The sequence below is a fragment of the Pseudomonas sp. TMW22089 genome (genome assembly GCF_022496645.1).
Lineage (GTDB): Bacteria > Pseudomonadota > Gammaproteobacteria > Pseudomonadales > Pseudomonadaceae > Aquipseudomonas > Aquipseudomonas paraversuta.
Genome location: NZ_SCFG01000013.1, coordinates 1 through 115,343, shown reverse-complemented (window position 1 = coordinate 115,343; position 115,343 = coordinate 1). Strand labels below are relative to the sequence as shown.

Annotated in this window: 85 protein-coding genes and 1 tRNA gene; 42 read left to right on the top strand and 44 right to left on the bottom strand. The window is 60.3% G+C overall.

What is annotated here, in order from left to right:
* Nucleotides 1–702 precede the first annotated feature (702 nt).
* Both EQV90_RS14200 and EQV90_RS14195 read right to left on the bottom strand, forming a co-directional pair.
* Complete coding sequence (locus EQV90_RS14200; protein WP_160627200.1) at nt 703–1,737, bottom strand: ABC transporter substrate-binding protein; 1,035 nt, start codon at nt 1,735–1,737, stop codon at nt 703–705.
* A 68-nt stretch (nt 1,738–1,805) separates the two neighbouring features.
* Nucleotides 1,806–2,579, bottom strand: coding sequence for a class II aldolase/adducin family protein (locus tag EQV90_RS14195; RefSeq protein WP_240878278.1), 774 nt, complete (start codon nt 2,577–2,579; stop codon nt 1,806–1,808).
* 173 nt (nt 2,580–2,752) lie between these two features.
* On the opposite strand from EQV90_RS14195, the gene EQV90_RS14190 reads away from it, so the two are divergent.
* The gene (locus tag EQV90_RS14190; RefSeq protein WP_240878277.1) at nt 2,753–4,168 is read left to right on the top strand and encodes a PLP-dependent aminotransferase family protein; all 1,416 of its coding nucleotides are present in this window, start codon (nt 2,753–2,755) and stop codon (nt 4,166–4,168) included.
* A 154-nt stretch (nt 4,169–4,322) separates the two neighbouring features.
* Nucleotides 4,323–4,568: a hypothetical protein gene (locus EQV90_RS14185; RefSeq protein WP_240878279.1), complete on the top strand. Its 246-nt coding sequence runs from the start codon at nt 4,323–4,325 to the stop codon at nt 4,566–4,568.
* Between the two features lie 148 nt (nt 4,569–4,716).
* Here EQV90_RS14185 and EQV90_RS14180 read toward each other — a convergent pair.
* Nucleotides 4,717–4,791 (bottom strand) — tRNA-Gln (locus EQV90_RS14180).
* 336 nt (nt 4,792–5,127) lie between these two features.
* Nucleotides 5,128–6,618, bottom strand: coding sequence for an MFS transporter (locus EQV90_RS14175; protein WP_240878276.1), 1,491 nt, complete (start codon nt 6,616–6,618; stop codon nt 5,128–5,130).
* 103 nt (nt 6,619–6,721) lie between these two features.
* Between EQV90_RS14175 and EQV90_RS14170 the strand changes: the two genes are divergently transcribed.
* From EQV90_RS14170 to EQV90_RS14145, 6 genes are all read left to right on the top strand, one after another.
* Entirely contained in the window at nt 6,722–7,297 is a 576-nt protein-coding gene (locus EQV90_RS14170) for a TetR/AcrR family transcriptional regulator (protein WP_010656122.1), read from the top strand.
* A 131-nt stretch (nt 7,298–7,428) separates the two neighbouring features.
* Entirely contained in the window at nt 7,429–8,433 is a 1,005-nt protein-coding gene (locus EQV90_RS14165) for a helix-turn-helix transcriptional regulator (RefSeq protein WP_240878275.1), read from the top strand.
* A gap of 118 nt (nt 8,434–8,551) precedes the next feature.
* Nucleotides 8,552–10,393, top strand: a complete 1,842-nt coding sequence (locus EQV90_RS14160; protein WP_240878273.1) for an amidohydrolase — start codon at nt 8,552–8,554, stop codon at nt 10,391–10,393.
* A 66-nt stretch (nt 10,394–10,459) separates the two neighbouring features.
* Complete coding sequence (locus tag EQV90_RS14155; protein ID WP_240878272.1) at nt 10,460–11,866, top strand: cytosine permease; 1,407 nt, start codon at nt 10,460–10,462, stop codon at nt 11,864–11,866.
* A gap of 177 nt (nt 11,867–12,043) precedes the next feature.
* On the top strand, nt 12,044–12,799 hold the full coding sequence (locus EQV90_RS14150) for a hypothetical protein (protein ID WP_238839919.1): 756 nt from the start codon (nt 12,044–12,046) through the stop codon (nt 12,797–12,799).
* Between the two features lie 23 nt (nt 12,800–12,822).
* A complete protein-coding gene (locus EQV90_RS14145; RefSeq protein WP_240878270.1) occupies nt 12,823–13,881 on the top strand; it encodes a linear amide C-N hydrolase in 1,059 nt (352 codons plus the stop codon).
* A gap of 927 nt (nt 13,882–14,808) precedes the next feature.
* On the opposite strand, the gene EQV90_RS14140 is transcribed toward EQV90_RS14145, so the two are convergent.
* From EQV90_RS14140 to araD1, 4 genes are all read right to left on the bottom strand, one after another.
* Nucleotides 14,809–16,395 carry an aldehyde dehydrogenase (NADP(+)) gene (locus EQV90_RS14140; protein ID WP_161718499.1) on the bottom strand — a complete coding sequence of 529 codons (1,587 nt, stop codon included), beginning with the start codon at nt 16,393–16,395 and terminating at the stop codon, nt 14,809–14,811.
* A 46-nt stretch (nt 16,396–16,441) separates the two neighbouring features.
* A complete protein-coding gene (locus EQV90_RS14135; protein ID WP_127196740.1) occupies nt 16,442–17,998 on the bottom strand; it encodes an altronate dehydratase family protein in 1,557 nt (518 codons plus the stop codon).
* Nucleotides 17,999–18,026: 28 nt separating this feature from the next.
* Nucleotides 18,027–19,346 (bottom strand): MFS transporter, encoded by a 1,320-nt coding sequence (locus EQV90_RS14130; protein WP_010656116.1) that lies wholly within the window; start codon nt 19,344–19,346, stop codon nt 18,027–18,029.
* Between the two features lie 65 nt (nt 19,347–19,411).
* Nucleotides 19,412–20,410, bottom strand: coding sequence for an AraD1 family protein (araD1, locus tag EQV90_RS14125; protein WP_010656115.1), 999 nt, complete (start codon nt 20,408–20,410; stop codon nt 19,412–19,414).
* Between the two features lie 128 nt (nt 20,411–20,538).
* Here araD1 and EQV90_RS14120 point away from each other — a divergent pair, with 128 nt between their 5' ends.
* Nucleotides 20,539–21,456: a LysR family transcriptional regulator gene (locus EQV90_RS14120; protein ID WP_003447511.1), complete on the top strand. Its 918-nt coding sequence runs from the start codon at nt 20,539–20,541 to the stop codon at nt 21,454–21,456.
* A gap of 257 nt (nt 21,457–21,713) precedes the next feature.
* Here EQV90_RS14120 and EQV90_RS14115 read toward each other — a convergent pair whose 3' ends face one another.
* Nucleotides 21,714–22,337, bottom strand: coding sequence for a TetR/AcrR family transcriptional regulator (locus tag EQV90_RS14115; RefSeq protein ID WP_240878269.1), 624 nt, complete (start codon nt 22,335–22,337; stop codon nt 21,714–21,716).
* A 119-nt stretch (nt 22,338–22,456) separates the two neighbouring features.
* Here EQV90_RS14115 and EQV90_RS14110 point away from each other — a divergent pair, with 119 nt between their 5' ends.
* Nucleotides 22,457–23,653, top strand: coding sequence for an MFS transporter (locus EQV90_RS14110; protein ID WP_010656113.1), 1,197 nt, complete (start codon nt 22,457–22,459; stop codon nt 23,651–23,653).
* A 180-nt stretch (nt 23,654–23,833) separates the two neighbouring features.
* Here EQV90_RS14110 and EQV90_RS14105 read toward each other — a convergent pair whose 3' ends face one another.
* Nucleotides 23,834–24,694, bottom strand: coding sequence for an IclR family transcriptional regulator (locus EQV90_RS14105; RefSeq protein ID WP_240878267.1), 861 nt, complete (start codon nt 24,692–24,694; stop codon nt 23,834–23,836).
* A gap of 613 nt (nt 24,695–25,307) precedes the next feature.
* On the opposite strand from EQV90_RS14105, the gene EQV90_RS14100 reads away from it, so the two are divergent.
* The 6 genes from EQV90_RS14100 (at nt 25,308) to EQV90_RS14075 (ending at nt 33,123) form a co-directional block, all read left to right on the top strand.
* A complete protein-coding gene (locus EQV90_RS14100) occupies nt 25,308–26,360 on the top strand; it encodes an NADP(H)-dependent aldo-keto reductase (RefSeq protein ID WP_010656112.1) in 1,053 nt (350 codons plus the stop codon).
* 281 nt (nt 26,361–26,641) lie between these two features.
* Nucleotides 26,642–28,327: an ABC transporter substrate-binding protein gene (locus EQV90_RS14095; protein ID WP_240878265.1), complete on the top strand. Its 1,686-nt coding sequence runs from the start codon at nt 26,642–26,644 to the stop codon at nt 28,325–28,327.
* 13 nt (nt 28,328–28,340) lie between these two features.
* Nucleotides 28,341–29,321, top strand: a complete 981-nt coding sequence (locus tag EQV90_RS14090; protein ID WP_003447522.1) for an ABC transporter permease — start codon at nt 28,341–28,343, stop codon at nt 29,319–29,321.
* Nucleotides 29,318–30,181 (top strand): ABC transporter permease, encoded by an 864-nt coding sequence (locus EQV90_RS14085; RefSeq protein ID WP_003447523.1) that lies wholly within the window; start codon nt 29,318–29,320, stop codon nt 30,179–30,181. Before EQV90_RS14090 ends, EQV90_RS14085 begins: the two co-directional genes overlap by 4 nt.
* Nucleotides 30,178–31,890, top strand: coding sequence for an ABC transporter ATP-binding protein (locus tag EQV90_RS14080; RefSeq protein ID WP_240878264.1), 1,713 nt, complete (start codon nt 30,178–30,180; stop codon nt 31,888–31,890). Before EQV90_RS14085 ends, EQV90_RS14080 begins: the two co-directional genes overlap by 4 nt.
* 24 nt (nt 31,891–31,914) lie before the next feature.
* On the top strand, nt 31,915–33,123 hold the full coding sequence (locus tag EQV90_RS14075; protein WP_127196730.1) for an acyl-CoA dehydrogenase family protein: 1,209 nt from the start codon (nt 31,915–31,917) through the stop codon (nt 33,121–33,123).
* A 58-nt stretch (nt 33,124–33,181) separates the two neighbouring features.
* Here the strand turns inward: EQV90_RS14075 and EQV90_RS14070 are convergent, their stop codons facing one another.
* The 3 genes from EQV90_RS14070 to EQV90_RS14060 are packed head-to-tail and all read right to left on the bottom strand — an operon-like array spanning nt 33,182 to nt 38,946.
* Nucleotides 33,182–34,585, bottom strand: a complete 1,404-nt coding sequence (locus EQV90_RS14070; protein ID WP_240878263.1) for an efflux transporter outer membrane subunit — start codon at nt 34,583–34,585, stop codon at nt 33,182–33,184.
* Nucleotides 34,569–35,735 (bottom strand): efflux RND transporter periplasmic adaptor subunit, encoded by a 1,167-nt coding sequence (locus EQV90_RS14065; protein WP_240878262.1) that lies wholly within the window; start codon nt 35,733–35,735, stop codon nt 34,569–34,571. The genes EQV90_RS14070 and EQV90_RS14065 overlap by 17 nt, the downstream gene beginning before the upstream one ends.
* Nucleotides 35,725–38,946 (bottom strand): efflux RND transporter permease subunit, encoded by a 3,222-nt coding sequence (locus tag EQV90_RS14060; RefSeq protein ID WP_240878261.1) that lies wholly within the window; start codon nt 38,944–38,946, stop codon nt 35,725–35,727. The genes EQV90_RS14065 and EQV90_RS14060 overlap by 11 nt, the downstream gene beginning before the upstream one ends.
* 217 nt (nt 38,947–39,163) lie before the next feature.
* Here EQV90_RS14060 and EQV90_RS14055 point away from each other — a divergent pair, with 217 nt between their 5' ends.
* Complete coding sequence (locus tag EQV90_RS14055) at nt 39,164–39,568, top strand: hypothetical protein (protein WP_240878260.1); 405 nt, start codon at nt 39,164–39,166, stop codon at nt 39,566–39,568.
* 403 nt (nt 39,569–39,971) lie between these two features.
* On the opposite strand, the gene mapR is transcribed toward EQV90_RS14055, so the two are convergent.
* From mapR to EQV90_RS14035, 4 genes are all read right to left on the bottom strand, one after another.
* A complete protein-coding gene (gene mapR / locus EQV90_RS14050; protein ID WP_003447539.1) occupies nt 39,972–41,381 on the bottom strand; it encodes a GntR family transcriptional regulator MpaR in 1,410 nt (469 codons plus the stop codon).
* 118 nt (nt 41,382–41,499) lie between these two features.
* Nucleotides 41,500–42,921 carry a cytochrome c oxidase accessory protein CcoG gene (gene ccoG / locus EQV90_RS14045; protein ID WP_240878259.1) on the bottom strand — a complete coding sequence of 474 codons (1,422 nt, stop codon included), beginning with the start codon at nt 42,919–42,921 and terminating at the stop codon, nt 41,500–41,502.
* Between the two features lie 265 nt (nt 42,922–43,186).
* Nucleotides 43,187–43,423 carry a DUF3203 family protein gene (locus tag EQV90_RS14040; protein WP_003447543.1) on the bottom strand — a complete coding sequence of 79 codons (237 nt, stop codon included), beginning with the start codon at nt 43,421–43,423 and terminating at the stop codon, nt 43,187–43,189.
* 157 nt (nt 43,424–43,580) lie between these two features.
* Nucleotides 43,581–43,739: a hypothetical protein gene (locus tag EQV90_RS14035; protein ID WP_203008870.1), complete on the bottom strand. Its 159-nt coding sequence runs from the start codon at nt 43,737–43,739 to the stop codon at nt 43,581–43,583.
* A gap of 214 nt (nt 43,740–43,953) precedes the next feature.
* Between EQV90_RS14035 and EQV90_RS14030 the strand changes: the two genes are divergently transcribed.
* Genes EQV90_RS14030 through glgB form a run of 3 tightly spaced genes read left to right on the top strand, consistent with a single transcriptional unit; the run spans nt 43,954 to nt 51,584 of the window.
* On the top strand, nt 43,954–45,951 hold the full coding sequence (locus EQV90_RS14030) for an alpha-1,4-glucan--maltose-1-phosphate maltosyltransferase (protein WP_003447547.1): 1,998 nt from the start codon (nt 43,954–43,956) through the stop codon (nt 45,949–45,951).
* 60 nt (nt 45,952–46,011) lie between these two features.
* Nucleotides 46,012–49,359, top strand: coding sequence for a maltose alpha-D-glucosyltransferase (gene treS, locus EQV90_RS14025; RefSeq protein ID WP_240878258.1), 3,348 nt, complete (start codon nt 46,012–46,014; stop codon nt 49,357–49,359).
* Nucleotides 49,359–51,584: a 1,4-alpha-glucan branching protein GlgB gene (glgB, locus tag EQV90_RS14020; RefSeq protein ID WP_127196723.1), complete on the top strand. Its 2,226-nt coding sequence runs from the start codon at nt 49,359–49,361 to the stop codon at nt 51,582–51,584. Before treS ends, glgB begins: the two co-directional genes overlap by 1 nt.
* 234 nt (nt 51,585–51,818) lie before the next feature.
* On the opposite strand, the gene EQV90_RS14015 is transcribed toward glgB, so the two are convergent.
* From EQV90_RS14015 to EQV90_RS13960, 12 genes are all read right to left on the bottom strand, one after another.
* On the bottom strand, nt 51,819–52,619 hold the full coding sequence (locus EQV90_RS14015; RefSeq protein WP_010656101.1) for an endonuclease/exonuclease/phosphatase family protein: 801 nt from the start codon (nt 52,617–52,619) through the stop codon (nt 51,819–51,821).
* Nucleotides 52,620–52,680: 61 nt separating this feature from the next.
* Complete coding sequence (locus EQV90_RS14010) at nt 52,681–53,382, bottom strand: glycosyltransferase (RefSeq protein WP_010656100.1); 702 nt, start codon at nt 53,380–53,382, stop codon at nt 52,681–52,683.
* Nucleotides 53,379–53,978 carry an SAM-dependent methyltransferase gene (locus tag EQV90_RS14005; RefSeq protein WP_240878256.1) on the bottom strand — a complete coding sequence of 200 codons (600 nt, stop codon included), beginning with the start codon at nt 53,976–53,978 and terminating at the stop codon, nt 53,379–53,381. The genes EQV90_RS14010 and EQV90_RS14005 overlap by 4 nt, the downstream gene beginning before the upstream one ends.
* Before the next feature lie 3 nt (nt 53,979–53,981).
* Nucleotides 53,982–54,746, bottom strand: coding sequence for a PIG-L family deacetylase (locus tag EQV90_RS14000; RefSeq protein WP_003447564.1), 765 nt, complete (start codon nt 54,744–54,746; stop codon nt 53,982–53,984).
* Nucleotides 54,743–55,744, bottom strand: coding sequence for an acyl-CoA dehydrogenase family protein (locus EQV90_RS13995; RefSeq protein WP_003447566.1), 1,002 nt, complete (start codon nt 55,742–55,744; stop codon nt 54,743–54,745). The genes EQV90_RS14000 and EQV90_RS13995 overlap by 4 nt, the downstream gene beginning before the upstream one ends.
* Before the next feature lie 2 nt (nt 55,745–55,746).
* Nucleotides 55,747–57,909: a glycogen debranching protein GlgX gene (glgX, locus tag EQV90_RS13990; protein ID WP_010656097.1), complete on the bottom strand. Its 2,163-nt coding sequence runs from the start codon at nt 57,907–57,909 to the stop codon at nt 55,747–55,749.
* Between the two features lie 165 nt (nt 57,910–58,074).
* Complete coding sequence (locus tag EQV90_RS13985; RefSeq protein WP_010656096.1) at nt 58,075–58,326, bottom strand: DUF2934 domain-containing protein; 252 nt, start codon at nt 58,324–58,326, stop codon at nt 58,075–58,077.
* Nucleotides 58,327–58,342: 16 nt separating this feature from the next.
* Nucleotides 58,343–61,111, bottom strand: a complete 2,769-nt coding sequence (locus EQV90_RS13980; protein ID WP_240878255.1) for a malto-oligosyltrehalose synthase — start codon at nt 61,109–61,111, stop codon at nt 58,343–58,345.
* A complete protein-coding gene (gene malQ / locus EQV90_RS13975; protein WP_160627233.1) occupies nt 61,108–63,189 on the bottom strand; it encodes a 4-alpha-glucanotransferase in 2,082 nt (693 codons plus the stop codon). The genes EQV90_RS13980 and malQ overlap by 4 nt, the downstream gene beginning before the upstream one ends.
* Complete coding sequence (gene treZ / locus EQV90_RS13970; RefSeq protein WP_240878254.1) at nt 63,182–64,993, bottom strand: malto-oligosyltrehalose trehalohydrolase; 1,812 nt, start codon at nt 64,991–64,993, stop codon at nt 63,182–63,184. Before treZ ends, malQ begins: the two co-directional genes overlap by 8 nt.
* 14 nt (nt 64,994–65,007) lie before the next feature.
* Nucleotides 65,008–66,576, bottom strand: a complete 1,569-nt coding sequence (gene glgA, locus EQV90_RS13965; protein ID WP_003447579.1) for a glycogen synthase GlgA — start codon at nt 66,574–66,576, stop codon at nt 65,008–65,010.
* A 397-nt stretch (nt 66,577–66,973) separates the two neighbouring features.
* On the bottom strand, nt 66,974–67,420 hold the full coding sequence (locus EQV90_RS13960; protein WP_003447581.1) for a DUF411 domain-containing protein: 447 nt from the start codon (nt 67,418–67,420) through the stop codon (nt 66,974–66,976).
* Between the two features lie 176 nt (nt 67,421–67,596).
* Here EQV90_RS13960 and EQV90_RS13955 point away from each other — a divergent pair, with 176 nt between their 5' ends.
* Entirely contained in the window at nt 67,597–68,382 is a 786-nt protein-coding gene (locus EQV90_RS13955; protein ID WP_010656092.1) for a helix-turn-helix transcriptional regulator, read from the top strand.
* Nucleotides 68,383–68,466: 84 nt separating this feature from the next.
* Complete coding sequence (locus tag EQV90_RS13950) at nt 68,467–69,426, top strand: zinc-binding alcohol dehydrogenase family protein (RefSeq protein WP_010656091.1); 960 nt, start codon at nt 68,467–68,469, stop codon at nt 69,424–69,426.
* Nucleotides 69,427–69,815: 389 nt separating this feature from the next.
* On the opposite strand, the gene EQV90_RS13945 is transcribed toward EQV90_RS13950, so the two are convergent.
* Both EQV90_RS13945 and EQV90_RS13940 read right to left on the bottom strand, forming a co-directional pair.
* Nucleotides 69,816–70,469 (bottom strand): HD domain-containing protein, encoded by a 654-nt coding sequence (locus EQV90_RS13945; protein ID WP_240878253.1) that lies wholly within the window; start codon nt 70,467–70,469, stop codon nt 69,816–69,818.
* Nucleotides 70,470–70,501: 32 nt separating this feature from the next.
* Nucleotides 70,502–71,032 (bottom strand): DUF4946 domain-containing protein, encoded by a 531-nt coding sequence (locus EQV90_RS13940; protein WP_010656090.1) that lies wholly within the window; start codon nt 71,030–71,032, stop codon nt 70,502–70,504.
* A 227-nt stretch (nt 71,033–71,259) separates the two neighbouring features.
* Between EQV90_RS13940 and EQV90_RS13935 the strand changes: the two genes are divergently transcribed.
* Both EQV90_RS13935 and rfaD read left to right on the top strand, forming a co-directional pair.
* Nucleotides 71,260–72,537: a serine/threonine transporter gene (locus tag EQV90_RS13935; protein WP_003447591.1), complete on the top strand. Its 1,278-nt coding sequence runs from the start codon at nt 71,260–71,262 to the stop codon at nt 72,535–72,537.
* A 557-nt stretch (nt 72,538–73,094) separates the two neighbouring features.
* A complete protein-coding gene (gene rfaD / locus EQV90_RS13930; RefSeq protein WP_240878252.1) occupies nt 73,095–74,084 on the top strand; it encodes an ADP-glyceromanno-heptose 6-epimerase in 990 nt (329 codons plus the stop codon).
* Between the two features lie 129 nt (nt 74,085–74,213).
* Here the strand turns inward: rfaD and tal are convergent, their stop codons facing one another.
* The 3 genes from tal to ccoN all read right to left on the bottom strand — a co-directional run bounded on the left by tal (nt 74,214) and on the right by ccoN (nt 77,010).
* A complete protein-coding gene (gene tal, locus EQV90_RS13925) occupies nt 74,214–75,137 on the bottom strand; it encodes a transaldolase (protein ID WP_010656088.1) in 924 nt (307 codons plus the stop codon).
* A 156-nt stretch (nt 75,138–75,293) separates the two neighbouring features.
* Nucleotides 75,294–75,521 (bottom strand): hypothetical protein, encoded by a 228-nt coding sequence (locus EQV90_RS13920; RefSeq protein WP_003447596.1) that lies wholly within the window; start codon nt 75,519–75,521, stop codon nt 75,294–75,296.
* Nucleotides 75,522–75,582: 61 nt separating this feature from the next.
* Nucleotides 75,583–77,010 (bottom strand): cytochrome-c oxidase, cbb3-type subunit I, encoded by a 1,428-nt coding sequence (gene ccoN, locus EQV90_RS13915; protein WP_003447597.1) that lies wholly within the window; start codon nt 77,008–77,010, stop codon nt 75,583–75,585.
* Nucleotides 77,011–77,325: 315 nt separating this feature from the next.
* Here ccoN and EQV90_RS13910 point away from each other — a divergent pair, with 315 nt between their 5' ends.
* Nucleotides 77,326–77,997 (top strand): DUF3313 domain-containing protein, encoded by a 672-nt coding sequence (locus EQV90_RS13910; RefSeq protein ID WP_240878251.1) that lies wholly within the window; start codon nt 77,326–77,328, stop codon nt 77,995–77,997.
* A gap of 75 nt (nt 77,998–78,072) precedes the next feature.
* On the opposite strand, the gene EQV90_RS13905 is transcribed toward EQV90_RS13910, so the two are convergent.
* Genes EQV90_RS13905 through EQV90_RS13895 form a run of 3 tightly spaced genes read right to left on the bottom strand, consistent with a single transcriptional unit; the run spans nt 78,073 to nt 80,471 of the window.
* Entirely contained in the window at nt 78,073–79,512 is a 1,440-nt protein-coding gene (locus EQV90_RS13905; RefSeq protein ID WP_161719651.1) for a DUF1254 domain-containing protein, read from the bottom strand.
* Nucleotides 79,509–79,670: a hypothetical protein gene (locus EQV90_RS13900; protein WP_158525120.1), complete on the bottom strand. Its 162-nt coding sequence runs from the start codon at nt 79,668–79,670 to the stop codon at nt 79,509–79,511. Before EQV90_RS13900 ends, EQV90_RS13905 begins: the two co-directional genes overlap by 4 nt.
* Before the next feature lie 9 nt (nt 79,671–79,679).
* Nucleotides 79,680–80,471, bottom strand: a complete 792-nt coding sequence (locus EQV90_RS13895; protein WP_127196713.1) for a hypothetical protein — start codon at nt 80,469–80,471, stop codon at nt 79,680–79,682.
* A gap of 251 nt (nt 80,472–80,722) precedes the next feature.
* On the opposite strand from EQV90_RS13895, the gene tpx reads away from it, so the two are divergent.
* From tpx to EQV90_RS13870, 5 genes are all read left to right on the top strand, one after another.
* A complete protein-coding gene (gene tpx, locus EQV90_RS13890) occupies nt 80,723–81,223 on the top strand; it encodes a thiol peroxidase (protein WP_003447601.1) in 501 nt (166 codons plus the stop codon).
* Between the two features lie 281 nt (nt 81,224–81,504).
* Nucleotides 81,505–82,806 carry an MdtA/MuxA family multidrug efflux RND transporter periplasmic adaptor subunit gene (locus EQV90_RS13885; RefSeq protein WP_029612455.1) on the top strand — a complete coding sequence of 434 codons (1,302 nt, stop codon included), beginning with the start codon at nt 81,505–81,507 and terminating at the stop codon, nt 82,804–82,806.
* Complete coding sequence (locus EQV90_RS13880) at nt 82,803–85,904, top strand: MdtB/MuxB family multidrug efflux RND transporter permease subunit (RefSeq protein WP_003447603.1); 3,102 nt, start codon at nt 82,803–82,805, stop codon at nt 85,902–85,904. Before EQV90_RS13885 ends, EQV90_RS13880 begins: the two co-directional genes overlap by 4 nt.
* Nucleotides 85,901–89,008 (top strand): efflux RND transporter permease subunit, encoded by a 3,108-nt coding sequence (locus EQV90_RS13875; protein WP_003447604.1) that lies wholly within the window; start codon nt 85,901–85,903, stop codon nt 89,006–89,008. The genes EQV90_RS13880 and EQV90_RS13875 overlap by 4 nt, the downstream gene beginning before the upstream one ends.
* Nucleotides 89,005–90,447, top strand: coding sequence for an efflux transporter outer membrane subunit (locus EQV90_RS13870; RefSeq protein WP_240878250.1), 1,443 nt, complete (start codon nt 89,005–89,007; stop codon nt 90,445–90,447). Before EQV90_RS13875 ends, EQV90_RS13870 begins: the two co-directional genes overlap by 4 nt.
* A gap of 34 nt (nt 90,448–90,481) precedes the next feature.
* On the opposite strand, the gene EQV90_RS13865 is transcribed toward EQV90_RS13870, so the two are convergent.
* The 3 genes from EQV90_RS13865 to EQV90_RS13855 all read right to left on the bottom strand — a co-directional run bounded on the left by EQV90_RS13865 (nt 90,482) and on the right by EQV90_RS13855 (nt 93,554).
* Nucleotides 90,482–91,555, bottom strand: a complete 1,074-nt coding sequence (locus EQV90_RS13865; protein ID WP_029612454.1) for a GGDEF domain-containing protein — start codon at nt 91,553–91,555, stop codon at nt 90,482–90,484.
* Nucleotides 91,556–91,732: 177 nt separating this feature from the next.
* The gene (locus EQV90_RS13860) at nt 91,733–92,443 is read right to left on the bottom strand and encodes an HPP family protein (RefSeq protein ID WP_240878248.1); all 711 of its coding nucleotides are present in this window, start codon (nt 92,441–92,443) and stop codon (nt 91,733–91,735) included.
* Nucleotides 92,444–92,633: 190 nt separating this feature from the next.
* Nucleotides 92,634–93,554, bottom strand: coding sequence for a MurR/RpiR family transcriptional regulator (locus EQV90_RS13855; RefSeq protein ID WP_240878247.1), 921 nt, complete (start codon nt 93,552–93,554; stop codon nt 92,634–92,636).
* A gap of 286 nt (nt 93,555–93,840) precedes the next feature.
* On the opposite strand from EQV90_RS13855, the gene iolC reads away from it, so the two are divergent.
* From iolC to EQV90_RS13805, 10 genes are all read left to right on the top strand, one after another.
* Nucleotides 93,841–95,778 carry a 5-dehydro-2-deoxygluconokinase gene (gene iolC / locus EQV90_RS13850; protein WP_003447611.1) on the top strand — a complete coding sequence of 646 codons (1,938 nt, stop codon included), beginning with the start codon at nt 93,841–93,843 and terminating at the stop codon, nt 95,776–95,778.
* Nucleotides 95,779–96,147: 369 nt separating this feature from the next.
* On the top strand, nt 96,148–97,041 hold the full coding sequence (gene iolE / locus EQV90_RS13845) for a myo-inosose-2 dehydratase (RefSeq protein ID WP_240878246.1): 894 nt from the start codon (nt 96,148–96,150) through the stop codon (nt 97,039–97,041).
* The gene (gene iolB, locus EQV90_RS13840; RefSeq protein ID WP_240878245.1) at nt 97,038–97,847 is read left to right on the top strand and encodes a 5-deoxy-glucuronate isomerase; all 810 of its coding nucleotides are present in this window, start codon (nt 97,038–97,040) and stop codon (nt 97,845–97,847) included. The genes iolE and iolB overlap by 4 nt, the downstream gene beginning before the upstream one ends.
* Before the next feature lie 18 nt (nt 97,848–97,865).
* Nucleotides 97,866–99,368: a CoA-acylating methylmalonate-semialdehyde dehydrogenase gene (locus EQV90_RS13835; protein ID WP_003447620.1), complete on the top strand. Its 1,503-nt coding sequence runs from the start codon at nt 97,866–97,868 to the stop codon at nt 99,366–99,368.
* Between the two features lie 94 nt (nt 99,369–99,462).
* Nucleotides 99,463–101,400 carry a 3D-(3,5/4)-trihydroxycyclohexane-1,2-dione acylhydrolase (decyclizing) gene (gene iolD, locus EQV90_RS13830; protein ID WP_003447622.1) on the top strand — a complete coding sequence of 646 codons (1,938 nt, stop codon included), beginning with the start codon at nt 99,463–99,465 and terminating at the stop codon, nt 101,398–101,400.
* Nucleotides 101,401–101,439: 39 nt separating this feature from the next.
* Nucleotides 101,440–102,477: a Gfo/Idh/MocA family oxidoreductase gene (locus EQV90_RS13825; RefSeq protein ID WP_003447624.1), complete on the top strand. Its 1,038-nt coding sequence runs from the start codon at nt 101,440–101,442 to the stop codon at nt 102,475–102,477.
* 119 nt (nt 102,478–102,596) lie between these two features.
* The gene (locus tag EQV90_RS13820) at nt 102,597–103,628 is read left to right on the top strand and encodes a Gfo/Idh/MocA family oxidoreductase (protein WP_003447626.1); all 1,032 of its coding nucleotides are present in this window, start codon (nt 102,597–102,599) and stop codon (nt 103,626–103,628) included.
* Nucleotides 103,629–103,780: 152 nt separating this feature from the next.
* Nucleotides 103,781–104,707, top strand: a complete 927-nt coding sequence (locus EQV90_RS13815; RefSeq protein WP_003447628.1) for a sugar ABC transporter substrate-binding protein — start codon at nt 103,781–103,783, stop codon at nt 104,705–104,707.
* A 94-nt stretch (nt 104,708–104,801) separates the two neighbouring features.
* Complete coding sequence (locus EQV90_RS13810; RefSeq protein WP_240878244.1) at nt 104,802–106,367, top strand: sugar ABC transporter ATP-binding protein; 1,566 nt, start codon at nt 104,802–104,804, stop codon at nt 106,365–106,367.
* A 61-nt stretch (nt 106,368–106,428) separates the two neighbouring features.
* The gene (locus tag EQV90_RS13805) at nt 106,429–107,457 is read left to right on the top strand and encodes an ABC transporter permease (protein WP_003447631.1); all 1,029 of its coding nucleotides are present in this window, start codon (nt 106,429–106,431) and stop codon (nt 107,455–107,457) included.
* A 711-nt stretch (nt 107,458–108,168) separates the two neighbouring features.
* Here EQV90_RS13805 and EQV90_RS13800 read toward each other — a convergent pair.
* A complete protein-coding gene (locus EQV90_RS13800) occupies nt 108,169–108,699 on the bottom strand; it encodes a glyoxalase superfamily protein (protein WP_240878243.1) in 531 nt (176 codons plus the stop codon).
* Between the two features lie 377 nt (nt 108,700–109,076).
* On the opposite strand from EQV90_RS13800, the gene EQV90_RS13795 reads away from it, so the two are divergent.
* Together EQV90_RS13795 and EQV90_RS13790 are read left to right on the top strand one after the other, a co-directional pair.
* A complete protein-coding gene (locus tag EQV90_RS13795; RefSeq protein ID WP_003447634.1) occupies nt 109,077–109,772 on the top strand; it encodes a tRNA (adenine(22)-N(1))-methyltransferase TrmK in 696 nt (231 codons plus the stop codon).
* A 401-nt stretch (nt 109,773–110,173) separates the two neighbouring features.
* A complete protein-coding gene (locus tag EQV90_RS13790) occupies nt 110,174–111,472 on the top strand; it encodes a hypothetical protein (RefSeq protein WP_240878242.1) in 1,299 nt (432 codons plus the stop codon).
* A 325-nt stretch (nt 111,473–111,797) separates the two neighbouring features.
* Here EQV90_RS13790 and EQV90_RS13785 read toward each other — a convergent pair whose 3' ends face one another.
* The 3 genes from EQV90_RS13785 to EQV90_RS13775 all read right to left on the bottom strand — a co-directional run bounded on the left by EQV90_RS13785 (nt 111,798) and on the right by EQV90_RS13775 (nt 115,181).
* Entirely contained in the window at nt 111,798–112,229 is a 432-nt protein-coding gene (locus tag EQV90_RS13785) for a GFA family protein (RefSeq protein ID WP_240878240.1), read from the bottom strand.
* A gap of 195 nt (nt 112,230–112,424) precedes the next feature.
* The gene (locus EQV90_RS13780) at nt 112,425–113,804 is read right to left on the bottom strand and encodes a DUF1329 domain-containing protein (RefSeq protein ID WP_003447641.1); all 1,380 of its coding nucleotides are present in this window, start codon (nt 113,802–113,804) and stop codon (nt 112,425–112,427) included.
* A gap of 39 nt (nt 113,805–113,843) precedes the next feature.
* Nucleotides 113,844–115,181, bottom strand: a complete 1,338-nt coding sequence (locus EQV90_RS13775) for an MBL fold metallo-hydrolase (protein ID WP_240878239.1) — start codon at nt 115,179–115,181, stop codon at nt 113,844–113,846.
* Nucleotides 115,182–115,343: the final 162 nt, after the last annotated feature.

Below are 115,343 nucleotides of genomic sequence, written 5' to 3'. Positions count from 1 at the left end.
TTGTTTGACCGCCTGGATTTTGAATTCTTCGGGATATCGCTGGTTGCTCATGGCACCTCCTAATGGGCCTCATTTTAAGGCTTGGAGGTGTCTACGAAACTAGGGGCGATTCATACAGGTGAATTAGCGGTATTAAAAATACCTCTACTCTATAGCGACGCTTGTATAACGCTATACCCTGCAGGTTGTACACCACTCCAGGATTTTTGAATCTGTCAGGCCTGCGCGCGCCTACTGCCCGACCATTTTTCTTGCTTCGTAATGCCTTGTCTTTCGTAAGGGCCTGGCCTGCAGTTGGCGATACATTTTTACTTCGCAAGTGCTTGGGTATCATGCCATGCCGCAATGATGGGGCTCGCAACAGATACCCTTGTATGTTTATTATCTAATGTTTTTTAATTGACTCTTTTTATATTGAAAGACGTTTAAGGTTATCCCGCGGGTGCGCAGGCAGTAACTGCCCTGTTTTGTCTGCTCCTCAACGTGGAGATAACACTTGGCATGCCTCAACATAGCGTAGGGCTACTGACCACACCTGCTTGGGCAAGCTGTGCTGTTTATGGGGGGATCGGTTCATCCCCGCGCTGCAGTGGATATTGCCAGTCTGACCGGCCCTTTCCCGGGTCGATCAGATGCCTGGCTTTGGAACTCCGCTCTGCCGTTTGACCGGCATGCCGGAGCTGGCGGGGCAGCGGCGCGGGATCAGTGGGTTTTAGCCACCCAGGCGTTGAAGCGCTGTTCCAGCTCTTCGCCATGATCGACCCAGAATCCATTGTTCATGGGCATTGCCTGCGCCAGGTTTGACGGGGAGGTGTTCAGGCGTGCTGCCAGGGCGGGATCAAGCAGGGCTGCGGTATGCAGACTGGTCGAACCATAACCCAGGGTCGCGGTATGGATCTTCTGGTTTTCCGGGCGCAAGGAGAAACTGATGAACTGCTCCGCGACGGCCTTGTTCTTGCTGCCTTTTGGGATAGCCCAGGAGTCGATGGCATAGATGCTGCCGTTCCAGACGATCTTGACCGGGGCTCCGGATTCCTGGGCCGAGAACACGCGACCATTGAAGGCGGTGCTCATGACCACATCACCGCTGGCCAGGAACTGCATTGGCTGCGCGCCTGCTTCCCACCATTGAAGCTGGGACTTGATCTGATCCAGTTTGCGGAATGCGCGATCCACACCTTCTTTGCTGCCAAGTACTTTATAGATATCGGCATAGTCCACGCCATCGGCCATCAAGGCGATTTCCAGGGTGTACTTGGCTCCTTTGCGCAGGCTGCGCTTGCCGGGAAACTTCTGCACATCCCAGAAATCCTTCCAGCCAGTGGGCGCAGCACTCAGTTTGTCGCTGTTGTAAGCCATAGCCATGGACCAGACCAGCAAGCCGGCACCGCATTCCGAGAATGTGCCGGGCACGAAGTCTTCGGCCTTGCCAAGTTGCGCGGCATCCAGTGGCTCGAACATGCCTTCATCGCAACCGCGAATCAGTTCCGGTGCTTCGACCTGAACCACGTCCCAGTTGACGCTGTCGGTATCGACCATGACCTTGATCCGGCCCATTTCGCCGTTGTATTCCCCGGCTATCAGTTGGTTGCCGGTGGCTTTTTCAAAGGGTTTGTAGAAGGCTTGCGACTGCACATCCTTGCTGACGCCGCCGAACGAAATCACGGTTATTTCGCTGGCCATGGCACTCGACGCCACGACGGCGAGCAACAGGGTTCCAATGGCTTTGCTTTTCATGTCTACCTCTAGGATTGTTGGTTTTGGCAGATGTAGAAGAATCAATGGCGGTGTCTGGCGCTCGCCGCTCAGGTGCGATAATCCACCGGGTCACCGGCGATGAGACGCAGGGCTGAGGTCCAGGCAAGTTGGTGCAGCTGCTGGTCGATTTCGTCATCGGACTGTTGCGCGGTCAATTCGCATACGGCCTCTAAGGGCAAGCGCAATGCCTGTCCACCGGCCAGTGCCTGCACCTGGGCCTGGCAAGCGCGTTCCAGGAAGTAGATCTGGTTGAAGGCTTCAGCGATGCTGCGTCCGGCCGCCAGCAGCCCGTGGTTGCGCAGGATCATCGCCATGTGCGGTCCCAGATCGGCCACCAGCCTGGCGCGTTCATCGGGGTTCAAAGAGATGCCTTCATAATCATGGTAAGCCAGGCGCCGGTAGAACTTCAGGGCATGCTGGCTGATTGGCAACAAGCCGTTTTCCTGGGCGGATACGGCGATACCTGCCGAGGTATGGGTGTGCACCACGCAATCGATATCCGGGCGCGCCCCATGGATCGCCGAATGAATATTGAAGCCGGCACGGTTGACACTGTCGGCCCCGCGCCAGGGATCGAGGACATTGCCTTGATGATCGATTTTGATCAGATCCGAGGCGCGCATTTCGTGGAACAGCACCCCATAGCAATTGATCAGGAAGTGGCCGTGTTCACCTGGAACCCTGGCGGAGATGTGGGTGTCGATCAGATCGGTCATGCGCAAATGCGCGAGCAGGCGGTAGAGCGCTGCCAGGTCACAACGGGTTTGCCACTCTTGTGCGCTGATCTGGCTGCGGTCGATTTGCAGGGGGGTATCGTGCATGGCGGTTCCAGGTTCGTGGTATGTTCTGCCGATAAATCGATCGGCCATGCCCCGATCCTGACGTAGTGCCCTGCTGGCGACCAGACACACAACAGGCCTTATGACGGCATCACTGTTATGGTCTTTTTACCAGTACACCAGCCTGCCCAAACCTTGCTTGTACGGACGTTCTCATGATGTTCCTGGATTCCGCTTCGCAGGCGCCGCTGGTTAGCCAGATCGTTGCTGGCATCAGTCTGGCGATCAAACAGCAACAGTTACGCCCGGGCAGCAAGTTGCCCTCGATCCGCAAGCTCTCGCAATCCCATAAGGTCAGCCACTTCACCGTTGTCGAGGCCTATGACCGGCTGGTGGCAGCGGGCTTGTTGAAAGCGGTGCCCAATGCCGGTTTCTTCGTGCGCGAACTGGCGGACAGCGTTATTTGCGCGGCGCCGGCAGAGGCTGCGGATGTGGATGCGCACGGTGAGTTCGATTTCGACGCTTACCTGTTATTGCAGCGGGCCTTCCAGCCGATGGGTACCGAGGTGCGTCCCGGGGTCGGTCTGCTGCCTGAACAGTGGGCGGACGACGATGGCCTGCAACGTAGCCTGCGGTTGCTGGCCCGAAGCGCGCCCGGGGATTTTTCCGGTTACGGCATTGCCAAAGGCAGCGCGAAACTGCGCGCCAGGCTGGTGGAGAAACTGGCCGACAGCCGGATTGCGGCCCACCCCGAACAAATCATCCTGACCGGCGGCGCCAGTCATGCACTGGATCTGGTGGTGCGTTACCTGGTGCAGCGGGGCGACCCGGTGCTGGTTGACGAGCCGGGCTATCACAACCTGTTTTTCAATCTGCATTTGCAAGGCGCCAGGCTGCTGGGTGTGCCGCGCACCCGTGACGGCATCGACCTGGAACAGCTTGAACAACTGATCGTGCAGCACCGGCCCAAGGTGTTTTTCACCAACACCCGCCTGCAATGTCCCACCGGTACCAGCCTGTCGTTGGCCATCGCCCATCGCTTGCTGCTACTGGCGCACAAGCATGATTTCCTGATTGTCGAAAACGACATCTATGCCGACCTGGACCCGAGCGGCCAGCAGGCATTGGCAGGTATGGATCAGCTGTCGCGGGTGATTTATATCGCCAGCTTTTCCAAGACCATAGCGCCGGCATTGCGGGTGGGCTTCATCGCTGCTCGCCAGGAGCTGATCGACGAGTTGCTGCCGCTGAAACTGGTCAGTGGCCTGACCACCTCGCAAATCACCGAAGAGCTGGCCCTCGAAGTGCTGCTGCAGGGACGCCATCGCAAACACGTCAAACAGCTGCAAAGCCGTCTGGCCGAGGCCCACGAGGTGGTTGGCCGGCGTTTGCGCAGTGTTGGCATGGAGCCCTATGTCGAGCCCTATGCAGGCTTGTTCCTGTGGGCGCGGCACCCGCAGATCAAAGACTCCACGGCTCTGGCGATGCAGGCCAGGGATGAAAAAATCCTCTTTGCCCCGGGGCAGTTGTTCATGCCCGATGCCCGTGTCGTGCCCTGGATCCGCTTCAACGTGGCCCATTCCATGGATGACCGGATCTACCGTTTTCTGGGGGAAATCCGCGCCGACTGACCGGACAGGCGCGCTGCTGGCGGGCGCCATCGGCACCGAGTATCACCCGCGAGAGTCGACGTTTGCCCGCTCGTCGATTCGCCAGCACGATCGGGCAGGGCAGGGCTCCAATTCCTTGAGTCATGAAGATCAAGCCAAAGATGTGGAGGTGGATATGGGTACTAACGTGCCAGAAGTACCGCGATCAACTGCTCAGGGTGCCGCAAGGAAGGGTGCAGAACCCGACTCCGCTGCCCCGGACCCGTCCGGGCCGGCCCTCGATCCGGCAGGTCCGCAAAAGGTGCCAAACAAACCCAGGTCGAACGCTGAAGCTGAAGAAAATCCGTACAGCCCGAATTTCAAATCCGAACCCGAGCCCAAACCCCGGCATGACGCCGATATAGACACCCCGGGGGGTTAGCGGCCCGCGCCATATGCAACGGCAAGCACCGGTTTATGCTTCGCGCAGGGATGACTGGCGGCTTGAAACGGAAAATCAAAAGGGGGGGGGGAGGTTTTTAAACGTGTAGCGCCTGACGGCTGAATTACACGTGGATGAATCAAGTAAATGGCAGGGGCGGCTGGATTTGAACCAACGCATGGCAGGATCAAAACCTGCTGCCTTACCGCTTGGCGACGCCCCTGTATCAACTGCATTTACTGCCCATCGATCTCTTGTGAGGTCACTCATTGCGAGTGGCATCGAGAGGATGGTTACCGTCGTTGCGAACCTTGTTTTTGGCCCGCTTCAACAATGCGCGGAAATTTACCAACATTTGTTTCATATGGGAAGCACTAATTGAAAAAAATCTCGTAAAAACAGCTGGTTACTATCAAATTGGGCCAATTCGCTGTCCAGCATCCATATTCCAGGCACGGCGCCAGATGATTAAAGGTCGCGGACAGATTTGTGTCATCGGCAAATCTGTCCGCGATTCAAAGCCCGGCAAGGTGGCCCCAGCAACAGGAGTGAAGGCTGGCTAAGCCTTCACTGGCACCTGATCCGTGGTTTTCAGGCGCACCACGATGGCGGCCACCAACAGCAACAGCGCGGATACCGCCAGTACCGCAACAAACCCCTGGTCAAACGCAGCCCGGGCCATTGCCGAAAGGGTGGCAGCCGATTCTGTGGTCATGGCCTCGGCCGTGATCAGGGCTTCGTCCAGACTGTCGCTGACCATGGCCGGCACCTGCATCCCGGCCGGAATCACCATGCTGGCCGCGTAGACCGCCGACAGGATGCTGCCCATCAGGGTCACACCAATTGCGCCGCCCAGTTCGAATGACACTTCCTCGATAGAGGCCGCCATCCCCGCCTGATCCTGAGAGGCACTGTTCATGATGGTGCTTGAGGCGGCGGTCATGGTTGCCCCCAGCCCCAGTCCCAGCACGATCAGGCTGGCGATTTGTGCCCCGATATTGGCGTTGTACAGCAGCAGGTAAGCGGCCATGCCGATGCTCGATACCAGCAGCGCCCAGAACAGCATCCGCTGGCTACCGACGCGCTGCAGCCAGTGCCCGGTCAATGGCCCGGAGACAAATGAGGCCAGCGGCAGAGGCAAAATAAACAACCCGGCCTGCAGTGGCGACAGGCCCATCACCAGCTGTAAACGCTGGGTGAACACCAGCTCCATACCAATCAGCGCGGTGGTGGCAACCATCGCCGAGGCCACTGCTGCGGTGAACCCGGGGTTGTTGAAGATCTTGAAGTCGATCATCGGTTGGGCTTTATGGCGCTGACGACGAACGAACCAAACCATGAACGCCAGGCCAATCGCGAACACAACCGCCGCCGTAGTAAACGACGGAGCGCGTTTACCCAGCTCTTTAATGGCATAGGCGATACCGATCAGGCCGATCATGACCTGGACCGAGCCCCACAAATCCCAGCGTTTTTTACTGTTGCCCGGGTGCCCGGGAATCAACATCACGCCCAGTACCAGCGCGACCAGCACGATGGGCACATTGATCAGAAACACCGAGCCCCACCAGAAGTATTCCAGCAACGCGCCACCGAGCACCGGGCCGAATGCGGCACCGCCTGACGCCACGGCGGCCCAGATACCGATCGCCATCGAACGCTCGCGCTCATCGGTGAAGGTCACGCGGATGATGGAGAGGGTCGCAGGCATCATGACCGCAGCCCCCACCGCCAGTAACGAGCGGGCAGCGATCAACCACCCGGGCGTGGGCGAGAATGCCGCGCACAGCGAAGCCACCCCGAAGATCGCCAGGCCAGCGATAAACAGCCGTTTATGGCCAAGGCGGTCACTCAGGGTGCCCATACCCAGCAGCAGGCCGGACACCACCAGCGCGTAGGAATTGACGATCCAGAGCTTTTCCGAAGCCGATGCCTGCAGCTCCCGGGTCAAAGTCGGCAGTGCGGTATAGAGCACGGTCATGTCGATAACGATCAAAAACAGGGCGCTGGAAATGATCGCCAGGATCAGCCAGCGTTGTGAATGCATCATGGTTTCACCGTTAAATCCTGTTCAAATATTGGTCATGATGGGCCTATCAAGAGTGACGCCCACTGATTACAATACGATCGTATTCTAATTCGGGAGTTTTCAAATGGCCAGACCTTCCGTTATTGATCGCAACCAGCTGCTTGACGCTGCAGAGGCGCTGGTGCGCGAGGGGGGCATCGCCAGCCTGACCATAGGCGAAGTGGCCAAGGCTGCCGGAGTCAGCAAAGGCGGGGTGCAGTCGTGTTTTGGCACCAAGGACAACCTCATACAGGCGATGTATGAGCGCTGGAGCCTGGAGTTCGATGATCAGGTGCACAGCCTGGCGGGAGACGAGCCCGGGGGCATACAGCTGATTGCTGCCCACACCGCAGCCACCCGTGCCACCGATGGCATGCAGGCAGACCGGGCGGCAGGCATGATGACGGCGTTGCTCGGGGTCGACTCGCTGCGCCAGCCAACCCGTGACTGGTACCGGGCGCGGATGAATCTGGCAGACCCGCAGACAGCAGATGGACGTCGGGCCCGCCTGGCATTCCTGGCCTCTGAAGGTGCTTTCCTGCTGCGCAGCTTCGGCTTTCTGGCGATGACAGAAGACGAGTGGCAAAGCATTTTTTCCGACATCCAGACATTGCTGGCAGCGGACAGCACAGCGCCCGCGGAACAGACCGATCCTTGCTGATCGCTACTGACAGGGCATGGGCTGCCTGTAGGAGCGAGCTTGCTCGCGAGCTTTTTTCAATGCTGCAACCATGAGCTCGCTCCTGCAGGGGGCCGGTCGAGAAAGGCTACCTAACCCTTGGGATTTCAGCGATGGATACGCGCAGCAAGCAGGAAATGACCAGGCTCCTGGCGTTCAACAGTTGCCTGCTTGAGCTGGGGCGACTTGCCCGGACCCGCGGCGGTTCTCACTTCATGCAAGAAGGCCTGCAGGCATTTCGCCAGGTGGTGCCTTTTGCCAGTGCATGGTGGGGCGAGATGTCGACCTCAGCCCTTGATGTACCTCCGCAAACCTGGATGCACGGGCGTATCGACCTGCCCGAGTCGTTTGCCGGCGAATGGCACAAGGGCGCAGGCAGTGACAGCTTTTCCCGCGACACATTGAGTCAACCCGGTAAGGTCATATGTGAAAGCGGCTTTACCGATCCCTGCGCGCAAGTTGATGCCTTTGCGCGGCGCCATGATCTGTTTCATGTGATGTGTATCAGCTTTGAATTGCCTGAAAGCGGCTTGATGTTTTTTGTCTGTCTGTACCGTGGTTCATCCGCCGCGGCTTTCTGCGCCATGGAGCGCAGTCTGTTTTCAGCCTTCTGTGAGCATTTACTGCAACTGTGGCGCTTTCAGGTGCAAGACCTGATCCGCTTCGACAGCCAGGACGGACTGAGTGATTTTGCCGTTGCGCGCCTGGACGGCAGTTTGCATTACGTGGGAGCACGCCTGTGTGCAGTAATCGAGCGTGAATTTCCCGGATGGAGCGGGTCAGTGTTGCCCGCTCAGGTAAGCAGGCAACTGCAACAGGCACCCTCGGTGATCCGCCTTGGCCGCTCGGTGCTGACCCTGAGTCCCCACGCAGAGCACGTCATTCTGTCCCTTGCAGCGCCGTCGCGGGCCTCGGTACTGGCGCCCCGGGAGCGAACCGTCGCCTTGCTGTTCGCAGCAGGTCATTCCTATAAGGAAATAGCCAGAATCCTGGTGCTGAGCCCCGCGACGGTCCGTACCTATCTGCGCAACAGCTATCTGCAGCTGGGGGTTAAAAGCAAGGTCGAACTGGGTGCGGCACTTGGATTGAATCCGGCGGTGGCTGTCAGCAGCCCATGACCTCACCCTCCTCATTTGTGGAGGTTCGAAATGTTTCTGCGTTCTATAGGGTGGGCCCTGCCTGTCACGGGGCGTGGCAGCTGATTCGCACCCCACAATAAAAACAGAGGTGAGGCACTTGAAGTTTTCCGGCTTGTTCATGGCTGTTGCCACTCTGGCACTGGTGGGCTGTCAGACCCGCAGTACTGCTCCGGCAGACATGGTGATGCGCAACGGTCAGGTGTACACCGTTGATGGTCAGGACTCGGTACAGCAAGCGATCGCCGTTGCAGGTGGAAAGATCGTTTATGTGGGTAACGATGCGGGGGTCAGTTCGTATATCGGCCAACAGACCCAGGTGATCGATCTGGCGGGACGCATGCTGATGCCGGGCTTTATCGATGTTCATATGCACCCCGGGGATGGGGGGCGCGCCCTGACCTTGTGTGACTTGAAATACCAGCCCCTGACTCGCCCGATGTTCCAGGCGGCGATCCAGGCGTGCCTGGATGCCAGCGCGGACAAGGGGCCCGATGTGTGGCTGGAAGTCGGCAGCTGGGATCGAATGGCAATGGTCGGTCTTGACGGCGATCCCGATAAATCGACCCTGGATGCCCTCGACACCAAACGCCCGATTCAGGTGCGCTCCTCCGACTTTCATACGGTGCTCAGCAACTCCCGTGGCCTGGCTCTGGCCGGGGTCGACCGGGACACGGCCAACCCGGCAGATGGCAAGTTCGTCAGGGATAAGGCCGGCAACCCGACCGGTATTTGTGAAGACGGTGCTGCCAATATGGTCGCTTCGGTGGTGCCCCCCGTCACTGACGCAGAAAAGCTCAAGCAGATCCGCGCAGCGCTCGATGCCATGCGTGAGCAAGGTATCACCAGCTTTATGGATGCCTACTCCGGCGCTGAAAATGGCAAAGCCTTTACCACCTTGCAGCACTCGGGGGAGCTGACCGCCCGGGCATTGCTGGCGATCAGGCTGGACCCCCATGCTGCAGCTGCAGACCCGGTCAAAACCATCGCCGGGGTCAAGTCACTGGCTGCAGCCTACGATCAGGGTGAAACCAAAGTGACGCCGGGGGTGAGCCTGCGTCATGTCAAACTGTTCATGGATGGCATCATCAACGCTCCCGCAGACACCGGTGCCTTGCTGACCCCTTACTTGCATAACGCCGGCTCCGATACGGCACCAGAATGGACTCCCGGCAAAAACCTGGGGGAACTGTACTTCCCCAGGCAAGTGCTCGACCCCTTACTGTTGCAGGCGGCCCGGGCCGGCCTCGACCCGCACTTGCATGCCACTGGCGAGCGCGCCGTACGTGAGGCTCTGAACAGTATCCAGTACGTGCGCCAGCAGTTGCCGGACAATGCTTTCAGGCCCGCTATCGCCCACGCCGAGACGGTGGATCCTGCGGACTACCCGCGTTTCAAGGCGCTCGACGTGACGGCCACCATGTCTTTGCAGTGGGCCCAGCAGTCGCCGTCGGTGCTCGACAGTACCGGCGATCATCTGGGCCCCGAGCGTCTGGCACGCATGGAGCCCTTCGGCAGTATCCATAATGCCGGCGGGCGTATTGCCTACGGCAGTGACTGGCCGGTGGACCCTCTGGATCCGTTCCTGGCACTCAAGGTCGGGGTCACGCGCTCGGGTGATCCGCTGAACCCCCACAGTTTCGGTCCCGAATACGCGGGCAAGTTAAACGCCGAGCCGGCGCTGTCCCGCGCCGAGGTGATTCGCGCCATTACTTTCAACGCCGCTCAACAGTTGAATCTGGACAAAGTCCTGGGTTCGCTCGAGGTGGGAAAATTCGCCGACCTGATCGTACTGGACAAAAACTTCATGCAAGTGCCCGAGCAGGAGCTGGCGCGCAATCAAGTGCTGATGACCGTTGTCGGCGGCCAGGTGGTGTGGCGCAAGGAACATGCGTCCGGCCTTGATCCGAAAGGGTTGTCCCGGGCTGCACTTGCCCCGTGAGGGCAGCGCCCGGGCGCAGAACATGCAACAAGCGTTTCCAATAAAAAAAATAAAGGAAGTACCCTGATGAGCAATCCCAGTGTCAGTCATCAGCGAAGTCCGCTGATTGAAACTCGCTCGATCAATTTCATTCCCGAGGCCGAGCGCCATGGCAGCCTCTATAGCCAGTTCACCCTCTGGCTCGGCGCCAACCTGCAGATCACCGCAATAGTCACCGGGGCTCTGGCCGTAGTACTCGGCGGGGATGTGTTCTGGTCGTTGATCGGCTTGTTTATCGGTCAGCTGTTTGGCGGAGCCGTGGTTGCTTTGCATGCCGCTCAAGGACCCAGACTGGGCTTGCCACAGATGATCTCCAGCCGGGTGCAGTTCGGGGTCTACGGAGCTGCCATCCCGATAGTGCTGGTGTGCCTGATGTACCTGGGCTTCAGCGCCACTGGCGCGGTACTGTCCGGGCAGGCCATTGCTCAGTTGATCGATGTCAGTGACAGCGCCGGGATCCTGATCTTTTCGGCCTGTATCGCGTTTCTGACCATTTTCGGTTATCGCGTCATCCACATCGTTGGCAAGGTGGCCAGCGTGCTGGGGATCATTGCCTTTGCCTATCTGTTTACCCGGCTGATGACGCTGCACGATATCGGCCTGTTGCTGGAAAATCGCCACTTCAGCTGGGGATCTTTCCTGCTGGCGGTGTCACTTTCGGCCTCCTGGCAGATCGCTTTCGGTCCCTATGTGGCGGACTACTCGCGCTACCTGCCGAGCGCTACGTCGTCCTGGAAAACCTTTGCTGCCGTGGGCCTGGGCACTGTAGTGGGGGCCCAGGCTTCGATGGTGCTCGGCGTGTTCGCCGCAGCACTGGCGGGCAGCAACTTTCGTGGTCATGAAGTGGCCACTATTGTCGGACTGGGCAGTAGCGGTTTGATGGCTTCATTGCTGTATCTGAGCATCGTTTTCGGCAAGGTCACGGTGTCGACCCTCAACGCCTACGGCAGCTTCATGTGCATCGCCACCATCATCAGCGGCTGGCGCAGCCACCTGGAAATAACTGCCCGCCAGCGCATGCTGTTTGTGCTGGTGATTGTCGCGGTGTCGACCACCCTCGCGTTGCTGGGGCAGGACTCGTTTTTAAATACCTTCAAGTACTTCATCCTGTTCCTGCTGACCTTTTTTACCCCCTGGAGCGCCATCAACCTGGTGGATTACTACTTCATCAACAAGGGGCGCTACGACCTCAAGGCGTTGTCTGACCCGCGGGGCCGCTACGGTCGCTGGAACGTTTTGGGCATCAGCGTGTATGTGGCAGGTGTCTTGATCCAGCTGCCCTTTGTCGACAGTCACTTCTACTCGGGGCCGATGGTTGCGCAGCTGGGCGGGGTGGATATTTCCTGGATCGTAGGGCTGGTGGTGCCAGGCATTCTCTATTACCTGCTGGCCAGAACTTCCGTGCGCGTCGTGCCTGCGGTGATCCCTCAATAGCGTCTCTGCCAGCCCCCCGCAGCCCTTGACGCAGGGCACAGGCTGCAGTGAGTTTCTTTGCTATACCTATTGATCAATTCGCTAGCGGGTCAATCGGGACGACAGGCAATGAGGCTCAAACCTTTGACAAGACAGACATTCAAGTCTGCATCAGTGGCTGTGCCGCTGTTGGCTTGCATGCACATGGCCCATGGTGAAGGCCCGGCGGCGACAGCCGCCGGGCCAGAGTGGCTGCTGCTGGCAAGTCCGTTTGTGTGGGCGCCGTCCATGCACGGGCAGGCGGCACTGGGCGGGGTCAACAGCAGGGTCGATGTACCGTTCTCAGAGGTCGTGCACAACCTCAGCTCAGTATTCATGGGCAACCTGGAACTGACCAATCGCACCCTGGGGTTCTACCTCGATGGTGTGTATGCCAAAACCGATCAGTCCGAGAGGGTCTACGGGCGCAAGGTCGGGCTGGCGATCACCCAGACCACCCTTGCCGGCGGTGTGTACTACCGGGTGTATGAACACGCGCTGGGGGGCGCAACGGTCTTTTCCGAGCCGCGCACCTGGCGCCTGGAACCCACTGTCGGCCTGCGCTGGACCAAGCTCTCGACAAAGCTTGACGTCAACGCCCTGGGGTTCAGTATCAGCAAAAAAACCGAGTGGACGGATCCATTTGTGGGCTTGCGCACTCAGGTCGACCTGACTGATCGCTGGGTCCTTTCCGGTGAGGCCGACATCGGCGGCATGGATACAGCCTCGAAGAAAACCTGGAACGCCCAGGGATATCTGGGCTACCGAATGTACGTTGCTGATCACCCCGCCATCATTCGCGTCGGTTACCGGGTGCTGTCCCAGGAGTACCGGACCACCGACTTCACCGGCAACAAGTTCAAATACGATGTGACCCAGCGCGGACCGGTGCTGGGCCTGTCCATGCGGTTTTAGTCCGTCTTCAAGGAGGCCAAGGAATGCAGCTGCTCAAACAAACCCGATACCTGGCGCTGGCACTGGCAGGCTTTAGCCTGGCGCTACCGGTGGCCGATGCCTGCACCCGCCTGGTGTACCTGGGCGATAACCAGAATGTGATTACGGCACGCTCCATGGACTGGAAAACCGATGTGGCGACCAATCTGTGGATCTTCCCGCAAGGCATGCAGCGAACTGGAGAAGTGGGCGCCGGCTCACTGAAATGGACCTCTAAATACGGCAGTGTGATTGCCACCGGCTATGACATTTCCACCACCGACGGGGTGAACGAAGCCGGGCTCTCGGCCAACCTGCTGTGGCTGGTGGAGTCGGAGTATCCGCCGGTGCATAAAGGCAAACCCGGGCTGAGCATTGCGGCCTGGGCGCAGTATGTTCTGGATAATTTCAGCAGTGTTGCCGAAGCGGTTGCGGTGCTGGAAACCGAGCCCTTCACCGTGGTCACTGCGCAGGTGCCGGGTGAAAGTCGTCTGGCCACCCTGCATCTTTCGATGTCTGACGCCTCGGGTGACAGTGCAATCATTGAATACATCGATGGCAAGCAGGTGATCCACCATGACCGACGCTATCAAGTGATGACCAACTCACCAGCATTCGATGCGCAACTGGCAATGAATGCGTACTGGCAAGCCATTGGCGGCACGGTAATGCTCCCCGGCACCAACCGTTCGGCCGACCGTTTTGCGCGGGCATCCTTTTATGTCAATGCCGTGCCCAAATCCGAAGACCCGCGCTCCTCACTGGCCAGCGTATTCAGTGTGATCAGGAACGTTTCGGTGCCTTTCGGCATTACCACGCCCGGCGAGCCGAACATCTCGTCGACCCGCTGGCGATCGGTGATCGACCACAAGCGCGGGTTGTACTTCTTTGAATCGGCGATCAGCCCCAACACGTTCTGGGTCGACCTGAACCGGATTGATTTTTCGAAAGCCACGGGAGCGGTAAAAAAACTGGACCTGGGGCCGGACCAGAGCACGATTTACTCGGGTGAAGTTTCAAGCCGGTTTCAAGTGACCCCGGCCTTCAAGTTCGAAGGGGCCTGAGGACACCTGACCCTGTAGGAGCGAGCTTGCTCGCGAGCTTTTTATCGAGCCGATATTGATGCCATGTGAACGCGGCAATCTTGAGAAGCTCGCGAGCAAGCTCGCTCCTACAGGGGTTTGTGGTGGTTGGCAGATCTTGTGGGAGCTGGCTTGCCAGCGATGACATCACTGCGGTTTGGCGGAACGACCGAGACGCCAATGGATCGCGAGCAAGCTCGCTCCTACAGGGATTTGTGGTGGTTGGCGGATCTTGTGGGAGCTGGCTTGCCAGCGATGACATCACTGCGGTCTGGCTGAACGAGCGAGGTGCCAGTGGATCGCGAGCAAGCTCGCTCCTACAGGGGTTTGTGGTGGCCGGCGGATCTTGTGGGAGCTGGCTTGCCAGCGATGGCATCTCTGCGGTTTGTCGGAACGAGCGAGGTGCCAGTGGATCGCGAGCAAGCTCGCTCCTACAGGAATTTGTGGTGGTTGGCAGATCTTGTGGGAGCTGGCTTGCCAGCGATGACATCACTGCGGTCTGGCTGAGCGAGCGAGGTGCCAGTGGATCGCGAGCAAGCTCGCTCCTACAGGGATTTGTGGTGGCCGGCGGCAATCTTGTGGGAGCTGGCTTGCCAGCGATGACATCACTGCGGTCTGGCTGAGCGAGCGAGGTGCCAATGGATCGCGAGCAAGCTCGCTCCTACAGGAATTTGTGGTGGTTGGCAGATCTTGTGGGAGCTGGCTTGCCAGCGATGGCATCTCTGCGGTCTGTCTGAACGAGCGAGGTGCCAATGGATCGCGAGCAAGCTCGCTCCTACAGGGATTTGTGGTGGCCGGCGGATCCTGTGGGAGCTGGCTTGCCAGCGATGGCATCACTGCGGTCTGGCTGAACGAGCGAGGTGCTAGCGGATCGCCAGCAAGCTCGCTCCTGCAAAAAACATCCCTCCCTCAGGTAGCCAGCGGGTTACGGCTGCTTTCACCGTTGACCAGACGCTGGATACCCAACGGGTTGGCGTTTTTCAACGCGTCCGGCAGCAGGCTGTCGGGGTAGTTCTGGTAGCACACCGGGCGCAGAAAACGGTCAATGGCCAGGGTGCCGACCGAGGTGCCGCGGGCATCGGAGGTCGCCGGGTACGGCCCGCCGTGGACCATCGCGTCACAGACTTCGACGCCGGTCGGGTAGCCGTTGAGCAGCAGGCGTCCGGCCTTCTGCTCCAGCACCGGCACCACCTCGGCGAACGCCTGCAGGTCCGCAGGTTCGGCAATCAGTGTCGCAGTCAGTTGGCCATGCAGGCTATGCAACGCCTGCAGCAACTGGGCCTTGTCTGCCACTTCGACAATCACGGTGGTCGGTCCGAACACTTCTTCCTGCAACACCTCGGCGCCGTCGATCAACAGGCTGGCATCGGCCTGGAACAGCTGCGGGCTGGCCTGATTGCCGTGTTGCCCGGAGCCTGCGAGATGACGGATGCCGGCCACTTCTGCCAGGCGCTTGATGCCTTTGCTGTAGCTGTGCAAACCGCCTGCATTGAGTAGGGTTTGCGCAGGCTGGTTGCTGAAAAACTGGCTGAGTGCTTCGACAAAGCCACTGAACTCGGGGGAACGGATACCCAGCACCAGACCCGGGCTGGTACAGAACTGGCCGGCACCCTGCATCACGGAAGCGCCCAGCTCCAGGGCCAGTTTCTCGCCGCGTGCAGCCAGGGCCCGGGGCAGCATCAACACCGGGTTGATGCTCGACATCTCGGCAAATACCGGGATTGGCTGCGGCCTGGCCGCTGCCATGTCACACAGGGCACGTCCGCCCGCCAGCGACCCGGTAAAGCCGACGGCCTGAATCGCCGGATGCTTGACCAGGGTGGCGCCGACACCGGCGCCGTAGATCATGTTGAATACCCCGGCCGGCATGTCGGTGCGGGTGGCTGCGCGCTCAATGGCCTGGGCCACCAGATCGGCAGTCGCCATATGCCCGCTGTGGGCCTTGAACACCACCGGGCAACCGGCTGCGAGGGCCGATGCGGTATCGCCGCCGGCAGTGGAGAATGCCAGCGGAAAATTGCTGGCGCCAAACACGGCTACCGGGCCGACCCCGATGCGCCACTGGCGCAGATCTGCCCGGGGCAGGGGCTGGCGGTCGGGCAGGGCCTGATCGATACGGGCACCGTAAAAATCCCCCCGGCGCAGTACGCTGGCGAACAGGCGCATTTGCCCGCTGGTGCGGCCACGCTCGCCCTGGATACGCCCGGCAGGCAAGGCGGTTTCACGACACACGATGGCCACGAAATCGTCCCCCAGGGCGTCGATTTCATCGGCGACGGCTTCCAGAAACTCGGCCCGGCGGCTTGCCGGTAAACCACGGAACGCCGGGAATGCGGCGCTGGCAGCCATGGCTGCGGCATCGACTTCGGCCTCGGTGGCCTGGATAAAGGTATAGGGCAATGCTTCGCCGGTGCTGGCATCAAGGCTTTGCAAATGTACGGTGCCGGCAGCGCAGCGCTGCCCGGCGATAAAATTTTGACCGCTGATGTGTGTCATCTGTGTGTCCTCAAGAGAATCGGTGAAACCTGTAGGGGGTGTGGACTCAGGTAATAGCCCCGATCTGCCAGGGTACAAATTCGTTCTGACCGTACCCGTGCTGCTCGCTTTTGCTGCGCTCGCCCGAAGCAATGCGCAGCATCATGCGGTAGATGTATTCGCCGCGTTCTTCGATGGTCATGCTGCCATCGGCTATGCCGCCGCAGTTCACGTCCATGTCTTCTTCCTGGGTTTCCCAGAGTCGGGTATTGGTCGCCAGCTTGATCGAAGGCGAGGGCGCACAGCCGTATGCCGAGCCCCGGCCTGTGGTAAAGGCGATCAGGTTGGCGCCGCCAGCGACTTGCCCGGTGGCCGAAATCGGGTCGTAGCCCGGGGTGTCCATAAACACCAGGCCGTGGGCGCGGACTGTTTCTGCATATTCATAAACATCCACCAGATCACTGGAGCCTGCCTTGGCCACCGCACCCAGGGATTTTTCCAGAATGGTGGTCAAGCCTCCGGCCTTGTTGCCCGCCGACGGATTGTTGTTGAGCTCGGCGTTCATCCGCTTGCAGTAGTCCTCCCACCAGTGGATGCGCTTGATCAGCTTCTCGCCCACCTCCTGGCTGACGGCGCGGCGGGTGAGCAAATGCTCGGCGCCATAGACTTCCGGGGTTTCGGACAGGATGGCGGTACCGCCTGCCGCCACCAGCCGGTCGACCGCATTGCCCAGCGCCGGGTTGGCGGTGATGCCCGAGTAGCCATCCGAGCCGCCGCATTGCAGGCCGATAATCAAGTGGCTGGCGCTGACGGGCTGGCGTTCTACCTGGTTGGCCCGGGCCAGCAGGGACTTGACCTGCTCGATGCCGCTGGCGATGGTTTTCGAGGTGCCGCCCGTGCCCTGGATGGTAAAGGCGCGCAGGAACTCGCCTTTTTCCAGGCCCTGGGCCGCCAGCAAATCGGCGATCTGGTTGGTTTCGCAACCCAGGCCGATCATCAGCACCGATGCGAAATTGGGGTGCACCGCATAACCGCCCAGGGTGCGGCGCAACATGGCCAGGGCTTCGCCGCCCGGGTCCACGGCACAGCCGAAGCTGTGGGTCAGGGCAACCACCCCGTCAACATTGGGGTAGTCGATCAGGGCCTGGGGATTGATATCACGACGGAAATGATCGGCAATGGCCTTGGCTACGGTTGCCGAGCAGTTAACCGAAGTCAGGATGCCGATGTAGTTGCGGGTGGCGACCCGGCCATCGGCCCGCACTATGCCCATGAAGGTGTCGCTGGTCTGGGGCCCGACCCCGCGCGCATCGACGCCAAAAGCGTAATCGCGGGAGAAGTCGCCCATCACCAGGTTGTGCACATGCACATGCTCCCCGGCCTTGATCCGCTGGCTGGCGAAGCCAATGATCTGGCCGTAGCGGCGCAGCGGCTGGCCGGGTTCGATAGTGCGGGTCGCAATCTTGTGCCCGGAAGGAATCGGGTTCAACGCCACCAGCCCTTCAGCTTCCAGCACCAGGCCCTGTGGAATGGGCTGCCGGGCAATCAGTACATCGTCCAGCGGATTGAGGCGGATCACGGCATTGGCAGCATTTTCGCTGCCTGTTTTAGTTATCAGTTGCATCACGGTTACCCCAATGGAGCGCAGTGGCTCAGGCCAGTCCGCGTTCACGGTAGTCAATGAGGGAAGAAAACAGCATCAGGCCGAACGCCATGACCACAAAGAAGATCAGCGCCAGGAAATACGAACCGGTGAACTGCACGATCAGGCCGATCAGGATGGGCACGATAACCCCGACCATATTGCCGCAGAAGTTCATGCTGCCACCCAGTACTCCGGCTTTGGATTTGCCCCCCAGAATGGCCGGCAGGCACCAGTACATACCGCACCAGCGGATAAAAAACAGCGCCACACAGAGCAGGGAAATGACGGTGACGGCGTCCGGGGTGTAAGCCACCAGCAGGATGCACAGCGCGGCAATGGCCGCCGAACCGCCGAACATGCAACGCATCACCTTGTTGGGCGCGCCGCCTGCGTCTTTCCATTTGTCCGCCAGCCAGCCGCCAAAGATTTCACCGATAAAACCGCACATGAAAATCAGGAACGTGGCGCCGCCCATGGCCTTGATATCCAGGTTGTGGGCCTTGTGCAGATAGCTCGGCATCCAGGTCAACAGGCCGTAGAACACGCTGTTGTAGCAGGCATACCCGGCAAACATGGCCAGCACCGAGCGGCTTTTGAGCAGGTCCTTGAGAATGGCCTTGCGTTCGCCGTGGGTGCGGGCCGCTTCGGCATTGGCGTCGGTGATGTAAGCCAGTTCGGCCGCGTTGACCTTGGGGTGCTCGGCCGGGCTGTTGCGGATGTACCACCAGGCCCAGACGCCGACGATCATGGTGCCGACCCCGGCAATCACGAACGCAATCCGCCAGGAGTCAAACCAGGTAATCAGCCCGGCGATGATGATGGCGCCGAACGCGGTTCCCAGAGGGGCTCCGCCGTCCACCAGGGTCGCGCCGCGTCCACGTTCGTTAGGCGTTAGCCAAGCGCCGTTCAACTTGGCGCCGGCGGGCATGATCGGTGATTCGGCAACGCCCAGGCCGATACGGGTGGCCAGTAGCGTGATCCAGCTGTGGGCACCACCGGCAATGGCTTGAAAAAAGCCCCAGCCCACGGTGGCAACACCGACGATATTGCGCACTTGAAAGCGGTCCAGCAGCATCCCGCCGGGGATCTGCATTAATGCGTACGACCAAAAAAACGCACTGAGCATCAAGCCTTCCAGGGCCGGCGTCATTTCAAACTCGGCGGAAATCAGCGGCATCGCCACCGACAGCGAAGCGCGGTCGATGTAGTTGATCGCCGACAACAGCAGCAGGATCAGGAATATGCGCCAGCGCACGGTGGTTGGACGCGACGCATCCGCGTGATCGGCCAGCGTGGACGACGCAGGCGCTGAAGTTTTGAGGTTCATACGTGTCTCGATTTTTATATTTTTTATCAAGCGAGGCGGGTCTTTTGGCAGACCCGCAAAGCGATTTACAGTGGTTTTACCTTGCCGGCGGGCAGCTCGGCAGCACCGGCCTGGATACCATTGACCAAAGGCTCGCCAAACTCGGCCATGCTGATTTCGAACCGGTCGCCTTCACGGGTCTGAATCTGGTCGGCAAAGGACAGGGTGGCGGTGCCGAAGAAGTGCACATGCACATCGCCGGGGCGCAGGAATTGCGCATATTTGAAGTGATGGTATTCAAGGTTTTCAAGGCTGTGGCACATGTTGTCCTCACCGCTCAGAAACTCTTTTTCCCAGATCACCTCGTCGCCCCGCAGGATGCGGCTCATCCCGCTCAGATGACGTGGTAGCTCACCGACCCGCAGTTCCGGGCCGTAGCTGCAGTTACGCAACTTGGAGTGGGCCAGGTACAGGTAATTGCGGCGCTCCATGACGTGGTCGGAAAATTCGTTGCCCAGGGCAAAACCGACGCGGTACGGCTTGGCGTCTTCGCCGATCACATACAGGCCGGTCAACTCGGGCTCTTCGCCGGCATCCTCGGCGAATGGCGGCGTGTCAAAGGCCGCGCCGGGGCGAACCACAATCGATCCGTCGCCCTTGTAGAACCACTCGGGCTGGACCCCCGGGGTGCCCGCAGGCGGGCGTCCGCCTTCGATGCCCCACTGGAAAATCCGTGCGGTATCGGTCATGGCGGCCTGCTCGCCGGCGTTTTTCTGGTGCATTTTGTCGCGGGTCGAAGCGCTGCCCAGATGGGTCAGGCCCGTGCCGCTGACCAGGCAATGGGCCGGGTCCTGGTGATCGAGCGGCGGCAAGACCCGGCCTTCGAGCAAAGTCTGGCGATAACTGTAGGGACTTGGCTCGGTGCCGCGTTCCAGCACCTCTTCCACCAGGCCGTGGCCCTTGGCAATGGCGCTGAGCGCCAGCTCCCGGGTAGTGTCGGTGGCGCGCACCACATGGATTTCATCGCCTTCAATAACACCGACCTGTCGTGTGCCACGGGTGGTTTCAAACTGGATTAAACGCATGGAGTGAGCTCTTCGCAGGTTATTTTTATCGCGAGCCGTAACGGCTCTTCTGGGGCTCACTTTAATTTTTGTCAGAGATGCTGCCTAATGACAGATGCTGATTGAGCGATAACCATTAGTCATCCCCTATGCTGCCATCCCTCACCACCATCATTTCCCGCCTGCGCCTCAAGCAACTGCGTTTGCTGATTGCCCTGGACGAACACGGCTCCCTGCACAAGGCGGCCGAATCCGTGGCGATCACCCAGCCCGGTGCGACCAAGGCGTTGCATGAAATCGAATCGACCCTGGGTTCAACCCTGTTCGAGCGCACGACCAAAGGTCTGACCCCCAACGACCTTGGGCGCTGCGTGATTCGTTATGCGCGGCTGATCCACACTGACGTGGCGCATTTGCGTGAAGAAATGCTCGGCATCATGCAGGGCCACGGGGGTCGCCTGTCGGTGGGGGTGATCATGGGCGCAGTGCCGGCACTGGTGGAGTGCCTGGCGCGTTTGCGGGCCAAACAGCCGCAGCTGTCGGTGGAGATTGTCGAAGACACCAGCGCCCGCTTGCTGCTACTGCTGGATGAAGGGCGGCTGGACCTTGCCCTTTGTCGCACCAGCGTCAGCCGGCACCCGGCGGCATATGACTGCCACCTGCGGGATCAGGAACCGCTGGTGGTGGTCGCCAGCCCCCGCCATCGGTTTGCCGGTCGCGCATCCCTGGAGTTGAGTGATCTGGCTGATTCGGCGTGGGTGGTGTTCCCGGTCAACATGCCGATGCGCCTGACCCTGGAGCGCGAGTTCAGAGAGGCGGGGCTGAACTTCCCGACCTACCCGATTGAAACCTCATCCACCTTCACCACGCTCTCGTTATTGCTGCAAGACCCGGATCTGGTCGCCGTGATGCCGGTGGATGTGGCGCAGATGGCGGTTACCCACGGCATGCTGGTGCATTTGCCGCTAGAGCTGAAATCCCGCAGCGAGCCTTACGAAATCGTCACCCGCCACGGCATCTCGCTCACGCCGGCAGCTCAGTTGCTGGTGGACCAGCTGGCCTTGTAGGAGCGCCATCTGCAGACCAGCCCCTGTAGGAGCGAGCTTGCCTCGCGATAGAGCAATGTCAGCGCCGGATGCATAGACTGACTCACCGCCATCGCTGGCAAGCCAGCTCCCACAGGGTGGTAGCGGTTGCATCCCACCCATCCCACCGTAGGAGCGAGCTTGCTCGCGAGCTGTTGGCGATTCGAAATACCGCACTGAAAAGCTCGCGAGCAAGCTCGCTCCTACAGGGTGTCCGGGCCAGAGATGAGCGAGCCCTTTCAATCCGCCATGTAGCTGCGCATGGCATCCCAGGCGCTCATTACCTGAGTAATGGCAGCCTCCATCACGCCATGGGCTACGCCATCTCTGGCCAGGGTTGTAAGCCCCAGCAAAAAGCTTTCAAACACCGTGGCCAGGGCGACGGGACTGGTTTGTGCCAGCAACTCGCCCGAGGCAATGCCGCGCTCCACACAGGCAACAAACCCGGCCCGGTTGCGCGCCCGGGCTGCGGCGAGCGGGGCGCAAATGGCGATGGCTTCAGCCGAGCTGGCACTCATAAGTCCCAACGCCACCAGACAACCCCGGGGGTGGCCATCCTCGCATTGCATTCTGGCGGAGCCACGCAATGTCCTTTCAATTGCCTCGCGGGCAGGCAACTGCAGGTCAAACAGGCATTCGGTGACCTGGCCATGGGTGTTCAGGTAGCGCTCCATTACTTCCTTGAACAAGGCTTCCTTGGAGCCGAAGGCCGCGTAAAAACTGGGCGCGGAGATGCCGGAGCCGATGCTCGCCTTGAGCTGGCTGAGTGAAGTCGAGTCGTAGCCGTGCTCCCAGAACAGGTGCATGGCCTGGGTGATTGCCGCATCCCGGTCAAACGTACGCGGGCGTCCCATCTGTGCCATTGGAGTCTCCTCGGTAACAGGACTTAAATACTATTCGATACAAAAGTCGTTGACCATTGTTCTTTCCCGTGACTACATATGTACTCATCGATACATAACTAACAAGGCTGGAACAAGCGATGGCGGCAGCACAACACAACACTGAACGATTACCCATGGGGGCACTGCTCGCGCTGGCCATGACCGGCTTCATTTGTATCGTGACCGAGACCTTGCCAGCGGGTTTGCTGGCACAAATCAGCAGCGGTCTGCAGGTTTCATCTTCACTGGCAGGGCAGATGGTCACGGTGTATGCGCTGGGATCCCTGCTGGCCGCCATCCCGCTGACCATTGCTACCCAGGGCTGGCGTCGGCGCAATGTGCTGCTGTTGACGATTGTCGGCTTTTTGCTGTTCAACTCGATTACCGCCTGGTCTTCCAGCTATGGCGTGACCCTGGTTGCGCGCTTTTTTGCCGGTGCCTCTGCAGGTCTGGCCTGGAGCCTGCTGGCGGGGTATGCCCGGCGCATGGTGGCACCGCACCTGCAGGGGCGGGCGATGGCAGTGGCCATGGTCGGCACGCCGATCGCGCTCTCGCTCGGCGTACCCTTGGGCACATGGTTGGGGGCAATGGTGGGCTGGCGCACGGCCTTTGGCCTGATGTCGGGTCTGACCCTGGTGCTGATGGTCTGGGTTCTGGTCAAGGTGCCCGATTATCCGGGGCAGTCGGCATCGCAGCGCACCGGTCTGCGGCAGGTGCTGCTGACGCCGGGGGTGCGCTCTGTGCTTGGGGTGGTGATGACCTGGATGCTGGCGCACAACATTCTCTACACCTACATCGCACCTTTCGTGGCGCCGGCAGGTCTGGGCAATGACGTCGATATCGTGCTGCTGGTATTCGGTCTTGCGGCGCTGGTGGGGATCTGGCTCACCGGCAGGCTGGTGGATCGGCACTTGCGCAAAGCGGTGCTGGCAAGCCTTGGAACATTCGCTGCGATCGCGCTGGTATTTGGTTTTTTTGCTCAATCAGTGGCGGTGATATACACCGGCGTGCTGGTGTGGGGCTTATCGTTTGGCGGTGCTGCCACCTTGCTGCAAACCGCATTGGCGGACTCTGCAGGCGAGGGCGCCGATGTTGCGCTGTCATTGAACGTGGTGGTCTGGAACAGCGCCATCGCGATCGGCGCACTGACCGGTGGCGTGTTGCTGGATCAGGTCGGGGTTGGCATCTTTCCCTGGGTATTGCTGGTGCTGTTGCTGGCGGGACTGTGGATTGTTTTCAGCGCCCGTAACCACGGCTTTCCCGAAGGTCAGCGGCAATTGCCAGACTTATCGTAGCCCTCCGATGATAATCGCTGCGTGACCGGACGCAGCCTGCGCCAACGGCTACAAAATGCGCGGATTGTGTAGTCGCTGACCATGAACCAGGCTGCGATAAGGGCCCCAGGGCCTTCAGTTGCGGGGCCTGCTGCGCAGTCCATCGCCGCCTGGTGCCTGGTCAGCGACCACTGGCCCCGATCAGTAAATCCCCAGCATGCCCTCGATGCTGCGCACCATCGATACCAGCCTTGGCCCGATATCGTTTTTAAGTTGCCCCTCATTCAACATAAAGGCCGAAACCCCGCAGTTGAATACCAGGATTTCGCCATCCGGCATGGGCCGCATCGGCACCGCAACCGCATGGATCTCACGCCGCAGATCACCATAGGACACGCAAAATCCGCGCTGGTTATATTCCTGCACACTCTCTTCGATGCGGGTCTGGAACATCTTCCAGTCGTCAGGGGTTTTGACTTTGATTTCGTTGAGCAATGCCGTGCGCTCTTCCCGTGAAGAGGCAGCAATCAATGCCCGCCCCATGGCCGTGCGCACAATCGGATAGCTCAAGCCAACATCCGGTGGATGGCTCATGGGCGCTGCACTGCGGCTGCTTTCCAGATACACCACGCTGAGCCGGTCACGAATGCCAAGGGAAACCGAACCGCGAATATGATCGGCCATCTCTTTCATGAAAGGCCGGGCGATTTGCCGGATGTTGAGGCTGGCGAGCAACGGATAGCCCAGGGATAAAACAGCCGAACCCAACTGGTATTTATTGTTCAGCCGATTGATCCGCAAATAGCCCAGGCGCACCAGGGTGTAGGTGAAACGCGAGATTGTCGCTTTCGCCATACCGGTGCGTGACGCCAGTTCGGCATTGCCCAGTTGCGTGTCCCGCGGGGTAAAGCAATGCAGGATCTCCAGGCCGCGGGCCAGGGTCGCGGCAAATTGCCGGTCATCCGCGAACTCATCCGCCACGTTGGTGTATGGCGCGTGCCGCCATCGTCCTCTGCTCAATAGCACCCCGGTGACAGCCCCCGGGGTGCTGGCGGTTGCCACGGTGACAGGAGTTTCGTTGCTGGCCTGTATGGTCGGGGTGACTTCAATGCTGGCGGGTTACCCACCGTAGGAGCGAGCTGGCCTCGCGATAGAGCAATGTCAGCGCCGGATGCATAGACCGACCCACCGTCATCGCTGGCAAGCCAGCTCCTACAGGGTGGTAGCAGTTGTCCTGAATATCCCACCCGCTCCACTGTAGGAGCGAGCTTGCCTCGCGATGGCGCAATGTCATTGCCGGATGCATAGACCGACTCACCGCCATCGCTGGCAAGCCAGCTCCCACAGGGTGGTAGCGGTTGTCCTGAATATCCCGCCCGCTCCACTGTAGGAGCGAGCTTGCCTCGCGATGGCGCAATGTCATTGCCGGATGCATTGACTGACTCACCGCCATCGCTGGCAAGCCAGCTCCCACAGGGTGGTAGCGGTTGCATCCCACCCACCCACCTCACCGTAGGAGCGAGCTTGCTCGCGAGCTGTTGCTGTTTAAAAAGCAATCTGTCCGGCCTTCAACCATCCTGGGCGTTCATTGGGCCCGGGGACACGGGCTTGTGCTACGTGGCATGCTAGCTGCAAGGATCCGCCTGCGTTTTAAACCTCAATCAAAGGATTACCCATGCGTTATCGCCAACTGGGCAGAAGTGACATCAAGGTCAGCGTCATCGGGCTTGGGACCATGACCTGGGGCCATCAAAACAGCGAAAGCGATGCCCACCAGCAGATCGAGCTGGCGCTGGCTGAAGGCGTCAATCTGATCGACACCGCCGAGATGTATCCCACCCCGACCCATGCCGATACCTGGCGCACCACTGAACGCTACATCGGCAGCTGGCTGGCCCGCAGCGGCCGTCGCGCCGATGTGGTCCTGGCGAGTAAAATTGCCGGCCCGGCCCGTGAACCCGGCGGGCAGTTGCACATTCGTGACGGCCTGACCCGGCACGACCGGCGCAATATTGTCGAAGCGCTGGACGGCAGTCTCAAGCGTCTGAACACCGACTATCTGGACCTCTATCAACTGCACTGGCCGGACCGGGCGACCAATTTTTTCGGCCAGCGTGAATACCCCTATGCCGAAGACAACCAGAGCGTGGCCATTGAAGAAACCCTGTCGGTACTGGCCGAGCAGGTCAAGGCCGGCAAGATCCGCCACATTGGCGTGTCCAATGAAACCCCCTGGGGTGTGGCTGAGTTCATCAAGCAGAGCGAGCGTCTGGGCTTGCCGCGTATTGTCAGCGTGCAAAACCCCTACAGCTTGCTCAGCCGCCTGTATGAGGGCGGGCTCTCGGAGTTCAGCCATCGCGAAGGCGTAGGGCTGCTGGCGTATTCGCCCCTGGCCTTCGGTTCGCTGACCGGCAAATACCTGGGCGGTGCGCGTCCCGAGGGCTCGCGCCTGGCAGCGGTGTACCGCACCTTCAACCGCTATGACGGCCCGGCGGTGGACCAGGCCGTCAATGGCTACCTTGAGATCGCCAGACAACACAACCTGAGCCCGGCGCAACTGGCCCTGGCTTATGTCATCAACAAACCTTTTGTGGCCAGTGCACTGACCGGCCAGACCAGCCTGGCCCAGTTGCGCGAAAACCTCGGCGCGCTGCACCTGACCCTCGATCCAGACATCCTGGCCCAGATCGAGGCTGTCCATCAGCGCACACCCAACCCGGCGCCTTAGAAGTACGGCACCTGCGATGGACAGCGCCGCAGGCCCCATGGATGACGGGCCTGCGGCTCTTATCGCAGCCTCGTGCGTCGTCAGCGACTGCACAAGAGATATAGGTTTTTCCTGGCCGTTGCCGCAGCTGACGTTCGGCAACTGTTGGCCCACCAACAGTGACCGCACACAGTGTTGGTTTTTACCCCGCGTCCCCCCGCGCATTACCCCTGTTTACTGGCCGAAAAACCCGGCATGCCTTGTGCAATAGCCCTGTTCCCGGACTTTAGGCAGTAAGCCCCATGCTCGAACGCTCACCCCATCTGCGATCTCAAGGCAGACGATCCAGGTCGCTGCTCAAACGTACACCCCTCATCGGTTTTGCTGCACTGTGCAGTCTGCTGGTCGGCTGCGGCCCGGATACCTCCACGGTCGCGCGCAGTGACAAGCCGGTCAGCGGCGGCACGCTGGTGTACGCCACTGACCGCGAACCCACTTGCCTGGACCCCCATGTCAGCGGGGACATGCCTCAGGTGTTTATCGGCCAGCAGTATCTCGACTCGCTGGTATCGATGGACGAGCAGGGGCAAATAGGTCCGTGGCTGGCCAAGGGCTGGGAGGTGTCGGCCGACGGCCTGGTGTACACCTTCCATCTGCGCAATGACGTGCACTTCACCGACGGCACGCCGTTCAACGCGGCAGCGGTCAAGGCCAACCTGGACCACATGGCCAATCCGAAAACCCAGTCCAGTACCGCCGGTGGTTATATCCGCCAGTACCGCAGCACCGAGGTGCTCGATGACTACACGGCAGTGGTGCATCTGGCCACACCTTATGCCGCGTTTCTGGAGGTGCTGGCCCAAGGCTTTCTGGGCATTGAATCGCCTACGGCATTGCTGCGCTCCCGTGACCAGAACTGTGAAAGCCCGGTGGGCAGCGGCCCGTTCAAGATCGTCAAATGGGACCGCCAGAACCAGGTCGAACTGGTACGCAACCCGGATTACAACTGGGCGCCACCCACCGCCAGGCATCAGGGCCCGGCATGGCTGGAGCGCATTGTGTGGAAGTTCATCCAGGAGCCATCGGTGCGTTTTGCCTCGTTGCAGGCAGGCGAGGTCGACGTGATCGAGGCGCTGCCGCCCGAGTCCCATGAGGCGGCGCGGCGCAATCCGGACCTGACCATGCTGGTCGCCCTGCGTCCGGGCAACCCCACCAACGGCACGCTGAATATCACCCGCGCACCCTTCGATAATCTGAAGGTGCGTGAAGCCTTTGTGCGCAGCGCCGATGTCGAGGGCGCGCTGAAAAGCGTGTACTTCAATGAATTCCCCCGGGCCGGTGGCGCGCTGAGTTCGGCCACGCGCTTTTACAGTCCGGACTTCGAACATGCCCAGGATTACGATCAGGGCCGGGCCGCGCAGCTGCTGGATGAAAGTGGCTGGACCGGGCGCGACGCCGAGGGTTATCGCACCCGTGACGGCAAGCGCCTGCAGGTGCATGTGGTGATTGGCAACCGCACGCCACCCTCGGAACTGACGCTGTGGGAGCAGGTCCAGGCCACCACACGCAAGGCCGGGTTCGAGTTGCTGGTGGAGCAGATGAGCGATGTCCAGGCCACCCAGCGTCAGGCCGACTGGGACTACGACATCCGGGTGGGCTACTGGAACACCAACAGCGCAGACGTGCTGCGCATTGTGTTCGGCTCGGAGTTCGTGCAGCCGGCAGGCGTCGGTGGCTACCACCAGAACACCGCAGGGTTCGCCAGCCCGCAGTTTGACGCAATCAACCAGCAAGCCCTGGCCACCCAGGACCCCGAGCAGCGTCGAGCCCTGTACTACCAGACCCAGCAGATTGCTTCGCAGCAATACCTGCAACTGACCACCTACCCGCAAAGCTCGCGTCTGGGGATCTACAAGACCACCCAGGGCGTGCGTCTGGAGCCTTCGCTGGCGGTGACTTACCTGTATGACGCCTGGGTGAACAAATGAGAGGGGTAAACCAATGAGCGCAATCACATACTCCAATGCGCGGCACGAACGTCTGGCCCGGCTGGCCCGTCGTGCAACATGGCGTCTGGCAGGCGGGGTGCTGGTGCTGTGGGCCGTCGCGACCCTGACCTTCTTCGCTTTGCACCTGATGCCGGGTGATCCGGTGCTGGCCATTCTTGGCGGCGCCAGTGGCAACCCGACCGCAGAGACCATTGCTCAAGCCACCCGTGAGTTTGGTCTGGACAAGCCGTTGGCGGTTCAATATGCGCTGTACCTGGGGCGTCTGTTGCAAGGCGACCTGGGGATGTCCTACTCCCAGCACTTACCGGTCACGCAGGTGCTCGCCGAGCAATCCTGGGCGACCTTGCAGCTTACCTTCAGCGCCCTGGCGCTGGCCTGGCTGCTGGTCCTGGCGCTGACCGTGCTCACCGCCGGCCGTGGCCGCTGGGTGTCCAGCCTGGCCTCGCTGGCCGAAACCCTGGCCGCTGCCTTGCCGCACTTCTGGCTGGGTATTTTGCTGCTGGCGGTGTTCGCCTTCGGCCTGCGCTGGTTCCCCCCGGCCGGTAGCGATGGCTGGCGCACCCTGGTATTGCCGGCGGTGGCACTGGCCATTCCGCTGGCCGGTTTTATCGCCCAGGTCACCCGTGAATCCCTTGAACTGACACTGGAACAACCCTTTGTCCTGACTGCCCGCACCCGGGGTCTGAGCGACACCGCCGTGCGCTTCAAGCACGCCCTGCGCCATGCGGTGTTGCCCGGTATTTCATTGTCTGGCTGGGCCATCGGCGCGCTGATCAGCGGCGCGGTGGTGATTGAAGTGATCTTTTCGCGCAAGGGCCTGGGCCGCCAGTTGTATCAGGCAGTGCAGGCGCAGGACTTGCCGCTGACCATCGGCATCAGTCTGGCTGTGGCCGCCGTCTATGTGCTGGCCAACATTGTGATCGATCTGCTGTACCTGTGGATCGATCCCCGGCAACAGGGGAAAACAGCATGAGTGAACTGACTTTCGAAACCACGCTGCCCGCTGTCCGGGTTCAGCGCACAGCGTCCCGGCTGCGTCCCGGCCCCTTGCTGGCCGTAACCTTCCTGGCCTTTCTGATCATCGCGGCGCTGGCGCCGCAACTGTTTGCCCACAGCGATCCATTGGCGATTGTTCCCCACGATGCCTTTCACCCGCCGGGCTGGGCGCACTGGTTCGGCACCGATCAATCGGGGCGGGATATTTTCTCGCGGGTTATCTACGGCACCCGCCAGTCCTTGTTCATCGGCCTGGCCGCCACGGCACTGGCCATGGGCATTGCGATTGTCCTGGGCTTGCTGGGTGGCCTGGGCGGCGCCTATCTGGATCGCGGTGTCGGCTGGCTGCTGGAGATTCTGTTTGCCTTCCCCAGTCTGGTGCTGGCGCTGCTGTTCGTGGCGATCTTTGGCAGTGGCGTCGGTCCGTTGATCGTCGCCACCGGGCTGGGCGGGGCACCGGGCTATGCGCGCATGGTGCGCGGTCAAGTACTGGCGGTGCGTAACGCCGGCTACATCGAAGCCGCCGTGGCCCTGGGGCATCCGACACGGCGGATCATCCTGCGCCAGCTGTTGCCCAATGCCATGCGCCCACTGATCGTGACCCTGACCATGGGCGTCGGTCAGGCCATTGTCTGGGCCTCGGCCCTGAGCTTTCTGGGGCTGGGCGCGCCGCCGCCCGCGCCGGAGTGGGGGACCATGCTGTCGATGGGGCGTGACTTTGTTGCCAATGCCTGGTGGCTGACCTTCTTCCCCGGGCTGTTCATCGTACTGACCACGCTCTCGACCACGGTCGCGGGCCGCTATCTGCAACAACGTCTGGAGGGACGCCTGTCATGAGTGACAAACACTTGATCGTTGAAGGCCTGTCCATCGAATTCGACGGCCAGACCGTGGTGCACAACCTGTCGTTTACCCTGGCCCCGGGCAAGACCCTGGCCCTGGTCGGTGAGTCCGGTTCCGGCAAGAGCGTGACTGCCCGCAGCCTGATTGGCCTGGCGGGCGCCGGTGCGCGGGTGACTGCGCGCACTCTGAGTTATGGCGGGCAGGATCTGCTGGGGTTGTCCGAGCGCGGCTGGCGTCGACTGCGGGGCAAGGGCATCGGTTTCGTGCTGCAGGATGCGCTGGTGTCCCTTGACCCCTTGCGGCCAGTGGGCAAGGAAATCCTTGAAGTGCTCAAGGCCCACAACTGGGGCGATCGTCGCAGCCGCGCCGAGCGGGTGATCGAGTTGCTGGATAAAGTCGGAGTGCCGCAGCCCCGGTTGCGCGCCCGGCAACGTCCCGATCAACTGTCCGGTGGCCTGCGTCAGCGGGCGCTGATTGCCAGTGCGCTGGCGCTGAGTCCGGGGCTGGTAATCGCCGATGAACCGACCACCGCACTGGATGCCACGGTGCAGGCGCAGATCCTTGAAGTGCTGCAGGAAATCAAGGCCCGCGGCGACTCGTTGCTGATCATCAGCCATGACCTTGCGGTGGTGGCGCAGCTGGCGGATGAAGTGCTGGTGCTGCGCCACGGCGTAACGGTGGAGCAGAGGCCAATGCAGCAGGTGTTGCGCAACCCGCGCCACCCTTACACCCGCGCCTTGCTGGATGCGGTACCTGCCGAACATGCGCGGGGTACGCGCCTGTCGCCGGGGCAGCCGGCAGTGGGCGGGCAGCCCCGTCCGGCGGCTGACTCGCCGTTGCTGCTCAGGGCCAGCGGGCTGGGCAAGGCTTATGTCGGCCCCGATCATCAATCGCGGCAAGTGGTTGATGGCGTCAGTTTTGAACTGCGGGCCGGGCGTACTCTGGGCATCGTCGGCGAGTCCGGCTCGGGCAAGACCACTGTCGCGCGCATGGTGCTGGGGCTGCTGGAACCGGATGCGGGACGGGTCGAGTTTCTCGGTCAGCCGTGGACGGCGGCGGGCAGCCAGCGGGTCACGGAAAAACAGCGGCGCCTGCATCGACGGGATATCAGCGTCATTTATCAGGACCCCCTCAGCTCGTTCGACCCGCGCTGGAGTGTTGCCCGAATCCTTGCCGACGCCCTGGATGTAGCAGGGTTCGAGGCCGGGCAACAGGCTGTACGCATCCGCCAGTTGCTGGAGCAGGTGCGCTTGCCGGCCGACCTGGCCACCCGCCGCCCGTTGCAATTGTCGGGTGGTCAGCGCCAGCGGGTGGCGATCGCCCGGGCCATTGCCAGTAACCCGAAAGTGATTATCTGCGATGAACCGGTATCGGCCCTGGACGTATCGGTACAGGCCCAGGTGCTCGACCTGCTGGCGGACCTGCAGGCCAGCCTGGGGCTGGCGTATCTGTTTATTTCCCACGACCTGGGGGTGATCCGCCATGTCAGCGACGAAGTGCTGGTGATGCGTCACGGCAAGGTCGTGGAAAGCGCCGCAGTCGAGGCGCTGTTTGACAACCCACAGCATGAATACACCCGTCGCCTGCTGGGGGCCGTACCGCGTCTGCCCGGTGCCCAAGTGCAACTGGTGGTGCCGCCGCTGGAAGCAGAGAACAGCGCGTGGCTGTTTGATGAATCACAGCTTTGGAAAATCGCCATTTAAGCGTCATCAACCCAAGGAACTGCCATGAGTAAGCTGTTTGCTGTAACCGAACGTCCCGTTGCTACGGTGGCAGAACTCAATGCCCGTGCCGACCGCCTGTTGCCGGAGATCGGCCAGGGCGCGGCATTGCGCGAACGCGACCGGCTGCTGCCGTTTGAGGCGGTGGCGCAGATTGCCAAAGCCGGCTTTTTTAGCGCCAGAATTCCGGTCCGCTATGGCGGCAGTGGCGGCTCGGTGAAAGAGGTCATCGGTTTATTGATCCGTATCGCGGCGGTGGACTCCAACGTTGCTCAGGCATTGCGTCCCGGCTTCGGTTTTGTCGAAGGGTTGCTGGCGTCCCGGGCGGATGATGCCGAAGGCGAGCGCGAACGCTGGTTCGAGCGCTACCTGCAGGGCGCGGTGATCGGCAATGCGGGCTGGGAAGTCGGTGGCGCCAACGGCTCGATCAGCGCCCGGATAGTGCGTGACGGCGAGCATTACCGGGCCACGGGCAACAAGTACTACAGCACCGGTTCGTTATATGCCGACTGGGTCAGCGCGGTGGCGCTGGACGAAAACGATCAGCCGGTGTCGTTCATCTTGCCGCGTAACCGTCAGGGGCTTGAGCTGCTGGACGATTTTGACTCCATGGGCCAGCGCCTGACGGCCAGCGGTACTACCCGCCTGAACAACGTACAGGTGCTGGCGCAAGAGATTCGCACCCGGACCGTGGAGGAGGGCAAGCGCACCATCGTCACGCCATTTTTGCAATTGTTCCTGGCGGCGGTGCAGGCGGGTATTGCGCGCAATGCCTTGAATGATGCGGTGGCGTTTGCCAATGAGCATGCGCGGCCGATCAAGCACAGCAGCGCCAACCGTTCGGTGGACGACCCTTACGTGGAGCTGAGCGTGGGGGACATCTCGGCCCGGGCTTTCACGGCCGAGGCGGTGGTGCTGCGTGCGGCTGAGGCCATAGACCGGGCGTGGGCAGGGGATCTTGATCCGCTGTTGGTAGACCGGGCGGCGGTGGACGTGGCGCAGGCGCAATATATTGCTGCGGAGTCTGCGCTCAAGGCGGCGGAGCTGGTATTCGACGTGGGCGGGGCCTCGACCACGGGGCGGGCGCACAACCTTGACCGGCACTGGCGCAATGCCCGCACTGTGGCCAACCACAACCCCCGGCAGTGGAAAGCCGCGGCGGTGGGGGCCTGGCAACTCAAAGGCACCCCACCCCCGACCTCCGGGTTGTTCTGATCAAGGTCTGTGGACAGGGCCGTGGGCTGTTACGCCGACTGCGTCGTCGAGCGCAGGCTCAGCCCCCTCCCAGTGCCGTCAACAATCCCACGCTGGCCTGCAACTGCCGGGTGCGCAGGGCTTGTACCGCGCGCTGGGCCTGCAACGCCGCGGTCTGCGCCGTGACTACATCCAGGTAACTCACGGCTCCGGCTTCATAACTGTTGGTGGCCAGCGCCCGGGTGTGCTCGGCGGCATTGGCCGCCGCCTGTTGGTCCAGACCTTGCTGCCTCAGGTCGCGCAACTGCGCCAGGTTGTCTTCGACCTCGCGCACCGCATGCAGCACCTGGCTGCGGTAGTGTGCCGAGGCTTCTTCGAATTCGGACCTGGCCTGGCGCTCCTCGGCATTCAGTCGCCCGCCATCAAAAATCGGCAGGTTGACCAGCGGCCCCAAGGCCCAGAAACGATTGCTCGCGGCCAGTAAATTACCGCTGCCCTGGGTTTGTCCGCCCAGTAGTCCGGTCAGGCTGAAGTCAGGGTACCAGGCGGCTTTGGCCACGCCGATTTGCGCATTGGCGGCAAACACCCGCCGTTCCGCCGCGGCGATATCGGGCCGGCGCTGCAACAGGGTGCTGGGCAAGGCGCCCGGTTGCGCCGGCAGGCTCAGGGTCTGCTTGCCGGCCGGCAATTCAAAGTTGCTGGCCGGTTCGCCCAGCAGTTCGCCAATGGCGTGTTCGGTGAGGTTGCGCTGGCCGCGCACATCGTCCAGTTGGGCCTCGGCTTCGGCCAGCTGGCTCTGGGCGCGGGTCAGGTCAAGTTCGGATGAAATCTGCCCCTGATAGCGGGCGCGGGTCAGTTGCAGGGCCTGGCTGTAATCATCCAGCGAACTGGAGAGAATGCGCTGCTGCGCATCCAGCCCGTCAAGCTGCACATACAGGCTGGCAAGCTGGCGCTGCAAGCTCAGGCGAGCCACGGCCAGGTCATCTGCCGAGGCCTGAGCCCGGGCATCGCCCGCCGCCACCTGGTTGCGGATTTTACCCCACAGGTCGAGATCGAAATTCAGCGCAAAGCCTGCGGTATTGCTGTTGTATACCGCTGGCTGGTCGGAACCGCGCAGAGGCCGACTGTCCGACTGGCGCTGGCGCAGCGGTTGCCCGCTGGCGGTTATTTGCGGCAATAGCCCGGCATGCAGCTGGCTGGCATAGGCCTGGGCACCCTGGTAATGGGCCAGGGCTGCCGCCAGGTCCGGGTTGGTCTTGAGCAGGCGCTGCTGCAGTGCATTCAGGCGCTCGTCGTGATACAGCCGCCACCACTGGGGTGACAGTTGATCGGCCGGTTGCGCGCTGTGCCACGGGTTGTCGCTGCTCTGTTCGCGATAGTGCTGTGGCAGGTCCAGTTGCGGCGGCCTGTAGGCCGGTGCCAGCGAGCAGCCCTGCAACGCCAGGGCCAGCAACAGGGCGCCGCGTTTAAGCTTTGGCTGCATGGGCGGCTCCTGCATCGGCAAGTTTCACCGGGTCACCTTCGCGCAGGGCGTCGGGCGGGTTGTCGATCACGGTGTCGGCAGGTTTGAGCCCTTGATCAATCACCAGCCGGTCACCCAGATCCAGGCCGATATGGATGTTTTGCATGTGCACATGCCGGGCGCTGTCGAGCACCGCCACCTGGGTGCCCTGGGCACGGAAGATCAAGGCACTGGCCGGAATGCTGACGCCATGGGTGTCGGGTGGGATCGCCAGGGTTGCCTCGGCGTAATCCCCGGGCATCAGCACATCGCCGGGGTTTGGCGCGACAAACTGTGCCATCAGGGTGCCCGAGCGCTGATCAATGGCGGCCGAATTGCCGATCAGTTTCGCGCTGAAAGTCTGCCCCGGATGCTCCGGCACGCTGAGCTGCACCGGCATGCCCGGACGAATCACGCTGGCGTAGTTCTGTGGCACCGGCACGTACAGGCGCAGCTGATGGGTATCGGCGATGTCGAACAGCTCGGTGTCGCTGTCGGTATCGGCCTTGATCAGTTGGCCGATGTCGGTATGGCGCGCGGTGATGGTCCCGGCAAAGGGCGCGCGAATGGTCTTGTAGTCTTCCAGGCTGGACAGGCGCGCGTAGTCAGCTTCGGCGGCCTGGGCACTGGCCCTGGCGGCGGCAGCGTTGGAGGTTTTCTCGTCCGCCTCCTGGCGTGAGACCGAGTGGCTGGCCAGCAGGTTTTGCCAGCGCGACGCGGTGGTGGCAGCCAGTCTGGCATTGGCCTGCTCTTGCAGCATGTGGGCCCGGGTCTGCGCCAGTTGCTGATCCAGGTCGGGGCTATCAATGACCGCCAGCACCTGTCCGGCGGTGACCTTGCTGCCAATATCGCTGTGCCAGCTTTTCAGGTAGCCGCTGACCCGGGCATGGATCGAGGCCTTGCTCCAGGCTTCCAGATGCGCGGGCAAACGCAGGGTGTCGCCATGGGCGTTCTGCAGCGGCTGGAACACGCTGACCACTGGCAGGGCGGCTACTTCGGTCCAGTTGGCAACCTCATGCTCGTGGCGGCTGCGGGCCGCCAGACCATTGGCCACCAGCAACGCGGCCAGGGTCAGGCCACCGATACCCAGGTACATCAAGCGCTTGGGCGAAGGTTTTGGATCAGACGACATGGGTGGTTTCTCCAGCTGCAGAGCGATTTTTTTCACGACCGTGCACCAGGCTGAACACCACGGGCACGAACAACAAAGTGGCAACAGTGGCCAGCATCAGGCCGCCAATCACAGCGCGGCCCAGCGGGGCGTTCTGTTCTTCGGAGAGGGCCAGCGGCAGCATGCCGATCATCATTGCCAGGGCAGTCATGCACACCGGCCGGAACCGGGTGTAGCCCGCTTCGAGCGCAGCCTTGAGGGCGTCGCCATGTTCCGCCAGGCGCTCGCGGCAGAAACTCACCACCAGAATCGAGTTGGCAGTGGCCACCCCCATGCACAGGATGGCCCCGGTCAGGGCCGGCACCGACAAGGAGGTGCCACTGAGGAACAGCATCCAGACGATCCCGGCCAGGGCGGCGGGCAGAGCGGTGATGATCACGAACGGGTCCAGCCACGACTGGAAGTTGACCACGATCAGCAGGTAGATCAGCACCACCGCCCCCAGCAGGCCCAGGCTCAAACCGCTGAAGGCTTCATGCAGCGCGTCGATCTGGCCGTGCAGGGTGATGGTGGCGCCTTTGGGACGCAGGTCCGAGGCGCCATCAATCACTTTTTGCACATCGGCGGCCACCGAGCCCAAATCGCGGCCCTGAATGTTGGCGTACAGATCCAGGGTTGGCTCGATGTTGTAATGGGTGACCACCGCCGGGCTCTCGCCCCGGGTGATGGTCGCCAGCCCGCCAAGGATTTGTGACTGGCCGCTGCTGCCGGTGACCGGCAAGGCCTCCAGCGAGGGCAGGCTGTCCAGCCGGTATTGCGGGGTCGCGGCCACTACCCCGTAAGACACGCCGTTCTGCGGGTTGAGCCAGAAAGTCGGTGCCACCTGGGAACTGCCCGCCAGTGAGGCCACCATGCTGTTGGTAACGTCACGTTCGGTGATCCCCAGGCCATTGGCCCGCAGCCGGTCAACCTTGACTTGCAGGGACGGGTAGCCGACCGATTGCTGAATCCGCAGATCGGCTATCCCCGGCACATGTTGCAGGCGCCGTTGCAGCTCCAGGGCATAGGTGCGATTGGCGGCGTCGTCGCGGCCGGAGACTTTCACGTCCAGCGCAGCCGGAGCACCGAAGTTGAGGATCTGGGTGCTGATATCGGCCGGCATAAAGGCAAACTGGCTGCCGGGGAAACTCTCGGGCAGGGCTTCACGCAAGCGTTTCACATAGTCGGCGGTCGGGCTGTGGTCGGCTTTGAGGGTGACTTGAATATCGCCATCCTGGGGGCCGATGGTGCCGCTGCTGCTGTAGGCCATGTCGATGCCGCTCAACGGAATCCCGATGTTGTCGATGATGGTGTCCAGCTGGTCGGCGGGGATGATTTCACGAATGCGCGATTCGATCCGGTCGAAGGCCGCCGCGCTTTCTTCAATGCGCGTACCCAGCGGCAGGCGCACATGCAGGGCCAGTGCCCCGGCATCGGTGGCCGGGAAGAAGTCCTGGCCCAGACTCGGCAGCAACACGAACGACGCCAGCACACAGGCCATGAAACCGGACAAAAAGCCTTTGCGATGGGCCAAAGCCAATTCCAGCACGCCGTAGTACCCATCGCGCACGGCCGAGAAGCGCCGTTCGAACCCTTGCTGAAAACTCAGCAGCGCCCGCACCGCTGCGCAATGTTGTGGGGTGTGCCGGTCGCCCTCGTGATGGTTGATGTAGCCATCTTCGGGGTGATGGCCCGGGCCTTGCTCCGCAACATGGGGTTTGAGCAGGAACATCGCCAGGGTTGGCACCAGGGTGCGCGACAGAATGAAGGACGAGCCCATGGCGAAAATCACCGACAGCGCCATCGGCCGGAACAGGTAGCCGGCAATCCCCTGCAACATGAACATCGGCACAAACACGATGCAGATACACAGCAGCGAAACGAATGCCGGGCCGACGATCTGCCTGGCGCCATCGAGAATCGCATCACGTACCGACTTGCCTTGTTCAAGGTGCCAGTTGATGTTCTCGATGGTCACCGTGGCATCGTCCACCAGAATCCCCACCGCCAACGCCAGCCCCCCGAGGGTCATGACGTTCAGGGTTTGCCCGCTGAGGGCCAGCAGGGCAATGGCCGAGAGCACCGCCAGCGGGATCGACACGGCAATGATCAGGGTCGAGCGCCAGCTGCCGAGGAACAGCAGAATCATCGCACTGGTGAGCAGGGCGGCGATGATCCCTTCCTGGGCCACACTGCCCACCGACTGTTTGACGAATACCGACGCATCGCCCAGCAGGGATGTCTTGAGTGAAGGAGGCAAGGTTTCGTTGATTCGCGGCAGCATCGAGCGGATGCCGTCGACAATCGACAGGGTCGAGATATTGCCGTTCTTCAAGGCCGGCATCAGTACTGCCCGTTGCCCGTCCACCCGCACGATGTTGGTTTGTGGCGGCGAACCGTCACGCACGTGGGCCACCTGGCCGATGGTAATCAGGGCGCCATTGACGGTCTTGATCGGCAAGTCATTGAGTTCGTCGATGGCTTTGGGGCTGTTGTTGAGCAACACCGTGTATTCATAGGTGCCGAGCTTGGCGGTGCCCACCGGGATGATCTGGTTCTGCGCCGCCAGTGCGTTGCCCACGTCCTGGGCCGACAAGCCCTTGGCTGCCAGAGCCTGGGGGTCGAGGTCGAGGGTGATCTGCCGCTGTTTACCGCCCATGGGGGTCGGCATGGCCAGACCGGGCAGTGAGCTCAGGGGCAGGCGGATGTTGTTCTGCACCAGATCGCGGATTTTGGCTTCCGAGAGCGTGGGGCTGGAAAACGCCAATTGCAGGATCGGCACCGTGGAGGCGCTGTAGTTCAGAATCAGCGGCGGGGTGATCCCCGGCGGCATCTGTTTGAGTACGGTTTGAGATACCGCAGTCACCTGGGCATTGGCGGTGCGGATATCGACGCCGGGCTGGAAGAAAATCTTCACGATGCCCATGCCGGGCAAAGACTGCGACTCGATGTGTTCGATGTCGTTGACCGTGGTACTGAGCGAGCGCTCGTAGGTGTAAATCACCCGGCCGGCCATATCTGCCGGTGCCAGGCCGGTGTATTGCCAGACGACGGCGACCACCGGAATACCAATGTCGGGAAATACATCAGTGGGCGTGCGCAGAGCTGCCAGCGGCCCGATGATGCAGATGAAAATCGCCAGCACGATAAACGTGTAGGGCTTGTGCAGTGCGGTCTTTACCAGCCCGAGCATGCCTGAACCTCCGAGGAGTGGAATTGCAAACCTCGGCAGTCTTACCGCCGGATCTTAACGATCCGCTTTCAGCCAGGTGAAGGATCCTTTAGGAAAGAGCTGAAAATCCCTTCACTTTCATTCATTTGGCGCAACACACGCTGAGTCGCAAGCTTGAGGCCTGTTCGACGGGTCAGCCTGTCGTCCCTTTTTCAACTTTGAGCGAGGCGTACTTGCGATGACTCTTAAACCGCTGTTGCTGGTTCCGTCCCTGGTGTTGTTGCTGTCGGCCTGTGCCGGACCGATGCCCAAACAAGACCCGGGTGAAGCCTGGATCGGTCTTAAGGAGGAGGGCAACAGTGACCTGATGGCCGAGCGGGTAGACGGCAAGAACATCAATGATGGTCGCTATTTTGAAGTCACCCCTGGAGCTCACCGGCTGGACGTGACCTTGTTTGAGGGGGCCACCGGTGATGAAAACCAGGTCGATTGCCAGGGCAGGGTCAATTACCGGCAATTCAAGGCCGGAGAGCGTTACCAACTGATCGAGTCGAGCCTGGGGCCTGAAGTCAGCGCGACGCTGGTGGACTCCCACGGCAAGGAAGTGGCGCACACCGCGGACTTCACCTGCATGCCGGGCTGAGATCCCCGGACCCACAGCCTCTGCAGGAGCGAGCTGTTGCGATTTGCGCCGAAAAGCTCGTGTGCTGCGGGATACGATTTCACTGACACCCCGCAACACCTGTAGGAGCGAGCTTGTCTCGCGAGCCGTTGCGAATTGCGCCGAAAAGCTCGCGAGGCAAGCTCGCTCCTACAGAGGGAGAAGGTGTACTGCGGGTTACGATTTCACCGACACCCCGCAACACCTGTAGGAGCGAGCTTGCCTCGCGAGCCGTTGCGAGTCGCGCCGAAAAGCCCTTGTACTGCGGGATACGATTTCACTGACACCCCGCAACACCTGTAGGAGCGAGCTTGTCTCGCGAGCCGTTGCGAATTGCGCCGAAAAGCTCGCGAGCAAGCTCGCTCCTACAGGTGGTGCGGGGGCTTTAGAATGAGCGGACGATCTTGCCCAGGGTCTCCATGGCCTTTTCACTGGCTTCGTTCCACGGGCTGCCGTAGTTCAGGCGGATGCAGTTGCGAAAGCGCTGGGTGGCCGAAAAAATGGGCCCCGGGGCAATGCTGATGCCTTGGGCCAAGGCCATCTGGAACAACTTGAGAGAGTCCATTTGCTCGGGCAGTTCCAGCCACAAGAAATACCCGCCCGACGGCTGGCTGACCCGGGTCTGCGCCGGGAAGTAGCGGGCTATCGCCGCCAGCATCGCGCTCTGTTGTTCTTCCAGGGCATAGCGCAGTTTGCGCAGGTGGCGATCGTAGCCGCCATGTTGCAGGTAGTCGGCAATCGCCGCCTGGGCCGGCATCGAGGCGCACAGCGAGGTCATCAGTTTGAGACGCTCTATTTTCTGCGCATATCGACCCGCCGCCACCCAGCCGATGCGATAGCCCGGGGCCAGGCTTTTGGCAAACGAGCCGCAATGCATCACCAACCCTTCGCTATCAAAGGCCTTGGCCGGTTTGGGCGCGTGCTGGCCGTAATACAGCTCGGCGTACACGTCATCTTCAATCAACGGCACCTGGTGGCCGCGCAACAGTTCCACCAGCGCCTGTTTTTTGGCCTCGGGCATGGTCGCGCCAATCGGGTTCTGAAAACTGGTCATGCACCACACCGCCTTGATCGGATGGCGCTCCAGGGTTTGCGCCAGCACCCCCAGGTCGATGCCGTCACGGGGGTGCACCGGGATTTCCACGGCTTTGAGTTTGAGCCGCTCCAGCACTTGCAGGCAGGCATAGAACGCCGGCGCTTCGATGGCCACCAGGTCGCCGGGCTCGGTGACGGCCTGCAGGCACAGGTTCAAGGCTTCCAGGGCACCATTGGTGATCAGCAGCTCTTCCATGGGCAGCATCAGCCCCCCGACCATATACCTCAGGGCAATCTGGCGCCGCAGTTGCGGGTTGCCCGGGGACATGTCGGTGACCACCATGCGCGGGTCCATTTCACGGCTGGCGGTGGCCATGGAGCGGGCCAGCCGTTGTAGCGGGAATAAGGTCGGGCTGGGGAACGCCGAACCGAAGGGCACGGTGTGCGGGTCTTTCATTGAGTCCAGCACCGAGAACACCAGAGCACTGACATCCACTTCGGTGGACTCGGTTACATGGCTGCTGAATACCGGTTCGGAAAACGGACTCGGCGCATGCACGTTGACGAAGTAGCCGGAACGCGGTTTGGCCCGGATCAGGCCACGGCGTTCCAGCAGGTAATAGGCTTGAAACACGGTGGAGGGGCTAACCCCGTAGGTCTGGCTGGCATAACGTACCGAAGGCACGCGCTGGCCGGGGCCGAGCACCCCGCTGCGAATCAGTTCAGCAATATCGTCGGCGAATTTTTCGTAGCGTTTCATTAATAAGGCTCGGCTAATCCTGCAGGAGCGAGCGTGCTCGCGATGGCTCACTCCGGTCAGTCTGATTGACCGTGCTGATGCTATCGCGAGCACGCCCGCTGCCACAGGGATTTATCGTTTATCGATTCAACGGTGCCACAAAACGGCTTTTGGCCACACTGCGTACGCTCGGTTGATCTGTGTCGGTGACCACAAACCCGATGGTTTGCGAACTGCTTTTCGGGCGTTCGGCCAACAGCGCGACCGATACCGGCACATCGACAATTTCGCCGGGGGCCAGGGTCAGCTCGGTCTTGCCCTGCAGGCGGAAGTCCTGGTTGTCTTGCAGCGATACCCGGTAATGCTGCGGCTCCTGGGTCTTGTTGATGATTTTGAGGCTGTAGATGTTCTCGATCTGGCCCTGACTGTTTTCGCGAAACAGCCCCCGGTCCTTGATCACATCCAGTGACACCATTGAGCGCTGGTCAAGCGCCACCACCAGGGCCCCGATCATCAGCACCAGCACCGCTGCGTAGCCAATCAGGCGCGGGCGCAGCAAATGGGTGGTGCCGCCCTGTAACTGGTGTTCGGAGGTGTAGCGCACCAGCCCGCGGGCGTAGCCCATTTTGTCCATCACCGTATCGCAGGCGTCGATACAGGCCGCGCAGCCGATGCATTCCATCTGCAGGCCATCGCGAATGTCGATGCCGGTGGGGCAGACCTGCACGCACATCTGGCAGTCGATGCAATCGCCCAGACCTGCCTGCGCCGGTTCGACCCCGCGTTTGCGCGGGCCGCGGCTTTCGCCACGGTTCACGTCATAGGAAATGGCGAGGGTGTCTTTGTCGAACATCACGCTCTGGAACCGCGCGTAAGGGCACATGTGCATGCACACCGCCTCCCGCAGCCAGCCGGCATTGATATAGGTGGCGCCGGTGAAAAACAGCACCCAGAACAGACTGATGCCGGCCATTTCCAGGGTCAGCAGCTCAGTGGCCAGGGGCCGGATCGGGGTGAAATAACCGACAAAGGTCAGCGCCGTCATCACGCTGATTGCCATCCACAGCGCGTGCTTGGCAGTGCGGCGCAGGATCTTGTTCAGGCGCCAGGGTGCGGCCTGGAGTTTTATGCGCTGATTCCTGTCACCTTCGGTGATCTTCTCGCACCACATAAACAGCCAGGTCCAGGTACTTTGCGGGCAGGTGTAACCACACCACACCCGGCCAGCGAATACCGTGATCGCAAACAGGCCGAAGGCGGCAATGATCAGCAACGCCGACAACAGGATGAAATCCTGCGGCCAGAACGTCGCCCCGAAAATATGGAACTTGCTTTCGGACAGGTCCCAGAGGACGGCTTGTCGACCGTCCCAATTGAGCCAGACCGTGCCAAAGAACAGCAAAAACAGAAAGCCGGCACCGACTATGCGCAAGGTTCGGAACAGACCGGTGAAACTGCGGGTGTGGATCAGGTTGTCGCTGGAGCGGCTTTTGTTTTTTGCGGTCCGGGGTCGCGAAGCCTCGAATGTTTCAAGTATCTGGACGGGAATTTGTTCGCTCATGGTCTTTCGCTCATCAGCCTCCATCAGGCCTGAGCACTATCCCCTGCGAACTGTTTGCATAACAGACTCAGTTATTTGATTAAAAACCGGATCAGATGTGTTTGCAGGGTGACCTGCGACAACTTGCTGCACCCCGGTCGCGGCCACGTGCAGCAGGGGCCGGGCGCCTTTAACCCAGGCGCCGGCGGGTAATCCTGATCGGGGTCAATTAGATCACCGAATCACCCAGGATGAGCCCATGCTGGGGCTCATCAGTCTTACAGCTTCAGATAATCGACTCACTGCCCCCGGCCCGCAGCAACTCGCGGCTGTCCTTGGCGCCCGCCGCAACCAGGGCTTCGGCTTCGTCCGAGGTAATGGCAATGCGCAGGCCGTTCATCAGCGCCATGCACATTCTCGAGGCGTGGTCTGTGATGACTTCTACCCGCTCGGCCGGGGAGTGCTCCGAGCCTTCGGGTGATTCATACCAGCAGCTTTTGTCGGCATCGATTGTGATAGTCATCAGCGTGGTCCTTTTATGGGGGTTAAACGTTAGTGCGTGGAAAACCGGCCGGGTTCGATCGAATGGATTGGCGGTCATCGGCTGCGGGTTGCGCCCGCTGCGGCCCCGATCGCAACCGTCAGCGACCGGGCAGGTCAAACAGCGCTCAAGACGGGCATCAGATTCTCATCGGCGCATCTTCGCAGGGAGGATCGCCAATCGGGTTGGGGTCCTTGAGCGGCGGATCCTCTTCCGGAACCGGCTCGGCATCACCGGGCGGTAACACCGGGTCGTCAATATTGGGATCGGGGGTTTCTGCGGGAATGGGGATATTCATGGACATGGCCTCATTGCTGCATGGAAAGGATTACAGCCGGTCGACCTCATTGAAGGCCGCTCGGTTCCCCGGCCAATGACCAACGGAGTATCGGCAATTAGTCTGAACTTTTAATTCTTTCCCCCGCTCCCAACCAGGTGCCCGGTGATCGATGCCGGGAATGGCTTTGATACGACCACCCATAAACGTCTGCGGGCGTGAGGAGTGCTGCTCGATGACTGCTGATTTCCCGCAAGACCCTGATTCCACTGTGACGTTGCCGTTATCCCAGGCATTGCTGTTGCCGCGCATTGTTATTGAAGCCACGTCCCCGGTGCTCGAAAACGGTGAGTTCGCGGTCAAGGCGACTGCGGGGCAGCAGGTCGACGTGCTCAGTAAAGTGTTTGTTGACGGTCACGAGCAGCTGGCGGTCATGCTGCACTGGCGTCTGGCCAGTTCCGCGCACTGGTCGGCAACGCCTATGCATTTTTTAGGCAATGACAGCTGGAACGCACAGTTCCCGGTGCCCGAAGTGGGGCGCTATCTGTTTTGCATCGAGGCCTGGATTGATCGCTATGCCAGCTTTTGCCATGAGCTGGAGAAAAAGCATCAGGCAGGCATTGCCGTCAGTCTGGAGTTGCAGGAAGGGCGGATTCTGGTACAGCACGCCATCGAGCTCAGTCAGGGTGAACGGCGCGAACAGTTGCAGGCGTTGCTCGGGCAACTGTCTGGTCTGCTGGAGACCGAGCAGGTGGCGCTGTTCATGCACGAACACAGTGCGCAATTGATGGCCGAGGCACAAAACCACGCGTATTTGAGCCTGAGCCCCGAGTACCCGGTGGAGGTTGAACGGCCATTGGCGCAGTTCGCCAGCTGGTACGAGCTGTTCCCCCGTTCGGTCACTGACGATCCTGCCCGCCACGGCACTTTCAATGATGTACACCAGCGCCTGCCGATGATTCACGACATGGGCTTTGACGTGCTGTATTTCCCGCCGATCCATCCCATTGGCCGCCGACATCGCAAGGGCCCCAATAACGCGTTGCAGGCCGGGCCGGACGATCCGGGCAGCCCCTATGCCATCGGCAGCGAAGAGGGAGGGCATGACGCGATCCATCCGCAACTGGGCAGCCGTGACGACTTCCGGCGCCTGGTGGCCGCTGCCGCGGACCACGGTCTGGAAATCGCTCTGGATTTTGCCATTCAGTGTTCTCAGGACCACCCGTGGCTCAAGCAGCACCCCGGATGGTTTAACTGGCGCCCCGACGGCAGCATTCGCTACGCGGAAAACCCGCCGAAAAAGTATCAGGACATCGTCAATGTCGATTTCTATGCCCCGGATGCGATTCCCGGCCTGTGGCTGGAGTTGCGCGACATCGTGCTGGGCTGGGTGGACGAGGGGGTAAAAATCTTCCGCGTCGACAACCCGCACACCAAGCCTCTGCCGTTCTGGCAATGGCTGATCGCGGATGTACGTGCCCAGAACCCTGAGGTGATATTCCTCGCCGAGGCGTTCACCACCCCGGCCATGATGGCGCGCCTGGGCAAGGTCGGTTACACCCAGAGCTACACCTATTTCACCTGGCGCAACACCAAGGCCGAGCTGGCAGCCTATTTCACTGAGCTTAATCAAAGCCCGTTGCGTGAGTGCTTCCGGCCCAACTTCTTCGTTAATACCCCGGACATCAACCCCGGCTTCCTGCATGACTCGGGGCGCCCCGGCTTTTTGATCAGGGCCGCGTTGGCAACCATGGGCTCGGGCCTGTGGGGCATGTACAGCGGCTTCGAACTCTGCGAGTCGGCGGCGGTGCCGGGCAAAGAGGAATATCTGGACTCGGAGAAGTATCAGATCCGCCCCCGTGATTTCAGTGCGCCGGGCAATATCGTGGCCGAAATTGCCCAGCTCAATCGCATCCGCCGCCAGAACCCGGCCTTGCACAGCCACCTGGGCCTGACCCTGTACAACGCCTGGAATGACAACATTTTGTACTTCGGCAAACGCAGCGCCGATGGCAGCAATTTTGTGCTGGTGGCTATCAGTCTCGATCCCCATAACGCCCAGGAAGCTCATTTCGAGTTGCCGTTGTGGGAAATGGGCCTGGCCGATGACGCCTGGACCTCGGGGGAAGATTTGATGAACGGCCATCGCTGGACCTGGTATGGCAAAACCCAATGGATGCGTATCGAGCCTTGGCATCAGCCGTTCGGCATCTGGCGGATCAAACCCCTTTAAGCCCCTCTTGCCGGGCGGCTTCACTGGCCCCGGGCAACCGAATCAGCAGGTATTTCCCTTATGGCAAACCAACCCGCATCGGCCAGCTTTATCAAGGACCCGCTCTGGTACAAGGACGCGGTGATCTACCAGGTGCATATCAAGTCATTTTTCGATTCCAATAACGACGGTATCGGCGACTTTCCCGGCCTGATCAGCAAGCTGGATTACATCGCCGAGCTGGGGGTCAACACCCTGTGGCTGCTGCCGTTCTATCCCTCGCCGCGGCGCGATGATGGCTACGATATTGCCGATTATCGAGGCGTGCATCCGGACTACGGCACCCTGGCCGACGTCAAACGCTTTATCGCCCAGGCCCACAAGCGCGGTCTGCGGGTAATCACTGAACTGGTGATCAACCACACCTCGGATCAACACCCCTGGTTTCAAAAGGCCCGCCGTGCCAAGGCCGGCTCCAGGGCTCGGGATTACTACGTGTGGTCGGATACCGATGAAAAATACGACGGCACCCGGATCATTTTTCTCGACACCGAAACCTCGAACTGGACCTGGGACCCGGTCGCCGGCCAGTACTTCTGGCACCGCTTTTACTCCCACCAGCCGGACCTGAATTTCGACAACCCGCAGGTGATGAAAGAAGTGCTGGCGGTGATGCGCTACTGGCTGGACATGGGCATCGACGGCCTGCGCCTGGATGCCATTCCGTACCTGATCGAGCGCGATGGCACCAATAACGAAAACCTGCCCGAGACCCATCAGATCCTCAAGCAGATCCGCGCCGAAATCGATGCCCATTACCCCGACCGCATGCTGCTGGCAGAGGCCAATCAATGGCCCGAAGACACCCAGCAGTATTTTGGCGACAGCGATGGCATCAATGGTGATGAGTGCCACATGGCCTTCCACTTTCCGTTGATGCCGCGCATGTACATGGCTCTGGCCCAGGAAGACCGCTTCCCGATCACCGATATCCTGCGCCAGACCCCGGAAATTCCGGCGAATTGCCAATGGGCAATTTTCCTGCGCAACCATGATGAGTTGACCCTGGAAATGGTCACCGACAAGGAACGCGATTACCTGTGGAACTACTACGCCGCCGACAAGCGGGCGCGGATTAACCTGGGGATTCGTCGGCGTCTGGCGCCGTTGATGGAACGTGATCGCCGGCGCATCGAGCTGCTCAACAGCCTGTTGTTATCGATGCCGGGCACGCCGACCCTGTATTACGGCGATGAAATTGGCATGGGGGACAATATTTACCTCGGCGACCGGGACGGGGTGCGTACGCCGATGCAGTGGTCGATTGACCGTAACGGCGGATTCTCGCGGGCCAACCCGGCGAGCCTGGTGTTACCGCCGATCATGGATCCGCTGTATGGCTATCAATCGGTGAACGTTGAGGCCCAATCCGGCGATCCGCATTCATTGCTCAACTGGACCCGGCGCCTGCTGTCCGTGCGCCAGCAGCAACAAGCCTTTGGTCGCGGCACCTTGAAAATGCTGTCCCCCAGCAACCGGCGGATTCTGGCGTACATTCGCGAATACACCGACGGCGACGGCAAGACTGAAACCATCCTCTGCGTGGCCAACGTGTCGCGCAGCGCCCAGGCGGCAGAGCTGGAGCTGTCCGAGTTCGCCGGGCGGGTACCGGTGGAGATGCTGGGGGGCAATGCCTTTCCGCCCATTGGCCAGATGGACTTCATGCTGACCCTGGCGCCCTACGGTTTTTACTGGTTTTTGCTGGCTGCCGAGAATCAGATGCCGAGCTGGCACGCAGAACCGGCGCAAAGCCTGCCCGAGCTGCTGACCCTGGTGCTCAAACAGCGCCTTGAAGAGTTGCTCGATACCCCGCCGCGGACCACTCTGGAAAACGTGATCCTGCCGGCGTGGTTACCCAAACGCCGCTGGTTCGGGCAAAAAAATGCACCGGTCGAGCAGGTCAAAATTCTCCACGGCACCCGTTTTGGCGATGCCTTGCACCCCATGTTGCTGACCGAGGTACAAGTCACCAGCGGCGGCGAACAACACCATTATCAAGTGCCCCTTGGGGTATTGGGCGAGGATCAGGCAAGCAGCACGTTGGCCCAGCAATCGGTGCTGTCGCGGCTGCGGCGTGGCCCTCAGGTCGGTTTCATGACCGATGCTTTTGCTCTTGAAGCCTTTGTCAGGGCCGTACTGGCGGGCATGCAAAGCGGCGAGAAAATCAGCAGCAGCGCCGGCACTATCAGTTTTACGGCCACCGCGCAGCTGGCGGCCCTGGGGCTCAACGAACAGAGTGAAGTGCGTTATCTCACGGCCGAACAATCAAATAGCTCGGTGGTGATCGGCGGCGCCATGGTGCTTAAGCTGATCCGCAAAATCAGCAGTGGCCAGCATCCGGAGCTGGAGCTGGGTGCCTATCTGACCGAGGCCGGGTATCAGCATATTTCTCCGTTGCTGGGGGCAGTGGTGCGCCATGAAACCGGGGGCGAAGAGACCTTGCTGATGATTGCCCAGGGCTATTTGAGTAACCAGGGCGATGCCTGGACCTGGACCCAGAACAACCTGGAACGGGCCATTCGCGACGAAATGGCCGACGCCATGTCCGAGCACGAACAGCATTACAACGCCCTGGTCGAACTGGCAGATTTTGCCGGTTTGCTCGGCCAGCGTCTGGGGGAGATGCACGGGGTGCTGGCGCAAGCCAGCGACAACCCTGACTTTGCCCCTCAGACCACGTCCGAGGCCGATACCCGGCAGTGGGCAAGCCATATCAACGGGCAATTGAAGCAGGCCTTGAAGCTGCTCAAACAACATCTGCCCGAGCTTGGCGAGCCTGAGCAAAAACAGGTGAAAAAACTGCTGGCGCAACAAGGCGCGATCACCGCCCATGTCCAGCAACTGGCCAAAACAACCCAGGGTGGCCTGAAGATCCGGGTGCATGGCGACCTGCATCTGGGGCAGGTGCTGGTGGTCAAGGGCGATGCCTACTTCATCGACTTTGAAGGTGAGCCTGCGCGCCCGCTGTCAGCCCGGCGCAGCAAGCACAGCCCCTATAAAGACCTGAGCGGGGTATTGCGCTCCTTCGATTACGCAGCGGCCATGGCGGTCAGCAACGTGCAACAGTCGGATCACTCGGATCAGGCTGACGATGCACGGCAACGGGTGGTTGAACGCTATTTGCAAGAAGCCCGGACAGCATTGGTCGATGCATACCGGCAAGCAACAGCTAGCCTTGCCCATGACTGGAAAGTGGCCGGGGGCGAGGATGCCGCACTGGCGCTGTTCAGTCTGGAAAAGGCGGCCTATGAAATTATCTATGAAGCGGCAAATCGGCCTGCCTGGTTGCGGGTTCCCTTGCAGGGATTAAGCGATTTGCTCACCCACTTGCCAAGTACGGCCAAGCCTTTACCGGATGGAGAGAAGTGATGAGTTCAAACAAGGTTCCTGGCCCGGGAAAAATGGCTGTGCTGCCCGCGCGCGACGATATCGAAGCACTGATCAACACTCGGCACCGAGACCCTTTTGCGGTGTTGGGGCCGCACCCGGACGGTGAGGGCGGGCAAGTGATACGGGCATTTTTGCCCGGTGCCCTGAGCGTCAAGGTAGTGGCCCGCGACTCGGACGAGGTGATTGGCACGCTGGACAGCAGCGAGGTCCCGGGCCTGTTTGCCGGGCATTTTGCCGATGTCCGCGGCTATCGGCTAAGCATCAGCTGGGCCGGTGGCGAGCAGACCAGTGAAGATCCTTACAGCTTTGGGCCTTTGCTGGGGGAAATGGACCTGTATCTGTTTGCAGAGGGTAATCACCGGGACTTGAGCAGTTGTTTCGGCGCCCAGGTCATGAGCGTCGATGGCGTTCCCGGTGTGCGTTTTGCGGTGTGGGCGCCGAATGCGCGGCGAGTGTCGGTGGTGGGGGATTTCAATATCTGGGATGGCCGCAGGCACCCCATGCGCCTGCGCCATCCAAGCGGGGTCTGGGAGCTGTTTATCCCGCGTCTTGCGCCAGGTGAAGCCTACAAGTACGAAATTCTTGGGGCCAACGGTATCTTGCCGCTCAAGGCTGATCCGGTGGCGCTGGCCACCCAGTTGCCGCCCGATACGGCCTCCCGGGTGGCCTCGCCGCTGCAGGTGGACTGGCAGGACGCGGCCTGGATGCAGAGTCGCGCTGAACATCAGAAGCCGGACGCGCCATTGTCCATTTATGAATTGCACGCCGGCTCCTGGCAGTGCGAGGTCGACGATATCGGCGAAGTTGCGCGCCTGTATAACTGGCATGAACTGGCAGAGCGCCTGATCCCTTACGTACAGAAACTGGGGTTCACCCATATCGAGCTGATGCCGATCATGGAACACCCGTTTGGCGGTTCGTGGGGCTATCAGCCCTTGTCCCAGTTTGCGCCGAGTGCCCGATACGGTTCGCCGGATGATTTCGCAGCCTTCGTCAATGCCTGTCATGTGGCCGGGATCGGGGTGATTCTGGACTGGGTGCCCGCGCATTTTCCCAACGATACCCATGGCCTGGCGCAATTTGACGGCACGGCGCTGTATGAATATGCCAACCCGCTGGAGGGCTATCACCAGGACTGGAACACCTTGATCTACAACCTGGGGCGCACCGAAGTCCATGGCTTCATGCTGGCCTCGGCGTTGCACTGGCTCAAGCATTTCCATATCGACGGCCTGCGGGTGGATGCGGTGGCCTCGATGCTGTATCGCGATTACTCGCGCAAAGCGGGCGAGTGGGTGCCGAACATTCATGGGGGCCGGGAAAACCTCGAAGCCATTGAGTTCTTGCGCCATCTCAACGACGTGGTAGCCCTGGAAGCCCCCGGCGCTCTGATGATTGCCGAAGAGTCCACCGCGTGGCCGGGGGTCAGTCAGAGTACCCAGCAGGGCGGTCTGGGTTTTGCCTACAAATGGAACATGGGCTGGATGCATGATTCGCTGCACTACATCCAGCAGGACCCGATGTACCGTGCCCATCATCACAACGAGTTGAGCTTTGGCCTGGTGTACGCCTGGAGCGAGCGCTTCATCCTGCCGATTTCCCACGATGAAGTGGTGCACGGCAAGCATTCACTGATCGACAAGATGCCCGGGGATCGCTGGCAAAAATTCGCCAACCTGCGGGCCTATCTGAGTTTTATGTGGGCGCATCCGGGCAAGAAGTTGCTGTTTATGGGCTGTGAGTTCGGACAGTGGCGCGAGTGGAACCACGATCAGCAACTGGACTGGTACTTGCTGCAATACCATGACCACCAGGGAGTGCAGAAGCTGGTGGGTGATTTGAATCGCCTGTACCGCGAAGAACCGGCGCTGCATGACCAGGACGATGTGGCGCAAGGCTTTCAATGGCTGATCGGGGATGATGCGACCAACAGTGTCTATGCCTGGCTGCGCTGGAGCAAGGCGGGCAAACCGCTGCTGGTGGTCGCCAACTTCACCCCGGTGCCTCGTCCGGGATATCGCATTGGCGTGCCGTTTTCCGGTACCTGGCAAGAGGTGCTCAACAGTGATGCGGATACTTATGCCGGTTCCAACTATGGCAATGGCGGGGGAGTGATGACCCAGGCCTTGCCAAGTCATGGCCAGGAGGTTTCGCTGGCATTGAATCTGCCGCCGCTGGGGGTTCTGATTTTACAGCCGACGTGATGCCTGGTGGTATGCCCCGGTGCTTTTCCTTTTCAGCCTGCCGGGGCAGATTTTCCCGGGTAGTCGCTGACGAGCAACGAGGCTGCGACAAGGGGCAGCAGGCCCTTCAGTTGCGGGGCCTGCTACGCAGTCCATCGCAGCCTCGTCAGCGACTACCGGTGAAAGGCCCCACAAGTGTGACGGTCCCAGGGCAACCGGGCGCAGCCTTCGGCAACTGCCGCTACCAACGATTGTTCACAGATGCACTTCCACCGCCAACGGCAGGTGATCCGATAGATGGGGCCACGGTTTGTGGCCCAGGATGGTCGGGTGATGACTGGAGGCATTGCGCAGGTAAATCCGGTCCAGACGCAGCAGCGGCCAGCGCGCCGGGTAGGTTCTGGCCAGTTTGCCGTGGTGACGTTCAAATACTTCGTGCAGGTCGTCACGCTGGGAAAGCATGGCATTGCCTTGCTCTTTCCAGTCATTGAAATCACCGGCAATGATCACCGGATCGTCAGGCGGCAAGGACTTGAGCAACTGATTGAGCAGCACGATCTGCAACTGTCTGTGGCTTTCCAGCAGGCTCAAGTGGACGCATATCGCATGCACGTTTTCGTGCCCCGGGACATCCAGCACGCAGTGCAGCAGGCCACGCCGTTCCGGGCCGGTGATGGATACATCGAGGTTGCGGTATGACTTGATCGGGTACTTGGACAAGACCGCATTGCCGTGATGACCGTCGGGGTATACCGCATTGCGCCCGTAGGCGTAGTCGGTCCACATGCTGTCAGCCAGGAATTCATATTGCGATACCTGTGGCCAGGCGTCGTAGCGCGATGCGTGCTTCTCATGTTCGCCCAGCACTTCCTGCAGAAAAACCAGGTCGGCCGATGTACTGCGTACGGCGTCGCGCAGTTCGGGCAGGATGAAACGGCGATTGAAGGCGGTGAAGCCCTTGTGCATGTTGACCGTGAGCACCTTCATTCGGTGTACATCAGGCACTGCGCCCGGGGCGGGTGACTCAATGTCGTTACCGGCAATATCAAGGGTCATGGTTTCTCCTGGGTTGTCAGGGTCCGACCCGGTGCGAGCCTGGCCGTTCAACACAGGCTATTTATAGCGCACCGGGCCGTGGGTCCGGTTGATGTTGATCAGCTGCCGGGGCGATCAGCAGTGACTTCAGGTAATCGCCGAAGCCCCCCCTGGCGCGACAGTCCAGCCGGGCACTGGTGGTCACCCTGGGCCGGTGGCTCCAGGCGATGGAGGCACCACTGGCCTGCAGCCGCTTCACCAGATGCACATCTTCATGGCACGCCAACGGCTGAAAACCTCCAGCATCGCGATATGCCCGGGCACTGAAGCCCAGGTTGGCGCCATGAATGTGCCGATGCCCGTCCCGGGCCTCATAGGCCGCCAGATATCGGGCGCGGGCAGGGGCATCGACCAGGGGGCCCCAGTCATCGATCCGCACGGTGCCGCATACGGCATCGGTATTGAGCGCCAGTTGCGCCACCAGCCAGTCATCGGCTACCAGGCTGTCTGCGTCGGTGCAGGAGATCCATCGCGCCCCCTGCTCAAGCAGCCACTGCGCACCGGTGCCCCGGGCGACTCCGACATTGCGGGCCTTGATGTGCAGCACCTTGATGTCGTACTTGGCGGCTATGTCTGCCGAACCATCGCTGCAACTGTCGAGCACCAGCGTGACCTTGACCGCCTCGCCGTTGAGTTCGGGGTGCCGGGCTGCCGTGAGCGCAGCTTGCAGGCATTGCGCGAGCAGATCTTGCTCGTTGTGAGCAGGTATCAGAATGCCGATCATCGCAGGCCCTCCTGGCTTGCCACTGACATAGGGTCGAGGCCCCAGACTTCAAGTACAAAATCATCTTCCAGGTGCTGCGCGAGCCGGCTCAGCCCCAGGCCGGCATGCAGCAGGCCATGCACTTGATCCCCGGTCAGGGCGCAGCCCTCGATGGCCGGGCGCCAGTGACAGGCCAGTACCTGTCCCTGCTCTGCAAGGCTGCCCGCGATCCGCTCAATCATGGACTGCAACTCGTTGGCATCCAGGTAGTAGCCCAGTTCACTGAGTACGATCAGGTCAAAACGGCCACTGGCCCAATCGGCCGGTAACCGGCTCTGGCGAACTTCAACGTTCGGGCAGTGGCTCAGGCGTTGCTGTGCCAGTTCGACCGCCCTGGCGGCTGCGTCGCAACACAACAGGCGGTCAGTGCGCTGGGCCAGGCCTGCACTTAACTCGCCATTGGCACAGCCCAACTCATAGATCGACCCATAATGCTGACGCGGCAAGCTGGCCAGGGCCAGTGCGCGTTTGCGCTGTTCGTACCAGCGCTCGCGAAAAGCCCACGGGTCCGGGTTCTGCTCATACAGCTGATCAAAAAAAGCCGTGGAAACACCCATGTTTCACTCCTGTACAAAGACTATTTCGTAGGGGCGCAGCAGGCGCTCGAGTGCCAGGGCCGGCAAAATCGGGCCTGAGCCGGTACTCGGGTCGTCCTGCAACTGACTGCTGAACGCACTGGCCGCATAGCGTTTACGCGCCATGGCACTGGGGCTGAGGTTGATTTTGTACGCGCGGGCCCAAGGCACCCGGGCATCGTCATCGCGGGCCCAGTGCCAGGTCCAGATCGGCAGTTCATGCAGGGTCGCGCCCACTGCTTTGGCGGCAGTGCTGCTGGCGCGGCCGACCGCATCGTGATCGCTGTGGCCGTCCTCGCGCCAGGTCGCGAACAGCACATCACCGGGGCGTAACTGCTGCTCGATAAACACTGCCACGGCGGCTTCCCGGGTGGCGACCTGACTGTCCTCAAACCCAGCCCGTAGCCATTGCCACTGGGGTAGTGCGAGCCCCAGGCGGCGCAGCGCTTCTTCGGACTCCTGAACGCGCAACGCGCCCAGCTGCTGCGCGGGCCATCGGGTTGACCCCGGGTGGCTGGCAGTGCCGTCGGTGACCGAGATAAGCAGCAACTCACGGCCGGACGCGCCGATCATCTGCAGCAAGCCACCGCTGCCCAGTATTTCGTCATCCGGGTGCGGGGCAATGATCACCGCGCGGGCGCCTTCGGGTACCAGGTCCGACAGCTGTATTTCCGGTAACCCGGCCAGGCGCCGGGATTCGCTCCAGTGCTCCAGCGAGGTACCGGCCCCTACGATCAGATTGGTTTTCATAGCGGCCACCGGGTGTCAGGTTGCAGCGCCACCAGTTTGCCCAGGGCTTGCAGGTCGCGTTCGGCATGGCTTTGGCGCAGGTACACCGGCAGGTCGGCGCTGAGCCGGGCAAAGTGCGGATTCTGGCAATAAGGGCCCGCGCCCAGTGCCCGGCCCACATGCTGAATCACCTGTTCGGCGCAGGCTTCAATGTGCGCCCGGGCCTGACGTGCCAGCAGTTGCGCGTCGGCCTCTGGGTTCTCATCGACCCGCCGGGCGCACTCGCGCAAAACGCAGGAGGCGCTGTACAGCGCAGCATTCACCGCGCCCAGATGGGCCTGGGCGTGGGGCTCTTCGCGCTGGCTGCAGTGCTGTTGCAAGTAACTGCCCAGCCGGCTGGCTGCAGCGTGCCAGCAGGCGGCGATACCGATGGCGCCGTGCCAGAAACCCGGGCGCTGCAAGTAGTCGCCGGGGCGGCCGATACAGGTGGCGGGCGCCTGCTCGAAGGTCACCTCGACACTGGCGGTGGCGCGCATGCCAACCGCTTCCCAGCCATGTGACGAGACGCTGATGTGTGGCTGGTGCATGTCCACCGCGACCAGTTGCACCGCGCCTTGCTCATCCCGTGCGGTGAGCAGGCCATGACTGACCACCGCCGCGCCCGAACACCAGGCCTTGCGGCCGGTGAGGATGGCCTGGCCATCGACCAAATGCACATCGACCCGGGCATCCGGCGGTTCTGCCGCCCACAACCCCCAGGTGCTGCCCGGTGCAGGCCGGGGGGCACCCAGTTCGTGGAGGGTGGCCAGGGCATCGGTATGGCCTTCATAAAGCTTGCACAGGCCCAGGTCCTGGCCGGCGACCCGCCCCAGTCGCTGCCAGCGCTCCAGGGTCTGGCCGCTGCCCGGCATCGGCAGTTGATCGAGGCCGGCCTGCACCATTTGCCGCAGGCAATCGCCCAGCGCCTGAGGGGTGTCCAGGCGCGGCGCGTGGATTTCAAAAAATGCGTGCAGATCCATGTTCAGGTCCCTTGTTCACGCATCAGCTCGAACAGCGCCATCGAACGTCCATTGACGCAATAGGTGCTGTTGAATGCCAGGACATCCTGGCCCTTGATGTCCGGGTCGAAGGTGTCGAATTTACAAATCCAGCCGGTGCCCTCGGGCACTTCGGGCAGGGTGAAATCGACCCCGTCATGGTGCGCGTTGACGGCAATCAGCAGTGTGGCGTCGGCCCCGGCCCGTTGTACCCCCGAGACCCGGGCCCGGCCGTCCAGGAGCATGCCCAGACTGCGGCCATTGGCGTCCTGCCACTGCTCGATACTCATTTCATTGCCGTCGGCGGCCAGCCAGGTCACGTCCTTGACCCCCAGTTCTTCGTTGTAGTGGCCGACCAGAAACAGGTTACGGCGCAGGATCGGATAGCTCATGCGCAGTTTGATCAGGCGCTTGACGAACTTGAGCAGCGACTTGCCGTCTTCGTCCAGGTCCCAGTTGATCCAGCCAATTTCGCTGTCCTGGCAATAGGCGTTGTTATTGCCGTGCTGGGTACGGGCGAATTCGTCACCGGCGACGATCATGGGTGTGCCCTGGGCCAGCAGCAGGGTGGCAAAGAAGTTGCGCATCTGGCGCAGGCGCAGGCCGTTGATTTCGGGATCGTCGACAGGGCCTTCAGCCCCGTGGTTCCACGACAGGTTGTTGTTGCTGCCGTCCTGGTTGTCCTCGTCGTTGGCCTCGTTGTGCTTGTCGTTGTAGGACACCAGATCGTGCAGGGTGAAACCGTCGTGGGCGGTAATGAAGTTGACCGAGGCATAGGGCCTGCGCCCACGCTGATTGAACAGCTCGCCGGAAGCGGTCATGCGCGCGGCGAAATCGGCCAGTTGGCCCTCATCGCCTTTCCAGAAGGCCCGTACGGTATCGCGAAAGCGGTCGTTCCACTCCGCCCAGCCCGGCGGGAAACCGCCCACTTGATAGCCCCCGGGGCCGCAGTCCCAGGGTTCGGCAATCATCTTCACCTGACGCAGCAACGGGTCCTGGCGGCAGGCCACCAGGAAGCTGTGCCGCTCGCTGAAGCCTTCGTGATAACGCCCCAGAATGGTCGCCAGATCGAAGCGAAAACCGTCCACGTGCATTTCATGGGCCCAGTACCGCAATGAGTCGGTGACCATCTGCAGCACGCAGGGGTGGCTCAGGTCCAGGGTGTTGCCGGTGCCGGAATCATTGATGTAGTAGCGATTGTCATCGGGCATCAGCCGGTAGTAGGAGGCGTTGTCGATCCCGCGCATCGACAGGGTGGGGCCTTGCTCGTTGCCTTCGGCGGTGTGGTTGTAGACCACGTCGAGAATGACTTCCAGACCGGCCTCGTGCAGGTGCGCGACCATCTCCTTGAACTCGGCGATTTTGCCGCTGGCCAGGTAGCGCGGGTCGGGGGCAAAAAACGCGATGCTGTTGTAGCCCCAGTAGTTGGTCATGCCTTTTTGCAGCAAGTGCTGGTCGTTGACGAACGCATGCACCGGCAGTAGTTCGACGCTGGTGACCCCCAGCTTGCGGATGTGCTCGATCACTTCGTCAACCATCAGCCCGGCAAAGGTGCCGCGCACATCGTCGGGTACCGCCGGATGGCGCATGCTGATCCCGCGAACATGGGTTTCGTAGAAAATCGTACGGTCCCAGGGCACTTGCACCCTATGGTCGTGGCCCCAGGTGTGGGCGGGGTCTATGACTTTGCATTTGGGCACGAAGGGCGCGCTGTCACGTTCGTCGAAACTCAGGTCGGCGTCGGGATGGCCGATGGTGTAGCCAAACAGCGCTTCAGACCATTTAAGCTCGCCGACCAATTGTTTGGCATAGGGATCGATCAAGAGTTTGTGGTGATTGAAGCGGTGGCCATTTTCCGGGTCATAGGGGCCATGGACTCGGTAGCCGTAGATTTGCCCCGGGTGGGCATCGGGCAAGTAGCCGTGGAAGGTTTCGTCGGTGTACTCGGGCAGTTCAATGCGCTCAAGCTCGATTTCGCCGCTGGGATCGAACAGGCACAGTTCGACTTTGGTGGCGTTGGCTGAAAACAATGCAAAGTTGACCCCCAGCCCGTCCCAGGTGGCGCCGAGCGGAAAGGGCAGGCCTTCACGAATGCGCGAGGGTTCAACGTCCGGAGTTGCAGGGGGGGGCGACTTGGGCTTGGTCATGACTGCTCCTGGGTAATGGGTTAAATCCTGAACGTTAATTCGCAGCGCGACTGGCGAAGGCACCGTGTTTTCAGGGCATAGCTTTGCCGTCAGGCATTACTGGCCTGCTAAAAAACTGATCAAAGATTCAGTGCGCAGACAGGTCTGCGCACTGCAAAAACCGGGTTAGGGTTTTGCCGGCTTGCGGGTTGCCTTGGGCTTTTTCGCCACGGGCTCTTTCGCAGCCGGTCTGGCCGCCGCGCCAGGGTCTGGTTTGGCCCGGGCCTTGCGAGGTTCGGACTGGGACGGCGCGAGTGCTTCGGCCTGCGCCAGTTTGTGCGCCATCTCCCAATGCCGGGCTTCCTGGCCCTCGGGCTGGCCTTCGGATTCCCAGATCTGGTAAGCAAACTCACGGATGCGTTTTTCGTTGTTACTCATCGCAAAGCTCCTGAACTCAAGGGTTGATCATGAGATTGACGGGGAAGGTATCGAGAGCATCGCAGACCCGCAGCGTCTTACTTTTAGTGACTACCGGTGTTTCAAAAAGTCCCTTTAATTTGAGGTTTAATCCGTCAAACGGTAAATCGATGCAGGTATCTGCCCAAATGGACTTTGAACTAAAGACGGGCGCCTGTTTTTGCAGGTCGGCGGCGCTCAAGCGTGGCACCACGATCACCGCCAGTTGATCCTGCCAGCGACGGGCAAATGCGAGTACTTGGGTGGCCCGCGGACCGCTTACCGGCAGCGGGATATAGCTGCCGCGACTGAACAGCTGCGGGTGGCGCGCGCGCAGATGCAGGGTGCGGGCAATCAATGCCTGTTTGATCGCACCACTGCGCCACTGCTGCAGCAGTTGGTCTTCACTCAAAGGGCTGGCAAGCAGTTGTTGGCGCTGTTCGAAGTCCACGGGCCGGCGGTTGTCCGGGTCCACCAGGCTCAGGTCCCAGAGGTCGGTGCCCTGGTAGATGTCGGGAACCCCGGGGGTGGTCAGTTTCAACAGACATTGCGCCAGCCCGTTGACGGCCCCGGCACTGGCGATGTCTTCACAGGCCTGAAACAGTTCGGTGCGTAAAGCGAGCCCGGCCGGTTGCAGCAACAGTCGGGCAACAAAGGTTTTGACCCCTTGCTCATAGGCTTCGTCAGGGGCGCCCCACTGGCTCTCGAGCTTGGCTTCGCGCAAGGCCTTGAGTTGCCATTGCCAGATTCTGTCGTGGTATTGCTGCAGGCCCGGGGCATCGTCAAGCCGCAGATCCAGCGGCCAGGTACTGAGGATGATTTGATACAGGATCAACTCATCGCCGGGCGTCGGGCCACTGGCGTCTGCCCGCAGTGCCTGTGCCAGGGGGTGCCAGCGCTGCACGCACTGCACGTACCAGGCACTGCGCTCACTGAGTACGGCAAGGCGCGCGCGGCTGTCTTCGCCGCGCTTGTGATCATGGCTGGCGGTGGCCAGCAGGTTGTCCGGGAAGTGCTTTGAACGCTGCTCGCAGACGCGGTGAAAGTCTTCGCCCGGGGCACTGATACGTTCGGTACTGAAGCCGACATCGTTGCGCGACAACAATCGTCCATAGCGATAGAGCGCCGTGTCTTCCACGGCTTTGGCGGCAGTGGGCGAGGTCAGTTGCTGAAAACGCACACAGGCATGCTTGAGGCGTTTGCGTGAAAGGCCTGCAGGCCAGTTGCGCCAGGCAGCGCCCCCCAGCCACTGTTGCAAATTGTCCAGCACGGGCCAGTCGGCTTCACCCAACTGCTCCCGGGCGCCAGCCAGTGCCTGCTCAAAGAAGACCTCATCGGCCGCGCTGCGGCCGTTCGCGCCGATATAGATGCGGTACACCGGAAAATGCATCACCAGCGCTTCCAGAGCCCGGCGTATGGCGCCCAGGGTCAGGTCGCGGCTCATGATGTCGTCGCGGGCAACGTCCAGCAATGCCTGGGCCACGCTTGAAAAATCACCGGCAAGGGAACCGTTGAGGATCTGTTGGCGTGCCAGCAAGGCTTCGGCGTGAAAGTCGGCTGGTCGCTGGCTGAGGCCGGACCATAACTGCGCCAGGGGTTGCTCACCCTCGGGTTGATGCTGAAGCAGTGACACCTGATCCATGAATTCATAGCCGGTGGTGCCGTCGACACACCAGTCGGCGGGCAGCAGCTCGTCCATGGCGAGGATCTTTTCGACATAGATGGGTATATGCCGGCCCGGGCTCAGGCTATCTACCCGGCGGCGCAATTTGCGGCAATACCCGCGCGGGTTGGCGAGGCCGTCAATGTGATCGATGCGCAATCCGTCCACCAGGCCCTGTTCAATCAGCTGGAATATTTTGTCGTGGGTGGCATCGAAGACCCTGGAGCGCTCAACGCGCAAACCCGCAAGTTCGTTGACATCAAAGAAGCGGCGCCAGTTGATGTCGTCGGCGGCAGTGCGCCAGCTGGCCAGTCGGTAGGCCTGACGCTCAAGCAACTGGTGCAGGCGGGCAAAACCCTGGGCGTGGCGTGAATCGAAGTGTGACAACAGCTGCTGTATGGCGTCATCAGCGCCGGGCGACTGGCTGAATACGGCCAGTTGCTGTTGCAGCGCCAGGCCCTGTTCCCGGGGGCTGTCACTGTCTTTAAGCGCCGAAAATTGCTCTGCCAGCACCTGCAAGGGCTGCTGCGGGCTGTTGCCGAGGAGGGTGGCGTAGTGCAGCGGGCAAATGGGGAAATGATGGGTGCCATACTCTGCGTGAAAAGCGCCCGTGTCGGCATTGAAGCGCAAACGGATACTGCCTTCTTGCAGGCTTGCACCGTAGTCATTGCCCAGAAACGGCAGCAACAGCTGACCCTTTAGCAAGGGGTCGGAGGAGTGCCACTGGATGTCAAAAAACTCGGCGTACGGGCTGGCCCGGCCCCAGGCCAGAAGGTCTTGCCACCAGGCATTGTCAGACCCGCCCACGGCCATGTGATTGGGCACGATATCGAGGATCAGGCCCATGTCGTGGGCCCGCAGTTCGGCCACCAGACGCCGCAGCGCCGATTCGCCGCCCAGCGCCGGGCTGACGTGGGCCGGGTCCACCACATCGTAACCATGCATCGAGCCTGCGCGGGCGGTGAGCAAGGGCGAGGCATATAGATGGCTGATGCCCAGGCGCGCGAAGTAGGGCACCTGAAGCCGCGCATCATCCAGGGTGAAACCGGCATGCAATTGCACGCGCTGGGTCGCGCGCACGGGCACTGGCGGCTGGCCGTTCATTGATCGCGCTCCTGGGCTTGCAGTCGCGCGCAGGCGAGCAGTTCCAGGCGTCGGGCAACGTCTGCTGAATCAAGCAGGGTGTCGCAGTCCGCGGGAAGGCGTCGGCACCAGTTGGGGTGGCTGCTGATGGTCCCGGGCAGATTGGCCTGTTCTTGCAGGCCCAGGGCATCTTCGATGGGCAGCAGCACCAGCGGCGCGCGGGTATGTCCAAGGAAGCGGGCGCTGGCGTCGAGCACCTGGTCGGCCCCGGTGGATTCGTCCAGAAAATTCTGCCGGTCCTGACTCAGCGCCCGGTGCAGGCCATTACGTTCATGCTGGCGGTTTTCCCGCCAGTGGGCCTCGGTTGCCTGATCCACCATGCCCAGCCGGGCATTCCAGTCAATGTCGCGCTCCAGCCACCAGCCATTGAGGGTTGGCAGATCATGGGTGCTGGTGGTGGCCAGCGCGTTATCCGGCCAGTCCAGAATGGGCCGGAAATGGGCCCCGTAATCCTGTTCAAACAACAGCACGCGCATGCCCAGAATCGAGCGCTCGCTGAGTTTTTCGCGCAAGCCGTCGGGCACGGTGCCCAGGTCTTCGCCCAGGACAATGGCTTGATGGCGTACGGATTCCAGCGCCAGCAAGCGCAGCATGTCTTCGACCGGGTAGTACAGGTAGGCCCCTTCATGGGCCGGGGCGCCCAGGGGGATGACCCACAGGCGTTGCAGGCCCATTACATGGTCGATACGCAAGCCGCCGGCGTGGGCGAAGTTGGCCCGCAGCATTTCGATAAAGGCGCGGAAGCCGTTGCGCTTGAGGCCATCGGGGGAAAATGCGGAGATGCCCCAGCCCTGGCCCTGACGATTGAGCAAGTCCGGTGGAGCACCGACGGTGAGGTGCGCCAGCAGTTCATCCTGACGGCACCAGGCCTGGCTGCCGCCGCCATCGGCGCCCACCGCGAGGTCGGCGATCAGGCCAACCGCCATGCCGCTGTCGCGGGCGGCCTTTTGCGCCTGAGCCAGGCACCGGGCAATCAGCCACTGGCAAAAGGCGTAATAGCCGATGTTGTGGGCTTGTTCTTCGGCAAATATCAGCAGTGCCGGGCTGTCGGGATCGCGCCACTGTTCGGGCCACTGCCGCCAGTCCAGGCTTTGCTGCTCGGCCACATGCTGCGCCTGCAGGGCTTCGAACCGGCAGTGGTTTTCCAGGGCTTCACCGCCTTCGTCGCGAAACTGCAGGAAGTCGTCCAGCAGCGGCTGTTCACCGAGCAGGAAGTCTTCGTAGAGCTGGCGCAGCAGGGTTTGTTTGGCCAGGGTTGCCGCTGGCCAGTCAATCAGCGGCAGTTGCTCCAGCCGGTGCAGTTCGGGGGCAAGACCGCAGGTCTCGATGGCCCGTTGCACCGGGACCTCACCCAGTACAGTGGCGGGGGCGGCGTACAGGCTGTTGAGAAACAGCCGGCTGGAGGGCGAGTAGGGGCTGTAGCGATACGGGTCGCAGCTGAACATGGCGTGCATCGGGCTGATCGCCAGGGCATCGGCGCCACGCTCGCCGGCGGCCTGGGCAAAGTGCGCCAGGGCCCGGGTGTCGCCAAAACCGCCATCGCCCTGGCGTTTCAGGGCGTACAGTTGCGTGCTCAAACCCCAGGCCCGGGGTGTGGCACTGTTGACGGCGTCCGCCATGCTGTAGCACCGGGCCGGAGCTACGGCGAGGATGAAGTGCTGATCTTCGACCTGGGCCCGGTGATAACCCACCCCGATCATGCCGGGAAGCCAGGCGTCGGCGTCCAGTTGAATGTCCAGGGTGCCGCCGGTTTCCAGATGGATGACGCACTGGCTATGGGGGTTGAAATACCGCGCCAGGTTCAGGCTTTTACCCACGTCGGCAGTCAGCAGCGGCGGCAGGTGTTTGTTTTGCTGTTCCAGCTGCAGGTTAAGCAGGCTGGTTTCTATGGCTTCGGCCGTATCGGCAGGCAGACCGAGCCCGGCCAGTACCGCTCTCAGTGCGTGGGCCGGTACATGCTGGGGCGTCCCGTTGGCATCTACCCAGTCCACGGCCAGGCCGGCACGACTGGCCAGTATTTCAAGTTGCGCTTCACTCATGGGCGCTCTCCGGTGGGGGCGATTGACGGGGGGCGGCAAGCAGGCTGACCAACGCGCAATAGGGGGCCAGCAGATGCTGCTCGTGGAGTTGCGAGGCCACTTGGGGCTGGCTTTGAAACAAGATTTCGGTAGCAGGCGCCGGGGTGTGGGGCACCGCGCGGGAACTCAGATTGAGGGTGATGTTCAGCACGCTGCCGTCGCCCATGCGCCAGTGAGCGGCCACGGCGCCTGCCGCCAGTACATGGGCCCCCAGGGATTGGGTTCCGGGCAGGCGCGCAATGATCGATTGATGGCGTATGCGCAGCAATTCTTGATAGAGCGCCAGCATGTTGTTGCGCTGCCCGTCATCGACCCCGGGCAATGACGGGCGGGCATGGCTAAAGGTCGATAACAGGTTGGGATCGGGAATTTCCGGCCCCTGGCTTATCGAGTTGAAGCTGCTGAAGTCGGCGAATTCCTTGCGTCGGCCCTCGGTGACGGCCTGGGCCAGTTCGCCGGTGTAGTCGGTGAAAAACAGAAAGGGCTCGGGCGCTGCACTTTCTTCGCCCATGAACAGCAACGGAATCATCGGCGATAACAGCAGCAAGGTGGTTGCGGCGCGCAAGGCCTGGGGCGGGCAAAGCTGATGCAGGCGATCACCCAGGGCGCGATTGCCGACCTGATCGTGATTTTGCAAGAACAGGACGAAGGCGGTGGGCGGCAAATGGCTGCTGGATTCACCCCGGGCATTGCCGTGGCGATCGTTCTGGCCTTGAAAGACAAAGCCCTGACTCAAGCAACGAGCCAGCTTTTGGGTGTTGTTTTCGACAAACTCGGAATAATAGGCGTCGGTTTCTGCCGTCAGCAGTACATGCAAGACGTTGTGCCCGTCGTCATTCCACTGTGCGTCGTAGTCTTTTTCCAGGAGAAAGGCCTGATTGGCCTCGTTTTCCAGGGTCAGCCACAGCTGTCGTTCCGGGCCTGCGCGCTGGCGTACATGCTGCGCCAGTTCATGCATAAACCCCGGGTGATTGATTGCATGCACTGCATCCAGGCGCAGCCCGTCGCAGCGATATTCAAGCAACCACATCAGCGCGTTGCCGATGAAAAAGTCACGTACCTCACGGCGTTCGTAATTGATGCCGGCCCCCCAGGGGGTGTGGGCCTGCTCGTTGAAAAACGGGTTGGCATAGGTGGGCAAGTAATTGCCTTGCGGCCCGAAATGGTTGTAGACAACGTCCACTATGACCATCAGGCCCAGGCCATGGGCCTGGTCAATCAACTGCTTGAGTGCCTGGGGTGAGCCGTAGGTGTCATGGGGCGCGTACAGCAGGGCGCCGTCATAGCCCCAATTGCGTTCGCCGCTGAACTGCGCCAAAGGCATCAGTTCGATGCCGGTGACGCCCATTTGTGCCAGGCGCGGCAACAGCTTGGCCACTTCGGCATAGCCACCGAGCACGCCGACATGCAGTTCATAAATCACCGCTTCATGCCAGGGCCGGCCTTGCCAGTGGCGGTTGCGCCAGTGGTAATCATTGGGGTCGAGCACCACGCTGTAACCCTCGAGCCCGCCGTCCTGCGCCCGGGAGGCCGGGTCCGGCACCGTAAATTCGCCATTGATGCAGTAGCGATAACGGGTGCCCTTGCGGCAGGGGGCATCCAGCACAAACCAGCCCTGCGCCCGGGCCGGCATTGGCAGCGACCGGCCGTTATCCAGCTCAAGGCTGACCGAATGCGCATCCGGGGCCCAGAGGGTGAAGCGTGTGTGTTGCGCGTCCAGCAGGTGGGCGCCATGGGGCCAGGTTTGCAATGTCTGTGAAGGCATCGACTAAGGCCTCTTTAAAATTTGCCGGCGTTGCTCAGAGACGTGCTGACCAATTGTTCATAGAGTTCGGCGTAGGGTTCCACGGCCTTGCACCAGTTGAACGGCGCAGTCATGGCGCGGCACCGCATGGCATTGAGCAGGCCCGGGTAGGCAAACACCTTGAACGCCCGGCACAGGGCCTGCTGGTAGCTTTCGACAGTGGACTCATCGAACAAGAAACCGGTCACGCCATCGTCGATGGTGTCAGCCAGGCCGCCGGTATTGCGCGCCACGGGCAGCGAGCCGAAGCGTTGCGAGTACATCTGGCTCAAGCCACAAGGTTCATAGCGCGAGGGCATCAATAAGAAGTCGCTGCCGGCGAACATGCGGCGGGCGTCGGTTTCGTTGAATCCGATGCGCACGCCGACCTGTCCGGGAAAGCGCAGGGCCAGGTCGCGCATGGCCTGTTCTGCTTCGGGTTCGCCGCGCCCGATGATGCAAATCTGCCCGCCCGAGGCGACGATATACGCCGCCACGGCCTCGGTCAGGTCCAGCCCTTTCTGGTACACCAGACGCGACACCACGGCGAACAAGGGGCCTTTGGATGGTGTGAGGCCAAACAGGTTGCGCACGTGATCGGCGTTCAGGGCCTTGCCCTTCCAGTCGCCAATGCTGAACGGCGCGACCAGATGCGGATCGGTAGATGCTTCCCAGCTTTCATCAATGCCGTTGGGGATTCCGCTGAGCAGGCCCTGTTGGGTTTTGCTGGCCAGGAAACCATCAAGCCCGCAACCAAAGCTGGGGGTGGTGATTTCGGCGGCATAGGTGGCACTGACGGTGGTGATATGGCTCGAATAGGCCATCCCGGCCTTGAGAAATGACAATTTGCCATAAAACTCCATGCCGTCCTGTTGCAGGGCATGGTCCGGAATGGCCAGCTCGGGGCAGCAGGCCCGGCTGAATACACCCTGATAGGCCAGGTTGTGGATGGTGAACAGGGTGGGGGTGCGCTGTCCGCGCCAATGCATATACGCCGGTGTCAGCCCGGCCGGCCAGTCATGGGCATGCACCAGATCGGGCTGCCAGTGAATTTGTGCCAGATTGGCCGCAATATCGGCCGCAGCCAGGCCCAGGCGGGCAAAGCGGATATGGTTGTCCGGCCAGTCACGGCCATTGTTGGCACCATATGGGCTGCCTTCGCGCTCATACAGTTCGGGGCAGATCAGTACATAGATGACCAGCCCGTCCTTGAGGTCCATGCGCCCGATCTTGCATGGGGGCAAGGCTGCGTGACCGCTGAGTTCGCCGATGATATGGATCGGATTGTCGCTGTTGAGCACCTGGCGGTAGCCCGGAATCAGGACCCGCACATCATGCAGGTGGCGCATGGCCCGGGGCAGTGCGGCGGATACATCTCCAAGGCCGCCGGTTTTAACCAGATCGGCCAGTTCCGATGTGACAAACAGCACCTTCTTTTTATTGGGGTTGGCATTTCCTGCCGGCAGTACTGCCTTCCCTGCAGGGCCTGAATCTGACAGTGAAATCAGATTGGAGGCCTGCGGGTCAAGCCGATCATCTTGTTGGGAAGCAGCAGCACTGATCATGACTCTCTCCCTTTGTACTTATAGAATCACTTTGTCTGTCCGGCAGGGAAACAATCATTTCCTCAGGGGCGACATTCAACTCCAGATTGTTAAGCGGTTGATCACCGAAGCCATGGGGGCGCAGTCGGCTGACAGATCGCTGCAAGGAATGCACCACAAAGGGTGACTTGCCTTTAACTTGACCTGTAGCCAATGCAGAAGGTTCGGTTTATTTAAGCGCGAAAATCAAGCGTCGCAATTGCGACAGCCTCAAGTGTAGGAGGGATGCCGGGAGGCTGTGGGACAGGTGCCTGAAATAAGCGCCATAAGGTGGGGAATCGGCTGAGCGGTAAGTCCTGGCAGCCAGGCGGTCTTGTCCGCAAACGCACCTGTTCGGTGCGTTTGCGCAGGCAGGGGGTCAGTTGCCCGGATATTGCGCAATGACCTCATCACTGCCGTCGTTACGCAGGCCTATCACCTGGTAGGCATCCTTGCGGTCGCCCATTTCCATGCCCGGGGAACCCACCGGCATGCCCGGCACGGCAATACCCTTGAGGTCGTTGCGTTTGCTCAGGGCGACCACTTGATCGGCCGGCACATGACCTTCCACGAACTTGCCGTTGATCATGCCGGTGTGGCAAGAAGCCAGTCGCGGCTCTACGCCAGCCTGCTGTTTAAAGCTGCTCATGTCCGCTTCAACATGGTCATTGACCTTGAAACCATTGGCTTGCAGGTGGGAGATCCAGGTTTTGCAGCAGCCACAATTGGCATCGCGGTGAACATCGATGGTCAGTTGCTCGGCAGCCTGTGCCATTGAGGTCAGCAACAGGGCCGAAAGGGCGACAAGACGCAATGGGGTTTTCATCGGGTTTCTCTTAATCCAAAAAGTTTCAGCCTGAGTGCCGGGCACTGTCAGGCAGCTGATAACAAGATGACGATTTTGTCAGGTAGGGGCATTTTTGGTGCATTCAAGACCTCAGTCTGGTTGTCGAGCAGCAGCTTGGCTACCATGGCTCTTCACTTTTCTGACGTCTTCAGTTCATGGCACTTGCAGTCCCGCCTGATTTGTCTGATCCCGGCGTGCCGGTTCAGCCGTTGGCCCGTACCTATCCGCGTGGTTTATACATTGATCCCCATGAGCATGAATGGGGCCAATTGTTATATGCCATGTCCGGGGTGATGTGGGTCGACACCCCGGAGGAAGCCCTGGCGGTTCCGCCACAACGGGCGGTCTGGCTACCGCCGGGGGTGCCCCACGGGATCCGGGTGGTCTCGGACTTGCAGATGCGCAATATCTATCTGCCTCCGGCACTGGCCAGCACTCTGGACAGCACCGTGCAGGTGATTGAAGTCGGACGTTTGCTGCGCGAATTGATCATCAATCTGGTGGAGCAGGCTGCTGGGCAATCGTCCTACACCGAGGCTGTGCTCAATCTGACGCTGCTCGAGTTGCAACGCGCGGGGCGTACCTTGCTCAGGGTGCCGATGCCCGATACACCTGACCGGCGCCTGCTGAACCTGTGCCAGTCGGTAATGGCCAGCCCGACCCTGGATATTTCCTTCGAGCAACATGCGCAGAACGCCGGGGCCAGTGTCCGTACCCTGGCGCGGCTGTTTCAGATGGAACTGGGTACGGGCTTTGCGCAGTGGCGGCGCCAGGTGCAACTGGCGACCGCAGCTGCCGAACTGATTCAGGGGACTTGTGTCAGCCAGGTCGCACGCTCGCTGGGCTATTCCCCCAGCAGTTTTAGCGACATGTTCCGACGCGAGTTGGGGATCAGTCCTTCGTTATATGCACTGCGCCAGGGCGCAGCAACGGCGGTTTGACCGATAGGCAGAAGGCTTTGGCCGATACCTGTCGGCTGTCGGTCATACACTGGGGGCATCAATACACCACCCAGAGGGCTGAGCATGAAAGCACTGCAATTCTCCAGAACCGGCGATCTGGCCGCACTGACCCTGGTTGAAGTGCCAACCCCCGTACCCGGTGCAGACGAGGTGCTGGTGCAGGTCAAGGCGGCCGGCCTGAACCCCAGCGATGTGAAGAATGTGCTCGGGCGTTTCCCCTACACCACCTTGCCGCGTATTCCGGGGCGTGACTTTTCCGGGGTGATTGTCGAGGGACCAGCGGCGTTGGTGGGGCAGGAGGTATGGGGTACCGGCCAGGAACTGGGCTTCTATGGTGATGGTTCCCATGGGGATTTTTTGCGCTTGCCGGTTGCGGGAGTCGCGCTCAAGCCCCGCACATTGAGCTTTGTTCAGGCCGCCAGCCTGGGCGTGCCCTATACCACGGCATGGGATGCGCTACAGCGCAGTGATGTAGGGGCGGATACCTGTTTATTGGTGATCGGTGCCAACGGTGCTGTAGGCAGTGCCGCCATTGCGCTGGCGAAAGTACTCGGCGCCAGGGTGCTGGCTGCGGTGCGGCGCCCTGACCAGGCTCAAGTGCTACGGGAGCAAGGGATTGAAGTGATTGTGCTGGGCAAGCCCGAAGATCTGGCCGCTCAGGTCAGCGCAGTGTTCAGCGATGGTGCTGAAGTCATATTCGACACCACCGGGCACTGGCTGCCAGCGACCGTTGCGGCGTTGCGGATTTTTGGTCGTGTGGCCTTCATTGCTGCGCCACTGGACGGCCATGTGCACTTGCCGGCGCTGGCGCTGTATCGCAAGGGCGGCACGTTGATCGGGGTCAATTCGCTGCTTTACAGCTGTGGCGAGTGCGCCCGGATGCTTGAACAATTTGGCCAGTATTTCGACCAGGGCCTGCTGCCCGTGCCCCGTGGGCTGCAAGAAGCGCGGTTGGCAGACGGGTTGAGCAGTTATGCCGAGGTCAATGCAGGGACCTGCGCCAAAGTGGTGCTGATCCCGTAGGCGCACTGCCGGCAAAACCCTGTAGGAGCGAGCTTGCTCGCGATCTTTTTGCTGCGGTATCTGAGGCTGCAACAGCTCGCGAGCAAGCTCGCTCCTACAGAGGCGGGGGGTGGTGAAATTCTTGTAGGAGCGAGCTTGTCTCGCGATTTTTTCGCTGCGGTATCTGAGGCTGCAACAGCTCGCGAGCAAGCTCGCTCCTACAGAGGGTGGGGTTGGTGAAATTCTTGTAGGAGCGAGCTTGCTCGCGATTTTTTTGCTGCGGTATCTGAGGCCGCAACAGCTCGCGAGCAAGCTCGCTCCTACAGAGGGTGGGGTTGGTGAAATTCTTGTAGGAGCAAGCTTGCTCGCGATCTTTTTGCTGCGGTATCTAAGGCCGCAACAGCTCGCTCCTACAGGCCGGCTATTTCATCCATGAAATCCTGCACAAACCATTCAAGGCGCTTATGTCTGATGGCTGCCAGTCGCGCACCTTCCGGGGTTTGAAAACCTGACGCCAGCTTGAGCAACTTGGTATGGAAATGCTCAAGGGTGAAACGCTTGTCCTGATACTCGCGTCCCGTCGCCTGCGGGTTTGTGAAGTCGTACAGCGCCGCCCCCATTCTTCCCGATACATAAAAGCAGCGTGCTACGCCGATCAGGCCGATGGCATCCAGGCGGTCACTGTCCTGCAGTATCTTTGCTTCCAGGGTGGCGGGCGTCAGTGCCGCGGAAAAACTGTGGGTCTGTACCGCGTGGGCCACTGCGTTCACTCGCGACTCGGGCCAGCCCAGCCCCGTCAGGATGGTCGCGGCTTTATTCGCAGACAGGGTTGAGGCCTGCGCCCGTAAAGGCGAATCCTTTTCCACTGCCACGCAGTCGTGCAGAAGGGTGGCGGCCAGGAGAATTTCCAGATCGCCGCCTTCCCTGGCCTGAATCACTTGTGCATTGGTCCACACACGGTGGATATGTGACAGATCGTGGGAGCCGTCCCCGTTGTCCTCCGCCAGCCAGGCCTGCAAGGTGTCGGCCAGAGCCTGAAAGGGAAAGAATGGCTGAGTGTTCACGGGGCAGGCTCCGGTCCGGACAGGTAAAGGGCTTATTGCGCCAGACGCAGGCTGGCACGGATCCCCAGTACTTCAGCTTCGTTGGCTTTGTAGCCGTCTGCAGGACCTGCGTAGGAAAGGGCATAGGCGTTGCTGTCATGGGTGGCGGCGACCAGGGTCTGGGTGATCACGTGGTTGCCGTTCTGGGTGATTTTGCAGGTGGTTTCCAATGCCTCCAGACCGCCCAGGGTGCTGCTGTGAATTTTGTTACAGGCACTCTGGTAGCCGGCGCCGGCGAAGTTCTTCTGCAAGGTCTTGCGCATCTGCAGCAGTACCGCTTCCATATTGACCTTGTGGTCAGGAGCCAATGTAGTCTGGGTAAGCTCCATCACCATCAACGGATCACCGTTGGGGTCATTTTTTACCGCCCGCTGGCGCTGGCCATTGTCATCGGGGGCAGGTGGCACGGCCTGCACCTCCCAGTCGCCGGGCCAGGTAATCGTCAGACTTTCGGCATTCGCCGTCGGCAGCGAAAGGGCGGCGAGAAGTCCGATGAGTGCGGTGTAACGGTGCGAAAAAGTCATGGGCGACAGGCCTTTAGGGCGGTTTCATGGCAAGCATAGTGTATCAATTAGTGTCCAGCTCTTGCTTTGGGATGGAAGATCATTTGTACCATTGCTCAGCTAAACCTTTGCTTCTTATGACTAATCCCGGAGAATCGCGCCCTTCTTACGGCCGGGGCGTTGTCTGTAAGGTGTGTTTTGTCCGCCCCGGCTGCGTGGTAACGACCGGCTAGCGGAGATTCGACCGGATGAATGACCAGGCTAACAGCGTCGATGAACGCTTTGACGCGGCACCCGCGACCCTCAGTCGCTGGAGTCGTCATGACACTACCTGGATGCTGGGCCTGTTTGGCACGGCCATTGGCGCAGGTACTTTGTTTTTGCCCATCAATGCAGGGCTTGGCGGCTTTTGGCCGTTGCTGATTCTGGCGTTGCTGGCGTTTCCGATGACGTTTTATGCTCACCGCGGTTTGACCCGCTTCGTACTCTCCGGACGCGAAGGCTCTGACATCACGGATGTTGTTGAAGAGCATTTCGGCTTGCGGGCCGGTGCATTGATCACGCTGCTGTATTTCTGTGCGATTTTTCCGATTCTGTTGATTTACAGCGTTGCCCTGACCAATACGGTCGGCAGCTTCATGCTCAATCAACTGCATGTCACACCACCACCCCGGGCGATTTTGTCGCTGGTGCTGATTCTGGGCCTGCTGGCCGTGGTGCGTTGCGGCGAGCAAGTGATAGTCAAGGCCATGAGCATGATGGTCTATCCGTTCATTGTCGCGCTGTTGTTTTTGGCGGTGTTTTTGATCCCCCACTGGAATGGCGGGATTCTGAGCACGGCGAGCACCTTGCCGGCGCCTTCAGCATTGCTGCACACCTTGTGGCTGGCGATTCCGGTGATGGTGTTTTCGTTTAACCATTCGCCGATCATCTCGGCCTTTGCCGTTGATCAGAAGCGCCGTTATGGGGCGAACGCCGATGAGCGCAGCTCGCAGATCCTGTCCCGCGCCCACCTGTTGATGGTGGCGATGGTGCTGTTCTTCGTCTTCAGCTGCGTGCTCACCCTGTCACCTGAGCAGCTGGCTGAAGCCAAGGCGCAGAATCTGTCGATCCTGTCCTACCTGGCCAACCACTTCAGCAACCCGACCATTGCCTTTGCCGCCCCGTTGATTGCCTTTGTAGCGATAGCCAAATCGTTCCTGGGTCACTACATCGGCGCCAGCGAAGGTCTTAAAGGCCTGGTCCTGAAGACCGGCAAGCGCCCGGCAGCGAAAGCCCTGGACCGCATGACCGCAGCGTTCATGCTGATAGTGTGCTGGGCAGTAGCAACGCTCAACCCAAGCATTCTGGGAATGATCGAAACTCTGGGCGGCCCGGTGATCGCGGCCATCCTGTTCCTGATGCCGATGTACGCGATTCGTCGGGTACCAGCCATGCGCCAGTACTCGGGCAAGATCTCCAACGTGTTTGTCACCGCCGTTGGCCTGGTAGCAATTTCGTCGCTGGTTTACTCGCTGATTCCTTGATTCAGCTCCGCCCGTCGCTGCCATTCCGGGCGGCGCCGGGCGGGTGATTGTCCCTCGCAAGCCGTTCCAGGCTTGAGTCTGGCAAGCGCACCGAGGGTTCCCGTGGGCCATCCCCGTCGAACCCACTGCCGCTGCATGCAGACCTTCATACCCTCTATAGCGACCATACGGCTGGCTGGTGAACTGGCTGCGCCGGCGCCTGCGCGCTATTACGGCGATCCGCGCAACACATCCATACGTCTTATGCGTCTTATGCGTCTTCTGTGTAGGAGCGAGCTTGCCTCGCGAGCTTTTCCTGCGCAGTCCTTCGAATCGCCAGAAGCTCGCGAGGCAAGCTCGCTCCTACAATGAATGCGTGAATGCGTGAATGCGTGAATGCGTGAATGCGTAAATGGCTGAATGAATGGTTGAGCGACAATCAAATCTCGGCGCTGTGGTCCCTGTGCCGTATGTCACGTTCGGCTATGTCACTCACTTGCGCGCTTGATCTGCATCAAGGCTGTCGGCCCGCACCGGCATAGCCTGAGCCCAAGCCATATTCCAGGAGGTAGTGACAGATGAGCATCATCGTAACCGGGGGCGCCGGTTTTATCGGCAGTAACCTGGTAAAGGCACTCAACCGGCGCGGTGAGCGTGACATCATTGCCGTGGACGATCTGACCGATGGCGACAAGTGCCGCAATCTGGCGGACTGCGATATCGCGGACTACATCGATAAACGCGAGTTCGTGCATCGTTTTTCCAATCGTCAGTTGGGCGATATACGCGCCGTTCTGCATCAGGGCGCGTGCTCCAGTACGCTGGAACGTGACGGCCGGTTGATGATGGAGAACAACTACCGCTACAGCTGTGACGTGCTGCAAGCCTGTCAGGAGCAAGCGACGCCCTTTATCTATGCCTCTTCGGCAGCGGTCTATGGCGCCAACCGGGACTTTCGCGAAGTTCGCGAGTGTGAGCGGCCGTTGAATGTCTACGCCTACTCAAAATTCCTCTTCGATCAGCATGTGCGGCAATTGTCGGGCAAGGCACGCAGCCAGGTGGTGGGGTTGCGTTACTTCAATGTGTTCGGCCCCCGCGAGCAACACAAAGGCCGTATGGCTTCGATGGTGCGGCATTGTTTCAATCAATACCGCGACCACGGGCATGTCGAGTTGTTCGGTGAGTACGGCGGCTATCCGGCAGGCGGGCACATGCGTGATTTTGTTTCGGTGGAGGATGTGGTCAAGGTCAATCTGCACTGGCTGGATCACCCGCAAACCAGTGGCATTTTTAATCTGGGCAGCGGTGTGGCCCGCTCATTCAACGAGCTGGCGCTGGCAACGATCAACTGTTTGCGTGGAGCGCAGGGCCGGCCTTCCCTGACCCTGGAAACGGCAGTGCTTGAAGGGGTGTTGCGCTACTGCGAGTTCCCCGAAGAGCTCAAGGGCAAGTATCAGGTCTACACCTGCGCCGACTTGAGCCGGCTGCGCGAAGCGGGTTATGAGGAACCGATGTCGGGGCTGGAGGCGGGAGTGGAGGGGTATTGCAGGAGTCTGCTGACTTGCTGAGTTACCGGGGGGCGGCCATCGCGGGCAAGCCCGCTCCCACAAGATGAGCGCAGCTTCTGTCGCTGGGCCCGCTCCTGCAGGTTGTGTGCAGCTTCTGTAGGAGCGGGCATTGCGCGGTCTGTTGCGGGATTACCTGGCCGTCAACAACGCCTCTAGCTTTTCCTGGTCACGGGCGAACTGGCGGATGCCTTCGGCCAGTTTTTCGGTGGCCATTGCGTCTTCGTTCGAGGCCCAGCGGAACTGCGCTTCGTTCAGGCTCTGGCGCGGTTCGCCCTGATGCCCAGGGCTCAATTTGCGCTCCAGTTTGCCTTCGTCCAGGGCCAGTTTTTCCAGCAGGTCCGGGCTGATGGTCAGACGGTCGCAACCGGCCAGCTGTTCGATCTGGTTCAGGTTGCGGAAGCTGGCACCCATGACCACGGTCTTGTAGTCATTGGCTTTGTAGTAGTTGTAGATGCGGGTCACGGACTGCACACCCGGATCATCGGATCCTGTGTAGTCAATGCCGGTGGACTTCTTGTACCAGTCGTAAATACGGCCCACGAACGGCGAAATCAGGAACACCCCGGCATCGGCACAGGCTGCGGCCTGGGCAAACGAGAACAACAGGGTCAGGTTGGTCTGGATGCCGTCATTTTCCAGTTTTTCGGCGGCACGGATGCCTTCCCAGGTCGAAGCGAGCTTGATCAGTACCCGGTCGCGGCCCACGCCGGCCTTGTCGTAAAGCTCGACCAACTGGTTGGCCTTTTTCAGCAAGGCAAATTCGTCGAACGACAGGCGGGCATCGACCTCGGTCGAAATACGGCCCGGAATGACCTTCAAGATACCGCTACCCACCGAGACCGCGAAGTGGTCGCAGGCCAGGCCGACATCACCGTTGGCGTGGGCGATGGCATTTTTCAGCAGCTCGGCATAACCCGGCATGGCTGCGGCTTTGAGCAGCAGGGATGGATTGGTCGTGGCATCAACGGGTTTGAGGCGGGTAATTGCGTCGAGGTCGCCGGTGTCTGCGACCACGGTGGTGAACTGCTTGAGTTGTTCCAGCTTGGAAGTCATGAGCGTCTCTGTCGGAAAAGGTGTTAATGGCTGTAAAGATTGAGTGCGGTGTCGATCAAAAGTTCGTTAAACCCAGGCTGGCAGAATGCCGCCGAATACCTTGGTAGTGCAACTGATCGTGCGATTTAATCTGCCTCAGCAGCCATTTACCTCGATTCAGAGTTCCAGCGTGTACCGGTCTGGCTCGCGGCTTTGCTCACTCATCTGTACTGCGTTGATGGTTTTGCCCGTGGCCTGCTCAACCCGGCGCGCCACTTCAGGGTCGTCGGCAAAGGGGATCAGGCTGGCTTCGTCGATATCGGTCGCGGTTTTATGTTTCAAACACCAGCTAATGGCGCAATAGAGGCTGATGACGGCTGCGCTATTGAGGGCTATTTCGATCATGTCCGGCACTCCTTGTCGAAAGCACCCGATACCGGTCCGGCGACCTGCATCGGGTGGGTGGTCAGGCTATCTGTGCTGTCAGTTCGGCTTGCTTGAGGTCGGCCACGCGCACTGTTCGCCACAGGTTCCAGCACATCAACAGCATGCCGCTGAGGAAGAACAGCCCGCCCACCAGACGTACGACGTAGCCCGGGTGGCTGGCGCTCAGCGACTCCACGAACGAATAGGTCAGGGTGCCGTCATCGTTGATCGCGCGCCACATCAGGCCCTGGGTGATGCCGTTGACCCACATCGAGGCGATGTACAGCACGGTGCCGATGGTCGCCAGCCAGAAGTGCAGGTTGATCAGCCCGATGCTGTACATCTGCTCGCGGCCGAAGATCTTGGGAATCATGTGATAGAGCGCGCCGAAAGTGATCATCGCCACCCAGCCCAGGGCCCCGGCATGGACGTGGCCGATGGTCCAGTCGGTGTAGTGGGACAGGGCATTGACGGTCTTGATGGCCATCATCGGCCCTTCAAAGGTCGACATGCCGTAGAACGCCAGTGACAGCACCAGAAACCGCAGGATCGGGTCGGTGCGCAATTTATGCCAGGCCCCGGAGAGGGTCATCATGCCGTTGATCATGCCGCCCCAGCTGGGAGCCAGCAGGATGATGGACATGGCCATGCCCAGCGACTGGGCCCAGTCCGGCAGTGCGGTGTAGTGCAGGTGATGGGGGCCGGCCCAGATATAGAGGGTAATCAGGGCCCAGAAATGCACGATGGACAGGCGATAGGAATAAATCGGCCTGCCGACCTGTTTCGGCACGAAGTAGTACATCATCCCGAGAAAGCCGGTGGTCAGGAAAAAACCTACCGCGTTATGCCCATACCACCACTGCACCATGGCATCGGTGGCTCCGGCATACACGGGATAAGACTTGAACCAGTCCACCGGAATCGCCAGGTGGTTGACCACGTGCAGCATGGCGATGACCAGAATGAAGGCGCCAAAAAACCAGTTGCCGACATAGATATGTCTGGTTTTGCGCTGCACCACGGTAGTAAAGAACACGATGGCGTAGGCGACCCAGACCACCGTCAGCCACACGGCACCGGTGAATTCTATTTCGGCGTATTCCTTGGTGGTGGTATAGCCCAGCGGCAGGGTGACCAGCATGATCACAATTACCGATTGCCAGCCCCAGAAGGTAAAGGCTGCCAGCTTGTCCGAGAATAACCGTACCTGACAGGTGCGCTGCACCGCGTAGTAGCTGGCGGCAAACTGTGCGCTGCCGGCAAAGCCGAAAATCACCAGGCTGGTGTGCAACGGTCGCAGGCGGCCGAAGGTGGTCCAGGGCAAATCCAGGTTCATTTGCGGCCAGACCAGTTGCGAGGCGATCCATACGCCCATGGCCATGCCGACCACCCCCCACACCACGGTCATGATGGCGAATTGGCGGACGACCTTATAGTTATAGGCCTGCCCGTTTAGTGCTGTGCTCATGCTCAAGTCTTCCACGGTTCAAAGTCCTGCCAGGCCTGGTGGTCTGGCGCTGGGTGAACTCTAGGAAGTTGGCAGGAAACAAGACAGATTCAGGGGGGGAGAATTAATACGGAGCAGATTTAGCGGCATATTTAAAAGTGTTTTTTAAAATCTGATCTGGTTTTTAGCCGATTTACATTTTTTAAATACTTCTGAGCTGTACTGTTTTCGCTCTATGTCTCGGGAAAATTGGTCGGCGAAGCAGCGCTTTTTACGCAGATTAGCTATACATAAATCCGGCACACAAATAGTTACGTTCTCCACAGGAGTTACAGAATGAAGCTCGGACTGATGATTAGTACGTTGTGTATTGCCTCGATCGGGGTAGTGGGCTGTGCAAGCAAGGTCCAGCAGCCGGATGAATACTCCGGTTTTTTGAAGGATTACAGTCGCCTTAAAGAAGCCAAATCGCCTTCGGGCGCCGAAGTGATGCGCTGGATCGATCCCAAGCTGAATATTAACCAGTACACCAGCGTCTATATCGAGCCAAGCCAGCTCTACCCGGCGCCGAAGCCGACGGAGAAGATCCCGCAAAGCACGTTGAACGGCATTACCCGCTACTACGATCAAGCACTCAAGCGTGAACTCAGCAAATCATCGCCACTGGCCAGCGCCCCCGGGCCGGGCGTGATTGTGGTGCGACCGGCGATCACTGCCGTGAGCAGCGAGACCGAGAGCCTGGCACCTTACGAATATATTCCGGTAGCGCTGGTGGCGGCGGCGGTCAGTACGGCGTCGGGCATTCGCGATCAGGAAACCCAGCTGGCAACCGAAGCCGTATTCATTGACGGGCAGAGCCAGGACGTAGTGGCGCAGGTGGTGCGCAAAGGCACCGGCAAACCGCTGGAGAACAGCAGCCAGCAAATGAAGACCGACGATGTGAAAAAAGTGATAGATGGCTGGGCATCAGATCTTCATCAGTCGTATTTGAAACTGAAGAGCCAGTAAGCTCCGGGATCTGCAACTGAGTGCGGGCAAAACAGTTGCAGCACCCCGGCTTGCCGGGGTGCTGCAGGTTACAGCTCAGGGTGCTACAGGTGTCAGCAAGGGCATTTTCCATTGCCCGTCGGCAAGTTCAGGCTTGGGCATATAAATACGCAGTACGCCGTAAAACGGCCCGTCAGGCGCCGGCAACCAGTTGTTTTGCAGATCCCCGGCCGGGGGTTGAGGCTGGAGATACAGGGTCACACCGCCATCTGCGTCGCGCTTGAGATCGGGCAACATGCGCGAATTGATCAGGTAGCGATCCAGCGGGTTCTCCACCAGCAATTTGCTTTTGCCGTCATACATGGTCAGCGACCAGAAGGCATTGGCAGGGGGCAGGGCATTTTTGTCAAAGTGCAAGGTATAGCGCTGTCTGGAGCCGTCCAGGGGGCGGCCCTGATTGTCGACGAAATAGCCGATGTAATCGGCCTCTTCGGCAGAGTTACCAAAGATCCCCATATTGGCCCCCGCATAACGGTACAGGTAGTTGTTTTTCAAGTGCTCGCGGGAGCCGAACAGGTCTCCACTGCTGATCTTGTGCGTGTCGACCTGCTCTTTCTTGAACTGCTCGAATTCGGCTTTACCTGCTGCAATTCCTTCTTCCAGGGCCTTGCGTTGCTCGGCGGACAGCTGGCCCGTTGCATAGGGCAGGCCCGGTTCAATGCCAATTTTTTTGAAGCGCTCGCGTAATGCCGTTTCACCGGGCTGCGGCTCGGCAAATGCGAGCATGAAATTCAAGTAGTTGAACAGCTCGGGGCTGTCACTCATGTTCGCCACGGGGGCCGGCCAGTCAATGGCTGCAGACAGCGGCGGGGCGGGTTGGCCGAGGAACTGGCTCAAGGGTTGCACTGTGTAACCGCGCTGGATTTCCTTGACCCTGGGCAGGTCTTTTTCATCAAACAGCTGGGTCCGGTACAGGCCGTAGGCAATTTCGCTTTCGCTGGGAATCACGGCCTCGATACCGGCCGGTTTCTCACCTTGCCAGCCCGGCCCGACAATCAGGAAGTTCCCGCCTTTGTTGCCCGTGGTACGGCTACCGAGGTAGGCGAAGTTTTGCGTGTACAGGTCGATCAGCTGCGTGGAGTAGTAACGACCGTCTTCAATTGCCGGCAGCGTCAGCACCAGCGGCTCGGCTCGCAGGTCCATCCATAGAAATGAATAGGGCGTGTCCGAATTGGGGGTCACGAAAGCGCTGTCTTTGGGGCTGAACACCATGGCGGTGTTGCCGATGTCATTGAACGGCGCCTTGAAGTCCTTGCCGCCTTGGTCCACGGCCTGGGCGTAGAGGGTTTTGTACATCTCCACCACCGGGAAACCATACAGATAGGCTTCTCTGGCGATGCTTGTGGCCTCTGCAGGCGACGCGCTGAAGTTCATGGCCGATACCTGGGTTGCCATCAGTGACAGGCAGGCTGCCAGGGCATAAACGGGGGGCTTGAGGTACCTGGCAAAGTCCCTGACTGTGGATTGACTGCTCATGACAGCAACCTGATGTCATCGGGTTTCCAGCTTTTATCGAGGCAAGCGCCGGTCTGGGCGAAGGTTTTGCCCTGTTCCATGCCAGGAGTGGCCAGCATGACGTGGGCGTGCTCCCGGGGCCGGGCGCTGAAGCCAGAAGCACGAAGCTGCGAATTCATGAAATTTCCTTATTTTCCGAAGGTGACATTAATGCCGGCGAACAGTGTGAATTGCGGCAAGTCATCGCCTTTGCGTTCCACTGTCCATTGTGGTTCCAGGTAGGCGTTGAGGATGTTGCCCCCGGCTTTCCATGCCTTGCCGAAACCCAGGCCGACGGGGATATAGTGGGTGTTGTTTTTCAGGTCATAGGTCCAGGTGCCGGTGGAGCGCAAGTACCAGCCCTTTGGCAGGTTGTGGATGATGAACGGCTGGAAGGTGGCGCTCTCGACATGCTGGCGATCACTGTCACCGGCAAAAGAGCTTTGATACTGCACCAGTGCCCCCAGCAGGCCACGGGGTGAGGCATCTATGGCAATCGCTGCCAGCCCCGCTTGCCATTTGCCGGTGCCCAGTTCGTCATGCTCGGCAGTGGGCGCCGTAATTTGCGGGCCGATGCCCAACTGCACGCCATCGGTCTTGAGCAGGAAAATATCGAACAGGTTGAGATCGCCCATACCGGTGCTGTAACCACTCCTGGGGTCGGGGCGGGTGCTGATGGGCAGGGTGGCACGCAACAGTTGCGGTACGCCGATAAAGTCGTTCGGGGCGACGGGCAGGGCGCCGCGCAGCAGGGCGTCATTGGTGTGGATATTGCTGTCGTAGACCCGGGGCGTGTAGTAGTCCTGCAGGTTCAGGCCCGGGGCCAGGCTCAGTGGGTTGTTACTTTTGTTGGCTATATCGGGATTGTCTGCCAGGGCAGCAGTGACAGGGGCCAGGGCCAGGGTCAGTAAGAGTCCCGAAGCAAGGTGTGTCTTAGCCATGAGCGTCCAATTCCCTGGAAGTCTTAAGAATGCAGCGCTAGGAAGCTAGCAGCAAATGGCGCGACTGCCAGTTCCCGGGGTCTGCTGCCGGGTACTGTTTTGCTCGAGGCCGGGCATTTTTGGAATTTTTCAGTACCGGCACGGTCTTTTTGTTCCGCGGCCCATGACATTTTACCTGCGGGCCGTAGGTCGGCTGCCTGATTCGTGTTTAACTCCGGCTTCTTCAAAAACCGTTAAGAAGGACATCGTTCATGGCTCAAGTGACGCTTAAAGGCAACCCTGTTCAAGTCAAAGGCGAACTGCCGGCAGTAGGCTCCAAGGCGCCGGCGTTTTCGCTGGTAGCAGGTAATTTGTCCGATGTGACGTTGGCCAGCTTTGCTGGTAAACGCAAAGTGCTGAACATCTTCCCGAGTGTTGATACGCCAACTTGCGCGACTTCGGTGCGCACCTTCAACACCAAGGCCAACGATCTGGAAAACACCGTGGTGCTGTGCATCTCGGCTGACCTGCCGTTCGCCCAGGCCCGTTTCTGCGGTGCCGAAGGTCTGGAACACGTACAGAACCTGTCGACCCTGCGCGGCCGTGAGTTCATCGAGAACTACGGCGTGGCAATTGCTGACGGCCCGTTGGCTGGCCTGACTGCCCGTGCGGTAGTCGTGCTGGACGAAAACGACAACGTGCTGCACAGCGAACTGGTTAAAGAAATCGCTGAAGAGCCGAACTACGAAGCAGCCCTGGCTGTTTTAAAGTAAGTCGCAACGCTTCAGCAAAAACGGCCGGGCATTTAATGCCCGGCCGTTTTTTTGTGGGCTGCTACAAATAACGCTGCAGGCGTCGAGCCCGGCCAGTGTCAATGTCACAGCCGTCGGTTAAAACCGAACCGCTCCGACTGCTCCGGCAGGCGATTCACAGGATTCTGGGGCAAACCCGTGGCCTTGACAGCGCTATAACGTAAATACCCGGTAAAGAACCTTTTCATAACCGTGCGCACTGCTTATCTTTCAGCCTCCTGATAATAAGCGCTCGCCGCCCAATGGTTGATCATTCAATGCAATCGTCTGTTTCCCACAAATCTCGTCGCTGGCTGTTTGGCCTGCTGGTCCTGCTGATCGTTGTTGCCCTGTGCTGGTGGCTGTGGCCATCCGCCTCGAAAAAGGCAGCCACTGCTCAGCCCGCCGGGCACACCAGCAAGTCGGGGATGATGCGTCCCGGATTTGGCGGTTCGACCCTGGCGGTGCCGGTTCGGGTGGCGGACGTGACGCGGGGTGACTTTGCGGTCTACTACAAGGCACTGGGTACGGTGACCGCGCTCAACACCATTAATGTACGCAGCCGGGTGGCAGGGGAGCTGGTCAAGGTCTATTTCAAGGAAGGCCAGATGGTCAAGGCTGGCGAACTGTTGGCCGAAATCGATCCGCGCAGCTATCAGAACGCCTTGCTGCAAGCCGAAGGCACGCTGTTGCAGAATCAGGCCCAATTGAAGAATGCCCAGGTCGATGTACAGCGCTATCGCGGCCTGTATGCTGAAGACAGTATCGCCAAGCAGACCCTGGACACCGCAGAAGCACTGGTCAGCCAGTATCAGGGTACGGTCAAGACCAATCAGGCAGCGGTCAACGACGCCAAGCTCAATCTTGAATTCACCAAGATTCGCGCCCCGATCACCGGTCGTGTGGGCTTGCGCCAACTGGACGTCGGCAACCTGGTGGCAGCCAACGACACCACCGCGCTGGTGGTGATCACCCAGACCGAGCCGATTGTGGTCAGCTTCACCTTGCCCGAGAAGGACCTTGCACTGGTGCTTGAACGTTATCGCAGCGGCGCCAGATTGCCGGTACAGGCCTGGAACCGCGGCGACACCCAGGAACTGGCGACAGGGGTGCTGAGCAGTATCGACAACCAGATTGATATCACCACCGGCACCCTGAAATTCAAGGCCCTGTTCGATAACCGCGATCAGGTGTTGTTCCCCAATCAGTTCGTTAATGTGCACCTGCTGGCCGACACCCTGAAAAACGTGATCCTGGCCCCGACCGCAGCGATTCAGTACGGCACCAACGGTTCGTTCGTCTATGCGATGGACGGCGACAAGAAGGTCAAGATTCGCAGCATCAAGGTCGGTGTCACCGATGGCGATGTGACGGTGATCGAAGAAGGCCTTGAGCCCGGCGACCGTGTAGTGCTTGAAGGCACTGACCGCCTGCGTGATGGCGGCGCGGTGGAAGTGGTCAACGACAGCGCCGAGGTGCCGGCAACCCCGGCGCAACATCTGCAAGGCGGGCCTGAAGCCGATGCAACGGCCGATGGCAAGGTCAAGGGCAAGGCGCACGAATGAATCTGTCGCGGCTGTTTATCCTGCGCCCGGTCGCAACCACGCTCTGCATGCTCGCCATCGTGTTGTCCGGGATCATCGCCTATCGCCTGCTGCCGGTATCGGCCTTGCCCCAGGTCGACTATCCGACCATCCGCGTGATGACGCTGTATCCCGGCGCGAGCCCGGATGTCATGACCAGTGCCGTGACCGCACCGCTTGAGCGTCAGTTCGGGCAGATGCCGGGCCTGACGCAAATGGCTTCCACCAGTTCCGGCGGTGCTTCGGTGCTGACCCTGCGCTTTAATCTCGACATCAATATGGATGTCGCCGAGCAGCAGGTGCAGGCCGCGATCAATGCCGCCAGCAACCTGTTGCCCAAGGATTTGCCGGCGCCACCGGTGTACAACAAGGTCAACCCGGCCGACACCCCGGTACTGACGCTGGCGATCACCTCCAAAACCATGCTGTTGCCCAAACTCAATGATCTGGTCGACACCCGCATGGCGCAAAAAATCGCCCAGATCAGCGGCGTCGGCATGGTCAGCATTGCCGGCGGTCAACGTCAGGCGGTGCGGATCAAGGTCAACCCCGAAGCGTTGGCCGCCAACGGCTTGAACCTGGCAGATGTGCGCACCCTGATCGGCGCGTCCAACGTCAACCAGCCCAAGGGCAACTTTGACGGCCCGACCCGGGTGTCGATGCTGGACGCCAACGACCAGTTGAAGACCCCCCAGGAATACGCCGAGCTGATCCTCGCCTACAACAACGGCGCGCCGTTGCGGCTCAAGGATGTGGCGGAAATTGTCGATGGCGCCGAGAACGAGCGTCTCGCCGCCTGGGCCAATGAAAATCAGGCCGTATTGCTGAACATTCAGCGCCAGCCGGGAGCCAACGTGATTGAGGTGGTGGACCGGATCAAGGCACTGCTGCCAAGCATCACCGACAACCTGCCGGCCGGTATCGACGTCACTGTTCTCACCGACCGCACCCAGACCATCCGTGCCTCGGTGCGCGATGTGCAGTTTGAATTGCTGATCGCCATCGCGCTGGTGGTGATGGTGACGTTCCTGTTTCTGCGCCGTGCCAGCGCTACCCTGATCCCTTCGATTGCCGTGCCGCTGTCGTTGGTGGGCACCTTTGGGGTCATGTACCTGGCCGGATTTTCCATCAACAACCTGACGTTGATGGCCCTGACCATCGCCACCGGTTTTGTGGTCGACGACGCCATCGTGATGCTGGAAAACATCTCGCGCTATATCGAAGAGGGCGACAGTCCGATGCAGGCGGCGCTCAAGGGTGCCAAGCAAATCGGTTTTACCCTGATCTCGTTGACCCTGTCGCTGATCGCCGTACTGATTCCGCTGCTGTTCATGGCTGACGTGGTGGGGCGCCTGTTCCGCGAGTTTGCGATCACCCTGGCTGTGGCGATTCTGCTGTCGCTGGTGGTCTCGCTGACGCTGACGCCCATGATGTGCGCGCGCCTGCTCAAAGCCGAACCCAAGGAAGAAGAACAGGGGCGTTTCTATCGCGCCAGCGGCGCCTTCATCGACTGGATGATCGCCCGCTACGCCAGCATGTTGCAGTGGGTGCTCAAGCATCAGCCACTGACCCTGCTGGTGGCCATCGGCACCCTGGCGCTGACGGTCGTACTGTATATGGTGGTGCCCAAGGGCTTCTTCCCGGTGCAGGACACCGGGGTGATCCAGGGTATCTCCGAAGCGCCGCAGTCCATCTCGTTCAGTGCCATGAGCCAGCGTCAGCAAGAGTTGGCTCGGATCATTCTGCAGGACCCTGATGTCGAGAGCCTGTCGTCCTACATCGGGGTGGACGGCGATAACCCGACCCTCAATAGCGGGCGCATGCTGATCAACCTCAAGCCCCATAGCGAGCGCAGCGAAAGTGCCTCGCAAGTGATCGAGCGCCTGCAACCTCAGCTCGACCAGCTGGTGGGTATTCGCCTGTACATGCAGCCGGTGCAGGACCTGACCATCGAAGACCGCGTCAGCCGTACGCAATACCAGTTCAGCCTGTCCTCGCCGGATGCCGAGATGCTCAGCACCTGGAGCCAGAAACTGGTGACGGCGCTGAACAATCAGCCCGAGTTGACCGATGTGGCCAGCGACCTGCAGGACAAGGGCCTGCAGGTGTACCTGATGATTGACCGCGATGCGGCTTCACGCCTTGGGGTGTCGGTGGCCAACATCACCGATGCCCTGTACGACGCTTTCGGTCAGCGGCAGATTTCCACCATTTATACCCAGGCCAGCCAGTACCGCGTGGTGCTGCAAGCCCGGGACGGCGAGAAAATCGGCCCCCAGGCGCTGGAGCAGATCCACGTCAAAACCACCGATGGCGGCCAGGTGCGGCTGTCGAGCCTGGCCAAGGTCGAAGAGCGTCAGGCGCAACTGGCGATCTCCCATATCGGCCAGTTCCCTTCGGTGATGGTGTCGTTCAACCTCGCGCCCGGGGTGGCCCTGGGGCAAGCGGTCGAGTTGATCGATCAGGTGCAGAAAGACATCGGCATGCCGGTGGGGGTGAAGACCGAGTTCCAGGGCGCAGCCCAGGCCTTCCAGGCTTCGTTGTCGAGCACCTTGCTGCTGATTCTGGCGGCGGTGGTGACCATGTACATCGTGCTTGGCGTGCTGTACGAGAGCTATATCCACCCGATCACCATCCTCTCGACCTTGCCCTCGGCGGCGGTCGGAGCCTTGCTGGCCTTGATCCTGAGCGGCAATGATCTGGGGATGATTGCGATCATTGGCATCATCTTGCTGATCGGTATCGTGAAAAAGAACGCGATCATGATGATCGACTTCGCCCTCGATGCCGAACGCAATCAGGGCATGGCCCCCGAGCAAGCGATCTATCAGGCGGCACTGCTGCGCTTCCGGCCGATCCTGATGACGACTCTGGCGGCGCTGTTCGGCGCCATACCGCTGATGCTGGCCACCGGCTCGGGCGCTGAATTGCGTCAGCCATTGGGGCTGGTAATGGTCGGCGGTCTGCTGGTGAGCCAGGTACTGACCCTGTTTACCACTCCGGTGATCTATCTGTACTTCGATCGCCTGGGCCGCCGCTGGCGGGGTGATGCGGCTGCGCCCGAGCAGGCGTCGCTATGAACCTGTCCGGTCCGTTCATCAAGCGTCCCGTCGCGACCATGCTCCTGAGCCTGGCGATCATGTTGCTGGGCGGGGTGAGTTTCGGCTTGCTGCCGGTGTCGCCGCTGCCGCAGATGGATTTCCCGGTGATCGTGGTCTCGGCCAGTTTGCCGGGTGCCAGCCCCGAGGTGATGGCATCCACCGTGGCTACCCCGCTGGAGCGTTCCTTCGGCGCGATTGCCGGGATCAACACCATGAGCAGCCGCTCGAGCCAGGGTTCTACCCGGGTCATCCTGCAGTTCGATCAGGACCGCGACATCAACGGCGCCGCCCGTGAGGTGCAGGCGGCGATCAACGCTTCGCGCAACCTGTTGCCCAGCGGCATGAAAAGCATGCCGACCTACAAAAAGGTCAACCCGTCCCAGGCACCGATCATGGTGCTGTCGCTGACCTCCGACGTGCTGTCCAAGGGCGAGCTGTACGACCTGGCCTCCACCATCCTGTCCCAGAGCCTGTCCCAGGTCCCGGGGGTAGGTGAAGTGCAGATCGGCGGCAGCTCGCTGCCGGCGGTGCGCATCGAACTGGAGCCGCAACTGCTCAACCAGTACGGCGTGGCCCTGGACGACGTGCGCAATACCATTGCCAACGCCAACGTGCGCCGGCCCAAGGGCGCGGTGTCCGATGGCGATCGCAACTGGCAGATCCAGGCCAACGACCAGCTGGAAAAGGCCAAGGATTACGAGCCGCTGATCATTCGCTACCAGGACGGCGCGGCCTTGCGCCTGAGCCATGTGGCCAAGGTTCAGGACAGCGTTGAAGACCGCTACAACAGTGGCTTTTTCAACAACGATGCGGCCGTATTGCTGGTGGTCAACCGCCAGGCCGGGGCCAACATCATCGAGACCGTGAACGCGATCAAGGCCCAGCTGCCGGCGCTGCAGGCGGTGTTGCCGGCCAGCGTCAAACTGAACCTGGCCATGGACCGCTCGCCGGTGATCAAGGCCACCTTGCACGAAGCCGAAATGACCCTGCTGATTGCCGTGGCGCTGGTGATTCTGGTGGTGTTCCTGTTTCTGGGTAACTTCCGGGCGTCGCTGATCCCGACCCTGGCGGTGCCGGTATCGCTGGTGGGCACCTTTGCCATCATGTACCTGTACGGCTTCTCGCTGAACAACCTGTCGCTGATGGCGCTGATTCTGGCCACCGGGCTGGTGGTGGACGATGCCATCGTGGTGCTGGAGAACATCTCGCGGCATATCGATGCCGGTATTGCGCCGATGAAAGCGGCGATGCTGGGGGCCAGGGAAGTCGGTTTTACCCTGCTGTCGATGAACGTTTCGCTGGTGGCGGTATTTCTCTCGATCCTGTTTATGGGGGGGATTGTCGAAAGCCTGTTCCGTGAATTTTCCATCACCCTGGCGGCCTCGATCGTGGTGTCGCTGGTGGTGTCGCTGACCCTCACCCCGATGCTCTGCGCGCGCTGGCTCAAGCCCCATGTGCCGGGTACCGAGAACGCCATGCAACGCTGGAGCATGGGCCTTAACGAGCGCATGGTCGCCGGCTATGCCCGCAGCCTGGACTGGGTATTGCGCCACAAGCGCCTGACCCTGTTGAGCCTGCTGGTGACCATTGGCGTCAACGTGGCGCTGTACGTGGTGGTGCCCAAGACCTTCATGCCGCAACAGGACACCGGGCAGTTGATCGGCTTTGTCCGCGGTGACGACGGCCTGTCATTCAGCGTGATGCAGCCGAAGATGGAAATCTTCCGCAAGGCAGTACTGGCCGATCCGGCGGTGGAGAGTGTTGCCGGCTTTATTGGCGGCAATGGCGGCACCAACAACGCAATCATGATCGTGCGCCTCAAGCCCATTTCCGAGCGCAGGATTTCGGCGCAGAAGGTCATTGAACGCCTGCGTGAAACCATGCCCAAAGTACCCGGCGGGCGCCTGATGCTGATGGCCGACCAGGATCTGCAGTTTGGCGGCGGACGCGAGCAAACCAGTTCGCAGTACTCCTACATCCTGCAAAGCGGTGACCTTGGTGAACTGCGCATCTGGTACCCGAAAGTGGTGGCTGCGCTCAAGGCCCTGCCCGAGCTGACGGCCATCGACGCCCGTGAAGGACGGGGCGCACAGCAGGTAACGCTGGTGGTAGACCGCGATCAGGCCAAGCGCCTGGGGGTGGACATGGATATGGTCACCGCCGTGCTCAACAACGCCTACAGCCAGCGGCAGATTTCCACTATCTACGACAGCCTGAACCAGTATCAGGTGGTGATGGAGGTCAATCCCAAGTACGCCCAGGACCCGCAAACCCTGGAGCAGGTGCAAGTGATCACTGCCGAAGGCCAGCGCATCCCGTTGTCGGCCATTGCCCATTACGAGAACAGTCTGCAGGACGACCGGGTGGAGCATGAAGGCCAGTTTGCCTCGGAGACCGTTTCCTTTGACATGGCCCCCGGGGTATCGACCGAGCAGGGCACCGCCGCGATTGAGCGGGCCATTGCCAAGCTGGGCCTGCCCGAAGACGTGATTGCCAAAATGGCCGGCACCGGCGATGCCTTTGCCGCCACCCAAAAGAGCCAGCCGTTCATGATTCTCGGTGCGCTGCTGGCGGTGTATCTGGTGCTGGGGATTCTCTATGAGAGTTATATCCACCCCTTGACCATTCTCTCGACCCTGCCCTCGGCCGGGGTCGGCGCCTTGCTGAGCATCTACCTCACGGGGGGCGAGTTCAGCCTGATTTCCCTGCTGGGGCTGTTCCTGCTGATCGGGGTGGTGAAGAAAAACGCGATCTTGATGATCGACCTCGCGCTGCAACTGGAACGGACCGCCGGGTTCAGCCCCGAGGCGTCAATTCGCAGCGCTTGCCTGCAACGTTTGCGCCCGATCCTGATGACCACCCTGGCGGCCATCCTGGGGGCCGTGCCCCTCATGCTGAGCACCGCCGAAGGGGCAGAAATGCGCCAGCCCCTGGGCCTGACCATTATCGGCGGGCTGATCTTCAGCCAGATCCTGACCCTTTACACCACCCCGGTGGTTTACCTCTATCTTGACCGCGCACGCCATCGTTTCAACAAATGGCGTGGCGTGCGCACTGATGCTGCTCTGGACACTCCGCTATGACTTCTCGTTTGCTTAAACTCGCTCCGCTGCTGTTATCTGGCTTGTTGCTCAGCGCCTGTGCAATAGGTCCGGACTACCAGCGTCCCGAATCGGCGGCAGCAGCGGATTACAAAGAGGCTGCCGGCTGGACCCGGGCCAACCCCAGCGATGCGCTGGCCCGTGGTGCCTGGTGGGAGCTGTATGGCGATGCGCAGCTCAATGGCCTGGTGGACAAACTCAACAGCAGCAACCAGACAGTGGCCCAGTCCGAGGCCCAGTTCCGTCAGGCCCAGGCCCTGGTGCGCAGCGCCCGTGGGGCCTTTCTGCCAAGCGCCGACTTGAGCGTGGGCAAAACCCGCTCCAGCCAGGGCACCGGTAGCTCCAACTCCAGCCTGACCAGTTCCAGCAGCGGCATTCGCGACACCTTGAACGCCCAGGTGGGGGTCAGCTGGGAAGCCGATGTCTGGGGCAAATTGCGTCGCGGGCTGGAAGCCAACGAAGCCAGTGCCGAGGCCAGCCTGGCCGACCTGGCCGCCATGCGTTTGAGCCAACAGTCGGAGCTGGTGCAGAACTACCTGCAACTGCGGGTGATCGATGAGCAAAAACGCCTGCTGCAAGCCACGGTCGAGGCTTATCAGCGTTCCTTGAAAATGAGCGAAAACCAGTACAAGGCCGGGATTTCCGGCAAGGACGCCGTGGCCCAGGCGCAAACCCAGTTGCGTAACACCCAGGCCAACATGATCGACCTGATCTGGCAGCGGGCGCAATTCGAGAACGCCATTGCCGTGCTGACCGGGCAGGCGCCTTCCGGGTTCAGCCTGGCTGAAACCACAACCGTTCCGGCGCTGCCGCAAATCCCGCTGAGCCTGCCTTCGCAGTTACTGGAACGGCGTCCGGACATCGCCTCGGCGGAGCGCTCGATCATTGCCGCCAACGCCAATATCGGGGTGGCCAAAGCCGCTTACTATCCCGACTTCAGCCTGAGCCTGCAGGGCGGTTACAGCAGCAGTCAGTATCAGGACTGGATCAGCGTACCGAACCGTTTCTGGTCGGTCGGGCCAAAAGTCTCCTTGCCGCTATTCGATGGTGGCCAGCGTTCGGCCGAGGTTGACCGTAACGAGGCGCTGTATGACCAGACCGTGGCCAAATACCGCCAGACCGTGCTCGATGGCTTGCGCGAAGTGGAAAACTACCTGGTGCAGCTGAAGGTGCTGGGGGATGAGGCTGTGGTTCAGGAGCAGGCACTGGAGTCGGCCCGCGAGTCGTTACGCCTGACCAGCAACCAGTACAAGGCCGGCCTGATCGCTTACCTGGACGTTGTGGTGGTCCAGGCCACTGCCCTGAACACCGAGCGCAACGTGCTCAACTTGCGACAAAGCCGCCTGATCGCCAGCGTCAAACTGATTGCCGCACTGGGTGGTGGCTGGGACGGCAATACCGATTTAAGCCAGGACCGCTAATCAGCCTGAACCTTGCAGCAGCGAGGCACCGGCCCTAATAAAAGGTAAACCGGTCCTTGCCGCTGTGCTTGGACACATACAGCGCCTTGTCCGCCTTGGCCAGGGCCTGGTTCAGGCTGTCATCGTCTTCGACCCGGGTCAGCCCGATGCTGACGGTCACCGGGTAAGGGTGCGGGTCTACGCGCACTAGCCGGCACAACTCGTCCATCAACGCCTCGACATCGCTGCGCCGCACACCCGCCAGGTACACCGCGAACTCCTCGCCGCCCAGCCGCGCATACTCATGGTCGGCCATCACCGCCTGGATGCTGGCTGCAGTGCGCTTGAGCACCTCATCGCCAATATCATGGCCGTAAAGATCATTCACCTTCTTGAAGTTGTCGATGTCGATCATCGCCAGGTAGTGATCCTGCTCCCGTGGCCGGGTCGCCAATACATTGCCGGCCTGGGTCATGAAGGAGCGGCGATTGGGAATCTCGGTCAAGGGGTCAATGTAGGCCTGGCTCACCAGCAGTCTGAACATGGTGAAGTTGTAGAGCTTGATTTTGCGCAACTTGAAAAAGTTGTAGATCGTCAGGCTGCTGAGAAAGGCCAGATAGCACAGGATCAGGGTGCCCCGCAGATCGGTGACCGACACTTGAGTCATCAGGAAAGGGTTGAGGGTCAGCCAGGTGATGGCCACCACTGCGATAAACCCCCGATGGCCCAGCGGCATCACGGAGGCGCCGTAGAGGATGCTGGAGCAGGCCAGAATCAGCCAGATCGGCTGGGCATCGGCCGGCAGGCCAAAAATGATCAGGCGGATACCGATGGCAATCACTGCCACGAACAGGGCATTGAGTATGTCGAAATGCCAGGACTTGCGAATGAAACCCAGAATGATGGTGAGCACCACCAGGGTGCTCAGAAACAGGATGGACAGGGCGGTGAACCCCTGGCGGCCCTTGATGCTGACGATCAGGTTGAACAACAGCCACATGAAGATGCTTGCGCTGAAGGTGAGGCGGCAGAAGTTACGCAGTTTCTCGAAGTCATGTTGGGCGAATTCAGCTCGCAAGGCGTGGGGCGCCGCTTGCTTGGAAATCTCTTTTTCAATGGTCTTGAGCATGGCGGCCTTGATCAGGATCAACCGACGGGATTCGGGCCTCCTGTGGGACTGTGCCAGGGGGCCTCTGCGTCCGGGCCGGCAGACACTCTGACAGTGGCTGCACCCGGGCGCTGCACGGATAACCCTAGCAGGAGTTTCGGGCATCAGTGCAACGGCCGGGGCGCTTGCGTCTGGCGGTTAACGGGCCTGGGCGAGCACCTCACCGATACTGCGCCGGCGTGCATAGTGCTCGCTGGCGCGGATCAGCTGTTCAAGGTCTTCGGGGGTCACGTCAATGAACGCATCCATTTGCTCCAGGGCTTGTTGCAGGTCCTGGGCGGTAATGCCCGGGTCGCCCGCGACCTGGGGGGCGACCGGGTTCGGCTCCGGGGGTTTTTTCGGGTAGCGCACCCGGGTCAGATTGTTATAGGCCAGTGCTGCCACCAGCATGCACGCCGCCGCGAGCATTACCGGCGCCAGCAGGCCCCAGCCCAGGCTGGCGCTGTCCGGATCTGCCAGGACCACCAGCAAGGCCAGCGCCCCGGCGGGCGGGTGCAGGCAGCGCAACAGGCACATGACAATCAGCGCCAGGCCTACCGCCAGGCAGGCGCTGTCCAGGTTGCGCCCAAAGAAGTGCGCCACCGCCAATGACACCAGGGTTGCACAGAAGTAGCCGCCCATAATCGACCAGGGTTGCGCCAGCGCCCCTGAAGACACGGCAAACAGCAGAACCGCACTGGCCCCCAGCGGGCCAATCAAATGCATGGCCACCGGCAGGCCGAAAAACAGGCTGCAGACCCAGACACTCAAGAGCGTGCCAAGGGATACGCCAATGGCGGCGCGGCTCCATTCGGTGGGACGGGTATTGGTGGCCGCAGGCAATAGGCGGCTGATCCAGCGGGTATGCATGGTGAGGAAAATCCGGGGGTTGGCGATTGAAAGGATAAAAAAAGGGCTGTGCGGGTTTCCCGGCAAGCCCTTGAAAATGTCCCTTCATTTGGGGGAGGAACGGGAGCAGTGTGCAACAGCTGGTAGCAGTCCGCAAATTCATAATAATGCTGATTAACTGCATTAATTTTGATGTTTGGAGCTGTTTGTCCTAGTCGTCAAAGCCCACTTGCTCGTGGATTTCATCCACTTTGAGTTCCAGCCGGTAGGCCACGGCAATAAACAGGGCCTGGCACAGGCACAGGGTTGCGCTCAACGAGCGAAACGCGAACGAACTGCCCTCATTGACCAGCAGCACGCTGTTGGCGCGTTTGGCCAGCGGTGACAGGTTGCTGTCGGTGATGATCAGGGTTTTGGCCTGATGCAACTGGGCAATGCGCAGGCAATGCTGGGTTTCCTTGCCATAGGGGGTAAAGCTGATGGCAATCACCAGGTCGTTGGCCCGCACGCTGCGCATTTGCTCGCGATAACTGCCCCCCAGCCCGGACACCAGATGAATGCGCTTGTTGGTGTGCTGCAGGTTGTACACCAGGTAGTCGGCCACGGCGAAAGAGCGTCGCACCCCCACCACATAGATATTGTCAGCGTTGACCACCAGGTCCACGGCCTTGTCGAAGGACTGGTCATCCAGTTCCAGCCCCAGACGTTCGATACCCGAGAGGGTCGCGTTGATGCACTCACGGGCCAGATCGCCGCCGCTGGCTTTTTGCGACTTGTTGGCAATCATGCTGCGAATACGTTGCTGGTAATTCTGCGCCGGCGTGGCCTTGTGGGTGTAGGCCTCGCGAAACAGCGCCTGCATTTCACTGAAACCACTGAAACCGAAGCGTTGCGAGAAGCGCACGATGGCCGAAGGGTGGACTTCGCACTCGCGGGTAATATCACTGATCCGGTCAACCATGATCCGGTCACTTTGCTGGCTCATATAGCTGGCAATACGTTTGAGCTGACGCGGCAGGCTCTCGTATTCCTCGGTAATGAGCTGCAACAGGCGTTCGGCATTGATCGGTGGGCCGGCCTGTTCGCTCTCTGGCGTTTGCTTGATCGGTGCCGGCTGATCAGGGGAGGGCATAGGGAGTCCTTATGGATGGCTCTTCAGGTCATGGGGCAGTTTAGCCTGCAAAGTCTACAGGGTAGGTGCGCAATAAATCCTGACCGGCCGTTCAAAGACCCTGTGGCTGAATCGTTACAGGGTCGAAAATTGATCCCTTTGGATCAATATGGAACAAAAATTCTACATTAAAAAATTATGGAATAAATATTGTTTATTGTGTCCGGACGTTTTAGTCTTCATCTCACAAAGAGCGCTCAACCTTCGGGGTGATGAGTGCAGGCTGATAAAAATAACAGGAGCCAGCATGGGACAGACTCGTTTTGCCACAGGGCGTGATTTGGATTTGATCTGCCTTGGACGCCTGGGCGTCGACCTCTACTCGCAGCAAGTCGGCGCGCGGCTGGAGGATGTCAGCAGCTTTGCCAAATACCTGGGTGGCTCATCGGCCAACATTGCCTTTGGTACTGCGCGCCTGGGCTTGCGCTCGGCCATGCTGAGCCGGGTGGGGGATGACCATATGGGGCGCTTTCTCACCGAGTCACTGGCTCGTGAAGGCTGTGACGTCAGCGCCATCACTGTTGATCCGCAGCGTCTGACCGCCCTGGTGCTGCTGGGCCTTAAAGACCGCGAAACCTTCCCGCTGGTGTTCTACCGCGAAAATTGCGCCGACATGGCGTTGCGCGCAGAAGACATCGACCCGGCCTTCATAGCCTCGAGCAAGGCCCTGCTGATTACCGGTACCCATTTCTCCACCGAAGGCGTGTATCAGGCCAGCGTCCAGGCGCTGGAATACGCCGAACAGCACAACGTCAAACGTATTCTGGATATCGATTACCGGCCGGTGCTTTGGGGCCTGGCGGGCAAGGCCGATGGCGAAACACGCTTTGTCGAAGACAGCAAAGTCACCGCCCACGTGCAATCGATCCTGCCGCGCTTTGACCTGATCGTGGGCACTGAAGAAGAATTTCTGATTGCCGGCGGCGGCACCGACCTGCTGGCGGCATTGCGTGCAGTACGGGCGCTGACTGCGGCAACGCTGGTGGTCAAGCTCGGTTCCCAGGGCTGCACGGTGATCCAGGGCCAGATCCCGGCGCGGCTTGAAGACGGTGCCATTTATCCCGGCGTGCGGGTTGAGGTACTGAATGTGCTGGGGGCCGGGGATGCCTTTATGTCCGGTTTCCTCAGCGGCTGGCTCAAGGATGCCAGCGATGAGCGCTGCAGCCAGCTGGCCAATGCCTGCGGCGGCCTGGTGGTGTCGCGCCATGCCTGTGCTCCGGCGATGCCGACGCCTGCCGAACTCGACTACCTGTTCAGCAGCCCGGTGCCGATCACCCGCCCGGATCAGGACGTGGCATTACAGCGCTTGCACCGGGTCAGTGTGCCGCGCAAGCAGTGGAAACAACTGTTTGTGTTCGCCTTCGATCACCGCTGGCAGCTGGTTGAAGTGGCCCAGCAGTATGGCCGCGATCACAACAGTATCTGCGCGCTCAAACAGCTGTTTATCCGCGCGGTCGAGCGGGTTGAAACTGACCTGCGGCGTCAGGGCATCGACGCCGATGTCGGGTTGCTGGCCGACCAGCGTTTTGCCCAGGACTCACTGAATGCTGCCACCGGTCGCGGCTGGTGGATTGCCCGCCCGGTAGAGGTCCAGGGTTCACGGCCACTGGCCTTTGAGCATGGTCGCTCGATTGGCAGCAACCTGATTGGCTGGCCCCAGGAACACATCATCAAGTGTCTGGTGCAGTTTCACCCCGACGACGAGCCGCTGCTGCGCCTGGAGCAGGAAGCGCAGATCAAGGGGCTGTATGAGGCATCCCTGGTCAGCGGCCATGAACTGTTGCTGGAGATCATCCCGCCCAAGGATCACCCTTCGACTCATCCCGATGTGCTGTACCGGGCGTTGAAGCGCTTGTACAACCTGGGTATTTATCCGGCCTGGTGGAAAATCGAGGCCCAGACGCCAGAGGTCTGGGAGCAGCTTGATGCGCTGATTCAGGAGCGCGACCCCTATTGCCGGGGCGTGGTGCTGCTGGGCCTGAATGCCCCGGCACAAGCACTGGCAGAAGGTTTCCGCCAGGCACGTCACAGCAGCACCTGCCGCGGTTTTGCCGTGGGCCGCACGATCTTCCAGGAGCCAAGCCGTGCCTGGTTGGCGGGGGAGATCAATGATCAAACATTGATTGAACAGGTGCAGGGCACGTTTGTGCAGCTTATCGAATCCTGGCAAGCGGCCCGCCGCTAACCCGGTTCCTGTATCTGTCCTTGTATCGGCACCTGTATCTACATCGGCACCTGGACCTGCATCTGCATCTGCGCATACATCTACATCTGCGCATACATCTGCATCTGCATCTGCATCTGTAGGAGCGAGCTTGCTCGCGAGCTCTTCAAGATCAAAAGCTCGCGAGCAAGCTCGCTCCTACAGATTCAGATTCAGGTTCAGGTTCAGAGGTCCAGATTCAGGTTCAGGTTCAGGTTCAGGTTCAGGTTCAGGTCCAGGTTCAGGTCCAGGTCCAGAGGTCCAGATCCAGATCCAGATCCAGCTTCAGGCACAGGTTCAAGTACAGCCGCAGGGTGCTGTTTAATTCAGAAAACAATAATAGGTGCAGCCATGCCCGCTATTCGTATTGGCATCAACCCGATTTCCTGGAGTAACGATGACTTGCCGTCATTGGGCGGCGAGACGCCATTGAGCACGGCGCTCAGTGAAGGCAAGCAAATCGGTTACGAGGGTTTCGAACTCAACGGCAAATTCCCCAAGGACGCCAAGGGCGTCGGCGATGTGCTGCGTCCCTACGATCTGGCACTGGTCTCGGGCTGGTATTCCAGCCGCCTGGCCCGGCGCTCGGCGGCCGAGGAGATCGACGCAATCGCCAGTCACGTGCAGTTGCTGGCCGAAAACGGAGCCAGGGTGCTGGTCTATGGCGAAGTCGCCGACTCGATCCAGGGCCAGCGCATTCCATTGGTCGAGCGCCCGCGTTTTCACACCGAACAGGCGTGGCAAACCTATGCCGACAAGCTCAATGAACTGGCACAGTTCACCCTGTCCCAGGGCGTGCGCCTGGCTTATCACCATCACATGGGCGCCTATGTAGAGTCGCCGTCGGACATCGACACCCTGATGAGCCTGACCGGCCCCGAAGTGGGTCTGCTGTTCGACGCCGGCCATTGCTACATGGGCGGTGGCGAGCCGCTCGAGGTGTTGCGCAAACATATTGACCGCGTCTGCCACGTGCACTTCAAGGATGTGCGCAAGGCCGTGGTGCAACTGGCACGCAACAACTTGTGGAGCTTCCCGGACTGCATCATCAACGGCACCTTCACCGTGCCCGGCGATGGCGACATTGATTTCGCGGCATTGCTCGATGTGTTGCTGGCTGCCGATTACCACGGCTGGCTGGTGGTTGAAGCCGAACAGGACCCGGCCGTGGCGCCGAGTTTTGCCTATGCGCAAAAGGGCTATCAAACCCTGCGCGGCCTGCTGGATGCGAGGATCGGAAAATGAGCTTGCTGATCAAGAGTCAGGCCACGGGTAAAACCATGGTCGAACTGCCACAGGGGACGCTGGAGTACGTGGGTTTTAGCGCTTATCGCCTGGCCGCCGGCGAACATCTGCCGGTCAGCGCCGGCGATCAGGAGCTGTGCCTGGTGCTGCTCAGCGGGCGGGTCACCATCAGTGGCGAAGAGCCGGGCAAGGGCGCTTTCAGCTGGGCCGATATTGGCGATCGCGACTCGGTATTCGAGGACAAATCGCCGTTCGCTGCCTACCTGCCGCCAGGCAGTCAGGCCCGGGTACTGGCCTTGGGCGAGGTGCAAATCGCTGTCTGTGCCGCACCGGGTTCGGCCACCGCCGGGCTGGGTGCACGTCTGATCAAACCCGAGGCCATGAAGCGCAGCGTGCGCGGCAAAGGCGCCAATACCCGCTATGTCTGCGACATTCTGCCCGACACCGAGCCTGCGCATTCGCTGCTGGTGGTGGAGGTGCGCACCCCGTCCGGGCACTCGTCCAGCTATCCACCGCACAAACACGACACCGACGATCTGCCGCACCAGAGCTTTCTCGAAGAAACCTATTACCACCGGATCAACCCGCCCCAGGGCTTCGTGTTCCAACGGGTCTACACCGATGACCGCAGCCTCGATCAGGCCATGGCAGTGGAGAACAGCGACCTGGTGGTGGTGCCCAAGGGCTACCACCCGGTCAGCGTGCCCTATGGCTATGAATCCTATTACCTCAACGTCATGGCCGGCCCCAAACGCGTCTGGCAATTTCACAACGACCCGCAGCACAGCTGGCTGATGGATCTTTAACGTTTTCGGAGAACAATAATGAGCACTACCCCGGTTATCGGTCACTACCTCAACGGCCAGCTCCAGGACACAGGCGGCGAGCGTTTCAGCGACGTATTCAATCCAGCCACCGGCGCCGTGCAGGCACGGGTGGCACTGGCCAGCCAGCACACCGTAGACGAGGCCGTGGCTTCGGCACTCAAGGCATTTCCGGCCTGGTCCGAACAGTCGTCCTTGCGCCGGTCGCGGGTGATGTTCAAGTTCAAGCAACTGCTCGACGAACACCACGATGAACTGGCTGAAATCATCTGCCGCGAACACGGCAAGGTGTTTTCCGATGCCAAGGGCGAAGTGACCCGCGGCATTGAAATTGTTGAATATGCCTGCGGTGCGCCGGCTCTGTTGAAAACCGATTTCAGCGACAACATCGGTGGCGGTATCGATAACTGGAACCTGCGCCAGCCCCTGGGCGTGTGCGCCGGGGTCACCCCGTTCAACTTCCCGGTCATGGTGCCGCTGTGGATGATTCCGCTGGCGCTGGTCACGGGCAACTGCTTCATCCTCAAGCCTTCGGAGCGTGATCCGTCAGCCAGCCTGCTGATGGCGCGCCTGCTGACTGAAGCCGGCCTGCCGGATGGTGTATTCAACGTGGTGCAAGGCGACAAGAGCGCGGTCGATGCGCTGTTGCAGCATCCGCACATCGAAGCCATGTCGTTTGTCGGCTCCACGCCGATTGCCGAGTACATCTATCAGCAGGGCACCGCGCGGGGCAAACGGGTCCAGGCATTGGGCGGGGCAAAGAACCACATGATCGTGATGCCCGATGCCGATCTGGATCAGGCGGCGGATGCACTGATCGGTGCGGCTTACGGCTCGGCAGGCGAGCGTTGCATGGCGATCTCGATTGCCGTGACCGTGGGTGATGTGGCCGACAAATTGATCGAAAAACTGCTGCCGCGCATCGACCGGCTCAAGGTCGGCAATGGCTTGCAGCCGGACAGCGAAATGGGGCCGCTGGTGACCGCTGAGCACAAGGCCAAGGTCATCGGTTTCATCGATCAGGGCGTGGCCCAGGGCGCACAGTTGATTGTCGACGGTCGCGACCTGAAAGTGCCGGGCGCAGAGCAGGGGTTCTTTGTTGGCGCCACCCTGTTCGACCAGGTCACCCCTGAGATGAGTATCTACCAGCAAGAGATTTTCGGCCCGGTACTGGGGATTGTCCGGGTGCCTGACTTTGCCAGTGCGGTGGCGTTGATCAATGCCCATGAATTCGGCAACGGCGTGTCCTGCTTCACCAGCGACGGCGGCGTGGCCCGGGCCTTTGCCCGCACGATCAAGGTCGGCATGGTGGGCATCAATGTGCCGATTCCGGTGCCGATGGCCTGGCATTCATTTGGGGGCTGGAAACGTTCGCTGTTTGGTGATCACCACGCCTACGGCGAAGAAGGTATCCGCTTCTACAGCCGTTACAAAAGCGTGATGCAGCGCTGGCCGGACAGCATCGCCAAGGGTCCGGAATTCAGCATGCCGACGGCCAAATAGCCAACCCCACAACTCCCACCTGACCTGCAGGAGCGAGCTTGCTCCTGCAGCGTGCAGCAAGTAGTCGGGACAGGTATTTTTTCAGGGTGAAAACATGAGTACGACACGACTGACCATGGCCCAGGCCCTGGTGAAATTTCTCGATAACCAATACGTCGAAGTCGATGGGGTCGAGAGCAAGTTTATCGCCGGGATTTTCACCATTTTTGGTCACGGCAACGTGTTGGGGCTGGGCCAGGCGCTGGAGCAGGACAGCGGCGATCTGGTGGTGCATCAAGGCCGCAACGAGCAGGGCATGGCCCATGCCGCGATCGGCTTCGCCAAGCAGAACCTGCGACGCAAGATTTACGCCTGCACCTCGTCGGTCGGCCCCGGGGCTGCCAATATGCTCACCGCCGCGGCCACTGCCACCGCCAACCGGATCCCGTTGTTGCTGCTGCCGGGCGATGTCTATGCCAGCCGTCAGCCTGACCCGGTACTGCAGCAGATCGAGCAATTCCACGACCTGAGCATCAGCACCAACGATGCATTCAAGGCCGTGAGTAAATACTGGGATCGCATCAACCGTCCCGAGCAGTTGATGAGCGCGGCCATCCAGGCCATGCGCGTGCTCACCGACCCGGCTGAAACCGGCGCCGTCACCCTGGCCCTGCCACAGGACGTTCAGGCTGAAGCCTACGATTACCCGGATTACTTCCTGCAAAAACGCGTGCACCGCATCGACCGTCGCTTGCCGACCCCGGCGATGCTGGCCGACGCCCAGGCCATCGTTGCGCGTAAACGCAAGCCGCTGATCATCTGCGGGGGCGGGGTCAAGTACTCCGCGGCCAACGCAGCCCTGCAGGCCTTTGCCGAGCGCTTTGATATTCCGTTCGCCGAAACCCAGGCCGGCAAAAGCGCGATTGTCTCGGCGCACCCGCTGAACGTCGGCGGGATCGGCGAGACCGGTTGCCTGGCCGCCAACTTGCTGGCCGCGCAAGCCGATCTGATCATCGGCATCGGCACCCGCTATACCGACTTCACCACCTCGTCGAAATCCTTGTTTCAGCACCCGGAGGTGGAGTTTCTCAACCTCAACATCAGCCCTTGCGATGCCCTGAAACTCGATGGCGTGCAAGTGCTGGCCGATGCCCGGGCCGCGCTGCAAGCCCTGGGCGAGATCCTCGGGCAACAGGGCTATCGCTCAGACTGGGGTGATGCCCCCGAATTGGCCAGGGCGCAACTGGACGCGGAAGTCGACCGGGTTTATCAGGTCGACTATCAGCAGCCGGACTTCGCCCCCGAGATCACCGACCACCTTGACCCGGCGGTGCTGCGCGAGTTTATCGAGCTGACCGGTTCATGCCTGACCCAAAGCCAGGTGCTGGGCGTGCTCAACCACAGCCTGGCCGACGACGCGGTGATCGTGGCCGCGGCAGGCAGCCTGCCCGGTGACTTGCAGCGGGCCTGGCGTAGCAAGGGGGTCAACACCTATCACCTGGAATACGGCTACTCGTGCATGGGCTACGAAGTCAACGCGGCGCTGGGGGTCAAGCTCGCCGAACCCGGGCGTGAGGTCTACGCGCTGGTGGGCGACGGTTCCTACATGATGCTGCACTCCGAGCTGCCGACCTCGATTCAGGAGCGGCGCAAGATCAACGTGGTGCTGTTCGACAACATGACCTTCGGCTGCATCAACAACTTGCAGATGGGCAACGGGATGGACAGCTTCGGCACCGAATTCCGTTATCGCAATGCGCAAACCGGCAAGCTCGACGGTGGTTTTGTGCCGGTGGACTTCGCCATGAGCGCGGCGGCCTACGGTTGCAAAACCTACAAGGTCAGCACCCTTGAACAGTTGCATATGGCACTGGCCGATGCACGTTTGCAAACGGTCTCGACCCTGATCGACATCAAGGTGCTGCCCAAAACCATGATCCACAGCTACCTGACCTGGTGGCGGGTGGGTGTGGCCCAGGTGTCCACCAGCCCGCGGACCGATGCGGCGGCACAAAAGCTCAACCTCGCACTTTCCAAAGCCCGGCAGTACTGATCGCAAACCTCTGACAAAAAATCCAACAGGAGCAGGCATATGTCGTTGAACACTAATTCCCTGAAGCTTGGCGTGATCGGTACCGGCGCCATCGGTCGTGACCATATCCGTCGGTGCAGCCAGACCTTGCTCAACAGCCAGGTGGTGGCCGTCACCGATATCAATCTGCTGCAAGCCGCCCAGGTGGTGGCTGATCTGGGGCTGAGCGCCGAGGTGTACCCGGACGGGCATGCCCTGATCAATGCACCGGAAGTCGATGCGGTGCTGGTGACATCCTGGGGGCCAAGCCATGAAGAGTTTGTGCTGGCCGCGATCAAGGCCGGCAAGCCGGTGTTCTGCGAGAAGCCGTTGGCAGTGACGGCCGCCGGCTGCCGGGCCATCGTTGATGCAGAAGTTGCCCATGGCAAGCGTCTGGTCCAGGTCGGCTTCATGCGTCCGTATGACGAGGGCTACCGCGCACTCAAAGCCGTGATCGACAGCGGCCAGATCGGCGAGCCGTTGATGCTGCACTGCGCGCACCGCAACCCGACGGTGGGCGAGAACTACAAGACAGACATGGCGATCACCGACACCCTGATCCATGAACTGGACGTGCTGCGCTGGTTGCTGGATGACGACTACGTTTCGGTGCAAGTGGTGTTCCCGCGCAAGACCAGCAAAGCCCTGGCCCATCTCAAAGACCCGCAAATCGTGCTGCTGGAAACGGCCAAGGGCACGCGGATCGATGTTGAGGTGTTTGTTAACTGCCAGTACGGCTATGACATTCAGTGCGAAGTGGTGGGCGAGACCGGGATTGCCAAACTTCCGGAGCCGTCGCAAGTGCAACTGCGCAGCGGCGCCAAGCTGTCCAACGCCATTTTGATGGACTGGAAAGACCGTTTCATCGGCGCCTACGACGTTGAGTTGCAAGCGTTCATCGACGCCGTGCGTGCAGGCCGGGTAGGCGGCCCCTCGGCATGGGACGGTTTTGCTGCTGCGGTGGCAGCCGATGCTTGCATCGAAGCGCAGCAGAGCGGGGCAATCGTCAAAGTGCAGTTGCCGGAGCGCCCGGGGTTTTACGGCCCGCACGCCCAATAAACCAAATACCAGAAAAACCTGCAGGAGCGAGCTTGCCTCGCGAGCTCTTCAAGATCAAAAGCTCGCGAGGCAAGCTCGCTCCTGCAGGAGACAGGTTCGCCCGGGTACATGGAGGCTTTATGCGTATTGGACTTGTCGGTTTTGGCCACGGTGGCCGTTTTTTTCATGCTCCGCTGATTGCCAGTTTGCCCGGCATCACGTTCGCCGGGGTTGTTACCCGCTCGCCTGAGCGGCGCCGCTTGTTGGCCAGCGAATACCCCGGGGTCAAGGCCTGGGACAGCCTGGGCCAGATGGTCGAAGCCGGGGTTGATCTACTGGTGATTTCTACCCCGCTGCAAGGCCGCCCGGAGCTGGTCATGCAGGCCATCGAGCTGGGTGTGCCGGTGGTCAGTGACAAGCCTTTCGCCGCCGATACCCATCAGGCCGAACAATTAGTGGCCGCAGCTCAACGTCAGAACGTGCTGTTGAGCGTGTATCAAAACCGGCGCTGGGACTCGGATTTTCTGACCATCCGCAAATTGCTGGATGCCGCTGCCCTGGGCCAGGTCACCCGCTTTGAATCATTCGTTGAGCGCTTTGCTCCCGATTCGGTGGGGGATGCCAGCGGCGGTGGCTGGCTGCGGGATCTGGGCAGCCATCTGGTTGACCAGGCGCTGCAGCTGTTCGGCCCGGTGCAGACGGTTTACGCCGAACTGGCCGATAGCCCCGGGCACCCCGGCATCGATCACACTTTCTTCATCGCCCTGACCCACGCCAATGGCGTGGTTTCCCACATCGGTGGCAGTTGCCTGCAAAGCAGTCCACGCCCCAGGTTTCGGGTGACCGGCAGCCTGGGCAGCTACAGCGTTGAAGGCTTTGACGGACAAGAGGCGGCAGTGCTCGCCGGGTTGTCGCCCAAAACCGAAGGTGAGCGTTGGGGCGCCGAAGAGCATCGGCGCTGGGGCTGGTTCGAGCAGGGGGCCGAGCGTGAGCGGGTACCCACCGAACATGGCCGCTGGCAGCAGTTTTATCTGCAAATGATCGACGCGGTAAAACACCAGGGGGCAGTGCCGGTGGACCCGCAGGATGCGTTGCAAGCCCTGCGGGTGCTGGACGCGGCACGCCTGAGTGCCGAGCGCAGGCAAGTCATCCGGCTCGATCAGGCAAGCTAAAATAGAATTATTTTTTTAATAAATTCTAAATACGGTTGATATAGAAATTATTTTCCAATAGAGTCAATTCCAGGTCAGCGAGACCTGGCCTCAGCTGTCATTCAAGTACGTACCGCATCTATAAAACCAACAAGAATGTGGAGACTGCCCTAATGAAACACCGCCTACGTTTTGCTTCCCTTGCACTGTCGATGATGCTGGCCAGCGGCGCAGCCATGGCCGACGTAAAAATCGGTGTGAGCATGTCCCAGTTCGATGACACGTATCTGACTTACTTGCGTGAGTCGATGAACGAAAGAGCCAAGAGCAACCCCGAAGGCGTGCAGTTGCAGTTTGAAGATGCCCGCGCTGACGTGGTCAAGCAGCTGAGTCAGGTCGAAAATTTTATCAGCCAGAAAGTCGACGCCATTGTGGTTAACCCGGTGGACACCGCCGCGACCCGCAAAATCACCGAAGCAGCGGTCAAGGCCGGGATTCCGCTGGTCTACGTCAATCGCCGCCCGGATGATGAAAAACTGCCGCCGGGCGTTGCCACCGTGGCCTCCAAAGATATAGAAGCCGGTCAGATGCAGATGGAATACCTGGCGAAAAAAATGGGTGGCAAGGGCGATATCGTCATCCTGTTGGGCGATCTGGCCAACAACGCCACCACCAACCGCACCAAAGGCGTGAAAGAGGAACTGACCAAGTACCCCGATATCAAGGTTGACCAGGAGCAGACCGGGATCTGGCTGCGAGACAAAGGCATGACCCTGACCAACGACTGGCTGACCCAGGGCCGCAAGTTTGATGCGGTGGTCTCCAACAACGACGAGATGGCCATCGGTGCGGCAATGGCCTTGAAGCAGGCGGGCATCGAGCCCGGCACTGTGCTGATTGCCGGTGTCGACGGCACCCCCGACGGCGTGCGTGCGGTGGAGAAGGGCGAGCTGGCGCTCACGGTGTTCCAGGACGCCAAGGGCCAGGCCTACGGCTCGGTCGATACCGCCCTGAAAATGATCAAGAAAGAACCGGTAGAGCAGGCGGTCTGGGTGCCTTTCCAGCTGATCACCAAAGACAATGCCAAGGATTTCAAGTAGTCGTCATCTCAATCCAATAACAACAATATGCGGCAGGGCTCAAGCCTTGCCCGCTGTCTCGGACATTCACCGAGGCATCTGAGGAGTACTGGCTATGCTCGCGTCAGCGACTGTTTCAAGCACCTCGACCATGGCGCCCGCGCCTGCGGCTCTCCCTCAAGAGGTTCCTTATCTGCTGGAGGTGGTCAACGTCAGCAAGGGTTTTCCCGGCGTAGTGGCGCTTGATGACGTGCAACTGCGGGTACGTCCGGGTTCGGTTCTGGCCCTGATGGGGGAGAACGGCGCCGGCAAGTCGACCCTGATGAAAATCATCGCCGGTATCTATCAACCCGACTCCGGCGAGTTGCGACTGCGGGGCAAACCCGTGACCTTCGCCGGTCCCCTGGCGGCTTTGCAGGCAGGGATAGCCATGATCCATCAGGAACTGAACCTGATGCCGCACATGAACATTGCGGAAAATATCTGGATCGGCCGCGAGCAGCTCAACGCGCTGCACATGATCGACCATCGCGAGATGTTCCGTTGCACTGCGCAACTGCTGGAGCGTCTGCGGATCAACCTCGACCCCCAGGAACTGGTAGGCAACCTCAGCATCGCCGAGCGGCAGATGGTGGAAATTGCCAAGGCCGTGTCGTACAACTCGGACATCCTGATCATGGATGAACCGACCTCGGCCATTACCGACAAGGAAGTCGCCCACCTGTTTTCGATCATTGCCGACCTCAAGTCCCAGGGCAAAGGCATCATCTACATCACCCATAAGATGAACGAAGTGTTCAGCATCGCCGACGAAGTGGCAGTGTTTCGCGATGGTGCCTATATCGGCCTGCAGCGGGCCGACAGCATGGACGGCGACAGCCTGATCTCGATGATGGTGGGGCGCGAATTGAACCAGCTGTTTCCGGTGCGGGAAAACCCGCTGGGCGAACTGCTGTTGTCGGTCCGCGACCTGAGTCTGGACGGCGTGTTCAAGGGGGTTTCGTTTGACCTGCACGCAGGCGAGATCATGGGCATTGCCGGTTTGATGGGCTCGGGACGAACCAACATCGCCGAAACCATTTTCGGCATCACCCCGAGCAGTGGTGGAGAAATCCAGCTGGACGGGCTGCCCGTGCGTATAACCAGTCCCAACATGGCCATCGAGAAGGGCTTCGCCCTGTTGACCGAAGACCGCAAGCTGACCGGACTTTTCCCCTGCCTGTCGGTGCTGGAAAACATGGAAATGGCGATTCTGCCGCATTACGCCGGCAATGGTTTTATCCAGCAAAAAGCCCTGCGCGCCCTGTGCGAAGACATGTGCAAAAAGTTGCGGGTCAAAACCCCTTCCCTTGAGCAATGCATCGACACCCTGTCCGGCGGCAATCAGCAAAAGGCCTTGCTGGCCCGCTGGCTGATGACCAACCCCCGGGTATTGATTCTGGATGAGCCGACCCGGGGTATCGACGTCGGGGCCAAGGTCGAGATTTACCGGCTGATCTCCTTCCTCGCCAGCGAGGGCATGGCGGTGATCATGATTTCATCGGAACTGCCTGAAGTGCTGGGTATGAGCGACCGGGTCATGGTCATGCACGAAGGTGAACTGATGGGCACCCTGGACCGCAGCGAGGCGAGCCAGGAGCGAATCATGCAATTGGCCTCCGGTATTACCGCGATTCATTAATGACTTCAGTGCAGCGGCCCGACAGGGTCAGTGGCGCAGCAGAACAAGAGAGAAAACGTCCATGAACGCAATAACTGAAAACAAGCCTGCCGTGGCCCCGCCTAAAACCAAAAGCCGTCGTCGGTTCCCCACCGAGCTGAGCATCTTTCTGGTGCTGATCGGCATTGGTCTGGTGTTTGAAGTATTTGGCTGGATCGTGCGTGACCAGAGTTTCCTGATGAACTCCCAGCGTCTGGTGCTGATGATCCTGCAAGTGTCGGTGATTGGCTTGCTGGCCATTGGTGTCACCCAGGTGATCATCACCACCGGTATCGACCTGTCATCGGGCTCGGTGCTGGCGCTGTCGGCGATGATTGCCGCCAGCCTGGCGCAAACCTCTGATTTCACCCGGGCGGTATTCCCGTCGCTGACCGACCTGCCGGTGTGGATCCCGGTGCTGGCCGGGCTTGGCGTGGGGCTGCTGGCGGGGGCGATCAACGGCAGCATCATTGCGATTACCGGGATTCCGCCCTTTATTGCCACCCTGGGCATGATGGTGTCGGCCCGTGGCCTGGCGCGTTACTACACCGAAGGCCAGCCGGTGAGCATGCTCTCGGACTCCTACACCGCCATCGGACATGGGGCGATGCCGGTCATCATCTTCCTGGTGGTGGCGCTGATATTCCACATTGCCCTGCGCTACACCAAATATGGCAAGTACACCTACGCCATCGGCGGCAATATGCAGGCGGCGCGTACCTCGGGGATCAACGTCAAGCGTCACCTGATCATCGTCTACAGCATCGCCGGTCTGCTGGCGGGTCTGGCCGGCGTCGTGGCGTCGGCACGGGCTGCCACCGGGCAGGCGGGCATGGGCATGTCCTATGAACTGGATGCAATTGCCGCGGCAGTGATTGGCGGTACCAGCCTGGCGGGCGGAGTAGGGCGCATTACCGGTACGGTGATCGGCGCACTGATCCTTGGCGTCATGGCCAGTGGTTTCACCTTTGTCGGGGTTGATGCCTACATCCAGGACATCATCAAGGGCCTGATCATCGTGGTGGCGGTGGTGATCGACCAGTACCGCAACAAGCGCAAGCTCAAGCGCTAACCCCACGCCCTGTAGGAGCGAGCTTGCTCGCGAGCTTTTCCGATACGCCCCGAAGAGCTCGCGAGCAAGCTCGCTCCTACAGATAATTCATGTACCCGACAGCCGAATCGATAGCCCACACCCCTGTAGGAGCGAGCTTGTCTCGCGAGCTTTTCCGAAACGCCCCGAACAGCTCGCGAGGCAAGCTCGCTCCTACAGATAATTCATGTACCCGGCAGCCGCATCGATAGCCCACACCCCTGTAGGAGCGAGCTTGTCTCGCGAGCTTTCCGATACACCCCGAACAGCTCGCGAGCAAGCTCGCTCCTACAGATAATTCATGTACCCGACAGCCGAATCGATAGCCCACACCCCTGTAGGAGCGAGCTTGCTCGCCAGCTTTCCGATACACCCCGAACAGCTCGCGAGCAAGCTCGCTCCTACAGATAATTCATGTACCCGACAGCCGAATCGATAGCCCACCCCCCTGTAGGAGCGAGCTTGTCTCGCGAGCTTTCCGAAACGCCCCGAAGAGCTCGCGAGGCAAGCTCGCTCCTACAGATAATTCATGTATCCGGCAGCCGAATCGCCAAGCCCACAACCCCTGTAGGAGCGAGCTTGTCTCGCGAGCTTTCCGATACGCCCCGAAGAGCTCGCGAGCAAGCTCGCTCCTACAGTTAATCATGTGCCCGGCAGCCGCATTGCCAAGCCCACGCTCAATCCAACAACGTCTTAGTCCTGACAGAAGCGGATGCGGTTGCCGAAGGGGTCATGGACTTCCAGAACCTGCCCCCAGCCCTGCTGAACAATCTCCGGGCGTCCGTAGCCGTAGCGCTTGCCCTGGAGTTCGTCATGCAACAACTGGATATTGTGCATCGGCACAAATAGGGTCGCCCCGGGGCTCGCATCGCCATGGTGCTCGGAGAGATGCAGTTGCAGACCGTTGCGGCTGATCCCCAGATACAGCGGCAGATCCGCTTCGAAGCTGTGCTCGAATTCGACGCTGAATCCCAGAAAATCCAGATAGAACTCCCGGGCCTTGGCTTCGTCAAACATCCGCAGGATCGGGATGGCCTTGTCGAACCTGATGACCGGCAAGGGATTCTCGGCGGGCAGTATTGCTGACGCAGTGTTCCAGTCCATGTAGCCCAGCAAGTGCGCCACCGTTTCCAGCGCCGTGGCATGAGTCAGCTCTTGCGCGAGCAGTTCCCGGGAGGCACGCAGCCGCCTGGCCATCTGTTTGGCTTGTTCGATCGAAATCATGGTTGTTCTCCTGAGGTCGAGGCGCACGGTGCCCGCATTGCCAAACCTCGACTGTCAAAAGAAACGGGAGGATTCGGGAACAGAAACAATACTTTCACCTTTCCTTGCGGACGCGAGCGGCAGGCAGTATCAGCCTGCGCTGATATTACATAGCGCGCAACGAGCGCGAAAGGGCAACCCGTATCTATCGCCAGGCGCTAGCGACTTCGAGCGGTAACGGGCCACCCGCGGCCAGTACGCCGGTTATGCTTGGCGCTCAGCTTTTGTCACAATGGGCAGGGGGCATGACGACCAACGCTGGCATGCAAAGCTGCTCCCCCGATAGAGGCGTGAGCCAGCCAGAGGGGTCGGACATTCGTGGTGATAAGGAACTGCAGTTGAACCAACATACATTGTCCATGCGCCTGGAGCGTGTCGCGGCGCATGTGCCGGCGGGTGCGCGTCTGGCCGATATCGGCTCGGACCATGGCTATTTGCCGGTGGCGTTGATGCGCCGTGGCCTGATCACCTTTGCGGTGGCCGGCGAGGTGGCATTGACGCCTTTCAGTGCGGCCGAACGTACCGTGCGCGAGAACGCAATGGAGCAACGCATTACTGTGCGTCTGGCCAGCGGGCTGGCGGCAATCGCCCCGGGCGACGCAATCACTGCCATCAGTATCTGCGGCATGGGCGGTGAAACCATCCGTGACATCCTTGACAGTGGCAAGGCCCGCCTCAGCGGCCAGGAACGGCTGATCCTGCAGCCCAACGGCGGCGAACAACCATTGCGCCAATGGCTGATGGAGAACGGCTACCGGATCCATCACGAGGAATTGCTCCAGGAAAACCGGTTCGATTACGAAATCATCGTTGCCGAACACGACGGGCCGGTGTTGTACAGCCCTGAGCAACTGTTCTTCGGGCCGTTGCAGATGCAGGCCCGCAGCCCGGCGTTCCTGCTCAAGTGGCAGCGCATCCTGCGCCACAAGCAGCAGAACCTGGCCAACCTGGCACGGGCGCAGCAGGCCGTGCCAGAGCACAAGGTGCAGGAGATCGCCCGGCAAGCGCAGTGGATCATCGAACTGCTGGCTTGAATCCGCCGGATCCAGCGCGGGCCTGTACCAGTGGCCCGCATGACATCGAACCAGGCACTTGCTCAGCGCAGTTCCATTCCCGGCTCAAGAGCAGCTTTTTTACCCCGGGCCGGCTCCCCAATAGTTATGTACCTTCGCGGGCCACAACAAAGTTCGAATTAACCACTGTGTTCACAAACAGATAAAGACCCTATGGCTTTTGTAATGTCGCCGTCTACACGGGCTGGTTGTGTTCGGCGTAAACAGGCCGCTATACACTTTATTTCGTAACTTGCATACAGAGGTGGCTGCCCTCGCAAGTTGTATTGATATCTTGATGTGCCGATGGGTAGGGTGCAGCCAGGATATTCATTGTTCAGTCCGTTACTTAAATTAGTTTATTCATTATAAAGGATGAACCCATGTCTATTATTGACTCGTCGCCAACACAGGCGACTAATTGGAAACAGCTTTCGTACTTCCGAGTGTTTGTCGAGAACGACGCGCACCTGCAAAATGCCCGTTATCCGCTGCTGAACAATAAGCGCCAGCAGTTACGCGTTACCGTGCGTCTGGCGGCGAAAGATGCGGCAGGTAATGTTGCAACTATCCCGAAAAGTGATCTGGATCAGATTCGACTGATTGATTACAACACGTCGGCCCTGATTGATTATAATGATAACTTTTCCGGAGACTGGACCAGTTCATGGCACCATCGAGGCTTTATCTGGGATCGAGGCTTTCTTGATTCAATCAGATCCCTGAGGCTGGAACAGCCGCAGCTGTTTGAAACCAGTGACAGCAGCGCTGATGATGCAGATTATGCAGATGATCCAGACGCGAAAGTCTCCGAGCCTATTGAGCAAACATCTGAATCATTCGGCCCGGCTCTAATCTCTCCTTCGATGGACGCAACCCTGGCGGACTGCCCCGGCGGCTACCAGTGCGTCACTTTTTATGTTTCAACCGGCGCCCGCGCTGCGCGCCGATTGGCGGCACGCATTACCAACGGTGATGGCACGGTATTTCGCAGCAACTACAGCGATGTGACCGACGACCTGGGTGAGGGTGATAAACGCGGGCGCTTCAACTCTTCGTTCGAGGTGGAGCCTGTCAGCTTCCCGTCCTTGCCGAACGAGAACTTTGGTGATCGAAAAGCCGACGGCTCAGGTTATCTGAGGGATACGCTGGTTGCATCGAATAAGTTTTCTGGGGGCGAGTATCGTGCATTTGAGCAACACGTTAATATCCGCATGCCCAACGGCCGCAAAGTGCCAATCAAATCGGTCACTTCTCACCCGAGCGGTGCTGATGGAGCGATAGGGGGCGAGATGATGTGGGCATCTCGAGGTCCTGTGACTCGCTCAAAAACAACGTTTACCTATATTTCCTATCCTGGCGAAAGCCACGTACGAATGCAGGAGCCACCTAATTGGTATGGCTCCGATGGCTATTTTTATCGGGTGCACAGTCTCTTGGCCACGGCCTTCCCAAACTTTACACCGCGTATCTTTCACCCGCGTGCCGGTGAAGTTGTGATCGGGCATTTTCTCACTGACCAGAATCATCAATTTTATTATCGGGCACAGAACGGGGCCGAGCATCAGGTGCCGAATAAAATGATGATGCCGCTCCACGTGATGGATATTTATGGCACCGAACACCGTCTTCGAGTCGGGCTGGTGTCCACCCATAATTATTTGATGTTGAATAAAGTTTAATTTGTCGGAGTGGGATCAAGTGGCGGCGGTCACGCTTGCCCAAGGGATTGTTCCTTCGCGAATCATGATCCGTTCGCGGTGCTTGCAATAGCTTGAGCATATTTGCCCCGCCACTCCTTAGCCCTCGTCAAGCAAACCACCTGTATGTTGTGGATGCAGGCATCCTGGGGTCAGGGCGCAGCCGGTAGTTCTGCCGGATGCGCCCTGACCCTCTTTGTTATCCGTATTGCTATCTATTTGCCGCGACTCGGGCAGTAGCCACCATGGGTCAGCCCGGCTGACCCGTTCGCACCTTTGCAGTTCCCAAGCTGACGCCACTGGCCGGTCATTCGGGCTGGTTGACGGTCTGCCCTTCGATGGGGTCCCGGGGGCATGTTTGCAAGGGTGTGTACCAGTGAACGGCAGAAGCGACATACAGGTGCTGTTGCTTTGGCGGCGTAAAGGGCGTGTCCAGAGTGCCCAGCGCTATGGAAACCCATTCTCTGAATTGGCCTTCAGAGCATGACCAGAACAAGGTCGAACCACAGTGCATGCAGAACTCGCGCAGCACCGAGGCCGACGAGCAATAGCCCGTGATGCTGGTGCTGCCGCTGAGTATCCGCAGTGCGCTGCGGGGCACGCTGGCATAAGACGCGAATGCGGCACCATGGCCTTTGCGACACTGGCTGCAATGGCAATGACTGACGGCCTTTGGCGCTGTAAGCAGTTCATAGCTGACGGCTGCGCAAAGGCAGCTGCCCTGGTAGACCCTGGTCATGTCGTCGTCCCTGAAAAAGATCCCGGCTTGGTGTCTGACTGAAAGTCGTCGCCATGCATAGTGCCTTGACCGGACGGTGCAAGAAAAGGGTGAGCTTCAATCCGCTCACGGCTGGTGATTGGCAGGCGTACAAAGAGCAGTGCCAATGCCCGCATTTACCGACGGGCAGGCAGTGCTCTATGGCCGGGAGCAGGCTTAGCGGCCGCTCGCTCTCAATGCATCGGGGGTGTACATATCGGCCGTCAGCTTCAGATTGTTCATGATCGGGCCTTTGCGCTCTTCGTTGGTCAGCCCGTAAGCGGTGTACTGCCTCGAACTCAGGTCATAGAAAAACTGCACCCCGGAAATCGCCAGCTTGGCGTCCGGATGCTGGAAGTAATTCATCATGGCGTGCTTCCAGATTTTTCCGCGGGCATCGTAGTTGTCCGCCAGTGTGCCGGCCCAGGTATCCTCATCCAGGTAAATGACCCGCTTGCTGTACAAATGGCGATAGCCTTCTTTCAAGTTGGCCTCCAGCACCCAGACTCGACGCAGCTCAAAGCGCAGGTAGTCAGGATCAGGGTGAGAGGGGGTCAGCAAGTCACTGTATTTAACTGCACCACTGTTGACGCGAAAGGCGTTGACCGGGATGTAGATCTCTTTTTTACCCAGGTTTTTCCACTCGTAACGTTCAGGCGAGCCGTTGAACAGGCGGTCGTCATCCACGACCATGGTGCCATTGGTGCCAATCATCGGCTGGTCGAAGCCAAACCCGGGCAACTGTCGAACCCGTCGAGTCCCGGGGTTATAACTCCAGGCCAGACGTCCCTGTTTGCTCCAGTCGTAGTAGTCCTGTGAAACCGTGCTGACACCTGCATCCCGTTGTGGCTGCATGGTGAAGTTCCAGGAAAATGCACGCACGCCCTCGGAGACCGGTAGCTCGTTCGGATTATTGGCAGGTGACAAGCCGCGAAGACGGGTTTTACCCCAGCCAATACTGCCGTTAGGCAGTACCGATGCGTTTGAACGGGTGATGTCCTGGGTCCAGGGCCCGGCGATCAGCATATGGTTCCACAGCAATTCCAGGCCGCTTTTAGGAATAGGGAAAGGCACTTGCCCCAGGCCCTTGATACCCATTCCGTCATTCACCAGTTCGGCGTTCAGGGCATTCCACTGAGCGTGCTGGCAGACATAATCGGGTACTCCAAAGATCCGCTTGCCCGCATAAATGTTCATTTTGTAGCTGTCAGGGTATTTCTCGAACAGGACTTTCTGGCCCTCGGTCAGATTGGCCGCGTGTTCCTTGTAGTTGCTTGAAGTGAGCACCAGAACGGGCACTTCATCCTTGAACGGGTCTACGGGTTGGTCACCGGAATACAAGGTGTGATTCCAGCCCGGTACTTGATCTACATACTCGCCGGTAAATGCGGGGATGCTGCCGGCAGCGTTCCCTGCACGTTCTGCACCCAGGCAGGTAAGGTTTTTCCCCAGTTGAGCGGCTTCCTCAGGTGTGACTTTGGAAAACGCAGTGCAAGAGGCGGTGAGTCCGGCCAGTAAAGATAAGGTCAATGCCATATTTTTTTTATTGGTTTTCATTTTAACCTGCAGGAACTGGTGCGTTGAAAAAGAGGTGGGTCAGAGGGATGCGCTACTCTGGTCTGGCGGGTTATTCAGATGCTTCAAACGTTGCTTGAGCGTGAGCATGTGTTCCAGGTAAACCGTCACTTCTTGAGTGGGAACGCCTGGCACAATGCGTCTGGAGTACGCATCCAGAGATGCTTGCAGGACGTCTTTATTATCCGGTGCCGCAAAGTAGGCCATGTCTGCCAGTTTGCAGGCCAGGGCCGGATTAACGTCCTGCAATACCCGAATTCGGGCGGTCAATTTGTCGATTCCGCCGCTCAGGTCGACTATTTCACTGCCAAAGGCCGAGAGCGGGGCAGGGGACCAATCCGAAGGCACGCCATTCCACCAGCCGCCATCTTCTTTCAAGACCATTTTTGCAACGTCTTGAAAGCGGTTGTATGTCTGCGCCATGTCCGTGCGCCCTTGCAGTTTTTCAGGCAGCTTGACGGCATCCACGATTTCATCTGGACGTTTATCGTCATTGAGCCCGTTGGCCACTTGGGTGACAGCCGAATCCAGCATCTGGGCAGCTGCCAGCAGCTTGTCTTGAGCTTCAGCGCCAGAGACCATTGCCGCGCCATGCATGGGCAGTACCCGTTGCGGTCTGGTTGCGGCCATATCGCGTAATGCCTGTGCCCATTCGGCGACATGGCGCTGACGGCGCTTGCCATTGCCGGCATTGAGCAGGAAGGGTTGCCAAAAGTCGGCGCTGACCACCACTTTGCGTGAAGGTACGCTCACCCAAAGCTGGTCGGCAGACTCTCCGCGGGCCTGGGTCAATACGAAGTCTTCGCCGCCAATGCTAAGGGTTTTGGTGCCGTGGAAGGTTTCGGTGGGCAGGATGGTATCTTCCATGCGCCGCGGAACATCCCGCGGGTCCTGGTTGTTGAGGCGCACCATGGAGAAGTTGACCAGCCTGATGTCAGTGGCCAGTTCGGAAAGAAAAGTGTCAGTGGTAATGATGCGCGGCTTCTCTCCGGCCGCGAGCAGCGCCCAGGCACCAAATGCATGGTCGGCATGGTGGTGGGTGATAATAATGGTGTTAACCGGCTTGTCACTGATCTTGCGCAGCGCCTCAAGCAGAGCCGGCCCTGCGGGTGCATAACCGCTATCGACCAGCACCAGGCCCTCGGCCGTTTCGAATACCGCGACATTGACAAAGGGCAGGCGTAACAACCAGGTCCCCTTGCCCTGTGGCTCTATGGTCAGCTTTGAGCGCGCATCGTCAATCGCGGCCTGGTTGGTTCTACTGTACATATGATTGGCAATGGCCGCGGATACAGGGCCGCCAAAACCGGCGTTCGGATTGGAGCGCAGGGTATTCAATATGTTGGGGTATTGCTTCATCAGGTCGGTGCGTAGTTCAAACCGTTCAATGGCTTTAGGGAAGGTCTGAAGTAAGCAGCCGTTTTTAACGGTCTAGCTGTCTGAGGTTCAAAAAACACCGACTTAATCGAAAAACAGACCTTTCCTCCTGTCAGTTCACTATTTTTTGCGGAAGAGCACCTT

Bases quoted from the DNA above. Each gene is read 5' to 3' on its own strand.
- EQV90_RS14200 (WP_160627200.1), bottom strand. From the start codon at position 1,737: ATGAAAAGCAAAGCCATTGGAACCCTGTTGCTCGCCGTCGTGGCGTCG.
- EQV90_RS14195 (WP_240878278.1), bottom strand. From the start codon at position 2,579: ATGCACGATACCCCCCTGCAAATCGACCGCAGCCAGATCAGCGCACAA.
- EQV90_RS14190 (WP_240878277.1), top strand. From the start codon at position 2,753: ATGATGTTCCTGGATTCCGCTTCGCAGGCGCCGCTGGTTAGCCAGATC.
- EQV90_RS14185 (WP_240878279.1), top strand. From the start codon at position 4,323: ATGGGTACTAACGTGCCAGAAGTACCGCGATCAACTGCTCAGGGTGCC.
- EQV90_RS14175 (WP_240878276.1), bottom strand. From the start codon at position 6,618: ATGATGCATTCACAACGCTGGCTGATCCTGGCGATCATTTCCAGCGCC.
- EQV90_RS14170 (WP_010656122.1), top strand. From the start codon at position 6,722: ATGGCCAGACCTTCCGTTATTGATCGCAACCAGCTGCTTGACGCTGCA.
- EQV90_RS14165 (WP_240878275.1), top strand. From the start codon at position 7,429: ATGGATACGCGCAGCAAGCAGGAAATGACCAGGCTCCTGGCGTTCAAC.
- EQV90_RS14155 (WP_240878272.1), top strand. From the start codon at position 10,460: ATGAGCAATCCCAGTGTCAGTCATCAGCGAAGTCCGCTGATTGAAACT.
- EQV90_RS14150 (WP_238839919.1), top strand. From the start codon at position 12,044: ATGCACATGGCCCATGGTGAAGGCCCGGCGGCGACAGCCGCCGGGCCA.
- EQV90_RS14145 (WP_240878270.1), top strand. From the start codon at position 12,823: ATGCAGCTGCTCAAACAAACCCGATACCTGGCGCTGGCACTGGCAGGC.
- EQV90_RS14140 (WP_161718499.1), bottom strand. From the start codon at position 16,395: ATGACACACATCAGCGGTCAAAATTTTATCGCCGGGCAGCGCTGCGCT.
- EQV90_RS14135 (WP_127196740.1), bottom strand. From the start codon at position 17,998: ATGCAACTGATAACTAAAACAGGCAGCGAAAATGCTGCCAATGCCGTG.
- EQV90_RS14130 (WP_010656116.1), bottom strand. From the start codon at position 19,346: ATGAACCTCAAAACTTCAGCGCCTGCGTCGTCCACGCTGGCCGATCAC.
- araD1 (WP_010656115.1), bottom strand. From the start codon at position 20,410: ATGCGTTTAATCCAGTTTGAAACCACCCGTGGCACACGACAGGTCGGT.
- EQV90_RS14120 (WP_003447511.1), top strand. From the start codon at position 20,539: ATGCTGCCATCCCTCACCACCATCATTTCCCGCCTGCGCCTCAAGCAA.
- EQV90_RS14115 (WP_240878269.1), bottom strand. From the start codon at position 22,337: ATGGCACAGATGGGACGCCCGCGTACGTTTGACCGGGATGCGGCAATC.
- EQV90_RS14110 (WP_010656113.1), top strand. From the start codon at position 22,457: ATGGCGGCAGCACAACACAACACTGAACGATTACCCATGGGGGCACTG.
- EQV90_RS14100 (WP_010656112.1), top strand. From the start codon at position 25,308: ATGCGTTATCGCCAACTGGGCAGAAGTGACATCAAGGTCAGCGTCATC.
- EQV90_RS14095 (WP_240878265.1), top strand. From the start codon at position 26,642: ATGCTCGAACGCTCACCCCATCTGCGATCTCAAGGCAGACGATCCAGG.
- EQV90_RS14090 (WP_003447522.1), top strand. From the start codon at position 28,341: ATGAGCGCAATCACATACTCCAATGCGCGGCACGAACGTCTGGCCCGG.
- EQV90_RS14085 (WP_003447523.1), top strand. From the start codon at position 29,318: ATGAGTGAACTGACTTTCGAAACCACGCTGCCCGCTGTCCGGGTTCAG.
- EQV90_RS14080 (WP_240878264.1), top strand. From the start codon at position 30,178: ATGAGTGACAAACACTTGATCGTTGAAGGCCTGTCCATCGAATTCGAC.
- EQV90_RS14075 (WP_127196730.1), top strand. From the start codon at position 31,915: ATGAGTAAGCTGTTTGCTGTAACCGAACGTCCCGTTGCTACGGTGGCA.
- EQV90_RS14070 (WP_240878263.1), bottom strand. From the start codon at position 34,585: ATGCAGCCAAAGCTTAAACGCGGCGCCCTGTTGCTGGCCCTGGCGTTG.
- EQV90_RS14065 (WP_240878262.1), bottom strand. From the start codon at position 35,735: ATGTCGTCTGATCCAAAACCTTCGCCCAAGCGCTTGATGTACCTGGGT.
- EQV90_RS14060 (WP_240878261.1), bottom strand. From the start codon at position 38,946: ATGCTCGGGCTGGTAAAGACCGCACTGCACAAGCCCTACACGTTTATC.
- EQV90_RS14055 (WP_240878260.1), top strand. From the start codon at position 39,164: ATGACTCTTAAACCGCTGTTGCTGGTTCCGTCCCTGGTGTTGTTGCTG.
- mapR (WP_003447539.1), bottom strand. From the start codon at position 41,381: ATGAAACGCTACGAAAAATTCGCCGACGATATTGCTGAACTGATTCGC.
- ccoG (WP_240878259.1), bottom strand. From the start codon at position 42,921: ATGAGCGAACAAATTCCCGTCCAGATACTTGAAACATTCGAGGCTTCG.
- EQV90_RS14040 (WP_003447543.1), bottom strand. From the start codon at position 43,423: ATGACTATCACAATCGATGCCGACAAAAGCTGCTGGTATGAATCACCC.
- EQV90_RS14035 (WP_203008870.1), bottom strand. From the start codon at position 43,739: ATGAATATCCCCATTCCCGCAGAAACCCCCGATCCCAATATTGACGAC.
- EQV90_RS14030 (WP_003447547.1), top strand. From the start codon at position 43,954: ATGACTGCTGATTTCCCGCAAGACCCTGATTCCACTGTGACGTTGCCG.
- treS (WP_240878258.1), top strand. From the start codon at position 46,012: ATGGCAAACCAACCCGCATCGGCCAGCTTTATCAAGGACCCGCTCTGG.
- glgB (WP_127196723.1), top strand. From the start codon at position 49,359: ATGAGTTCAAACAAGGTTCCTGGCCCGGGAAAAATGGCTGTGCTGCCC.
- EQV90_RS14015 (WP_010656101.1), bottom strand. From the start codon at position 52,619: ATGACCCTTGATATTGCCGGTAACGACATTGAGTCACCCGCCCCGGGC.
- EQV90_RS14010 (WP_010656100.1), bottom strand. From the start codon at position 53,382: ATGATCGGCATTCTGATACCTGCTCACAACGAGCAAGATCTGCTCGCG.
- EQV90_RS14005 (WP_240878256.1), bottom strand. From the start codon at position 53,978: ATGGGTGTTTCCACGGCTTTTTTTGATCAGCTGTATGAGCAGAACCCG.
- EQV90_RS14000 (WP_003447564.1), bottom strand. From the start codon at position 54,746: ATGAAAACCAATCTGATCGTAGGGGCCGGTACCTCGCTGGAGCACTGG.
- EQV90_RS13995 (WP_003447566.1), bottom strand. From the start codon at position 55,744: ATGGATCTGCACGCATTTTTTGAAATCCACGCGCCGCGCCTGGACACC.
- glgX (WP_010656097.1), bottom strand. From the start codon at position 57,909: ATGACCAAGCCCAAGTCGCCCCCCCCTGCAACTCCGGACGTTGAACCC.
- EQV90_RS13985 (WP_010656096.1), bottom strand. From the start codon at position 58,326: ATGAGTAACAACGAAAAACGCATCCGTGAGTTTGCTTACCAGATCTGG.
- EQV90_RS13980 (WP_240878255.1), bottom strand. From the start codon at position 61,111: ATGAACGGCCAGCCGCCAGTGCCCGTGCGCGCGACCCAGCGCGTGCAA.
- malQ (WP_160627233.1), bottom strand. From the start codon at position 63,189: ATGAGTGAAGCGCAACTTGAAATACTGGCCAGTCGTGCCGGCCTGGCC.
- treZ (WP_240878254.1), bottom strand. From the start codon at position 64,993: ATGCCTTCACAGACATTGCAAACCTGGCCCCATGGCGCCCACCTGCTG.
- glgA (WP_003447579.1), bottom strand. From the start codon at position 66,576: ATGATCAGTGCTGCTGCTTCCCAACAAGATGATCGGCTTGACCCGCAG.
- EQV90_RS13960 (WP_003447581.1), bottom strand. From the start codon at position 67,420: ATGAAAACCCCATTGCGTCTTGTCGCCCTTTCGGCCCTGTTGCTGACC.
- EQV90_RS13955 (WP_010656092.1), top strand. From the start codon at position 67,597: ATGGCACTTGCAGTCCCGCCTGATTTGTCTGATCCCGGCGTGCCGGTT.
- EQV90_RS13950 (WP_010656091.1), top strand. From the start codon at position 68,467: ATGAAAGCACTGCAATTCTCCAGAACCGGCGATCTGGCCGCACTGACC.
- EQV90_RS13940 (WP_010656090.1), bottom strand. From the start codon at position 71,032: ATGACTTTTTCGCACCGTTACACCGCACTCATCGGACTTCTCGCCGCC.
- EQV90_RS13935 (WP_003447591.1), top strand. From the start codon at position 71,260: ATGAATGACCAGGCTAACAGCGTCGATGAACGCTTTGACGCGGCACCC.
- rfaD (WP_240878252.1), top strand. From the start codon at position 73,095: ATGAGCATCATCGTAACCGGGGGCGCCGGTTTTATCGGCAGTAACCTG.
- tal (WP_010656088.1), bottom strand. From the start codon at position 75,137: ATGACTTCCAAGCTGGAACAACTCAAGCAGTTCACCACCGTGGTCGCA.
- EQV90_RS13920 (WP_003447596.1), bottom strand. From the start codon at position 75,521: ATGATCGAAATAGCCCTCAATAGCGCAGCCGTCATCAGCCTCTATTGC.
- ccoN (WP_003447597.1), bottom strand. From the start codon at position 77,010: ATGAGCACAGCACTAAACGGGCAGGCCTATAACTATAAGGTCGTCCGC.
- EQV90_RS13910 (WP_240878251.1), top strand. From the start codon at position 77,326: ATGAAGCTCGGACTGATGATTAGTACGTTGTGTATTGCCTCGATCGGG.
- EQV90_RS13905 (WP_161719651.1), bottom strand. From the start codon at position 79,512: ATGAGCAGTCAATCCACAGTCAGGGACTTTGCCAGGTACCTCAAGCCC.
- EQV90_RS13900 (WP_158525120.1), bottom strand. From the start codon at position 79,670: ATGAATTCGCAGCTTCGTGCTTCTGGCTTCAGCGCCCGGCCCCGGGAG.
- EQV90_RS13895 (WP_127196713.1), bottom strand. From the start codon at position 80,471: ATGGCTAAGACACACCTTGCTTCGGGACTCTTACTGACCCTGGCCCTG.
- tpx (WP_003447601.1), top strand. From the start codon at position 80,723: ATGGCTCAAGTGACGCTTAAAGGCAACCCTGTTCAAGTCAAAGGCGAA.
- EQV90_RS13885 (WP_029612455.1), top strand. From the start codon at position 81,505: ATGGTTGATCATTCAATGCAATCGTCTGTTTCCCACAAATCTCGTCGC.
- EQV90_RS13880 (WP_003447603.1), top strand. From the start codon at position 82,803: ATGAATCTGTCGCGGCTGTTTATCCTGCGCCCGGTCGCAACCACGCTC.
- EQV90_RS13875 (WP_003447604.1), top strand. From the start codon at position 85,901: ATGAACCTGTCCGGTCCGTTCATCAAGCGTCCCGTCGCGACCATGCTC.
- EQV90_RS13870 (WP_240878250.1), top strand. From the start codon at position 89,005: ATGACTTCTCGTTTGCTTAAACTCGCTCCGCTGCTGTTATCTGGCTTG.
- EQV90_RS13865 (WP_029612454.1), bottom strand. From the start codon at position 91,555: ATGCTCAAGACCATTGAAAAAGAGATTTCCAAGCAAGCGGCGCCCCAC.
- EQV90_RS13860 (WP_240878248.1), bottom strand. From the start codon at position 92,443: ATGCATACCCGCTGGATCAGCCGCCTATTGCCTGCGGCCACCAATACC.
- EQV90_RS13855 (WP_240878247.1), bottom strand. From the start codon at position 93,554: ATGCCCTCCCCTGATCAGCCGGCACCGATCAAGCAAACGCCAGAGAGC.
- iolC (WP_003447611.1), top strand. From the start codon at position 93,841: ATGGGACAGACTCGTTTTGCCACAGGGCGTGATTTGGATTTGATCTGC.
- iolE (WP_240878246.1), top strand. From the start codon at position 96,148: ATGCCCGCTATTCGTATTGGCATCAACCCGATTTCCTGGAGTAACGAT.
- iolB (WP_240878245.1), top strand. From the start codon at position 97,038: ATGAGCTTGCTGATCAAGAGTCAGGCCACGGGTAAAACCATGGTCGAA.
- EQV90_RS13835 (WP_003447620.1), top strand. From the start codon at position 97,866: ATGAGCACTACCCCGGTTATCGGTCACTACCTCAACGGCCAGCTCCAG.
- iolD (WP_003447622.1), top strand. From the start codon at position 99,463: ATGAGTACGACACGACTGACCATGGCCCAGGCCCTGGTGAAATTTCTC.
- EQV90_RS13825 (WP_003447624.1), top strand. From the start codon at position 101,440: ATGTCGTTGAACACTAATTCCCTGAAGCTTGGCGTGATCGGTACCGGC.
- EQV90_RS13820 (WP_003447626.1), top strand. From the start codon at position 102,597: ATGCGTATTGGACTTGTCGGTTTTGGCCACGGTGGCCGTTTTTTTCAT.
- EQV90_RS13815 (WP_003447628.1), top strand. From the start codon at position 103,781: ATGAAACACCGCCTACGTTTTGCTTCCCTTGCACTGTCGATGATGCTG.
- EQV90_RS13810 (WP_240878244.1), top strand. From the start codon at position 104,802: ATGCTCGCGTCAGCGACTGTTTCAAGCACCTCGACCATGGCGCCCGCG.
- EQV90_RS13805 (WP_003447631.1), top strand. From the start codon at position 106,429: ATGAACGCAATAACTGAAAACAAGCCTGCCGTGGCCCCGCCTAAAACC.
- EQV90_RS13800 (WP_240878243.1), bottom strand. From the start codon at position 108,699: ATGATTTCGATCGAACAAGCCAAACAGATGGCCAGGCGGCTGCGTGCC.
- EQV90_RS13790 (WP_240878242.1), top strand. From the start codon at position 110,174: ATGTCTATTATTGACTCGTCGCCAACACAGGCGACTAATTGGAAACAG.
- EQV90_RS13785 (WP_240878240.1), bottom strand. From the start codon at position 112,229: ATGACCAGGGTCTACCAGGGCAGCTGCCTTTGCGCAGCCGTCAGCTAT.
- EQV90_RS13780 (WP_003447641.1), bottom strand. From the start codon at position 113,804: ATGAAAACCAATAAAAAAAATATGGCATTGACCTTATCTTTACTGGCC.
- EQV90_RS13775 (WP_240878239.1), bottom strand. From the start codon at position 115,181: ATGAAGCAATACCCCAACATATTGAATACCCTGCGCTCCAATCCGAAC.